We start from the raw sequence: 111223 nt of genomic DNA on the forward strand, positions 1-111223 counted from the left end.
TCGGGCGTGCGGAGCAGATACGCCGCGATCAGCCGCAGCTTTTCGTTGCGTCCGCGGGTGTAGACCAGCGCGTCGATGAGGGCGGCAAACTTCTCCATGTCAGGGCGCGGCGCTTCGCGCGAAGGCGTCAGTCATCCTCGTCCTCGTAGCCGACCAGCGCCAGCGCCCGGGCGCGGCGCTGGTGAAGCTGATGCCACCGCAGCAGCGCATCCTCCCGGCCATGGGTGATCCAGGTCTCCGCCGGGTTCACCTCCTCCACCGTCCCGGTCAGCTCACCCCAGTCGGCGTGATCGGAGATGACCAGCGGCAGCTCGACGTTCTTCTGCCGCGCGCGCTGGCGCACCCGCATCCAGCCTGACGCCATGGCGGTGATCGGGTCCGGCAGGCGGCGGCTCCAGCGGTCGTTGAGCGCCGACGGCGGGCAGACGACGACATGCCCGCGCATCGCATCCCTCGGGGTTCCGGCGACAGGCCTCAGCTCGCCCAGAGGCACGCCAAGCTCCTCGTACAGCCGGCACATCCGCTCCATCGCTCCGTGAAGGTAGACGGGGGCGTCATGACCGGCCCGCCGCAGCTCGGCGATCAACCGCTGCGCCTTGCCAAGCGCATAGGCGCCCACCAGCACGCAGCGATCGGGCTGGTCGCGGAGCGTGGCCAGCAGCTTGGCGATCTCGTCCTCGATGGGCGGATGGCAGAAGATGGGCAGGCCGAAGGTCGCCTCGGTGACGAGAATGTCGCACGGCGTCACGGTGAAGGGCGCGCAGGTCGGGTCGGCGCGGCGCTTGTAGTCGCCGGTGACGATCACCCGCTCGCCGGCATGCTTCAGCAGGATCTGCGCGCTGCCGAGCACATGCCCCGCCGGCAGGAAGGTCGCGTCCACCCCTCCGCCGAGACGGACCGTCTCGCCATAGGCGACCGGCACGGCGCCCTCGCGGGTGTTGTAGCGCAGGTCCATGATCTCGAGCGTCTCGGGCGTGGCGACGGTGGTGCCGTGGCCGCCGCGCGCGTGGTCGGCATGGCCATGGGTGACAAGCGCGTGAGGCACGGCCCGCGCGGGATCGATCCACGTGTCGGCAGGAACGACATGGATGCCCCACGGCTCCGGACGGATCCATGCGAAGTCGGCGGGCATCGTGTTCAGAACCCTGCCGGCGCGCGAACCGTTCCCGGCCGCGCACCCGCCCGCCCGACGTCCTTGCGTTTCAGCGGCGAGGATCCCTCACTCGTCGGCCGGACCATCCACGACGCTGTCTGGAGCCGCCTCGTCGTCGTCGAACGTGTCCTCTTCCTCGCGCTTCTGGCGAGCCTTCCGTGCCTTGGGCGGAGCGGGCGTGATCTCGAAGGCGGGCCGATTGTCCCGGACACCGACCCGCACCTCGCCGCCTTCGGCGAGCTTGCCGAACAGGAGCTCCTCGGCCAGCGGCTGCTTGATCTGTTCCTGGATGAGCCGCGCCATCGGACGTGCCCCGTACAGCCGGTCATACCCCCGCTCGCCCAGCCAGTCGCGCGCCTCGCGGTCGAACTGGATGTGCACGTTCTGCTCGGCCAGCTGCAGCTCGAGCTGGAGGATGAACTTGTCCACCACGCGGGCCACCGTGTCCTTGCCGAGATAGCCGAACGGCACGATGGCATCGAGACGGTTGCGGAACTCGGGGGTGAACATCTGCTTCACCGCCTCCTCGCTCGCATCCTCCTTGCTGACGTCGCCGAAGCCGATGCCCTGACGCGCCATGTCGGCGGCGCCGGCATTGGTGGTCATGATCAGGACCACGTTGCGGAAGTCCACCGTCTTGCCGTGATGATCGGTCAGCCGTCCGTGGTCCATGACCTGGAGCAGGATGTTGAACAGGTCCGGATGCGCCTTCTCGATTTCGTCGAGCAGCAGCACGCAATGCGGGTTCTGGTCGACGGCATCGGTCAGCAGACCGCCCTGGTCATAACCGACATAGCCCGGAGGCGCCCCGATCAGCCGGCTGACCGAGTGCCGCTCCATGTATTCGGACATGTCGAAGCGCTTGAGCTCGATGCCCATGATGGAAGCAAGCTGGCGCGCCACCTCCGTCTTGCCGACCCCGGTCGGGCCCGAAAACAGGAACGAGCCGATCGGCTTGTCCGGGTCGCGCAGACCCGCACGGCTGAGCTTCATCGCGGTGGCGAGCTTGGCGACGGCCGCGTCCTGCCCGAACACGACATGCTTCAGGTCGCGTTCCAGATGCTCGAGCTGCTTCTTGTCGTCGCTCGACACCGACTTGGGAGGAATGCGGGCCATCGTGGCGATGACCGCCTCGATCTCGCGCGCGGTGATCTTCTTCTTGCGCTTGGAGGGCGGCACCAGCATCTGCATCGCCCCGACCTCGTCGATCACGTCGATCGCCTTGTCGGGCAACTTGCGGTCGTTGATGTAGCGCGCCGACAGCTCCACCGCCGTCTTGATCGCGTCCGGGGTGTACTGCACCTTGTGGTGCTCCTCGAAGGCGGTGCGCAGACCCTTGAGGATCTTCACCGTGTCCTCCACCGTGGGCTCGTTCACGTCGATCTTCTGGAACCGGCGCAGGAGAGCGCGATCCTTCTCGAAGTGGTTGCGGAACTCCTTGTAGGTGGTCGAGCCGATGCAGCGGATCGCCCCGGACGACAGCGCGGGCTTGAGCAGGTTGGAGGCGTCCATCGCCCCCCCTGAGGTCGCGCCGGCGCCGATCACGGTGTGGATCTCGTCGATGAACAGCACCGCCTCCGGCATCTTTTCCAGCTCGGAGACGACCTGCTTCAGCCGTTCCTCGAAATCGCCGCGGTAGCGCGTTCCGGCGAGGAGAGCGCCCATGTCGAGCGAGTAGATCACCGCATCCTGCAGCACCTCGGGCACGTCGCCTTCGACGATCTTGCGCGCCAGCCCCTCGGCGATGGCGGTTTTGCCGACCCCGGGATCGCCGACGTAGAGCGGGTTGTTCTTGGACCGGCGGCACAGGATCTGGATGGTGCGTTCGACTTCGGCGGTGCGCCCGATCAGCGGGTCGATCTTGCCCGCCTCGGCACGCGCGTTGAGGTTGACGGTGAACTGGTCGAGCGCCGTGTCCTTGGCCTTCTCGCCGCCGGAACCGGCGCGGTCCTCGGCCGCCGCGTCCTCCGCACCCTGAGGCGGGCGCGCCTGAAGCTGCTTTCCGCCCTTGCCGATGCCGTGACTGATGAAGCTCACTGCGTCGAGCCGGTTCATGTCCTGCTGCTGCAGAAAGTACACGGCGTAGGAGTCGCGTTCGGAGAACAGCGCCACCAGCACGTTGGCGCCCGTCACCGTGTCCTTGCCGGAGGACTGCACATGCAGGATCGCGCGCTGGATGACACGCTGGAACCCGGCCGTGGGCTGAGGGTCCTCGTCACTGCCGCTCTGGAGGGCCTGGTACTCTTGGTCGAGATACTGCCGCACCACTTCGCTGAGCTGGGCAAGGTCGACGCCGCAGCCGACCATCACCTGCGCCGCGTCCTCGTCGTCGATGAGGGCAAGAAGCAGGTGTTCGAGCGTTGCGTATTCGTGCCGGCGCGCTCCGGCATCGTTCAGCGCCGCGTGCAGGGTCTTCTCGAGGTTCTGGGCAAAACTGGGCATCGCGCGATCTCTGCAAGAGTGTCGAACGGCGTAACATTGTGTCGCCAACATCAATGCTAGCGAACGAATCTGACCGCCGTGTGTATGGTATCGTCAATATGGGGCGGAGCCAGCGGTTTTTCACCTCCCCGCCCGGCAACCTGCGGCGGGTCTCAACCGGGAGTGGACCTGAACAGGGCGTCGGCGGCGCGGCGGTGGCGGCTGGCGGCCTCCCGGTGGCGCGCGGTGCGGGCGATTTCTTCCTGGAGCCGGGCGATCCGGTCGTCGAGTTCGGCGACCGACAACGGGGCGAGATCCTCGCTGGCGAGCGCCGTCAGCAGATCGCCACGGTCGCGCAAAGGTTCATCGTCCATCCGTCGCTCCTGCAGCCGGGGTTCGGCTCCCCGTGATCGGCACGCAAGCGATCGCAGGCGCGGCACCTTGCTGTCAACTGACCGCCCCGTTAGGAGCACCCGCCCGGCGCATGCGCATGGGTACGCGAACGGTGGCGGGCGAGGGGGAACAATGGCACAGTTGCCAGAGATGATGCGGGCGGTCGTCTGCGACGCGGCCGGAGGACCGGAAGTGCTTGCCGTGCGCACTCTTCCCGTCCCTGACATCGGCGCCGAGGAGGTTCTGATCCGCACCGCCTTTGCCGGGGTCAACCGTCCGGACGTCCTTCAGCGGCAAGGGCTGTATCCACCGCCCCCCGGCGCATCTCCCGTCCTTGGCCTTGAGGTGTCCGGAACGGTGATGGCCGCCGGGGACGCGGCCCCGGCCGAATTGGTCGGGCAGGAGGTCTGCGCGCTCGTCAGCGGGGGCGGTTACGCCGAGTACACCGTCGCCTATGCGCGCCACTGCCTGCCGCTGTCCGACAGGTTCGGCCTGTGCGAGGCGGCTGCGGTTCCGGAAACCCTGTTCACCGTCTGGCACAACGTGTTCGAACGGGGCTGGGCGAGGCCCGGCGAGACCCTTCTGGTGCATGGCGGCACCAGCGGGATCGGCACCATGGCGACGCTTCTCGGCAAGGCTTTCGGGCTGCAGGTCGTGACCACCGCGGGAAGCGCCGCCAAATGCGCGGCCAGCCGCGACTGCGGCGCCGATCTGGCCGTCAACTACCGCGAGGAGGATTTCGTCGAGGCGGTGCTCGCCTTCACCGACGGGGCCGGAGCCGATCTCGTGCTGGACATGGTGGGCGGCGACTACCTGCCGCGCAACCTGCGGTGTCTCGCCGTGGACGGGCGCCATGTGTCGATCGCCGTGCTCGGCGGCGCGGAGGCGAGCCTCAATCTGGCGCGGCTGATGATGCGGCGGCACACGCTGACCGGATCGACCCTGCGCGCCCGCTCGGACACGTTCAAGGCGCTGCTCGCGGACGAAATCGCCGTCAACGTCTGGCCGCTGTTCACGGACGGGGTGCTCGCGCCGGTGATGGACCGCACCTTCGCGCTCGAGGACGTCGCCGCAGCGCACGCCCGTATGGAAGCGGGCGAGCACGTGGGCAAGATCGTGCTCCGTGTCGCCGGCTGAACCGTCCGCCTGCAGGGGATGCGGCACGCCGCCGCATCGCCGGCACGTCAGGCTCCCGGCTTGCCCTGCCGCCGCAAGCGGCGTATGACGGGGAACAGAGGCCGCTCCGCGAGGGGCGGCCGTTGCTGTTTTTGTTCCTGACCGCAGGCGATCCGAACCATGGCCGATCAACCCACACCGCTGATGCCGCATGCCACCGCCACCTGGCTGGTCGACAACACCGGGCTGACCTTCGAGCAGATTGCGGACTTCTGCGGACTGCACATCCTCGAGGTGCAGGCGATGGCCGACGACCTGGCCGGCAGCAAGTATATCGGCCGCGATCCGGTCCACGCCGGCGAACTCAGCCAGGAGGAGATCGAGCGCGGACAGAACGATCCGTCCTACCGCCTGCGGATGCAGCGGGCCCCTGTCGCGGTGAGCCGGACCAAGGGGCCGCGCTACACTCCGGTGTCGAAGCGGCAGGACAAGCCCGACGGCATCGCGTGGCTGCTGCGCAACTACCCCGAGATGAGTGACGCCCAGATCGGCAAGCTGATCGGCACCACCCGCACCACCATCGCCGCCCTGCGCGACCGCAGCCACTGGAACATGGCCAACATCCAGCCCAAGGATCCGGTGACGCTGGGTCTGTGCTCTCAGCGCGAACTGGACGCCGCGGTCGCCAAGATCGTGCGGACCGATCCTGAATCAGAGGGCGATGCCGGCGATGTTCAGGGCGACGAGCGTCAGCGTCTGATCCGCGAGCTGCGGGCCGAGCGCGAGGCGGCGGGTCAGGCCGCCTCCGAAGCGGCGCAGGAAGCGGAAGCGGCGGCGTGGCTTGCCAGCAGGCGGGCGTCGGCCGCGGACGAGGGCGCCTGACGCCCGCACAGCCGTGCCCACGGGCGCTTTTGTCGCCGCTGCCCTTGCCCTTGCGCCTGCTTCCATGGCACCACCGGGTGCATGGAGCCTCAGAAAACCGCTTTTCCGGCGCACCCGGCCGCCTCGCGCGCGGTGTATCACCACCCCGGAAGCTGGGACCGCCCGATCCCGGTCGCCACGCTGCCGGATGTCTTCGCCACGGCGGCTGCGGCCCATGGCGAACGCGCGCTTGTCGAGTTCATGGGCGCGCGCTCCAGCTATGCCGCTCTGCACCGGGAAGCGCGCCGGTTCGCGGCCGGTCTGAGGGCGGCGGGCGTCTCCCGCGGGGACCGGGTCGGTCTGTTCCTGCCCAACGTGCCGATCTACGTCGCCGCCTATTACGGCGCGATGATGGCGGGCGCGGTGGTCGTCAACTTCTCGCCGCTCTACAGCGTGGAGGAACTGGCGGCGCAGGTGGAGGACTCCGGCACGCGGCTGCTGGTGACGCTCGATGTGGCCGCCCTGCTGCCGACGGCGGTGCGCGTCCTCGACAGCTCCGCGCTCGAGGGGCTCGTCGTCGGCCGGCTGGCCGATGCGCTGCCACGGGTGCAGGGCTGGTTGCTGAAGCGGCTCGGGCGCAAGCGTCTTGCTCCCGTACCCGCGCGCGCCGACATCACGGTCTGGCACGATTTCGTCGGCGACGATGCTGACTTTCAGCCCGCTGCCCTCGCGCCGAACGACCTTGCCCTGCTTCAGTACACCGGCGGCACGACCGGGCGGCCCAAGGGCGCGATGCTGACTCATGCGAACCTCACGGCCAACGCCTATCAGGTCAATGCCATCGATCCGTTCGACCGGAACCGCCCGGACGTGATCGTCGGCGGCCTTCCCCTGTTTCACGTGTTCGCCAACACCTGTGTTCTCAACCGCACGGTGGTCAGCGGCGGCACGATCGTGATGCTGGCCCGCTTCTCCGCGGCCGATGCCCTCAAGATCATCGAGACGCACCGCCCGACGTCCTTTCCCGGCGTGCCGACGATGTATCAGGCCATGCTGGACGAGCGGCGGGCGCTGGGCACCGATTTCTCGTCGCTCGAAATCTGCGTCTCGGGCGGCGCGCCCCTGCCCGAACGCCTGGCACAGCGCTTCGAGGCGCTGTCGGGCGTGCCCTTGGTGGAGGGCTATGGCCTGACAGAAAGCGCAGGGGTGGTGTCGGCCAATCCGTATCGCGGCAATCGCAAGCAGGGAACGATCGGGCAGCTTCTTCCCCAGACCCGCGTCATCCTGCTCGACAAGGAGGATCCGGCGAAGCTCGCGCCGCATGGCGAGCCGGGCGAACTGGCGGTGTGCGGACCTCAGGTGATGCGGGGGTACTGGAACCGCCCGGACAGTCACGCGGCGACCTTCGCCCGGCACTTCGACGAGGACTGGCTGCGCACCGGCGACATCGCCACCATCGACGATGACGGGTTCCTTGCCATCGTCGACCGGGCCAAGGACATGATCGCCGTCAGCGGCTTCAAGGTCTTCCCCAGCCAGATCGAGGACGTGCTGATGCGGCACCCGGCGGTCAAGGAGGCGCTGGTCATCGGTGTGCCGGACCCGCGCAGCGGCGAAGTCCCGCGCGCGTTCGTCAGCCTCGAAACCGGCCATGGGGGGATCACCGGCGCCGACCTCGCCGCCTGGCTGAACACGCGCGTGGGCAAGCACGAGCGCGTGCGGGATGTCGAAGTGCGGCCTTCCCTGCCCAAGACGATGATCGGCAAGCTCGACCGCAAGGCCCTGCGGGCCGATGTCGGCGTCGCGGGCTGATCGCGGCCGAACGGACAGACCCCTGCGCGCCCGCACGGTCGGTCTCCTCGGGGGAAGCTTCAACCCCGCCCATGGCGGGCACCGCCGCATCAGCCTGGCCGTTCTCGCGGCGCTCGATCTCGCCGAGGTGTGGTGGCTCGTGTCGCCGGGCAATCCGCTGAAGGAGGCAGAAGGCATGGCCCCGCTCGCCGCCCGCGTCGCGAGCGCACGGCGCGTCGCGCGGCGGGCGCCCATCCGCGTGACCGCGATCGAGCGGGAGTTCGGCACGCGCTACACGGCGGACACGCTGCGAAAGCTGCTGCGCCGCTGGCCGCGCATCCGCTTTGTCTGGATCATGGGCGCCGACAATCTGGCGCAATTCCACCGCTGGAAGGACTGGCGCTGGATCGCCCGCACCGTGCCGATTGCGGTAGTGTCCCGGCCCGGTTACAACAGGCGGGCCATTGCCGGTCCCGCGATGGCCCGCCTGCGGCGCTGCCGTGTCGACGCCGCCCGGTTTCGCGAGGGACGGAGGAGTGCACCGGCGCTGATCCTGCTGAGCTTCATGGCCGATCACCGCTCCGCCACGGCGCTGCGCGGGCGCGATCCCGACTGGGCCGATGCCCATGCCTGCGCCCGGATCCGCGACGCGGTGACGCGGCGGATCGTGTCCGGCCGGGCAGGAACGCGTTGAAAGTGCAATGCACCCGCCCCAGCTTCGCTTTCGCCCCCCTGCACAGGAGAACACACCTTTCCCATGACCCAGCCTCTGCCCCACGCGGCAACCGGCTCCGCTGACATGACGGCCGGCACCCGACCCGGTGACGCAGGGGACGCCGCCGCGCCGCTGTTGCAGCTGGTCCTTGCCAGTCTCGACGACGATCAGGCGCAGGAGGTCGTCACCATTGCCCTGGCCGGCAAGAGCTCGGTGGCGGACCACATGGTGATCGCTTCGGGCCGGTCGACCCGGCAGGTCGCGGCGATGGCGCAGAAACTGGCCGAACGGATCAAGCAGCACGGTTTCGGTCCCGTCCGCCTCGAAGGGCTGCCGGCGGCGGACTGGGTGCTGCTCGACGCCGGAGACGTGGTCGTGCACCTGTTCCGCCCCGAGGTGCGCAGCTTCTACAATCTGGAGCGCATGTGGTCGCTTGGCGATCCGGCGGCAGCGTCCGGAGCCGGGCAGGCCTGACGAGGGCACCGGCGCCGGCACGGCGTTGCCCTGAGCCCGGCGCTGCGGCACAAGCGCATCATGCTGCTTCACGTGGTCGCGCGCGGCAAGATCGGCCAGTCGCCCGAGGGGGAACTGGTGGCCCGCTATGCCCGGCGCATTGCTTGGCCGCTCCAGCTGACGGAACTGCCCGATGCGGGCGGGCGGGTGCCGCCATTCGCCGCGACTCCGGCCCGGCTGGTGCTGCTCGACGAGCGGGGCACTGCGCTCGCCTCGACGCAGCTGGCGGGGCACCTCGACCGATGGCGCAGCGACGGCGTGCGCGAGGCGCGCTTCGTCATTGGCGCGGCCGACGGGCACACGCGCACGGAACGCGAGCAGGCGGACCTGCTGCTCGCGTTCGGTCCGGCGACCTGGCCGCATCTTCTGGCTCGCGCGATGCTCCTCGAACAGCTCTACCGGGCCACGGCCATTCTTGCCGGCCACCCCTATCACCGGGCGGGCTGAGCGGTGGGAGGCGCCACTTGGCGACGTCCTGGCGTCATGTTCGGGCTGAGCGCCGCTGCCATCGTGAGTGCCCTGCTGGCGGGAAGCACGCCTGACGCGGTTCTTGGCCCGCCACCGGCACGGGAGACGGCAGACCTACGCGGTGCGCTCGAGGCGGCCGAGCTGGCTGCCGCGGAGGCGCGGCGGCGGCAGGCGGAGCTGGAAAATCGGGCCGAGCAGGCTTCGAGCAGCGGGGAGCGGCTGCACGCCCGGATCGCGGCGCTCGCAGCCGAGCTGCAACAGGGCGAGGCGCAGGCGCTCTTCGCCGCGGCCCAGCTCGCGCGGGTCGAGAGGCGCATCGCCGGTCTCGAGAACACCCTTGCCGCAGAGCAGGCGCCTGTCGCCGGGCTGATCGCCGGACTGCAGCAGCTGGCCCGCCGCCCGGCGGTCCTGACGCTCCTGCAACCCGGAGGGCTCGACGATGCCGTGCATCTGCGCATCATGCTCGCGCATGCCGCGCCGGTGGTGGAGCAGCGCACCCGCCGGCTGCGGCAACAGCTTCGCGAGCAGCAGGAACTGCAGGCTGCGCGCCGGCGCGCCATGGCCGACCTGCGCCTGCGTAACGAGGCGATCGCGCGCCTGCAGGCCGCGCTTGGCTCGGCGCTGCAACAGCAACGGGCCCTTGCCGCAGAGGCGCGGCAGGCGGCCTTCCGCGAGGAGGGTGCGGCACAGGAACTGGCGCGGCAGGCGCGCGACATCGGTGAACTCGTCGCCCGGGCCGACGCGCAGGCGGCTCTGGCCGCCCGTCTGGCGGCGCTCCCCGGACCGGTCCTGCGTCCGCAGGCGGGAATCGCGGCGGCACCGGCAATTCCGGTCGTCGCTGCCACGACAGCGGGACCGGATGCGCCACGGCCGGGTGCGTATGTTCTTGCCGCAGTGGGCGAAGTCGTGGCCGGCTTCGGCGAGATCGGACCGGACGGTGTGCCGCGCAGCGGTCTGGCGCTCCGCACCCGGCCGGATGCGCTGGTACTCGCCCCGGCGTCCGGCCGGGTGGCCTTCGCCGGTCCGTTTCGCGGGCATGGCGCCATCGTCATCATCGACCACGGCGACGGGCGCACGAGCCTTCTCACCGGCCTCGGCCCGCTCGACGTGCGCGCGGGACAGAGCGTGGCGGCGGGCGATCCGGTCGGCCGCGCGGCCGGCCAGTCCATGCCCCTCGGCATCGAGCTGCGCCAGGGCGGACGGCCCGTCGATCCGCTGGCTGCCGCGGCGGCTGGACGCCGTGTGTCGCCCCGATGAGCCGTCAAGCTGGCGTTCAGGCCGTCCGATCCCTATAGTTCCGGTTCAGTACAGGAACCGGCACCCGCATGAAGATCCGTGACATCGTCCGAACGGCACCGCTCGCGCTGGCGGTGGCGCTCCTGCCCGCGACGACGGCGGCGCTGGCCTCGGTTGATGCGCGCGCTGCGCCGGAGTTCGGCAAGCTGTTCGCCGCCTTCGAGCGGATCAAGGCCAGCTATGTCGACCAGGTGGACGACGAGACGCTGATCCGCGGGGCGATCAACGGCATGCTCGCGGCGCTCGACCCGCATTCGGCCTATCTCGACGGCTCGGACCTGCAGCGGCTCGAGACGATGATCGACGGCAATTACTCCGGTCTCGGGCTGTCGGTTGTCCAGGAGGACGGCGCCGTCAAGGTCATCTCCCCCTTCCGCGGCAGCCCGGCGGAGCAGGCCGGCATCAAGGCTGGCGACTACATCACCCACCTGGACGGCCGGCTCATCTATGGCGGCGATCTCGACGAGGCCGTCCAGCAGATGCGCGGTCCGGCCGGCACCAGCATCCGCCTGACCATCTTCCGTCCGGGACGAGAGGAGCCGTTCGAGGTCAGCGTCACCCGCGGGGTCATCGATCTGGAGCCCGTGACCGGGTCTCTGGCGGCCGGCGGGATCGCGGTGATCACGGTGAACGAGTTCTCGCGCGATGTCGGGGCGGACGTGCTTGCCACCTGGCGCTCGCTTCAGCAGGAGGCCGGCGGACGGATCGCCGGGCTGGTGCTTGACCTTCGCTCCAATCCGGGTGGCTCCCTCGACGAAGCGGTGGCCATGACCGACCTGTTCCTCGAGCGTGGGCAGATCGTGTCGCAGCGGGGGCGGGCGCGGGGGGAAAGCATCTCCTATGACGCCGAAACGGTGTTCCGCGGACAGATCGCCGCCGGCGTGCCGATGATCGTGCTCATCGACGCGGGGTCCGCGTCGGCGTCGGAGATCGTCGCCGGCGCGCTGAAGGATCATCGCCGGGCGGTCGTGATGGGGCAGCGCAGCTTCGGCAAGGGCAGCGTGCAGACGCTCCTTCCGCTGGGCCGGGATGCCGCGCTCAAGCTCACCACGGCGCGCTATTACACCCCCTCCGGCCACTCCGTGCAGGAGGGCGGCATCAAGCCCGACATTGCCGTGCCGCAGCTCAGCGACCCCGACCTTGCCGCGCGGATGAAGTATGCCGTGCGCGAGTCGGATCTGCGCGGCCACCTCATCAACGAGCTTGGCATCAAGGACGATGCGCTCGAGCAGGACCAGCGCAGCGACCCCCGGTTTCAGCAGACCGCGGAGGAGCTGAAGGCGCAGGGGATCGACGACTTCCAGCTGCACTACGCCTTGCAGACGCTGCGGCGCGGCGCCGCCGCGCTGGCGGCGCGCAACTGACCGCCCGTGCTTCAGCGGCGAGCCGACACGACGCTGATCGCCGGGCCGGCGGCCGGTCTGCGTACGGCGCAGGCGCTGGCCCTGCTGGTGCCGGGCGGGTTGCTCCTCGGCGCCTATGTCGCGGAGCTGGGCTTCGGCCTGTTCCCCTGCGAGATGTGCTGGTGGCAGCGCTATCCGCATTTTGCGGCGCTGGCCTTTGGCCTTGTCGCAGGCGTCGCCCGGCCGGCGCGGCTGTGGCTGCTGCTGGCGGCCGCCGCCATGGCCGTGTCCGGGGCCATCGGAGCCTTTCACGCCGGCGTCGAGTATGGCTGGTGGCCGGGCATCACCGGCTGCACCCGGGCGGTAACCGGCGGCGGTGGCGACGCGCTCAGCGCAGTGCTGAACGCGCCGCTCGTGCGCTGCGACCGGGCGCCGTGGACGCTGCTGGGTGTCTCGCTGGCCGGGTGGAATTTCCTGCTGTCGCTTGGCGGAGCGGCGGCGATCCTGTTGCTGCTGGGGAGAACGCGTCATGGCGGTGCCTGACACGGAGCGGATGATCCGCGTCGACCAGGCCGGAGAGTTCGGCGCCACCCGCATCTATGCGGGACAGCTCGCCGTGATGGGCGACCGTGCGCCGCATTCGGCCGAGATCCGGCACATGGCGGAACAGGAGGCGGAGCACCGGGCCCTGTTCGACGCGCTCATGGCGCGCCGCGGCGTGCGTCCCACCCTGATGCACCCGGTGTGGTCGGCGGCCGGGTACGCCCTGGGTGCGGCGACGGCGCTCCTCGGTCCGGAGGCGGCGATGGCCTGCACCGCGGCGGTGGAGGAGGAGATCGAACGGCATTATTCCGACCAGCTGGAGCAGCTGCAGGCCGACGGCAGCGACCCGGAACTTGCCGCCCTCATCGAGCGGTTCCGCGACGAGGAGCGCGAGCACCGGGAGACGGCGCTGGCGTCGGGCGCCGAACGCGCGCCGGCCTATCCGGTCCTCTCCTGGGCGATCCGTCTGGGCTGCCGGGCCGCCATCCGCATCTCCGAACGGATCTGAGCCGGGAACCGGTGGCGGCCGCCAAGCGCTGAAAAGAACGACTTCAGGACCGGTTCAGCGCCGAGCGCGCTGATGGTGCCGGGACGACGAACGGCAGATCGAGCGAGGCGAAATGACGATGCGAAAACTGGCGCTGGCCTTCTTTCTTCTGCCGGTGGCGGGCGCGGCCCAGGCGCAGGACGCCAACACGGCGGTCAACATCGTCTACATCACCGAGGACGAGCAGTGCCCGCCCTCGACCGAAGAGGTCATCACCGTCTGCGGGCTGCTCGAGGAGCAGTTCCGCATCCCCAGCGCGCTTCGTCAGCCCGGCGGCCCCGCCAATCGCGCCTGGACGGACCGTGTGCGGGAACTGCGCACCGTGGGCGAATCGGGGACGCTGTCATGCTCGCCGGCCGGTGCGGGCGGGTTCACGGGGTGCACGCAGGAACTGATTGCGGCGGCCTACCGCGACCGGCAGAATGCGCCGGCGCGCCGTTTCGGACAGATCATCGAGGCCGCCCGCGCCGATCGTCTCGCGACCATCGACGAGGCTGCCGCGGCCGAGCAGGCGCGCGTTGAGCAGATCGAGCGCGAGTACGAGGCGCGACTCGCGCGCGAGCGCGGGGAAGACCCGGTGACGCAGGATCAGCCGCCGGCGGAGCCTCTCCCGGCCCCGCGCTGACGCGACGCGCTCCGCTTCCGGCTTCGGAGTGGAGCAGGTGGTAAGGGCACGCTAACGCCTTGTCTCCTAAGCGGAGGCATGGCTTCCAGACGCACAATCCTGACCGTGTTCGGCACGAGGCCCGAGGCGATCAAGTTGTTCCCGCTCGTTCACGCGCTGCGGGGTGACGCGCGGTTCACGCCGCGCGTGTGCGTCTCGGGACAGCATCGAGCGATGCTGGATCCGGTGCTGGACTTCGCGGGCATCAGGCCCGACCACGATCTGGCGGTGATGCGCGACGGGCAGGGTCTCGACCGGCTGTTCTGTTCCGTTCTGGCCGGAGTGGGTGCGCTCCTCGATCGTGAGCGGCCCGACAGTGTCGTCGTGCAGGGCGACACCACGACCGCGCTTGCCGGCGCGCTTGCCGCCTTCCACAGGAAGATTCCGGTGGTGCATGTCGAAGCGGGTCTGCGCAGCGACGATCTCGGCCACCCGTGGCCCGAGGAGGGCAACCGCAAGGCGATCACCGCGCTCGCGGCCGTCCACTGCGCGCCGACGACCGGCGCCGCAGAGACGCTGCGCCGGGAGAACGTGCCCGCCGGTCAGATCCATGTCACCGGCAACACGGGCATCGACGCGCTGCTCTGGACGCTCGACAGGCTTGCCGAGGGCGCCGATGTGAGCAGCGCCACCCGCAGCGTTCTGGACAGGCGCGAGGGGCGCCACACCCTGCTCGTCACCGCGCATCGGCGTGAGGCGCTAGGCGACGGACTGCACGGGATCGTCGAGGCGGTCGCCGCCCTGGCGGATCGGCCCGACGTGACCGTCATCTGGCCGGTGCATCTCAACCCGGCCGTCCGGGCGGTGGTCCACCATCGTCTGGGCGCTCATCGACGTGTTCACCTGCTCGACCCGCTGTCCTACCCTGACATGGCTGCGGTCATGCGGGCCTCGACGCTGCTGCTCACCGACAGCGGCGGGCTGCAGGAGGAGGCGCCGGCGCTCGGACTTCCGGTGCTGGTTCTGCGGGACACGACGGAGCGACCGGAGGCGGTCGCCGCCGGAACGGCGCAACTTGTTGGAACCCGGAGCGCGCCTATCGTCGCCGCCGCCTCCCGGCTGCTCGACGATGCGGGTGCATACCGCCGCATGGCCCGGGCGCACAGCCCGTTCGGCGACGGACGCGCCAGTCAGCGCATCGCCGACCTGCTCGCCGCCTGATCGATCACGTCGCGGAAATAGGCGATGGTGCGGTCAAGGCCCTCGTCCAGCTGAATGCGCGGTTCCCAGCCCAGCCGCTCGCGCGCCAGCGAGATGTCGGGCTGCCGCTGCATCGGGTCGTCCTGCGGCAGGGGCAGTTTTACCAGCCGCGAGCGCCCGCCGACCTTCGCCAGCACCCGTTCGGCCAGTTCGCGGATGGTGAATTCATTCGGGTTGCCGAGGTTGACCGGCCCGTGCACATCGGGACCGGCATCCATCAAGGCGAGAAAGCCGTCGACGAGATCATCGACATAGCAGAACGATCGTGTCTGCTGTCCGTCGCCGTAGATTGTGATGTCCTCGCCGCGCAGCGCCTGAACGATGAAGTTCGACACCACCCGGCCGTCCCGCTCGTTCATGCGCGGCCCGTAGGTGTTGAAGATCCGGGCCACCTTGATGTCGAGGCCATGCTGGCGGTGGTAGTCGAAGAACAGCGTCTCGGCGCAGCGCTTCCCCTCGTCATAGCAGGACCGGATCCCGACGGGATTGACGTTGCCCCAGTAGCTTTCGGGCTGCGGGTGGACGAAGGGATCACCATAGACCTCGCTCGTCGAGGCCTGGAAAATCGGACATTTCAGCCGTTTCGCCAGCCCCAGAAGGTTGATGGCGCCGATGACGCTGGTCTTCGTCGTGGCCACCGGGTCGTGCTGGTAGTGGACCGGCGAGGCCGGGCAGGCGAGGTTCCAGACCTCGTCCACCTCCACATGCAGCGGCTGGCACACGTCGTGGCGGATGAATTCCACCCGCGGATCACCGCGCAGATGGTCAAGGTTCCGCTTGCTGCCGGTGAACAGGTTGTCGACGCAGATGACGTCCCGCCCTCGATCGAGCAGGCGGTCGATCAGATGCGAACCGAGAAACCCGGCGCCGCCGGTGACCAGCGCGCGCCGCCCGTGGTGAAGATGCTGTGGCAGGGTTCCTGCTCCCCTTGCGAAGTGGGTCCGGGCGCAAACACGCGGCGGTCGCGGCGCTCCTTATCGCACGCACCGGCGGCGGCAACCGCTTTTGCGCGCAGCGTCTCGAAGTTGTGCAACGATGCGGTCGCCCCTGCGGCTGCGGCCGGAAGAGGACGTCGCGCCAAGGTATACCGGGGTGGCCCGGGCGTGCTCACCTTGCCCGACATCGTGAGCCGACGCGCGATGAGAGCGGCAGCCAGTTGCCGCCGACCGCGGCCGGTCCCGCTACCGGAACGGCTCTGCGATCGCGCCTGTTTCGTCGGAGTCGAGCGCTTCGTCCGCAGGCGCGCTGCCGAAGAGGACGGCTTCGGCCTGCCGGCGCCGCGCCGCGAGGAACTCCTGCTCCAGCGCCGTGTCGCGATCGACGCGCGTGCGCAGACGGCTGCGCAGCCGCGTCGGAAGCCGGGTGTCGCTGCGCAGCAGGTTTTCGCCGGTCTGCGAGCGGCCGCGCTCCTCGATGCGCTGTCCGACATCCCCGACACCCGTGCTCGCGGTCCGGCCGGCGGCGTCGGCCGTCTGCTGCTGGGCCTGGCCGGGCGGGGGCAGGGTGCCCGGGACGATCAGCTGCGCTGCCGCCGGTGTTCCCCACAGAAGCGCGGCAGCGGCCAAGGGCGCGCGGATGCGGGCAAGGGCTGGAGCGGCGCTCACCGGCTGCCGTCTCCGAACGGCCGGAGAACCGCGGTGGCAAGGCGCCCGGACACCCCGGCGATGTCCTCGACCGGACGGACAATCAGGGTGAGAACCTGCACGGGACATTGGGCGCTCACGGTCAGGCGACCCGCGAACGGCGTTGCTTCCGCTGCGGAAGGCGGCACTTCCACGCGGCCGATTTCCTGCCCGTTCTCGCAGGCGAGCTGCCAGAAGGGGCGGCTGCCCAGACCCAGCTGCAGCTGGTCGAAGTGCCCTTCCAGCGTATAGGTCCCGGGCGGCAGATACTGGTACTGGCGCACGACCGGACCGCCCGCACCCGGCGGTGCGGCGAAGTCGACCACGCCGACCTGCCCCTCCGCCAGAATGGCAGCCCCGGTGCCGGCGTCCGCATCCACCTGCCAGTCGAGCGGCGTGCGCACGTCCGTCCGCAACGCGAAACGCGGGTCGCGCGATCGGTTGCGCGGCGTCGCACCGCGCAGCGCCGTGTATTCCTGCCACGCACGGTCATGCTGACCGGCGGAGAACAGCGCGTTGACGAGATACTCGCGCTGCTCCTTTGTCACCTCGAGCCCCGCGGCTCTCGCTTCGCTGAGAAACGCTGCTGCCGCGCCGGGCTGGATCCCGCTCCCGGCAACGAAGTCGAGAAAGCTGCGCGCCCAGACGGTGTCCGGACGCAGCCGCGCCAGCAGCCCGGCCCGCACGAGCGGTTCCGGAAGGGCGTTCGCCAGCACCGGATACAGGGTGTTGCGGGCGGTGTCGGACACTTTGAGGGCGATGTCGTAGTGGCGCAGCGCACCGGCAAGATCGCCGCGGCTGACCGCCTGCTCGATGGCCCATAGCTGGGGACGCAATTCGCGGCGGGACAGACGTGTGCTGTGGGCGAAGATCCGGTTGGAAAGGGCCGTATCGCCGCGCAGTTCCGCCTGGAAGGCGAGCACGGTCAGCGCGTCGGGGGTCAACGCATCCCGGCGAATGGCGAGGCGGGCCATCTCCGCCGCCGCCGACGTGTCGTCCGCCTCCGGCCGTGTGGCGAACATCTGTTCGGCATTGGCGGCGGCGATCTGTCCGTTGCCCGGTGCCAGCGCATGCGCCCGCCCCGCATCGGCGCGGACCAGCGCATTGGCGAGGCTGCCCGTGACCCCGAACCATGCCCCGACCGCGATCGCCGCCGCGACAGGCAGGCGGCGGCGCCAGTGCCCCTGCGGCCAGCGCGAGACGGATTTGGCGCGTCTGCGCTTGCCCATGTCAGGCCGGCTTGGAGGCCGGCTCCCGGCCGTAGCTGTAGCCGTAGTCGTAGCCGTACCCGTAATGCGAGCGGCGCGATTCGAACTTGGTCAGCACGCCGCCGAACACGCGCGCATTCGCGGCCATCAGGCGGTTCAGCGCCGTCTTCACCTGGGCCGAGCGGATGCCGTGCGATTCCACCGCGTAGATCACGCCCTCGACCCGGCTGGCGATGAGCGGCGCATCGGCCAGTCCCATCACCGGCGGGGAGTCGATGATCACGTGATCATAGGTCTTGAGCAGCCGGGTGATGAGCTCGCCCAGCCGCGCGCCGGTCAGCAGCTCGGCGGCGTTGGGCGGGATCGGCCCCGCAGACATGGCGGTGAAGCCGAGATCGGCCATGTCGAAGGTGAGCGAACCGATGTCTTCCTCGCCGGCGAGGAAATTGCTCAGACCCCGGTCGTGGTCGACGCCGCCGAGGTGGTGGACGGACGGCGAACGCATGTCGCCATCCACCAGGATCACCTTCTTCCCTGCGCGCGCGAGGGTGGTGGCGAGCGCCAGCGAGGTGGTCGACTTGCCTTCCGCGGGCCGTGTCGAGGTGACGGAGAAGCTGCGCGGAACGCCGTGCTCGGTGGTGAAGGCGAGGTTCGTCTGGACCGCGATGTAGGCGTCGAACAGTTCCGACTTGCGGTCGAGCAAGGCATCGCGTGGATCGCCGCCGTCCTCGACCTTCGGCACCGAACCGAGCAGCGGCAGGCCGAGGCGGCGCTGCAGTTCGGCCGGGTCGCTGATCGCGTCGTCGAGCTGTTCCAGCGCCAGCGCGAGCAGCGCACCGAGCGCAAGGCCGGCGAGCAGCGAAATGGCCAGGTTCAGCAGTAGGCGCGGGCTGGACGGCCGCTGCGGCACGTCGGCGACGTCGACGATGGCGACGTTGTTGACGCCGATCCCGCCGGCGACGCCGATCTCCTTGAACCGCTGCAGCAGCGCGTCGTAGAGTGCCCGGTTGGTGTCGACCTCCTGCTGGTAGACGTTGTACTGGATCGAGCGCCGGCGCAGGTCGAGATACTCGCCCTTCAGCGCGTTGACCCGCTGTGCCAGCGCGTTTTCGCGTTCGACCGCCTGCCGGTATTCGGCTTCGGACGCGCCGCTGACGCGGGCTTCCTCCCGGGCGATGGCGCGGTCCAGCTGGGTGATCTGCTCCTGCAATGCCTGCGCCGCCGGATAGCCCGGCTCGAACCGGACCAGCATCTGCTGGTATTCGGCTGCCCGCTCAGCACGGCGCTGCCTGAGGCCGTTGATCGCCTCGTTCGAGAGCGCCTCCATCGACGCCCCGCCCCGGCCGGCCTGACGGAAGCGTGCCTCGGCCTGGATGCGGTCGGCCGTCGCGCGGGTCAGCGCCGCGTTCAGCGTGGCGAGATTGTCCGCCACGATCGAGCGTTCCTGCGTCACCAGCCCGTCGGAGCCCGACTGGGCGGGCAGGTTGATGATCTGCTGCTCGGAGGCGTAGTTCACCAGCTGCCGCTGCGACTCGTCGAGCCGCTGCTTGTATTCGGTCAGCTGCCGCTGAAGCGCCTCGCGGCCGTAGGCCGTGGCCTGCACCTTGCGTTCGAGATTGGTCTCGATGAAGGCCTGCGACCACGCATTCGCGACCCGCGCGGAAAAGGTGGGATCGGCGCTCGTGAAGCGGATCGAGACGAGGCGCGAGAGGCGCGTCGGCTCGATGCTCACATTGTCGAGCAGGATCTGCCCCGCCTCGCGCTGGCGGGTTGCGCGGCCCTCGGCGCGGAAGCGTCCGCTCGTCTGCTGGAAGGCCGGATCATCGCCCCCGTCATGGCCAAACAGCTCGAAGAACGTCGGGTCGTCGACCAGCCGCAGCTGTGTCGCCACCCGCTCGGCCAGCGACCGCGCGCGCAGCAGGCCGTACTGGGTCTGGTAGAACTCCTGGTCGGCGATGCTCGCCTCCCGCTCCACGCCCTGGAACTGGGTGACCTGATCCGATTCGCGCGAGATCTCGATGACGGAGGTGGCGGTGTATTTCGGCGTCATCAGCAGCGTGACGACCGCGCCGGCAATGACCGCAGCCACGACCGCGCCGATGATGGCCCACTTCCACCGCTTCGCGATCCGCAGGTACTGCTGCAGCAGCGAGGGCGCCTCGAGCTCCATCTGGGCAGGGCGCGCCGGTTCGGCCGCGACGAGGCGGCTGGGCAGGTCTTGGGCGAGGATGTTCATGCCGGGAGGAAACTCACTGGAGGATCGCGATCACCGGCGAGGCGAGCAGCGGGGCGATGCCCACGAAGTCGCGGAACAGCCGCCGCTGCGGACTGTCGCCGACCACCACCACGTCATTGGCGAAGAGCGAGGGATCCTCGTAGGCGCCGCGGCGGATCGCGTTGATGTTGTAGAGCGCCGCCATGCGCTGTCCGTTGACCGTGCGCAGGATGACGACATCGTCCTGCTTGGCGAACTCGGTCAGGCCCCGGGCCGAGGCGATCGCCCGGAGCAGCGTCATCTGATTGGTCACCGGGTAGAGGCCGGGCTCCACCACCTGACCGTCGACGGTGACGACCTGGCTGACGGAGTTCTCGATGTTCACGGTGACGTCGGGATTGCGGACATAGCGGCCGCGCAGCGCGCCGGCGATGTCGTCGGCCAGTTCCCGCGCCGTCTTGCCGCCGGCATCGAGCGTCCCGATGAGCGGCATGGCGATGCGTCCGCCGGCGTCGACCTGCATGCGCCGGCTCAGCTCCTGCACCCCGAACACCGACACGGTGATGGTGTCCAGCGGACCGATCAGCGACAATCGGTCCTGCGCGGTCAGATCCGAACGGATCGGCGCCGGCAGGGCGCGCTCGCCCTCGACGATCGTCAGCCCGGCGGCCGGCTGCAAGCGGGGCTGTCCCGCGCACGCGGCAAGAAGCGCAAGAACCGGGAGCAGAAAAACCTTGGGCATCGCGAACAGTTCCAGTGAGTTCGGCTGCCTGAGCCTATAGTGAACAGCGCCCGCAAGGTAAAGTTGGCGTGTCCCGCGCAAGATCAGGGAGTGTCGTCCAGTCTGCGTGTGCTGCCGGACAGCCACACTGCCGCCAGCATCAGCACGCCCATGACGAGCGGCGTTCGCGCCGGATAGTCGATGAGGCTTGCCGCCGCAACCAGCAGGATCAGCGCGGAGCCGGCGAGCGGCAGCAGCCGCGCGGGACGCGCCTTGAGCGCCCGCCACGTCGCCACACCCCACCACGCCGCCCCGGCGAGCAGCAACGCCGCGCCCGCGACACCGCCTTCAAGGGTGATCTGGAGCCAGTCGCTGTGCGCCTGGTTGATGTATTGCGGCTGCAGCATGGCTTCCGGTTCGGTCACGCGGAACACCGGGTCGAAGGTGCCGAACCCCGTGCCAGCGGGCAGGTAGAACTGCGTCATCTGCACCACCACCGGCAGGAACCGGTTGCGCAGGTCGTCGGCCGAGGCGAGCGTCAGCGCGCGATCGACCGACACGGCGCGCCCCGACAGGACGCTCAGCACGAGCACGCCGACGATGGCCGCCACGATGATCCCGACCACCGGCACCAGCAGCCGCCGCGGCAACCGTGCCGCCAGCGTGCGGACCTGCTTGCGCGCGATGGCGAGGCCGGCAACGGCGCCGGCGAAGCCCAGCACCAGGCCCGCGCGCGAGCCGCTGGCGAACACGAGAAGAAGGAACACCGGGATCAGCCCGATGGCCGCCACGGCGCGGAAATGGCGGCTGTCGTCCGCGCGCAGGCCCCACACCGGCGCCAGCACGCAGCCCATGGCGAGGAACAGGGCGAAGTGGTTGCGGTTGGCAAAGCTGCCGCTGACCTCCCCCCGCATGTCGTTGACGAAAGGGCTGTCCCAGCGCGCGCCCGACACCTGCAGCAGGGCGATCAGGCCGCCGGCGACGACCAGCCCGAGCAGCACGCCGGCGATGCGCCGGTGCTGGTCGCGATCGAGCTGTTCGGCCAGCAGCAGCACGGCTGCGGGAACGATCAGCGAGCCGAGCGCATTGGCGGTGCCGCCGGGCGACATGCTGAGCGGGCGCCAGGGCTGCTCGAGGCCCGCCACGAGCGCCGATTGCGCCAGCAGGTCGCGGCCGGGCAGCGCCGTCCACAGCGCCGGCGGCAACGGCACCAGCTGAAGCGCGACCAGCGCGATCGTGGCGCCCAGCAGCAGCGCCGGCGCGGAACGCGGCAGGCGGACCCGCACGGAAAACAGGATCAGCGCGCCCAGAACGCCCCAGGCGAAGAACCGCACCACCGGCTGACCGAGAACGTCGGCACGCGAGGCGCCTCCCGCCAGCAGCAGCACCGTCAGCAGGGCGGCAAGCAGCCAGAAGGCCAGCGGCGAACCCGCTTCGCGCATGCTGCCGGAGGATGAGTCCATGGACGCGGTTCTTGCAACAATCATTTGAGGGAAGAGGCAGGCCGCCATACAAGCGCCGCCATGGAAGCACAATCCCGCCCCCTCCGAAGCCGCACCGTCCACGCTCGCATCGCCGCTGCGGCGATGGTCGTGGCGCTCTCTGGCGGCCTTGCGGCCTGCGGCGAGCCGATCGCGTTGCCGGATGCCGCTACCGGGACCGCGGCCGGGCGCACCCCGTCAGCCGAGGAGCGGCGGGCGGCGCAGTCCCTGTCGATCGGCAACCAGCAAGCGCTGGCCGCCGCCACCCCCTATGACCGCGCGCTCCTGTGCAGCTTCGCGCTGGAGGCGCTCGACGGGCAGCTGCGCGAACGCGGGCTGCTCAACGATGCGCAGCGGCAGGCGTTTGCGCAGATGCGGGCGGAGTTCGCCCGGCAGCTGCGGGCAACCGCCGGAGAGCGGGCTGAGGCGGATGTGGCGCGCGACCGGCAGACGGTGGCCGAGGCGCATCCCGAGCCGGGCGACCAAGCGCAGATCGCCATCGGCTGCCTGCGGCGCTTTCAGCAGGAGACGGCCTGACGCCGCGGCATCGCTCGCCAAGGAGGACTAGCCAAGGGCGATGTCCGGCGCATCCTCCTGCTTCATGCCGACCACGTGATAGCCTGCATCGACATGGTGGACCTCGCCGGTCACACCGGAGGCCAGGTCGGAGAGCAGGTACAGCCCGGCGCCGCCCACATCCTCGATGGTGATGTTGCGGCGCAGGGGCGCGTTCAGCTCGTTCCAGCGCAGGATATAGCGGAAGTCGCCAATGCCGCTCGCGGCCAGCGTCTTGACCGGACCGGCCGACAACGCGTTGACGCGGATGCCGTCAGGGCCGAGATCGTTGGCGAGGTAGCGGACGCTCGCCTCGAGCGCCGCCTTCGCCACGCCCATGACGTTGTAGTGCGGCACGACCTTTTCCGCCCCGTAATAGGTCAGCGTCAGCACGCTGCCCCCGTCGGGCATCATCGCCGCCGCCCGGCGCGTCACCGCCACGAGCGAGTAGGCAGAGACGTTCATGGTCATCAGGAAGTTGTCGAGCGAGGTGTCGACGAACCGGCCGCGCAGCTCGTTCTTGTCCGAAAAGCCGATGGCGTGAACGAGGAAATCGAGCGTCCCCCACCGCTCCTGCAGCTGCGCGAAGGTCCGGTCGAGCGCGGCCATGTCCGAGACATCGCAGTCGAGCGTAACGTCGCTCCCCAGTTGCGCGGCGAGCGGCGCCACCCGCTTGCCCAGCGCCTCGCCCTGATAGGAGAAGGCCAGCTCGGCACCATGTTCCGCGAGTTTCTGCGCAATGCCCCAGGCCAGCGACCTCGTGTTCGCCAGCCCCATGATGAGCCCGCGCTTTCCCTTCATCAGACCTGTCGTCACGATGTTCCTCCCAGTGTGTGCGCCGCCTCCTGCGTCGCCGGATCCGCTGTATCGAGCGCGATGACCGCGTCTCCCGCCGCGTCGTCGGCAGGCGCGTCCCCGTCGACGACCGCCGCCTCTTCCTCGGGCGTTTCGGCGAGCGCAGCGTTCAGTTCCGCGCCGATGACCAGGCCGAACCCGACCAGCCAGAAGAAGAACAGCGCCACCATGGCTCCGGCCAGGCTGCCATAGGTGAGGTCGTAGCTGAAGAAGCTGCGGAGCAGCGGCGGCAGGGCCATGGTGACAGCGATCCACCACACCGTGACCAGCAGCACGCCTGGCCACTTGGCGTAGCGGCGGCCGCGATAGGCATGCGGGGTGAGGGTGTAGAACAGCAGGTAGAGCGACAGGAACAGCCCGAAGGCGGGCACGATGCGGGACAGGCGCAGCCGAGCGAGCGCGGTGGTGAGATCCGGCAGAAAGGCGGCGATGAACTCCTGCGCGGTGCCGATCAGCACCTGGGCGATCAGCGACAAAAGCAGCAGCACGACGGCAAGCACGGTGATCCCGGCCGAGAGCAGCCGATAGCGCAGAAAGGAGACGCTGGCCTCGGTGCCATAGGCCCGGCGCAGGACATCTCGGATTGTCTCGATCAGGCTGCCGACGGTCCACAGCGCCACCAGTCCGCCGGCCCACAGCAGCCATCCGCTGCGCGCCGCGATGACGTCCAGCGCGACCGGGCGCAGCGTGTCCGCCACCACCGGCGGCAGGGCGAGCAGCACGGCGTTCACGGTCGCCGCCCGGTCCTCCTCCCCGCCGATCAGCGAGAACACCGCCGCGCCGAGGATGAAAAAGGGAAAGATCGCCAGCATCGACATGTAGGCAAGGTTGCCGGCATGGATGAAGCCGTCGTTGTAGGTGCCGTTCAGCACCCGCTTGCCGATCTCGTAGGCCCGTGTCCCGGGTCCGTAGTCGCGCCGGATGCGTCCCTTGAGCTTCTGCGCCGCCCGGCGCCGCGCCTCCGGCGACAGGGAGCGGACGGGCTGCTCGTGCGCAGGTGCCGGCGCGTCACTCACCGGCCGGACTCCGGCGCATCATCGCTGGCCGGCGGGTGCAAGGCTTACCCCGCGAGGGTGGCACGCGGATCGCTCGCGTCGCGCCAGCCTTCCAGCCTGGCCGCAAGCTCGGACACATCGGCCGGCAGCTGGATCGACAGGGTGACGAGCTGGTCGCCGCGGGTGCCATCCTTGCGGGAGAACCCCTTGCCGCGCAGCCGCAGGACAGTGCCGCTGCTCGAGCCGGGCTTGACCGTCATCATCACCGGCCCGTCGACCGTGGGCACCCGCACCCGCGCCCCGCGGACCGCCTCGTCGAGGGTGACGGGCAGCTCCATGCGCACATCGTCGCCGTCGCGGCGAAACACCCGGTGCGGCTCGATGGCGATCGTGATCAGCGCGTCTCCAGCCCCGCCCGGCCCCGCTTCGCCCTTGCCGCGCAGGCGCATCTGGGTGCCGTCCTCGACCCCCGCCGGCAGCTTGAGATCCACCGTCTTGCCGTCGGCCAGGGTGATGCGCTGCTCCGTGCGGGTCGCCGCGTCGGTGAACGGCACCCGCAGCCGGTACTGGACGTCGGCGCCGCGCGCGGGCGGGGCGCGAAAGCCGCCCCGGAAGCCCCCCTGCCGCCCGCCCATCCCCGCGCGCGCTCCGCCGCCGCTGCCGAACAGGCCCTCGAACAGGTCGCCAAGATCGACCCCTTCCTGCGCGAAGCCGCCGAACTCCTCGGCCCGGAACCCGCCCGGTCCGCCGGCCGCATGCCGGAAGCCGCCGCCCATGCCGGCGAACGGGTTGGTAGGGTTGCCGTCGGCGTCGATCTCGCCGCGGTCGAACCGGGCGCGCTTGTCCGCATCGGAGAGCAGGTCGTATGCGTTGGTGACGCGCGAGAACCGCTCCGCCGCCTGCGGATTGTTCGCGTTGCGGTCGGGATGGAGTTCCTTGGCCAGCTTGCGGTAGGCGCTCTTGATCTCCTTTTCGGAGGCGTCGCGCGCCACGCCAAGAGTCGCGTAAGGGTCTGCCATGGCGTCTAGCTAGGTGCAGGACAGAAGGAGGGCAATTGCTTTCCACCCGTGCGCATCGGCGCTAAGGGCGGGGTCCGCCGCCGCGGCCGCCGTCGCGGCGACGGTGTTGCAAGGGCATGGGCATGGGCGAAGCTGAGAGCGCGATCATGGCGGACGATCCGCTGGAGCTGTTCGGGCAATGGTTCGCCGAGGCGGTGCGCAGCGAGCCGAACGACCCCGAAGCCATGGCGCTGGCGACCGCAACCCCCGACGGCCGGCCTTCTGTCCGGATGGTGCTGCTGAAGGAGCATGGACCGGACGGCTTCACCTTCTACACCAATCTCCACAGCCGCAAGGGCGAGGAGCTGTGCGCCAATGCGCACGCCGCGCTGCTGTTCCACTGGAAGAGCCTTCGCCGGCAGGTCCGGGTGGAAGGGCCGGTCTCGCCGGTGAGCGCCGCGCAGGCCGACGCCTACTTCCACTCGCGGCCGCGCCGGTCGCAGCTCGGCTCCGCCGCCTCGGACCAGTCGCGGCCCCTGGCCGCGCGAGTTGACTATCTCGAGCGCGTCGAGGCGCTGGCGCGGCAATACCCGGAAGGCGATGTGCCCCGCCCGCCGCACTGGAGCGGCTTCCGCCTGCGGCCCGAGCGGATCGAGTTCTGGCTCGACCGCGCCAATCGCCTGCACGACCGCCGCCTGTTCCTCCGCGGCGGCGAGGGCGGCTGGTCCAGCACGCTGCTGTACCCGTGAAAAGCGCCGCTTCCTTCGTCCAGGACGACCGGTCGCGCCTTGCGCGCGGGGCGGCGCTCGCCTCCATCAGTGTCGCGGCGGTGCTGGTGGCGCTCAAGACATGGGCGGCGTGGCGCACCGGCTCGTCGGCAATGCTCGGGAGCCTCGCCGACAGCGCGCTCGATCTCGTGGCGAGCCTGACGACCTTTTTCGGCGTGTGGATCGCCGCCTTCCCCGCCGACCGCGAACATCGTTTCGGCCACGGCAAGGCCGAAGCGGTGGCCGCCATGGTGCAGGCGATGCTGATCGGCGTGTCGATCGTGCTCATCCTGCTCCATTCGGTGCGGCAGCTCACCCACGGCGTCGGCGTGCGCGCGCCGCTGGAAGGGATGGGCGTGTCGCTGGTGGCGATCGCGCTGACGCTGGGACTGCTCAGCTGGCAGCGCTACGTGCTGCGGCGGACCGGGTCCGTCGCCATCCGCGCCGATCACCTTCACTACCAGTCGGACATGCTGCTCAACCTCGCGGTCATCGCCGCGCTGGTCCTTGAAGGGTTCGCCGGACTGACCGGCGCGGATCCGGTGTTCGGCTTCCTCATCGCCGGGTGGCTGGGCTACGGGGCGTTCCGCGCGGCCGGGGATGCCATCGACCAGCTGATGGACCACGAATGGCCTGAGGATCGGCGGCAGCGGCTGGTAGAGCTGGTGGCGCAGCATCCCGAGCTGTCCAACCTGCACGACCTGCGCACCCGGACGAGCGGTCATCGCGACTTCGTGCAGTTCCACATCGACATGGACCCGCGTCTTTCGGTGGTCGAGGCACACGACATCATCGAGCGGATGGAAAAGAACCTGTGCCGCCACTTTCCGCGCATGGAGCTGTTCGTGCACATCGATCCGGCGGGCTACAAGGATTCGGACAATCCGCTCATCGAGGAGAACGAATTCGCCCGGCTGGGTCCGCGCCCATGACGAGGTCCGTCGCCTACTGGCACGTGGACGCCTTCGCCTCGGCCGCATTCGGCGGAAACCAGGCCGCGGTGATGGTGCTGGATCGATGGCCGGACGATGCGCTGCTCCAGGCCATCGGCGCCGAGAACAATTTTGCCGAGACCGCCTTTCTCGTGCGCGACACGGGTGGCGAGGCGGACTGGGAACTGCGCTGGTTCACGCCGACGCACGAGGTGGCGCTCTGCGGCCATGCGACGCTTGCCAGCGGGCATGTGCTGCTCGGAAGGAACGGGGGCGACCGGGTCCGGTTCCGCACCCGCCAATCCGGTGTGCTGGAGGTGCGGCGCGAGCCGGGCGGCTACACGCTCGACCTGCCGTTGACGCGGGTCGCCCCGCGGAACGATGCGCGCCTGCTGGCGGCGCTGGGCGCGCAAGGCGAGGTCCATCACAGCGTTTCGGGCGCGGAACAGACCGCCATTGTGCTGCTGCCCGATGCCGCGGCGGTTCGGGCGCTCGCCCCGGACATGGCCGCACTCGCCGCGACCGGCGTCATGGCGATCTGCACCGCGCCCGGCCAGGGGGTGCATGACGTGATCAGCCGCGTCTTCGTTCCCGCATGGGGCGTGGACGAGGACAGCGTCACCGGGTCTGCCCATGCCGCGCTGACGCCGTTCTGGGCCGAGCGGCTGGGCCGCGCCCGCTTCACCGCGCATCAGGCGTCGCGACGCGGCGGCGAGCTGACCTGCCGGCTGGAGGGGGAGCGGGCGTGGATCGGAGGCGCCTGCGTGACGGTGGTCGAGGGGCGGTTCTACCTGGCGGGATAGAGCGCCAGAATGTCGGCCATGCGCGGCAGCAGCGCCGCCCGCTGCTGCGCGTCCGAATGGCCCAGCCGCACCAGCGTCACCCGCTGCTCGGGCGAGACGAGGGCATACTGTCCCATGTGGCCGATCATCGCGAACAGCGTTGGCGGGGCGGAGTCGGGGAACAGCGGATGCTCTTCGCCGGCTGCGCGGGGGAAGTCCCGGTTGAGCCAGGTCTGGAAGCCGTAATGCGGCGCGCGCGGCGACGGCGTCACCATGGCCTCGACCCATGCACGGGGGACCAGCTGCGCGCCGCGGTGGGACCCCTTGGTCCGCAGGAACTCCGCAAAGCGTGCCCAGTCGCGCGCCGTGCCATGGATCAGGCTGCCCCCGATCAGGGTGCCGGCCCGGTCGAATTCGGGCACCATCGACTCCATGCCCAACGGGCCGAACAGCCGCGTCTGAAGATAGTCGGCCATCGCCCGCCGCCGGATCTCGGGATCGCGGCTGTCGGTGAGCGCGCGGGTCGCGATATCCGCGAGGATGACGCTGGTGTTGGAGGAATACTCGAAGCGCTCGCCCGGCTCCGCCTCGAGCGGCTGGGCCGATGCGAACTCGGCCATGTCGTCGCGTCCGTCGAGGAACAGCATCCGCACTTCGAGCGATTCGTAGGATGGCTCGCCCGACTCGGTGTGGCGCAGTCCGCTGCGCATCTGCAGCAGGTGCCGCAGCGTGATCTCGCGGCGCGGGTCGCCGGGCCGGTTCCAGCGGGGCACCGGCGTCGGCTGGTCCAGATCCAGCCGCCCGTCGGCCACCAGCATTCCGATCACCACGGCGGTGACCGTCTTGGCCATCGACCAGCTCACGAAGCGCGTGTCGGGGCCGTAACCCGGTCCGTAGCGTTCTGCGGCCACCGTGCCGTTGTGCATCAGGATGACCGCGCGGGTTTCGCCGACCGCCGGATCGGTGAACAGCGCGTCGACGGCCCGCGCGACCTGCCGCACGGGCGCGCCGGGATCGGCAGACACCGCCGCCAGCGCCTCTTCCCCTAGCCCGGACGCTTCGGGAGCGGGATCGGCGCACCCGGCGGCCGCTGGCAGCAGCAGGGCAAGGGCGATAAGAGCACGGCGAGTCGGAGCCGGGGGAAGCCTCATCGGGCGGACCTTGCGCATGGCGATGGGGATGGCAATGCCGAAGACGCAGGTGCGGAGACCGGGACGCCGGCGGGTGATGTGGCTGGTCGTTGCGGCGGTGCTTCTCGCCGGCGTGGCGGCCGCCGCGGTGTTCGGGCCGGCGCTGCGCGGCTATGCCGCCGCGGGCACCGCCTACGCCGCCCGCGTGACGTGCTCGTGCCGGTTCGTCGCCGGCCGAAGCCTCGCCGACTGCGCCAAGGACAAGGTGGCCGGCATGGAGTGGGTGCGTCTGTCCGAGGACACCGAGCGGCGCTCGGTGACGGCGGTGTTCCCGCTCCTCGGATCGGACGAGGCGGCTTTCGAACCCGGTTGGGGCTGCGTGCTCAGGCCGTGGCAGGGCTGAGGGTGCGCCCGGCGAGGGCGGGATCGCCGTTCGCCGCATCGGCTTCGGTGGCCGCGATCCAGCCGCCGCCCACGACCCGCTCGCCGCAATAGAGCACGGCCGCCTGTCCCGGCGCGACGCCGTATTCCGGCTGGAGAAAGGTCAGCGTCACGTCGCGGCCCCCTCCCAGTGACCCTTCGACCGTCGCCGGAACGGGCCGGGCCATGGAGCGCACCTTGACCATGAGCGGCTGGCCGGCCGCGGCCGCGCCGATGCGGTTGGTTTGCGTCAGATGCGCGCGGCGCACCGCCAGCAGGCGCCGCGGACCCACCCGCACGCGCCGTGCGGCGGCATCGATGCCGACCACATACAGCGGTTCGGCCTGTCCGCCGATCTCCAGCCCGCGCCGCTGTCCCACGGTGAAGTGGATCACGCCGCGGTGACGGCCGAGGACCGCGCCGGTCTGCGCATGCACGATGTCGCCCGCCTCGCTTCCCTCCGGCCGCAGCCTGCGCACCACGGCAGCGTAGTCGCCGTCCGGCACGAAACAGATGTCCTGGCTGTCGGCCTTTGCCGCGTTGGCGAGCCCGGCGCCGCGGGCCAGGGCGCGCACCTCCTCCTTCGGCAGGCCGCCGAGCGGGAACCGCAGAAAGGCGAGCTGTGCATCGGTGGTGGCGAACAGGAAATAGGACTGGTCTCGCGCCGGATCGCGCGCGCGCAGCAGGTGCACGTCCTCGCCGCGGCGCTCCCGCTGCACATAATGGCCTGTCGCCAGGCAATCGGCGCCGAGTTCGCGCGCGATCGCCAGCATGTCGGTGAACTTGGGGCCGGTGTTGCAGCGGATGCAGGGCACGGGCGTGCGCCCGGCAAGGTAGTCGTCTGCGAACCGCTCCACCACGGCCTGCCGGAACGCACTCTCGTGGTCAATGACGTAGTGGGCGATGCCGAGCCGGTCGGCGACCTGCCGTGCGTCGCGGATGTCGTCGCCGGCGCAGCACGCGCCCTTGCGCCCGGTCGCTTCCCCGTGGTCGTAAAGCTGGAGGGTGATGCCGATCGTCTCCGCCCCGCTGCTCGCGGCAAGCGCCGCCACGACCGAGGAGTCGACGCCCCCCGACATGGCCACGACGATGCGGCACTGCGCCGGAGGGCGAGGCAGGTCGAACAGGGCAGCGGCTTGAGCGCCCGACAGGGAAGCGGCGAGGTTCATGAGCGCGCGCAATGTAGTGCGCGGACGGGCTTCTTTCCAGCGCAGTACAGGCGGGGCGGCAGCATGCTCCGCGTGCAAACCCGCATCCCGGCTTCACCGCTTGTTTACCCGCGGCGGGTACCCCGGTGGGCATGTTCGAGGGCAGAAAACCCAAGCGCGCTGCCGACGCCCCGGCGGAAAATGCCGCCCTCCTGCGCGAACTTCGCTGGGCGGAACTCAGCGCGCAGCTGGCCCTGATCCGCGAGGCACAGGGGATCGGGCGCGGCCGCGGCGGCGACGGCGAAGGGAGCGGGCGCTTTGCCGCGGTCCACAGCGGCCCCGTATCCGACGCCCGGACCGTGCCGGACGAGGCGCGCCCGGACTGCGGCGGCTCCTCCGCGGCGCTGCCGTCCCGCAAACGTTCGAAGTTCAAGGATCGCCGGCAACCATGATCGAGAATTCGTCCATCCGCCCGGATCAGGTGATTGGACCGCTCGGCGAGCCGCTGACGCTGGCCGATCTGCCGCCTCCTGACACGACGCGCTGGGTGGTGCGGCGCAAGGCGGAGGTCGTCGCCGCCGTCAATGGCGGGTTGTTGACGGTCGACGAGGTTCTGGAACGCTACAACCTCACCCTGGAGGAGTTCGCCTCGTGGCAGCGGGCAGTCGACCGGTCGGGGATGCAGGGCCTGCGCGTCACGCGGATCCAGCACTACCGCGATCTCTACGAACGCCAGCTCAAGTATTGAGCCCGCCACAGGCCGCCGCAGGAATGTCTCGCCGGCCCCTTAAAGGCTGAATTTTCAGCGAAACCCGATGCTCGTGCGGCCGGCGCGCAGCGGCGAAGATCAAGCCGCGGCCGCTTCTCTTCGTCGCAATCCGGAACCACTTCAGCCCATGGGCCGTTCTCTGCGCGAAGTCATGCAAAACAACGCGAGGAGGAATTCGCTATGGGCTGGATTATCGCAATCATCGTGGGCGGGGTGGCTGGTTGGATTGCCAGCATGGTCATGAACCGCGACGCCTCGATGGGCATCCTGTGGAACATCGTGGTCGGCATCATCGGCGCGGTCATCGGCAACTGGCTGGCCGGTCCGCTGCTTGGCGTTCAGGGCAGCATCCAGCAGTTCAGCCTGACCGGGTTCCTGATCGCCATCGCCGGCGCGATCGTCCTGCTGGCCATCGTCAACCTGGTGCAGCGCGGCCGGGTCCGGTAACGCCGCCGCGCGTCCACGACGCGAACACATCGAGGGGCGGGTCGTCTTCGGACGCCCGCCCTTTTTCGTGGATTGACCATTCCGCCTGGGATGAACGGGCGGTTGTCCGTGTGCGGCAATGCCGTTGCACGTCGTTCCGGCGAGCCCTAGATGATCTGCCGCTCCCGCCTTGCGGGATGTGTTCTAGTGATGTAGAACACCTGGGGCTGGGCAGGGACGTGATCGCCGATGAACTACGAATCCAGAATTTCGGTCGACCCCGTCGGACACCCCGCTGACCCGGTCGCCGATGGCGCGCCCGTGCGGCGTCGGCGCACGCTGATCATCGGGGCGGTGCTCATCGGTCTCGTGCTCGCCGCGCTGGCCTACTACGCCAGCCGTGCCGGCAGCGCCGAAGCGCCGGCGGCTTCCGAACAGGTTCCCTCCGTCACGGTGGTCGCCCCCGGCCGGCAGACCATCGAGGGCGAGGTGAACGTGACCGGCACGCTGGCGGCGCGCCGGAACCTCCCGGTGGGCGTTGTCGGCGAAGGCGGGCGGGTCGTGTCCGTGCTCGTCGACGCGGGCGACTGGGTGCGGCAGGGGCAGGTGCTCGCCGTGATCGATCGCAGCGTCCAGGAACAGCAGGCCCGCGGTGCGGTGGCCCAGATCGCCGTGGCGCAGGCCGACGCCCGCCTCGCCCAGGAAAACCTCGAGCGCGCCTTGCAGCTCGTCGACCGCGGCTTCATCTCGCGGGCGGAAGTCGACCGGCTCACCGCCACCCGGGACGCCGCCAACGCCCGGGTCGCCGTCGCCCGGGCGCAGGCGGACGAGCTGCGCGCCCGCAACGCCCGGCTGAACATCGTCGCACCCGCCGCCGGCCTCGTCCTCCAACGTCAGGTGGAGCCGGGACAGACCGTCAGCGCCGGATCGGGGGTGCTGTTCAGCATCGCCCAGAACGGCGAGTTGGAGCTGCTGGCGCAAGTCGGCGAGAACGAGCTTGCCAATCTGTCGGTCGGCCTCCCGGTGGAAGTCACGCCCGCCGGAACGACGCAGGCCTTCACCGGACAGATCTGGCAGCTGTCGCCGACCATCGACCCGCAGACCCGCCTCGGCACCGCGCGCGTGGCCCTGCGCTACGATCCGGCGCTGCGTCCGGGCGGGTTCGCCACCGCCGTTCTGCGCAGCGGCACGGTCAGCGCCCCGGTGCTGCCCGAAAGCGCCCTGCAGAGCGACGGCGAGGGCAGTTACGTCTACATCGTCGGTGACGACAACCGCGTCGTGCGGCGCAACGTCAGGCTGGGCAATGTCACCCGCGACGGGATCATCATCGCCGAAGGGCTGGCGGGGACGGAGCGGGTGGTGCTGTTTGCCGGCGGTTTCCTTGCTCCCGGAGACGCGGTGCGGCCGGTCCGCGCGGCGGGTGCCCGCCCGTGAACTTCCGCAACATCTCCGCCTGGTCGATCCGCAATCCGATCATTCCGATCGTGTTGTTCATCGGCCTGACGCTGGCCGGCCTGCTGTCCTTCATGCGTCTGCCGGTGGTGAACTTTCCGGATGTCGAATTTCCGATGGTCTCGGTGCTGATCAGCCAGCCCGGCGCCGCTCCGACCGAGATCGAGACCCAGATCACCCAGCGCGTCGAATCGGCGGTGCGGTCCATCAACGGGGTGGAAACGATCAACTCCACCGCGTCCGAGGGCAGCAGCAGCACCATGGTGGAGTTCGCCATCGGCACCGACGTGAACGTCGCCGTCAACGAAGTGACCAATGCCATCGCGCAGATCCGGGGCGATCTTCCGGACGGCATTCTCGAGCCGCGGGTGGCCAAGGTGCAGAACGCGGGCGGGGGCATCATCGGCTTCTATGCCGTCAGCGCGCCCGACATGACTCCGGAACAGCTCAGCTGGTTCGTCGACGACACTGTGTCCAAGCGTCTGCTGGCGGTGTCGGGCATGGCGGCGGTCAGCCGGGCGGGCGGCGTCGACCGCGAGATCCGGGTGGTGCTCGATCCGGCGCGCATGCAGGCTCTCGGCGTGACCGCGCGCGACGTGAATGCGGCGCTGCGCCAGATCAACATCAACGCGGCCGGAGGTCAGACCGAAATTGCCGGCTCGCGCCAGTCGGTGCGCGTGTTGGGCAATGCCGACGATGCCTACGCCCTGTCGCAGCTGCGCATCCCCGCGGCGCGCGGCGCCACGATCAAGCTGTCCGACATCGCCGATGTGTCGGATGGCTATTCCGAGCCGCGCCGACTGTCGAAGGTGGACGGCGCGCAGGTCGTCACCTTCTCCTTTGAGCGCGCGCGCGGGGTTTCGGAAGTCGACGTCTATGACGGCGCCGTGGCCGCCATGCGCGCCATCGAGGCCGAAAATCCCGGCGTGACCTTCACCGAACTGTTCACGCCGGTGCCCTACACCAAGCAGCAATACGCCACCTCGATGGCCGCCCTCATCGAAGGCGCGGTGCTGGCGATCGTCGTGGTGTTCTTCTTCCTGCGCGACTGGCGGGCGACGTTCATCAGCGCCGTGGCGATCCCGCTGTCGGCAATCCCGACCTTCTGGTTCATGGACCTGCTCGGCTTCAACCTCAACTTCCTGTCGCTGCTGGCGCTGTCGCTGGTTGCGGGCGTGCTGGTCGACGACGCCATCGTCGAGATCGAGAACATCGTCCGCCACATGCGGATGGGTAAATCCGCCTATCAGGCGTCGATTGACGCGGCCGACGAAATCGGCCTCGCCGTCGTCGCGACGAGCTTCTCCATCGTCGCCGTGTTTCTGCCCGTCGGGCTCATGCCGGGCATCCCGGGCGAGTTCTTCAAGCCCTTCGGCCTCACCGTCGTCGTGGCCGTGCTGATGAGCCTGCTGGTGGCCCGCATGATCACGCCCATGATGGCCGCCTATTTCCTCGAGGCAAAGGGCCACGCCGAACACGGCGAGGGCCGCGCCATGGACCTGTACATGCGGGTGCTCGGCTGGACGCTCCGTTCCGACGAGTCGCGGGCCATGCTCGCCCGGATCGAGCGGGTGCCGGGCACGTGGCTGTACCGCAGCATCGCGCTGCTGGCCGTGTTCGCCATGGTCGGCGCGTTCGTGTTCGGCGTCACCATGGCGTTCCAGCTGCTGGTCGGCTCCGGCCTGCTGCCCATCCTGATCGTGGCGCTCATTGCGCCGTTCGTCGGCCTGGCGTTGGCGGTCGTGGTGGCGATCGTGCTGCGCTTCCTCCTCGGCCTGTTCGGCGGCTTTGGCCGCTACTACCGGAGCTTCTCGGCGCGGCTGTATGCGCGCACGCGCGATCACCGGTTCTACGCCTTCATGGCCGGCGTCTTCGCGCTGATCATGACCGGTGCGCTGTTCGCCGGGCTGCCGCAGCAGTTCCAGCCCAACACCAACGAGGATGGCAGCCGCGTCACCATCGAGCTCGTGCCGGGCACCACCATCGAGCAGACGCAGGCCGTCGCCAGCCAGGTCGAGGCCGTCCTGCGCGAGGCTCCGGAAGTGGCATTGGTGACGCAGGCGATCCGCGAGGGCAGCGCGACCCTCTATGTCGACCTCGTCCCGGCCGAGGAGCGGGAGGCCACCAGCGTCGAGTTCGAGCGGCGGTTGAACCCGGCGCTGGCCGCCATTCCCGACGCGCGGGTCAGCTTCGCCTCGCAGTCGGGCGGCGGGTTCGGCAGCGGGCGCGACATCTCCGTCATGCTCGCCGGCAGCGACCCGATCCTGCTCGAGCAGACGGCGCAGACGCTGGTCGAACAGATGCGCGGCCTTCCCGGTGTCGTGGCGCCGCGCATCGCCGCCGACCTGCGCCGTCCCGAACTCATCATCACCCCGCGCGAGGACCTCGCGGCGCAGCTGGGCGTGACCACGGCTGCGCTGTCGAACGCCATCCGGATCGCCACGCTCGGCGAGATCGATCAGAACGCCGCCCGCTTCTCGCTCACCGACCGGCAGGTGCCGATCCGCGTCATCCTTCCGCGCGAGTCGCGCCGCGACATCGCCACCATTCAGAACCTGCCGGTGCCCACGGCAAGCGGCGCGTCCGTCCCGCTGCGGCGGGTCGCCGACATCTCCTTCGGCTCCGGCCCGACCCAGATCCAGCGCTACAACCAGTCGCGGCGGGTCTTTGTCGGGGCCGACCTAGCGGAGGGGCAGGTCAAGGGCCCGGTCATGGAGTCGATCCAGCGCCTGCCGATCATGCGCGACCTGCCGCCCGGCGTATCGAACGAGGCCGTGGGCGAGGACAAGTGGCAGGCCGAGATGATCGCCAGCTTCGCCGTTGCGGTGGTGAGCGGCGTGCTGCTCGTCTTTGGCGTGCTGGTGCTGCTCTACCATCGTTTCGTCTCGCCGCTGGTCAACATGACCTCGCTGCTGCTCGCCCCGCTGGGCGGCCTCATCGCCCTCCTGATCGTCGACCAGCCGATCTCCATGCCCGTCTACATCGGCATGCTGATGCTGCTGGGCATCGTCGCCAAGAACTCGATCCTGCTGATCGACTTCGCCATGGAGGAGATGAACAAGGGCGTGCCCAAGCTCCAGGCGATCATGGACGCCGGGCACAAGCGCGCGCAGCCCATCGTCATGACCACGGTGGCGATGACCGCGGGCATGGTTCCCACCGCCATCTCTGTGTCCGGCGATGCTGCGTGGCGCGCGCCGATGGGCACGGTGGTGATCGGCGGCCTCCTGCTCTCCACGGTGCTGACGCTGGTGCTGATCCCGGCCGGCTTCAGCCTCGCCGACGGGTTCGAAAAGCGGGTCGGGCCGTGGCTGTCGCGCCGGCTGCTGACCTACCGGCCCGGTGACGAACAGCGCCCCACCGGACCGCAGACCAGCGGCAGCAGCCTGCCGACGCCGGCCGAATGAGCCGCGGCCAGCCGGCCGCGCTGCCAGACCGTTGACGGCGCCGGCCACCGTCACGCCGGACCGCGCGCGCGCCATGCGCCGCACGGCGACCGGCCTGCTGGTGCTCATGGCGGGACTGTTCGTGCTGGCGGAGATCAACCTCGGTCGCCACTGGGGATGGGGCTATCTCCATGCTTTTGCCGAAGCGGGAATGATCGGCGGGATCGCCGACTGGTTCGCGGTCACCGCGCTGTTCCGCCGGCCCCTCGGGCTGCCGATCCCGCACACCGCCATCGTCCCCGAGAACAAGAACCGCATCGCCGACACCATGGCGCAGTTCCTGCGGACCAATTTCCTCACGCCGCAGGTGGTGGCCCGCCGGATGGAGGGGATGAACCTTGCCGCGGCCGTCGGCGCCTACCTCGCCGCGCCGCGCGAGGCGGCCTCTTCGCGCATTGGGACCGGGGCCCGCGATCTGGCGGTGGAGGTGCTGCAATCGCTCGATCCGCAGCGCCTCGGCACGCAGGTGCGCGCGGGTCTCGCGGCACAGATCGAGCGGGTCCAGATCAGCCCGATGCTGGGACAGCTGCTGGCGGCGATGATCGCCGACGGACGGCACCGGCCGCTGATCGACAGCCTCATCCGCTGGGCGGGGCTGGTGCTCGAAGACAACGAGGACACGGTGCGGGCCATGATCCAGCGGCGCGCCAACGCCCTGCTGCGGCTGGTCGGGCTGGACGAGCGGCTGGCGAATTCGGTCATCGACGGGCTTTACCGGATGCTGGCCGAAGTGCTGGTCGACCCCGATCATCCCCTGCGCCTCAAGGTTGAACAGGGTCTCGCCGATTTTGCCCATCGCCTGCAGCACGATGCGGACCTGCGTGCGCGGGTGGAGCGGATGAAGAACGACTTCGTCACCAATCCGGCGGTCGGAAGCTGGTGGCAGGGAGTGTGGGAGCGGCTGCGGGAGGGGCTGATCGCCGGACTTCGCGACGGGCGCGGCGTGTCCGGTCAACTTTCGGAGGCGCTGCGTGACATGGGCCTCGCGCTCGAGCGCGATGCGCGCCTGCAGCATCAGGTCAACCGCCTCGCCCGGCGCTCCGCCGTGGGGCTGGCGACGAACTATGGCGAGCAGATCGTGCGGCTGGTGTCGGAGACGGTGAAGCGCTGGGACGCGCGCACCGTCACTGACCGGGTGGAGGGCGCGGTGGGCCGCGATCTCCAGTTCATCCGCATCAACGGGACGCTGGTGGGCGGTCTCGTCGGCGTGGCGATCCACGCGCTGGTGGGGTTGTTCTGACGCCCCTGGCGCGCGCCGTGTCTCAGTACACCCGGTAGCTGATCTTGGTCGAGAAGAACGCCGGTTTCGGCTCTCCCGCCGCGTTGCGGCCAGGTTCGAACCGCGCCTCCCTGCGCATGATGTCGCACACCCTCTGCGCGAAATCCGAGCCTCGGGACAGCAGGATCATGTGGCACCGGCTGACGCGCCCGTTCGCACCCACGACCACGCGCAGGCGGTAGTCGGCCTCTGCTCCCTCCTCGAGCGCCTTGGCTGGATAGAACTCCTGGATCTTTCCCACGAGAGGAACCGAGTTGATCCAGCGCGCCGCCGTAGTCGCCTCGCGCAACTCGGCAGGGTCCATGCCCCAGCTCACCAGGAGATCGTCCATGCAGGCGTTCATGGCCTTGAACGGCGCTTCGAGGGAGCCGAAGGACAGGCTCACGCTCTCGCCGCCCTTCGTCAGTGTCAGCCGCGCGATGGACCGGCCGTGCTCCGGGTTCAGAAGCCGGAGCCTGGCCGCGCGCGCGGTCCCGTCGCTCAGCGCGTCAGGCTCCGAACGCAGCCGCGGCTTGGCCGTCCTGCTGATCAAGGTCGGAGGCGGAGCCTCGTGAGTGACGCTCGCCACGGCCGTGCCGAACTCCGCCACGCGAAGCGACGCGTCATGGTCGATCTCGAAGCCGTCGAAGGCGGGTGCGAACTGCACTTGGACCTTACCCTTGCCGAACCGGTCCACCAGCGGGCCGGCTACAGTCCAGGAAAAGGTGTCGCTCGGCTGCGTCTGCTCGAGCATGAACGCCGTTCGCGTCGGACCCTCGCCGAAGGCGCGTGTCATGCGGCAGCGATGGTCGCCGTAGTCGAGCACCCAGGCGCTCGACGGCGAGAGCACGACTTCCTCCGCTTTCGCCCCCGAGGCGATCACGCTAAGCACGGCGGCGCCCATGGCCCATGCGTGCATGACAAACCCCCTCCTCACCTCGAAGAGGGGTGTAGCACCGCGGCCTTGATGATCAAAGCTTTGCCGTCAGCTCCGGCAGGATCTTGTAGAGATCGCCCACCAGACCGACGTCGGCGACCTGGAAGATGGGCGCGTCCTCGTCCTTGTTGATGGCGATGATGACCTTGGAGTCCTTCATCCCCGCAAGGTGCTGGATTGCGCCGGAAATGCCGACCGCGATGTAGACTTCGGGAGCGACAATCTTGCCGGTCTGCCCGACCTGGTAGTCGTTGGGCACGAAGCCTGCGTCCACCGCGGCGCGCGACGCCCCCACGCCAGCCCCCAGCTTGTCGGCCAGCGGGATGATGTATTCCTGGAAAGTCTCGGCATCCTTGAGCGCGCGCCCGCCGGACACGATGATCTTGGCGCTGGTGAGCTCCGGCCGTTCGCTCTCCGCCAGCTCGCGCCCGACGAACTGCGAGGCACCGGAATCGCTGGGGCCGGCGACTTCCTCGATCGCCGCCGCGCCGCCGCTCGCCTGCGCCTTGTCGAAGGCCGTGCCGCGCACGGTCAGGACCAGCTTGGGATCCGTCGCCTCGACCGTCGCGATGGCGTTGCCGGCATAGATGGGCCGGGTGAAGGTCCGTTCGCCTTCGACCGACAGGATCTCGGACACCTGCATCACGTCGAGCAGGGCCGCGACCCGCGGCGCGATGTTCTTGCCGGTGGTGGTCGCGGGCGCGAGGAACGCGTCGTGGTGCTCCATCAACCCGGCAACGAGCGGCGCGACATTCTCCGGCAGCTGGTGTTCGAACGCGGGGTCGTCAGCCACGTGAACCTTGCCGATGCCCTGAACCTGCGCCGCCTGTTCCGCCACCGCACGGCAGCCGGATCCGGCCACCAGCAGGTGCACCTCGCCGCCAAGCCGGGTCGCGGCGGTGACCGTCGCCAGCGTCGCTTCCTTCATCGACGCATTGTCATGTTCCACCAGAACCAGGGACTTCATCGTCGCAATCCTTTCAGAACCCGCGCGGATCAGGCAATGCCGAGCGTCTTGAGCTTGCTGACCAGTTCATCGACATCGGCCACCTTCACCCCGGCCTGGCGAACCGCCGGCTCCTCGACCTTCACCACGCGCAGCCGCGGGGCCGTGTCGACGCCGAGGTCGGCCGGGGTCTTGACGTCCAGCGGCTTCTTCTTGGCCTTCATGATGTTCGGGAGCGAAGCGTAGCGCGGCTCGTTGAGCCGCAGGTCGGTGGTGATGACCGCGGGCAGGGCCAGGCGCACGGTTTCAAGGCCGCCGTCGACCTCGCGCTTCACCGTCACATGGTCGCCCTCGACTTCCACCGTGTTGGCAAACGTGCCCTGCGGCCGGTTCATCAGCGCCGCCAGCATCTGCCCGGTCTGGTTGGAATCGTCGTCGATCGCCTGCTTGCCGAGCAGGATGATGCCGGGCTGCTCGGCCTCGGCCACCGCCTTGAGGATCTTGGCCACGGCCAGCGGCTCGACCTCCTCGTCGGTTTCGATCAGGATGGCGCGGTCGGCGCCCATGGCCAGAGCCGTGCGCAGGGTTTCCTGCGCCTTGGCGGGACCGATGGAGACGGCGACGATCTCGTCCGCCTGCCCCTTCTCCTTGATCCGGATCGCCTCCTCGACGGCGATCTCGTCGAAGGGGTTCATGCTCATCTTGACGTTGGCGAGATCGACCCCGGACCCGTCCGCCTTCACCCGCGGCTTCACGTTGTAGTCGATCACCCGCTTGACGGGGACGAGGATTTTCATCGCCGGGCCTTCCTCTTGCTCGCTGTTGTGAATGCCTCGACGGGCATGTGCGTTCCGTCGCCCCGCGCGTCAAGGGCGCCGGCGAAGCCTGGCGCCCCCGCCACGGCTCAGGCGGCCTTGCGCACCTCGGCGACGATCTTGCGCGCCGCATCGCCCAGATCGTCGGCGCTGACGATGGCAAGCCCCGAATTGTCGAGGATCGCCTTGCCCTGCTCGACATTCGTCCCTTCGAGGCGCACGACCAGCGGCACGGAAAGGTTGACGTCCTTGGCCGCCGCCACGATCCCGTCGGCGATCACGTCGCATTTCATGATGCCGCCGAAGATGTTGACGAGGATGCCCTCGACCGCCGGATCCTTGAGGATGATCTTGAACGCGGCGGTCACCTTCTCGCGCGATGCTCCGCCGCCGACATCGAGGAAGTTGGCGGGGAAGGCACCGTTCAGCTTGATGATGTCCATCGTCGCCATGGCGAGGCCGGCGCCGTTGACCATGCAGCCGATGTTGCCGTCGAGCTTGATGTAGGCCAGATCGTGCTCGCTCGCCTCGACCTCCGCCGGATCCTCCTCGGTCACGTCGCGCAGGTCAGCCAGCTCCGGATGGCGGAACAGCGCGTTGCCGTCGAAGCTCATCTTCGTGTCGAGCACCATCAGCGTGCCGTTCGACTCGGCCAGCGGATTGATCTCGATCATCTCGCAGTCGAGTGCGTGGAACGCGTCGTAGAGCTGCCGGCCCAGCTTCTGCGCCTGCTTGGCCAAATCGCCGTCGAGCTTCAGCCCGTAGGCGAGCGCGCGGCCATGGTGCGGCATGAACCCCTGCGCGGGGTCGATGGTGATGGTGACGATCTTCTCCGGCGTCTCGTGCGCGACATCCTCGATGCTCATGCCGCCCTCGGTGGAGGCGATCATCGCGACCCGTCCGGACGCCCGGTCGACCAGCATCGACAGGTAGTACTCCTTGCCGATGTCCACCCCGTCAGTGACATAGAGCCGGTTCACCTGCTTGCCCTCGTCACCCGTCTGGACCGTCACCAGCGTGTTGCCCAGCATCTCGCGGGCGTGGCTTTCCACCTCCTCGATGCTCCTTGCAAGACGGACCCCTCCCTTGGCGTCCGGGCCCAGCTCCTTGAACCGCCCCTTGCCCCGTCCGCCGGCATGGATCTGCGACTTCACCACGTAGAGCGGCCCGGGCAGCTGCCGCGCCGCCTCCACGGCTTCCTCGACGCTCAGCGCGGCGATGCCCCGCGGCACGGGAAGGCCGTGCTTGGCGAGCAGTTCCTTGGCCTGGTACTCGTGGATGTTCATGACTGGTCGCAATCCTTCGCTGATCGGGTGCGCAGGTCCGCCCGGGCGGGCGGCCACGGTGTGCCCGGCGCCCTTTGCATGGAATGCGCGGCTTGAAAAGTGTGCGGGCACGCCGCATGTGCGACGCTCCTCCCATGATCGATCTGCAACCCCTTCGCGACGCGGTGCGTCAGGCCGGCCGGCTGGCGCTCGCCCACTGGCCCGGAGACGGCCACGCCGTCCGGGTGTGGGACAAGCGCCCGGGCGATCCAGTGAGCGACGCCGATCTGCGCGTGAACGACTTCCTCCATGAGGCTCTTTCGCGCGTCCTGCCGCAGGCAGGCTGGCTGTCCGAGGAATCGGCAAACGACCCGGCGCAGCGGACAGGGGAATGGGCCTGGATCGTCGATCCGATCGACGGCACCCGCGATTTCGTGCGCGGCCGGGCGGGGTGGGCCGTGTCGGTGGCGCTGGTGCGCAGCGGTGAGCTTGCCGCTGCCGTCCTCGAGGCGCCGGCGCGCGGCGAGCACTGGTGGGCGCTTGCCGGTGCCGGTGCATGGCGCAATGACGCGCGGCTGCGGGTGTCCGGCCGCCCGGCGCTGAGCGGTGCCCGTGTGCCCGCCGCGGACCTTGCCCGTGCCGATGGCCTGTTCGCCCGCGTGCCGCAGCCCAATTCGATCGCGCTGAGGCTCGGCATGGTCGCGGCCGGGGAAGCGGACCTCGTCGCCACATACCGCTGGGGTCACGTGTGGGACATCGCCGCGGCAACCCTGCTGGTGCGCGAAGCCGGCGGGATGGTGGCGGACGCTCTCGGCGTGCCGCCCGACTTCCGAACCGCAGATGGCCGCGTGTTCGGCGTCGTGGCCAGCACGCCCGCCCTGCTCGATCCGGCCGTGTCGCACATCGCCGAGCGGGCGCGCGCCGCGCTGCTCGGCACCTGAGGCGTGAGGGGCGGAGCGGTCCGCGCCGCTCCGCCCGCGCTTGGCCCTATGCCTTACTGCTGGGCCTGACGGATTTCCGCGTCGCTCAGCGGGATGATCTTGATCTCGACCCGGCGGTTCAGCGGCTCGGCGACATTGTCGCCGGTCTGCACACGCAGCTGCGTCTCGCCGAAGCCCTGGCTGCGGATGCGCGCGGAATTGACCCCGCGGCTGATGAGATGGCGGGCCACCGCCGAGGCGCGCTGTTCCGACAGGCGCTGATTGGCCTGGGCCGAACCGACCGTGTCCGTGTGACCGTACACGTCGATGAGGCTGTTGGGATACTGGACCAGATTGGCCGCCACGCGGTCGAGGATCTGCTGGAACTGCGGGCTGATGGTCGCGCTTCCGGTCGCGAACGTCACCCCGTCCGGAAGGTTGACGAGGATCGCCTGCCCGCCATCGGTTTCCGTCACATCGATGCCCTGGCCGGCGGTCTGTTCGCGCAGCTCGCGGATCTGCTGGTCAAGGCGATAGCCGACGACGGTGCCGACCGCGCCGCCACCGACAGCCCCGATGATGCGGCCCGTGCGCCCGCCGATCACCTGGCCGAGCAGCCCGCCGGCCGCCGCGCCGCCCGCGCCGCCAAGGACGGTGCGCGAAATGCGCTGCTCGCCCGTGTTGGGATCGGTGACGCACGCCGAAAGCGTCAGCAGCGACGCACTCGCCGCCAAGGTCGTGAACACCATCTTCTTCATGAGGATCGTTCCTTTTGTTGCCTGTCCCCGCAACGCGCCCACCTCGCGTGCTCTGTCGCTCAAAACCGTCGGCGCGGCGAGGTGTTCCAGAAGCCCGCACAAGACGCTGTGCCTCGGGACAATTGTTGCTAAGGTGGCCGCGTGACGAGCTTTCCGTGGACGGACGTGCTGATCATCCTCGCGCTCGTCGCGCTGAACGGCGTGTTCGCCATGTCGGAGCTGGCGCTCGTCTCGGCCCGTCCCGCCCAGTTGCGGGCGATGAAGGATCGCGGCAGCCGGGGGGCCGCAGCCGCGCTGGGCCTGATCGAACAGCCGGGCAAGTTCCTGTCCACCGTGCAGATCGGCATCACGCTGATCGGCATCGTGGCTGGCGCCTATTCCGGGGCGAGCCTGGGCCGGCCCTTGGGCGAGTGGTTGGCGGGTTGGGGCGTTCCGGCGGGGATCGCCGGGACAGCCGGATTTGCGCTGGTGATCGCGGTGACGACCTATGCCAGCCTGATCGTCGGTGAACTCGTGCCCAAGCAGATCGCCCTGCGCGCGGCGCCGGCCATCGCCAGCGCCGTCGCCGTGCCGATGGGCGCGCTCGCCCGCGTCGCGGCTCCGCTCGTGTGGCTGCTCGACATTTCCTCGCGGCTGGTGCTGCGCGCCCTGCGCGTCCGCCCCGCCTCCGATGGCCGGGTTACGGCCGAGGAGATGCAGATGCTGTTCGCCGAAGCGACCCATTCCGGCCTGATCGAGCGGGAGCAGGGACAGATGCTGGCCGGCGTGATCCGGCTGGCGGAACGGCCGGTGCGCGAGGTCATGACCCCGCGCAAGGAGATCGACTGGCTCGACCAGCATGCCGACGGGGAGCGGATCCGGGCGACGATCGCGGCCAGCCCCCACTCGCTGTTGCCGGTGGCGGACGGGTCGGTCGACAGGATCGTCGGCATCGTGAAGGTGCGCGATGTTCTCGGCGCCATGCTGGAAAGCGGCGAGGTGCGGCTGGAAGAGCTGCTGAAGCGCGCCGAGGTCGTGCCCGACCGGCTGGACGCGATGGATGCGCTGCGCGTCCTGCAGCAGGCCGAAGTCGCCATGGCGATGGTGCATGACGAATACGGGCATCTCGACGGACTGGTCACGCCGGCCGACCTGCTCGCCACCATCGCCGGCAGCTTTGTCAGCGACCAGGAGGCGGGGCTTGCGCCGGACGTGGTGGAACGTGCCGACGGTTCGCTGCTGGTCGCCGGCAGCATGCCGGCCGATGCGCTCGCCGACCGGCTCGGCATCACCTACGGACCGGACCGCGACTTCGCGACGGTGGCCGGGTTCGTGCTGGCCGTGCTGAGGAAGCTCCCGGAGGAAGGGGAGCAGTTCGAGGAGCAGGGCTGGTCGTTCGAAGTGGTCGATCTCGACGGCCGGCGGATCGACAAGCTGCTGGTGCGGCCGGCTGCGGCGTCAGCGGACGAGGCTCACCAGAACGCGGCGGCCTGAGCGTTCTTGAGTTCGCGGTTCGCGGTCACCACCGGGACGAGGTTGAGGACGCTGGCCGCCACCGCCAGCGGGAACCGGACCACCGCCCGCCCCGGCGGCATGCGGCGCAAGGGGTCGAGGCGCTGGAAGAGCAGGCGCGAGGGCACGACCCAGCGCCGCTGGCCCATGCGCCGGCGGATCAGGCGGGCGATCCAGTCGGGCGTCTCCTGGTTCCATTCGCGGATCAGCGCACCGGCGTGGCTCGTCAGCTTCAGCGACCAGAGCTCCTCGATGATCCAGCCAAGCATCACCGTGCCGAGTGCGACCCGCTTCTCGTGGCGGAAGTAGCCGGCCAGCGTGTGGGCCTCGTAGTAGTGGGTCGGCTGCACCGGGCTGATCACGCGCTCTTCCCGGTTGGGTTCGGTGAAGCCGTTGGTCTTGATCATGGCCGACAGGAACCCGTCCTCTCCGGGCAGGGGCACGGGAAGCCAGATCTTGCGCGCCTCCGCCGCGCTCAGCGCGTAAAGCGACCCGTTGAGCGCGTTGGGCAGGCGGGCATCGCTCGACAGGCCGAGCGACAGGCGGTCCAGGACGGTCTTGCGCGGCTTGGCGTGCAGATCCTTGATCATGTACCCGGTGACAGCACGCGCCTGCGGGTTGGCGCCGAGCAGGTGCAGCAGTTCGGCAATGGCGTCCACCCGGGCGAAGGTGATGTCCGCGTCGCAGAAGACGAACACGTCGGTGTCGGCGGAGGCGACGTCGTGAACAACGGTGTTCCAGGCGCGGTTCTTGCCGCTTTCGGGGGTGACGATCACCCGGTGCCGGACCGCACCTTCGGCACCGAAGCTCGCGCGGAGCGCGGCGCGCGCGCGCTCCGCCGTGTCGTCGCTGCAGTCATTGGCATAGACGAGCACCTCGAACCGGTGGGGAGCCGCAAAAAGCGTCTGACGGGCGAGATCGGCAATCATCGGCCCGATCGACCCGCCTTCGTTCCGCGCCAGGATGGCGACCGTCACCAGCATGCGCAAACCTCCCCCGGGTTCTCCTTCATGCGCTGCCACCGTGTGCAGAAGCGGAAGAAGGGGCGGCGTTTACAGGCATTTGGCAAAGGCCGCAGGGCAAGTCTTGCATCAATCCCGCATCGGGACAACCCACCCGGTGCGTGGTTCCGCGTGGGCGCGTGCCCCCGGCCTTCTGCGCCGCTCCACGGTCAGCAGATCAGGTGCGTGGTTGCGCGTGGGCGCGTGCCCCCGGTCAGCCCGGGATCACCGCCTGCGCCGACGCGCCTGCCCCTTCCGGAGCCGCGATGAGGTCGCGGGTCAGCACCGCCTTGTCGACCACGTTCGTCGCCGGTGCGCCCACGGACGAGCGGATGCCCGGCTCCGCCCGTCCGGCGCGCCCGATCACGCCGCTCTCCACCGCGCTGCGCTGCGCCGGACCGCCGAACAGCGCCTCCAGCGTCTGCTGCGCCGGGCTGTCTGTGGCCGGGCGCGGAGCACCGGGGGCGGGGGGCACGAGGTTGAAGTCGGGCGGCACGACGAGCGGCGCCTGCCGCTGCACGGCGAATTCGTCGGGGCGTTCGCGTCCCAGCACGCCGGTCGAGCCGCACGCGCCGAGCAGGGTGCAGCCTGCGAGAAGGGCAACAAGGGTCGGGGAACGGGTCATGTCGTGGTCCTGTCTGGGCCGGCCGGTCCGGCGGGTGAGGGGGTGCGAGCGTCTCGCACGAAGAACGCGCGCAGCAGGATGATGACGACACCGACGGAGATCGCGGCATCGGCAATGTTGAAGACGAGGAAGGGACGCCACTCGCCGATGTGAAAGTCGGCATAGTCGATGACGTAGCCGAAGAGAAAGCGGTCGCGGATGTTGCCGAGCGCGCCGCCGAGGATGAGCGCCAGGCCGAGGATCTCGCCCATGACGTGTTCGCGCATCATCCAGATGGTGACACCGACGGCGATGAGGAAGGTGACGACCACCAGCACCCAGCGCATCGTGTCGCTCGTCGCCTGCAGCATGCCGAGCGACACGCCGTGGTTCTCGACCCAGCGCAGGTCGAAGAACGGCAGCACGTCGATGACTCCGCGCTCCTGCAGCGCGAGGGGGCCGGACACGTACCATTTCACGAGCTGGTCGACGACAAAGATGCCGAGCGCAATGGACAGGCCGATGATCCGGTTGCGGGTGAGGACCGTTCTCATGCCGCCGCTTCCAGCCGCAGCACGGCCTCCTCGCAGCGCGGGCACAGCGCGCCGTCGCCGCTCACCTCCGGCAGCAGCCGCCAGCAGCGGCCGCATTTGTGATCTCCTGTCCGTGTCACGCGCACGCCTGCGCTATCATCCCTCGTGACTGACGCCGTGATGAACAGTTCCGCCAGCAGCGCATCGGAAAAGCCGGGCGGAACATCGGCTGCGGCAACGGTGACCTGCGCCTCAAGCCCGGACCGGATCGTCTTGTTCCGCCGGAGCGGTTCGACAGCCTCCATGACGCGCCCCCTCAGCGCAAGCAGCCGCGCGAAGCGGTCGAGCAGCACACCGTCGAGCCATGCGGCCGGAAGATCGTGCAGTTCGAGCAAATGGACACTGCCACCGGCCGGAAAGCGGCTCCGCCAAGCCTCCTCGGCGGTGAACACCAGAACCGGAGCGGCCATGCGGATCAGCGCGTGGAACAGGATGTCCATGACGGTGCGGCACGCGCGCCGGCGGACCGCGTCCGGAGCATCGCAATAGAGCACATCCTTGCGCACGTCGAAGTAGAACGCCGACAGGTCGTCGTTGCAGAATTCGCTCAGCACACGGACATAGGTGCTGAAGTCGAATTCCCGGATGGCCGTGCGCAGACCCGCGTCCACCTGCGCGAGACGGGCGAGGACGTAGCGTTCAAGCTCGGGCATGTCGCCGACCGCGAGCCGCTCGGCCTCGGTGAAGCCGTACAGCGCGCCGAGCAGGTAGCGGAAGGTGTTCCGGAGCTTGCGGTACTGGTCGCCGACGCCTTTGAGGATCTCGTCGCCGATACGGTGATCCTCGGTGAAGTCGACCGACAGCGCCCACAGGCGGATAATGTCCGCGCCGTAGGTTTCCATCACCTTCAGCGGGTCGACGGTGTTGCCCAGGCTCTTGCTCATCTTGCGCCCGTCGGCGGCCATGGTGAACCCGTGGGTCAGCACCTGATTGTAAGGCGCGCGGCCCCGCGTACCACAGGATTGCAGCAGCGAGGACTGGAACCAGCCGCGATGCTGGTCACTGCCTTCGAGATACAGGTCCGCGGGCCAGGAGAGGTCCGGCCAGCGGCCCGATTCCAGGACAAAGGCGTGAGTACAGCCCGAATCGAACCAGACATCGAGGATGTCCGTCACCATCTCGAAGTCGTCGGGCGCGTGGGCCGGGCCCAGCAGCGCGGCCTTGCGGTTCTCGTCCCAGCCGTCGACGCCGTGCTCGCGGATGGCGGCGACGATGCGGGCGTTGACCTCAGGGTCGACCAGATAGTCGCCCGTGCGCCGGTCGATGAAGAGGGTGATGGGAACGCCCCAGGCGCGCTGGCGCGACAGCACCCAGTCGGGCCGCCCTTCCACCATCGAACGGATCCGGTTGCGGCCCTTTTCCGGCACGAAGCGGGTGTCCGCAATGGCGGCGAGGGCAAGCTCGCGCAGGGTGGGGCTGGCGCACCGGCCCTCGTCAGCCGGGTCGAGGGCGCCGCCCTCGCCCTCCCAGCGCTTCTCCTGCCGGGTCTTGGGGGAGACGTGCGTCAGCACCTTGTCCATCGGCACGAACCATTGCGGTGTGCAGCGGTAGATGACCTTCGCCTTGGAGCGCCAGCTGTGCGGGTATGAGTGGCGGTATTCGGATGCCGCCAGCAGCGCACCCGCCTCGCGCAGGTCCGAGCAGATCGGCCCGTCCGGCGCGTTGAACTTCGCGTTGATGACGCTGCCCTGCCCGCCGAGCCATGCCCAGTCGTCGCGGTAGCGTCCGTCCGCCTCGACCGCGAACACGGGATTGATCCCATGCGCCTTGCACAGCTCGAAATCGTCCTCGCCATGGTCGGGCGCCATGTGAACGAGGCCGGTGCCGCTGTCGGTGGTGACGAAGTCGCCGGGGAGCAGCGGGCGCGGGGTGGCGAAGAACCCGCCAAGATGGTGCATCGGGTGGCGGACCAAGGTGCCGGCGAGGTCGGAGCCTAATATCCGCCGGCCAAGAGGCAGAGGTTCCGCGTCATTGAATTCCACGATCTCAGAATACGGACCGGACTGATCAGAAAATGTCGTTGTTCTTTTCCGGCCACGTAAGCGAAGCCATGCCGCAGTTAACAGCGATTCTGCAATAAGAAGCTTCTTACCCTCCCATTCAACAATTCGGTAGTTAGTGGTCGGCCCGTAAGCGATCGCCTGATTAACCGGAATGGTCCAAGGCGTCGTGGTCCAGATCACCGCATGCGCACCGACCAGTTCCGGGATCGGCGACTCCTCGATCTCGAACGCCACGTCCACCTGGGTGGAGACGATGTCCTCGTACTCGACCTCAGCCTCGGCCAGCGCGGTGCGTTCCACCGGCGACCACATCACCGGCTTGGCCCCGCGGTACAGCTGCCCGCTCTCCGCGAACTTCAGCAGTTCGGCGACAATGGTCGCCTCCGCCTCCGCGTCCATGGTCAGATACGGGTTGTCCCAGTCGCCCAGCAGGCCGAGGCGCTTGAGCTGTTCGCGCTGCACATCGACCCAGTGCGCGGCATAGGCGCGGCATTCGGCGCGGAACTCCGCGGGCGGGACCGCATCCTTGTCGCGCTTCTGCTTGCGGTACTGCTCCTCCACCTTCCACTCGATCGGCAGGCCGTGGCAGTCCCAGCCGGGCACGTATGGCGCATCCTTGCCCAGCAGGGATTGCGTGCGCACCACCATGTCCTTCAACACATGGTTCAGCGCGTGGCCGATATGCATGTCGCCATTGGCGTAGGGCGGGCCGTCGTGGAGGATGAACTTCTCGCGCCCCCGGCGCGCCTCGCGCAGCGCCTCGTAGAGCCGTTCCTCCTGCCAGCGGGCGAGGATCAGCGGCTCCTTCTGCGGCAGCCCGGCCTTCATCGGGAAGTCGGTGCGCGGCAGGAACACGGTGTCGCGCCAGTCGCGGGCGGCGCCGTCGGAGGGAGAGGGTCTGGCCGGATCGGTCATCGCGTGCCGGCGGATAAGAGGCTTCGTGCCTGCGCGCAATCGCGTTCCATCTGGGCCGTCAGCGCGTCCAGACTGGCGAAGCGCGCCTCGCCGCGCAGGAAGTGGTGGAAGGCAACCTCGATCTCCTGCCCGTACAGGTTTCCGGCGAAGTCGAAGAAGTAGGGCTCCAGCAGCTCCTTGGGCGGCGCGAACTGCGGCCGGATGCCCAGATTGGCCGCCCCCTGCAGGATCTCTCCCGTGGCGAGCACCCGGCCGGTCACCGCATACACGCCGTAGGCGGGTCGCAGGTAGTTCTCCATCGACAGGTTGGCCGTCGGGTAGCCGATGCTGCGTCCGCGCTTGTCGCCGTGCTCGACGACGCCGCGGACGGCGAACGGACGGGTGAGCAGGCGCGCAGCCTCTCCCGGGTCGCCCGCCCGCAGCGCAGCGCGGATGCGGCTGGAGGAGACCGGCATGTCCCCATCAAGCACGGCCTCCACCGTGCGCACGGTGAGGCCGAGCGGCTCGCCCGCAGCACGCAGCAGCGCGACGTTGCCGCGCGCCCCCTTTCCGAAGGTGAAGTCGGTTCCGGTGACGACGCCGTGTGCGCCCAGCCGGCCGAGCAGCAGCTCGGTGACGAACGCCTCCGCCGTGGTCGCCGCCAGCGCGGCGTCGAAATGGAACACCAGCATCGCGGTTGCGCCGGCGGCGAGATACAGTTCGTGACGCTGCTCCAGCGTCGTCAGGCGGAACGGGGGCACATCCGGCTTGAAGAACCGCACCGGATGGGGGTCGAAGGTGGCGACGATGACCGGGCGGCCTTCGCGGCGCGCCCACCCGATCGCCTCGGCCGCAACCGCCTGATGTCCCCGGTGAAAGCCGTCGAAATTGCCCAGCGCGATGATCGCGCCCCGCAAAGGGTCGGGCAGACGCTCGCGATGGTCGAGCCAGCGCATCAGACCGCCACCCGGCCGTGGCGCCGACGCTCGCGCGTGTAGGTGAGGAAGGAGAACGCCGGCTGCGTGGCGGTGGCCGGATGATCCTCGCGCACGCGTTCCACCCACTCCGGCCCCAGCGGCGGCATCACCGTGTCGCCGGCGTAATCGGCGTGCACGGCGGTGAGTTCGACCCGCTGGCTGCGCGGCAGCAGCAGGGCGAAGATCTCGGCGCCGCCGATCACCGACACCACGCCGTCGCCCGCAAGGGCGAGCGCTTCGTCCACGCTATCCGCGACCTCGCAGCCCTTCGCGCGCCAGCCTGCCTGCCGGGTGAGGACGATGTGGCGCCGGTTCGGGAGGAGGCCGGGCAGACTGTCGAAGGTCCGCCGCCCCATGACCATCGGCGTGCCCATGGTCAGGCGCTTGAACCGCCGCAGGTCGTCCGGCAGGTGCCAGGGCAGCGTGCCGTCGCGGCCGATGACGCCGTTGCGGGCGCGGGCATAGAGACACACGATCTCCTGCGTCACGTCCGGTGTCCTCCCGTGCCGCCGCGCCAGAGCCGGGTCACATGGCCCATCTTGCGCCCCGGCAAGGCGTCCTTCTTGCCGTAGAGGTGGAGATGGGTGTCCGGCTGCGACAGCCAGTCATGCGCCTCGTGCAGGCGAGGGCCGATGATGTTGTGCAGCGCGATCCGGTCGGCAACCGTCCGCGTGTCGCCCGCAGGCAGGCCGCAGATCGCCCGGATGTGCGCATCGAACTGGCTCGTTGCGGCGCCTTCGATGGTCCAGTGCCCGGAATTGTGCACCCGCGGCGCCATCTCGTTGAACACCGGCCCCTCTAGTGTGGCGAAGAACTCGAGCGTCAGCACGCCGACATAGTCCAGAGCGTCAGCCACCTGCGCGGCAAGTGCGCGGGCCGCCCCTGTCTGCGCCGTCACGCAGGCCGGCGCCGGAAGGGTCGAGGTCGCGAGCATCCCGTCCCGGTGCACGTTGTGCGGGCTGTCCCAGAACCGGTGGTCGCCCGTCCGGCTCCGCACGAGGAGCACGGAAAACTCGGCCTCGAACTCGACCTGCTTCTCGCAGATCAGCGGGACCTGCGGCAGGTCCAGCGCCGCAGCCTCGGCGCGGCTGCCGATGCGCCACTGGCCCTTGCCATCATACCCGTCGCGCCGGGTCTTGAGGATGGCTGGCGTGCCCAGCTGTTCCAGCGCGGCGTCGAGATCTGCGGGCGTATCCACCGGGACGAAAGGCGCCGGCGTGCCCCCAAGGCCGGCGACGAAGCGCTTCTCCTGCAGCCGGTCCTGCGCCACCTCCAGCGCGCGCACGGGCGCGGCGAGCTTCGGGGCGAGAGCGGTCAGGGGGGCGGTGGGCACGTTCTCCCACTCCCAGGTCACGACATCGCAGCGGTCGCCGAAGCGGGTCAGCGCCGCCATGTCGTGCCAGTCGTCGTTGCACCAGCCGGCGCTGACCTCCGCCGCGACCGAAGGGGTTTCCGGTGAATAGATCAGCACGCGGTAGCCAAGCTGCGCCGCCGCCAGACTCAGCATCCGGCCCAGCTGTCCGCCACCGAGAATGCCGATCGTCGCGCCCGGCGCCAGCATCACCCCTGCGGCCGCTCGGCCACGGCTTCGCTGCGTGTGCGGCGCCATTCGACCAAGCGCGCGGCGAGCGGCGCGTCGTTGAGCGCGAGAATGGCGGCGGCGAGCAAGCCGGCATTGGTCGCGCCCGCCTCGCCGATGGCAAGGGTGCCGACCGGAACGCCGGCGGGCATCTGGACGATCGACAGGAGGCTGTCCTGTCCCGACAGCGACTGCGAGCGCACCGGCACGCCCAGCACCGGCAGCGGCGTCAGGGCCGCGAGCATGCCGGGCAGGTGCGCGGCGCCGCCGGCTCCGGCGATGATGACCCGGAACCCCGCCTCGGCGGCGCTCCGCCCGAAGGCGAACAGCCGCTCGGGAGTGCGATGGGCCGAGACGATGCGGGCGTCATGGCCGATGCCCAGGGCTTCCAGCACGTCAGCCGCGCAGCGCATGGTCGACCAGTCCGACTGGCTGCCCATGCAGATCGCGACCGGCGGTGCGGCGGGCGTCATCCGCGGTCCTTGAGGTAGAAGCGTTCGCCCGGACGCATGTCGGCCCCGAAGGGGTACACGATCGGCTGCCCGGTCGGAATTTCCAGCTGGGTGATCTCCTCGTCCGAGATGCCCGACAGGTGCTTCACCAGCGCCCGCAGCGAATTGCCGTGCGCCGCGACCAGCACCGTCTGTCCGCCGGCGAGGCAGGGGCGGATCGCCTCGTTCCAGTAGGGCAGGACGCGCGCGATCGTCAGCGCGAGGCTCTCGGTCGCCGGTATGCTGATGCCGGCGTAACGCGGATCCTTCGCCAGGTCATAGGGCCCGCCGGCCTGTGCCGGCGGAGGCGGGACGTCGAAGCTGCGGCGCCAGACATGGACCTGCTCCTCGCCATGCCGCTCGCGCGTCTCCTGCTTGTCGAGCCCGGTGAGCGCGCCGTAGTGCCGCTCGTTGAGACGCCAGTGCTTGTGCTCGGGCACCCACAGCCGGTCACAGGCCTCGAGCGCCAGGTGGAGGGTCTTGATGGCGCGCTTCTGCAGCGAGGTGAAGGCCACGTCGGGGCGCAGTTCATGCGCGGCGAGCAGGGCGCCGGCAGCCGTGGCTTCCTCGACGCCCCGGGCGGTGAGGTCGACGTCCCACCAGCCGGTGAAGCGGTTCTCGAGGTTCCACTGGCTCTGGCCGTGGCGGACAAGGATCAGCGAGGGCACGCGCGCTCCATCAATGAACGGCAGCGGGAGCGTGCTGCAACCGGCTGCGCGGGAGGGCTGCGGCCTAGCTGCCTTCGCCGTCTTTGGGAAGAGGCTCGCCACCAGGCGCGGGCGTCGGAGCGGCGTTGAGGGCGCGTGCCTGAGCCTTGCGGCGACGAAGGTTGTCCCGCAGGCGCGCAGCAAGGCGCTCCTCGCGGGTTGACAGGGACGCGCTGCCTTGCGGAGTGGGTCGGGTCATGCTTCGACAACCTAGCGTCACGGCGCCTGCCGGCCAAGCGGTGCTTGACAAGCTGCGATGCCGGCTCAATAGGCCGCGCCTTGCGGCGCCCCAAGCGAGAATCGGCGTCCGGGCTGCTGTAGCTCAGTGGTAGAGCGCACCCTTGGTAAGGGTGAGGTCGGGAGTTCAATCCTCCCCAGCAGCACCATTCAGATCAGCCATGCGCCTCCGGGCAGGAGCCGGGCCGCGTCTCGTTACGCGGCGCGCGAACGGCGCGCGCCAGGCCGGTCCGCCTTGAGCCAGCGAACGAGGCGCCGGGCGTCCGCGACCGGAAGCAGCCACTGCGCATGGAGGAAGGCGCGCGCCTCGTCCTGATCGGCAAGGGCGTCGATCACGGCACGAAGGGTTCCTTCCTGCGGCGTGAGATCTTCGCTTCCCGGACGGGCGAGACGGAAACTGCGCCGCCCGCGCGAGTCGAGCAGGTCGAGCACCCGCCTCGCTCTCCAGATGTCGACCTGGTCGCGGGGGCAGGAGCGGCATTCGGAAGTGCCGGCCCGGAGCCGGCGCATCACTTCGATCATTGTCACCTCATTCGCCGCTAATGAGAATGAGACGCAACAGATCAAAATGCAAGTGCGAAGCGGCAGAGCCGGCTTGCACCGGCTGCGCCGCTCGTCATCGCGACGGGGACTCAGGCGACCTGGCGCTGTTCCTCGCGTGGCACGAATTCCCCGCACCAGTCGTCATGGGCGACAGTCGGCCAGTGTGCCTTCTTGTCTCCTTCCGCCGGCGACGGTGCGTACCGGCGGCATTCGCTTTCCCGCGTCTGGTAGAAGCGACAGTGTCCACACTCCATGACAACCTCCTGCTGATCTCGTCTGTCCGTTACCTCCTGAATGATCGAGTTGCAAGAAAAGTTCCTTGACGACATCGGATTCTACTTTGCGAGTAGTTATCAGTGACAAGAAAAGAAACGCTACTGACTTTGATACTCGTTCGCAAAACTGACGGTCCGGGCTTGCTGCGGAGGACCCTTGCGCCTGTTCGGCGATTGCCGGACAAGGCCGCATGCACTCCGACGCGCCCGCGCATCCTGCGGACACACCTCTGTCGCCCCTCGATCCCCGATTCGTGTCGCTGCTGCGCGTCGCCATGGGACGGTGGGCGCTGCTCCTCCTTGCGGCGGCGTTTGCTGGGGAAGCGGCCGCGGGCCTGCCGGCCGGCCTGCTGACGCTGCCGGCGCTTCTGATCAGTGCGGTGCTGGTGGCCGTGGTGCCGGGGCGGCAATACCGGCGCTGGGGCTACGCGCAGGAGGGTGACCATCTGCGCGTCGCCCGCGGCTTCGTCTTCCACAGCGATCATGTCGTGCCGTTCACGCGTGTCCAGCACATCGACGTCACCCGCGGCCCGCTGGAGCGGGCGCGCGGGCTGGGAACGCTGACGCTGTACACGGCAGGCACGCACAACACCTCTGTCGTGCTTCCCGGCCTCGCCCACGAGCAGGCCCTTGCGATGCGGGAGTCGATCCGCGCCCGCATTCCGCGCCGCAGCGCATGACATCCGTCACCGTTCCACCGGCGGGATCGCGTCACCGGGCGCCGCCCCTGCGCAGGACCGATCCGCGCTCCCTGCTGGTGACGATGGTGTCGGCGCTGCCGAACATGGCGGTGCCGATTCTCGCGCTGCTCTTCTCGACCCGGGGCGATCGTCTTCCGCCGAGTGTCGTGGGCAGCGGGATCGTGCTGCTGGCGCTGCTGCTGGCGCTGGCCGCATGGCTGCGCTGGCATCGCACGCAGTTCGCCATCGGCACCGACTACATTCGGCTGGAAACCGGGCTTCTGGCGCGGTCCGCGCGGTCGCTGCCTTTCGACCGGGTGCAGGATGTTAGCCTTGAGCAGCCTCTCCTTGCCCGCATGTTCGGCCTCGCGGCGGTGAAGTTCGAAACAGGCGCGGGAAAGGGGGAGGACCTGTCGCTCACCTACCTTCCGCTTGCGGAGGGAGAAGCGCTGCGCGATGCGGTGCGCCGTCGCCGCGATGATCACCGGATCGCCGGCTCGCCGTCCGGGGCCAAGGGCGGCGACGCGTGCCCGGATGACGAGGAAAGCGTGCTCTTCGCCCTGTCCACCCGCCGCCTCTTCGCGCTGGGGCTGTTCCGGTTCTCGCTCGTCGTGGTCGCTCTGCTGGCCGGTGCGGTTCAGCAATTCGACTTCCTGCTGCCCTTTGACCCGTATGCGCCGGACACATGGGAGGCCTTCCTGGCCGGACCCGGATCCCGGCTCGCGGCAGCCGGAGCGGGTGCACAGACGCTGGGCGCCCTGCTCGGCGCGGGCGTTCTGCTGCTGATCGGGATTGCGACCGGCATGGTGCGCACGGTGCTGACGGAGTGGGGATTTACCCTGACGCGCAGCCGCCAGGGCTTCCGCCGCCGGCGCGGGCTCCTGCACGTCACCGACGTGGTGATGCCTGTGCACCGGGTGCAGGCGGTGCTCGTCACCACCGGGATCGTCCGCGCGCGGCTGGGCTGGTACGGAGCCAAGTTCGTCAGCCTTGCCGGCGACGCGGGCGCGGGCGATCATGTCGTCGTGCCGCTCGGCCGCTGGGCCGAGGTCGGCCTCGTGGCCGCGGCGGCCGGTTTTCCGCTCCCGGATGCCGGCACCATGTGGACCAGGGTGTCGCCTCTTCATCCGCCGCTTCAGGCGCTGGCCACGGCCGGACGGTGGGCCGTGCTGGTGCTGGGCGCTTCGGCAGTGCTGTCGATTGCGCCCGTGGCGGCGACCGTCCCTGCGGGTCCGTGGATCCCTGCCCTGATCGCGCTGGCGGTGCTGCGGACCGCCTGGGTCTGGCTCGAGGCGCGCCGGCAGGAGTGGTCCCTTGACGCAACCCATCTTCGAAAGCGGGGCGGCTGGCTGTCCCCCCGGCTGCAGGTGGCAGACCGTGAAAGGATCCAATCGGTGACACTGCGCCGCGGCCCGCTGCTGGGGGCGCTGGGCCTCGTCGATGTGCATCTGGGCATTGCCGGCGGCCGGCTGATGATTCCCGCTCTGCCTCTGCCGCAGGCGCGCCGGCTGCGCCACGCGCTGCTGGACAGCATGCGCAAGCGGGATTTCAGCGCGCTCGTGTGAGTCAGGCCGAGGCGCGCAGATGGCTCCATTCCGGATGACGCCGGAATTGTGCCTCCACATAGGAGCACGCCGGCACGATGGTGAAGCCCTGCGCCTCGGCGTCCGCGACCAGCGCCTCGACCAGCCGCGCCGCAATGCCCTGGCCGCGCAGGGCCGGCGGGACGCCGGTGTGGGTGGCGATCCGCACCGCCGGTCCGCGCGGCCGCCAGGTCAACTCGCCCGTCTCCGTGCTGCCGCCGGCATGGGCGATGTAGGCGCCGCCGTCGGCATTTTCGCGGCAGGTGATGGTGATGTCGTGGGCCATGGCGGGCGAACTCCTTCTTGCACCCAAGCGCCCGGCGGCTAGGGGCGTTCCCCATGACTGCCAGCCGCTCCTTCCTGTCCGACAACGCGGCCCGGGTCCATCCGGCCGTCTGGTCCGCGCTGCGCGAGGCCGACGCGCCGGATGCGCCCTATGATGGCGACGCGCTCAGCCGGCAGCTGGACGAAAGCATGAGCGCCGTCTTCGGCCGGCCCTGCGCGGTGCTGTGGGCGGCCACGGGCACTGCGGCCAACTGCCTGGCGCTTGCGACGCTCGTGCAGCCTCACGGCGCGGTCGTGTGCCACCGGGACGCGCATGTGGAGGTGGACGAGGGCGGCGCGCCCGGATTTTTCCTTCACGGCGCCAAGCTGCTGCTGGCGGAGGGTGAGGGGGCGCTCCTCACCCCCGCGGCGATCGACGCCGTCATCGATCCCGTCCGTCCGGACGTCCATCAGGTCCAGCCGCACGCGATCAGCGTCACCCAGGCGAGCGAGTACGGCCGGGTCTATCGGCCGGCCGACATCGCCGCGCTGGCGCAATGCGCGCGGCGGCGCGGGCTTGGTCTTCACGTGGACGGAGCGCGGTTCGCCAACGCGGTCGCGTTTCTCGGCTGCACTCCGGCCGAGGCGGTGGGCGGCGCCGACACGCTCGCCTTCGGGTTCATCAAGAACGGTGCCATGAGCGCCGAGGCCGTGGTGCTGTTCGCCCCCGAGGCGGCCGACCTCGTCCGCTACCGCCGCAAGCGGTCGGGGCATCTCCAGTCCAAGGGGCGGTTCCTCGCCGCGCAGATCCTTGCCATGCTGGAGGAGGATCTGTGGCTCGCCAACGCCAGGGCCGCCAATGCGGCCGCGGCCGAGATTGCCCGCGCCTGCGGCGGGCGTCTGCTCCATCCGGTCGAAGCCAACGAAGTGTTCGTGCACGTGACCGAAGCCGAGCGCGCGGCCCTCAGGCGGCAGGGTTTCGGCTTCTATGACTGGGGCGCGGACGCGGCCCGGTTCGTCACCGCCTGGGACACGCCGATGGACGCGGCACAAGCGCTGGCGCGCGCGATCGCCGCGCTGTGAGAGCGCCGTCGGCCACCGAGGCTGCTGCCCCGCCCGGACGCGTGCCGGCCGCGCCGCCTCACGCGCTGCTCCGGCCGGCCGTGGCGCTGCCGCTGTTGCTGGTGGCGCTGATCTGGGGGAGCACGTGGATCGTCATCACCGGGCAGATCGGCAGCTATCCGGCCAGCTGGTCGGTGGCCTACCGCTTCGCCATCGCCGCTCCCGCGATGTTCGCGCTTGCTCTCCTCACGCGCCGCTCGTTGCAGATCGGGCGGGGCGGGCATGGTCTGGCGCTGCTGCTCGGCCTGTTCCAGTTCTGCGGCAATTTCCAGTTCGTCTACCGGGCGGAGCTGCACATCACGTCGGGCATCGTGGCGGTGCTGTTCTCGCTGATGATCGTGAGCAACACGGTGCTGGGGCAGCTGCTGCTCAAGGAACGGGTGACGCCGCGGTTCTACGCCGGGAGCGCGGTCGCGCTCGTCGGGGTCGCCCTGCTCCTGCTGCACGAGGCTCGTGCCGCGCCGGCCGGCGGCAATGTCCTCCTCGGCATCGGCCTGGCGCTCGGCGGGATCCTGTCCGCCAGCGTTGCCAACATCCTGCAGGCGCGTCCGGCGGGGCGGAACGTCGCCATGGCGAGCCTGCTGGCCTGGGCGATGCTCTACGGCGCTGCCTTCAACGCGCTTGCCGGGATGTGGGAAGCCGGCTGGCCGGACCTGCCGCGCGAGGCGGCGTTCTGGCTCGGCACGGCGTGGCTGGCGCTGGCGGGGTCGGTGGTCACCTTTCCCCTGTATTACGGCCTCATCCGCCGGATCGGTGCGGGCCGTGCGGCCTATCAGAACATCCTGGTGATCATCATCGCCATGCTGATCTCGACCGCGCTTGAGGGTTACCGCTGGTCGGCGCTGTCCGTTGCCGGCGGGCTGCTCGCGCTGCTCGGGATGGGCATCGCTCTGCGGGCGAAGTCGGTTCCGGTTTCCGTTTCGGACAGCAGGGCGGCCAATCCTTCGCGGAACGTCGGATAGCGTGGTGTCCAGCCGAGCAGCCGGCGCGCCTTGCCGCTGGCGACCCGGCGACTGGCCGCGTAGAACGCGCGCGCGGCCTCGCCGAGCCTCGCCTCGTCGGGAGTCAGCAGGGGCGGCAGCGGGGCGCCGAGCAGTCGGCAGGCGTGCTCGACCACACGGGCGGCACTCGCCGGCTCGTCATCCGCGATGTTGAAGACTCCTGCCGGCGCGTCGCGCGTCACGGCCGCCAGCAGCGCCGCCACGATGTCGTCGACATGAACGCGGCTGAACACCTGTCCGGGCAGGGCGATGCGCTGTGCCCGCCCCTCCCGCACCCGGTCGAGCGCGCTCCGGCCCGGTCCATAGATCGCCGCCAGCCGGAACACCCGCGCGCCGCGCCGCCGCCAGCCCGCCTCGCAGCGCAGGCGCGTCGCGTTCCCCGCGCCGGCCGGCGGCGTGTGCTCATCGACCCAGGCGCCCTGGTGATCTCCGTACACGCCGGTGGACGACAGATAGCCAAGCCACGCGTGCGCCAGATGGGGCCCGAATCGGCGCAGCACCGGATCGTCTCCCCCATCAGGCGGGACGGTGGACAGGACGTGGCTTGCCCGGGCAAGAGCGGCTTCCACCCCGCGCCGGTCGTCGAAGGCAAGCGTTCCGTTGCCGCCGCTCGCCTCCACGACCCAGCCGCGACTGCGCAGCGTGTCCGCCAGCCGCCTGCCGGTGTAGCCGGCGCCGAAAATGAACATTCTCATGGCAGCGCCGTTGTAGCGCGTGTCCTGCCCAGCACCACGTCGGAGAGCCACGTCCATGGACCTTGCCCGCAACCCGTCCGAGCCCGACGGGAACCCGCATCTGGCGGACGCCGCGCCGGAACCCGCGCGGCCGCAGATCTTCCGGCGCGAGGACTACCGGCCGTTCGGCTGGCTCGTGCCGCGCACGCAGCTGCACTTCGACCTGTCCCTCGATGGCACCCGGGTGAGATCGCAGCTCACCCTCGAGCGGAACCCCGACGCCGCCGCAGAGCCCGGCATCCTGCTGAACGGCGACGGCCTGACGCCGCTGGCGGTGAGCGTCGACGGGGTGCCGTGCCGCGACTGGCGGATGGAGGGCGACGACCTGCGCATCCCGCTTGTGGGCGATGCCCACGAGGTCACGATCGACACGCGGCTCGATCCCTCCGCCAACACCCAGCTGATGGGGCTGTATGCGAGCAACGGCATGCTGTGCACCCAGTGCGAGGCGGAAGGGTTCCGGCGGATCACCTTCTTTCCCGACCGTCCGGATGTGCTGTCGACCTACACCGTGCGTCTGGAGGCGTCCCGTGGCGAGTTCCCGGTCCTGCTGGCCAACGGCAATCCGGTGGAGAAGGGCACGCTCGACGGCGGGCGCCACTACGCCGTGTGGCACGATCCTTGGCCCAAGCCCTCTTACCTGTTCGCCGTCGTGGCCGGCGATCTCGTGGCGCGGCGCGACCGGTTCACCACCATGTCCGGCCGTGAGGTGGACCTCGCCATCTGGGTTCGCGCGCCCGATCTGGCGCGCACCGCGCACGCGATGGACTCGCTCAAGCGGGCGATGCGCTGGGACGAGGAGGTGTTCGGGCGTGAATACGACCTCGACCAGTTCAACATCGTGGCCGTCAGCGATTTCAACATGGGCGCCATGGAGAACAAGGGGCTGAACATCTTCAACACGAAGTATGTCCTGGCCGATGCGGAGACCGCGACCGACAGCGACTTCGACGCGATCGAGGCGGTCATCGCCCACGAGTACTTCCACAACTGGTCCGGCAATCGCGTCACCTGCCGCGACTGGTTCCAGCTCAGCCTCAAGGAAGGCTTCACCGTGCTGCGCGACCAGTTGTTCAGCGCCGACATGGGCTCGGCCGCGGTGAAGCGGATCGAGGAGGTCCGCGTCCTGCGTTCGGTGCAGTTTCCCGAGGACTCCGGCCCGCTCGCCCATCCGATCCGGCCGGACACCTACCGCGAGATCAGCAACTTCTACACCGCGACCGTCTACAACAAGGGCGCGGAGGTGATCCGCATGGTCCGCACCATGATCGGACCGGATGCGTTCCGGCGCGGCTGCGACCTGTATTTCGATCGCCACGACGGCGAGGCGGCGACCTGCGAGGATTTCGTCCGGGCCATGGAGGACGCCTCCGGCGCCGACCTCTCCCGCTTCCGCCTCTGGTACGCGCAGGCCGGCACTCCGCGGGTGACGATTTCCTGCCGGCGGACCGGCGGGACGCTGGCGGTCACGGTCGCGCAAACGGTGCCGCCCACTCCCGGCCAGCCGGTGAAGCAGCCGATGGTGGTGCCGCTCAGGGTGGCGGTGTTCTCGCGCGAATCGGGACGGCGCGGCGCCGAAGAGCTGCTCGTCACTGACCGGGCGGAAGCGACGTTCACCCTGCCGCCCCCAGAGGGAGACGCGGTGCTGTCGGTCAACCGCGGCTTCACGGCGCCCGTCATCGTCCAGCGCGCGGTTGCGCAAGAGGATCTGCTGTTCCTCGCCCGTCACGACGACGATCCGTTCGCGCGAAGCGAGGCGGTGCAGGAGCTGGTCGTCGGTCATCTGGTGGGGGTTGTCGAAGGACGGCTCGACACGCGGAGCGCGGCGGCGGGACGCGACGCGATCGCGCAGCTGTTCGGCGCCATCCTCTCCGACGCGCGGATCGACGACCTGATGCGCGCGGAGCTGCTCACCCTGCCCGGCGAAACCTATCTCAGCGAACAGGTGGAACGGGCTGACCCGCAGCGGATCTTCGACGCGCGCGAGGCGCTGAAGGCGCATCTCGGAACGGTGTTGTGGACAGCCATGGCCGGCACCCATGCGCGCTGTGCGGCCGCGGCAGACGGGTTCGATGCACCCGCGAAGGGCGGGCGGCGGCTGAGGTCGCTGTTGCTCACCTTCGCGGCGGCGGCGCGACCCGGCGAGGGAGCGGATCTGGCTTGGGCGCAGTACCAGGCCGCCACCACCATGACCGACCGTCAGGGTGCGCTGATGGTGCTTGCCGGACTGCGGCATCCGACGCGCACGCACGCCCTGCTGGATTTCTACACCCGGTTCCGTGACAATCCGCTGGTGATCGACAAGTGGTTCGCCATCCAGGCGATGTCGCTGCATCCGGAGGTGACGCACCATGTCGAGGCGCTGGCGGCGCACCCGGCGTTTTCGCTTGCCAATCCCAATCGCGTGCGGGCGCTGTTCATGTCCTTCACCACGACGGCCGCCGGCTTCCACGCAGCCGACGGCAGCGGGTACCGTCTGATCGCCGATCTCGTCCGGCGGCTCGACCCCGTCAACCCGCAGACCGCGGCGCGGTTCGTGCCGCAACTGGGGCGGTGGCGCCGCTTCGAGCCGGGACGGGCCGCGCTGATGCGGGCCGAGCTGGAGCGGATCGTCCGGACGCCGGGCCTGTCACGCGACACGGCGGAGCAGGTCGACCGTGCGCTCGACTGACGGGCCAGAGCGGATCGAGGCCGAGGCGCTTCGTCCCGCGCTTCACGGCTTCTTCGGGCGGTCCCCCGCCTGGCGCGAGGAGGACGGAGTCGAGCAGGCCGCCGCGCAGGAGCGGAGCGCGGCTGCGGTGCTCGTGCCGGGTCGTCCCCTGATCCGGCTGCGGCAGGTGCATTCGGCCACCTGTCTCGTCGTGGACGGCGACGGGAGCGCCGTGGCGGGACGCTGCGGCGACGCTCTCGTCACGCGGTCGACCGGCGTCGTGCTGGGCATCGTGACGGCCGACTGCGCGCCCGTGCTGCTGGCGGATCCGGCGGCCGGAGTGGTGGGCGCAGCCCATGCCGGCTGGCGCGGGGCGGTGGCCGGGGTGCTGGAAAACACGGTTGCGGCCATGGTGCGGCTGGGGGCCAGCCGAGAGAACGTCCGCGCCGTCGCCGGTCCGGCGATCGCCGCGCAAAGCTACGAAGTCGACGAGCCGTTCCGTGCGCACTTCGCGGCCGACGATGCGCGCTTCTTCGCTGCGGGGCGCCCCGGCCACTTCCGGTTTGATCTGCCCGCCTTCGTCATCGAGCGGCTGCGCCGCGCCGGTGTCGGTCATGCCGAGGCGCTGGCGCTCGACACGTTCGCCCTGCCGCAGCGTTTCCACTCCTATCGCCGCGACCGGCAGAGCGGCGCGGCCGGCACGGGGCGGCAGCTCAGCGCGATTGCGCTTCCCGCTCCCCGGCACTGAGCAACACCGCCGGACGAAAGGCGGTTGGCAAGAAGTCCGCCAACGGCTAATGGCGCGTACCGGCCGGTTCACCGCCGGCGGTCCGCCGTTTTCCGGACGCCTTGCCCGCCGGGCTCCGAGTGTCCGGGTCGGCGGCGTTGCGCCGGGCGCCGAGGCGGCGGCGGAGCCGAAGAAGATCGAGGTCGCCGGTCCCTGCCACGGGGCATGGCAGCAGCCGAAGCAGGATGAAGCGAGCGCATATGGCGGACACTGGGGCAGACATTCCGATCCGGCGGGTGGACGGGGCCGCCACTCCGGATGGAGACGGTGACGGGGTCCGGCGGCGCGATTTCATCAACATCGCCGCGGTCAGCGCGGCCGGCGTGGGCGGCCTTGCGGTCCTGTACCCGCTCATCAGCCAGATGGCGCCCTCGGCGGACGTGCTGGCGGAAAGCACCACCGAGGTCGATGTCAGCGCCATCGAGGCCGGTCAGGCGATCAAGGCGATCTTCCGCAAGCAGCCCCTGTTCGTGCGCCGCCTGACGCCGCAGGAAATCGAGGAGGCGAACGCGGTGCCGGTGGGCAGCCTGCGCGACCCGGCGACGCTCGCCGACCGGACGAAGCCCGGCCATCTCGATCTGCTCGTCACCATGGGCGTGTGCACCCATCTCGGCTGCGTTCCCCTCGGCGCGGGCGAGGGCGAGAACCGCGGCGAATACGGCGGCTATTTCTGCCCCTGCCACGGATCGCACTACGACACGGCCGCGCGCATCCGGAAAGGTCCGGCGCCCACCAATCTCGTGGTGCCGGACTACGAGTTCACGTCGGACACGACCATCGTCGTCGGCTAGTTGAGAAAGACACGTCATGAGCTTTCCCTGGGCCAAGGAATACCAGCCGCGCACCGGCCTCACCCGCTGGATCGACGAGAAGCTGCCCCTGCCGCGCCTCGTCTACAACGCCGTCGGAGCGGGTTACCCCGTGCCGCGCAATCTCAATTACATGTGGAATTTCGGCGTTCTGGCCGGCTTCTGCCTGGTGCTGCAGATCGTCACGGGCGTGGTGCTGGCCATGCACTACGCCGCCAACACGGAGGTCGCGTTCGCTTCGGTCGAGCACATCATGCGTGACGTGAACTGGGGCTGGCTGATGCGCTATGCCCATGCAAACGGCGCGTCCTTCTTCTTCGTCGTGATCTACCTGCACATCTTCCGCGGCCTGTTCTACGCCTCCTACAAGGCGCCGCGCGAGATGATCTGGATCCTGGGCGTGGTCATCTTCCTGCTGATGATGGCGACCGCCTTCATGGGCTATGTGCTGCCGTGGGGACAGATGAGCTTCTGGGGCGCCAAGGTCATCACCGGCCTGTTCGGCGCGATCCCGCTGGTCGGCGAATCGATTCAGGTGTGGCTGCTGGGCGGCTTCGCGCCCGACAACGCGGCGCTGAACCGGTTCTATTCGCTGCACTTCCTGCTGCCGTTCATCATTGCCGGCACGGTCATCCTGCACATCTGGGCGCTGCACATCCCCGGCTCGTCCAATCCGACCGGCGTGGAGATCAAGAGCGAATCCGACACCGTCCCGTTCCACCCCTACTACACGGTCAAGGACGGCTTCGGGCTGGGCGTGTTCCTGCTGGTGTTCCTGACCTTCGTGTTCTTCCTGCCCAACGCGCTCGGGCACCCGGACAACTACATCGAGGCCAATCCGCTCTCGACGCCGGCGCACATCGTGCCGGAATGGTATTTCTGGCCGTTCTACGCCATCCTGCGCGCCTTCACGGTCGATTTCATCCTGTCGGCGCAGCTCTGGGGCGTCATCGCGATGTTCTCGGCCATCCTGCTGTGGTTCTTCCTGCCCTGGCTCGACCGCTCGCCGGTGCGTTCGGGGCACTACCGGCCGCTGTTCCGCAAGTTCTTCTGGTTCGGCCTCATCCCGGCCATGGCAGTGCTGTTCTATGCCGGCGGCGCGCCTGCGGAGGAGCCCTACGTGATGCTGAGCCAGATCGCGACCGCGTACTACTTCCTGCACTTCCTGGTGATCCTGCCGATCATCTCGGCGATGGAAACGCCGGAGCCGCTGCCCTACTCCATCACGGAAGCGGTGCTGTCGTCCGACAAGAAGCCGGTGCTGGGCGAAAACACTGCTCCCGCGACCTGAGCGCGGGAAAGATTACGGAAAGTTGACGCGATGATCCGCCTGGTAAGCATCTTTGTCGGTCTCGGCTTTGCGTTCGTGGCGCTGTTCGCGCTCGGCAACGGCGTGGTCTCGGCCATCACCGAACCGGTGTCCAAGCCGCCCGAATACAAGTTCCACCTCCACCCGCGGCAGGTGAACTTCTCCTTCGAGGGGCCCTTCGCGCGCTGGGATCTCGCCCAGCTCCAGCGCGGCTACAAGGTCTACAAGGAAGTGTGCGCGGCGTGTCACTCGCTGAACTACGTCGCCTTCCGCAATCTCGCGCAGCTCGGCTATGACGAGGGGCAGGTCCGCGCCGAGGCGGCCAGCTGGCAGGTGCCGGGCATCGATCCGCAAACCGGCGAGGCAACCACGCGGCCCGGCCTGCCGACCGACAATTTCCCCTCGCCCTATCCCAATGACGTCGCGGCGGCGGCGGCGAACAACAACGCCATTCCGCCCGACCTGTCGCTGATCACCAAGGCGCGGCACGACGGGGCGGACTACGTCTATTCGCTGCTCGTCGGCTATGCCGATCCGGCGACCTTCCAGGTCGATGGACAGACCATCCAGCAGGCGGCGCCGGAGTTCACCACCGGACCCGGACTGCACTTCAACCCGTACTTCCCCAACCTCAACATCGCCATGGCGCCGCCGCTCACCAGCAAAGGCCAGGTGACGTTCGACGACGGCACGGAAGCCACCATCTCGCAGATGTCGCAGGACGTGGCGGCGTTCCTGATGTGGACGGCGGAGCCTTCGCTCATCCACCGCAAGCAGACCGGCTGGGCGGCGCTCGGCTTCGTGCTGTTCGCCACCGTCCTCGCCTATCTCGCCAAGCAGCAGATCTGGGCACCGGTGAAGCCGGAGAAGGCGCGCCGCCGCAGGGCCGGCAACGCCTGAGCGCAGCGGGGGCGACGCGGCGGAACGCGGCGTGAGGGACGAGGAGCGCGCGTGTCTGAGCGACGACGCAGACCGCCTGCTCGCCCTGATCCCTGTCGTGCCGGACTTTCCGCGGCCGGGCATTGCCTTCCGCGATCTCGGCCCGCTGCTGGCGAACGCCGACGCCTTGCGCTGGTGTTCCACGATCTTGGCCGGACGGGTGCGGGAAAGCGGCGCGACCCATGTCGCCGGGATCGAGGCGCGCGGCTTCATCATCGGGGCCGCGGTGGCGCGTGACGCCGGCTGCGGCTTCGTGGCCCTGCGCAAGCCGGGCAAGCTTCCGGGCCGCCCGCTGTCGCGCGCCTATGCGCTGGAGTACGGGGCGGACCGGCTGGAGCTGGATCCGGGACTGCTGCCGCCGTCGGCGCGCGTGGCGGTCATCGACGACGTGCTCGCCACCGGCGGCACGGCCCGCGTCGCGGTCGGACTGATCGAGGAAGCGGGAGCGCACGCCGTCATGGCCGGCTTCGTCGTGGCAATCGCGGCGCTTGGCGGAGCGGACACGCTGCGCGTTCCGGTGCGGCGGCTGCTGGACGTCTGAGCCGCGGCGACCCGATGCCGCTTGACGGACAGGCTGCTCCGGTGGCATCTGGCGATCCGCGCGGGTATAGCTTAGTGGTAAAGCCCTAGCCTTCCAAGCTAGTTATGCGGGTTCGATTCCCGCTACCCGCTCCATCTTTTCCGCGCCGCGCAGGGGTGCGTCATTCCTCCAGCTCGACATCCCAGTAGAGCCAGTCGCGCCATGTCTCGTGCAGGTAGTTGGGCGGGTAGCACCGGCCGTGCTGCTGCAGCTGCCAGCTTGTGGGCCGGACCGGGGCGAGGTGCAGCATCATCCGGGCCTGTGCAGGCGTCCGACCACCCTTCTTCATGTTGCACGGAGCGCAGGCGGTGACGATGTTCTCCCATGTGGTCCGGCCACCCAGCCGGCGGGGCACGACGTGGTCAAAGGTGAGCGGCTCGGTGCGGCCGCAATACTGGCAGGCGAACCGGTCGCGCAGGAACACGTTGAAGCGCGTGAACGGCGGGAAGGCCGACGGCTTCACGAACTGCTTCAGCGCAATGACACTCGGGATCTTCATGTCGAGCGAAGGGGAGTGGACCGCGCGCTCGTAGGACGCGATGATCGACACGCGATCGAGGAACACGGCCTTGATCGCGGTCTGCCACGGCCACACGCTGAGAGGGTAGTAGGACAGGGGCGTGAAATCCGCGTTGAGCACCAGGGTCGGACAGGCGGACGGCGAGCGCAGCGGATCTTCGGCACTGGACCGGAAGCGGGCGGTCCGTTCGATGAGATCGGCGTGGAACATGCGTGCCTGTTCTCCTGCGCGTGCGATGAACGAAGCATTTGCACCCTTTAGCGTCAACCCCGTGACGGCGGCCTCCTCCACAGTCCCGCTGCCCGCCGCGTGGTGAGGAGTGGCAAGCCGTGAGCGTCGTGACCCGTTTCGCGCCCAGTCCCAACGGGCCGCTGCATCTCGGCCACGCCTATTCCGCGATCGTCGCGCATGATCTGGCCGCGGCGCAAGGGGGGCGTTTCCTGCTGCGGATCGAGGACATCGACGGTCCCCGGTCGCGCCCGGAGCTTGCCGACGCGTTCCGGACCGACCTTGCATGGCTTGGCCTTGCGTGGACAGAGGTGCCGGCCCAGTCGTGCCGGCTGGCCAGCTACGCGGCTGCGGCCGCCACCCTGAAGGAGTTGGGCCTGCTCTACCCGTGCACCTGCACCCGCGTGGATGTGGAGCGGGCCGGCGCCGTGCCGGGACCGATGGGGCTGGTTTACCCCGGCACCTGCCGGAATCGCCGCCCGGCGCCTGCCGAGGGCGCGGATGTGGCCTGGCGGATCGATGTCGCCAAGGCGCTGGCGCGGACCGGGCCGCTGCACTGGACCGACGCCCATGCCGGGCTTCAGGAGGCCAGTCCGCATCTGCTCGGCGACGTTGTGCTGGTGCGCAAGGAAGCGCCGGCCAGCTACCATCTCGCCGTGGTGGTCGACGACGCGGCCGATGGCGTGACGCTGGTCACGCGCGGGCGCGACCTGTTCGCCGCGACCCATCTACATCGCCTGCTCCAGAGCCTGCTGGATCTGCCGGTTCCGCGCTGGCACCATCATCCGCTGCTCGTGGACGACACCGGTGCCAAGCTGGCCAAAAGGCGCGGCTCGCCGGCGCTGGCGGCGCGGCGCCGGAGCGGAGAGGACGGGAGAACATTGGCGGCGCGGCTGCGCCGGGGTCAATTTCCCGCTGGAATAACGCTGGACCACCCCTAGATTGCGGGCATGACCTATGTCCTCACTGCGGTGCTGGTGGTGCTGCTCGTCATGGTGGTGGTGTCGCTGATCCGCGGCATCGTGGCCTTCCTGAAGAGCACCAAGATCGATCTGGAAACCGGCCGGGGGGAGAACGCGACCGACATGCAGCTGCTGCAGAACCGGATGATGTTCAACCGGATCAAGTATCAGGCGCTGGCGGTGGTGGTCGTGGCCATCCTCCTTGCCGTCACGCGATAGGATCCTTCGCGCACAATCGCATGGTCAAGCTCAACCGGATCTACACGCGCACGGGCGATGACGGCACGACCGGGCTGGTCGACGGCTCGCGCATCGCCAAGAGCAGCGCGCGGATCGAGGCAATCGGCGCGGTCGACGAGGCGAACAGCGCCATTGGTCACGCGGCGGTCGTCGCCGATGGCGACATCGCCTCTGCCCTGTTCCGGATCCAGAACGACCTGTTCGATCTCGGCGCGGATCTGGCGACGCCGGCTTCGGACGAGAAGGATTTCGCGGCGGACGGCGGCGCCTTGCGCATGGTGGCGGCGCAGACCGCGTGGCTGGAGCAGGGCATCGACCGGTGCAACGCCGGCCTTGCGCCGCTCGCCTCCTTCGTGCTGCCCGGCGGGACGGAACTGGCGGCGCGGCTGCATGTCGCCCGCGCCGCGACACGCCGGGCCGAGCGGGTGGCTGTCGCCGCGGCTCTGCACGAGCGGATCAACCCTCACGCGCTGAGCTACCTCAACCGCCTGTCGGACTGGCTGTTCACCGCCGCTCGGGTGGCGAACGGACAGGGTGAAGCGGATGTGAAGTGGGTGCCCGGCGCGGGTCGCTGAGGCCACGCACACGGCTACCCGCCGCGGCAACATCACGGAAAGGGAGCGCATGACGATCGAAACCGTCGGCATCGTCGGAGCAGGGCAGATGGGGCAGGGGATCGCCCAGGCGGTCACGCTCGCCGGCTGCGCGGTGACGCTGGTGGATGTGGATCGGACGCGTGCGAACGAGGGCCGCGAGGCGCTGGCGCGGACGCTGCGCCGCCTCGGGGAACGCGGCAAGCTCGATCCCGGCACTGCCGAGGCCGCGCTGAAGCGGGTGGAGGCGGCGGGAGACACCGGCGCGCTGGCGCATGCCGACCTGGTGATCGAGGCCGCGACGGAGCGGGAGGAAATCAAGCGCGGGATCTTCGCCTCGCTGGCGCCGGTGCTGCGTGACGAGGCCGTGCTGGCCACGAACACCTCGTCCATCCCCATCACCCGGCTGGCAAGTGCCGCCCGCGACCCGCGCCAGTTCGTCGGCATCCATTTCTTCAATCCTGTTCCGCTGATGCGATTGGTGGAGGTCATTCCCGGACTCGCGACGGCCCCGGAAACGGTGGAGGTCGCGCGTGCCTTCGCGCAGCGGCTGGGCAAGGAGGTGGTGCTCAGCCGCGACGAGCCGGGGTTCGTCGTCAACCGCATGCTGCTGCCGATGATCAACGAGGCCGTGTTCCTGCTGGCCGAAGGCACGGCCAGCGCACAGGACATCGACCGCGGCGCGCGGCTCGGCCTCAACCATCCGCTCGGCCCGTTGCAGCTTGCCGATCTCATCGGCCTCGACACCTGCCTCGAAATCATCCGTGTGCTGCATGCGTCCACCGGCGACGGCAAGTACCGGCCCGCACCGCTGCTGCAGCGTTATGTCGAGGCGGGCTGGCTGGGGCGCAAGAGCGGCCGCGGCTTCTACGACTACGGCGGACCCGAACCCGTCCCCGCGCGCTGACACGCGGGAACGGGCGCGCCGCACCGGGTGTTGTGCAGGCGAGGAGACGTGGCGATGATGAGCGACGAGAGCACCCGTGCCCCCCGGGGAGATGACGGCGAACGGCAGCCGGATCTTGCCCCCGAACTGTTCAACGACGAGCAGGAGGACGAATCGGCTCAGGCGCACAGCATTGCCGACGCCGCGCTCGGCGATGAGGATGCGGACGGCTCTCCGCTCGACAGTATTAAGGTGTCCGGCGGCATCGATGTGATCGAACCGTCGGCGCAGGATCTCGTCGATCACATGCGCGACATGGAGGCCTCCGGACGGATCGACATGGGCGCCTATGCCGGGGAGCCCAACCACGACGACAACGAAGACAAGTTCGGCGCCGAGAACAAGGTCGACCCGCATCTGACCGGCGATGGCGACAGCGTGCCGGACACGAGCCTCAACCGTCGCTGAACCCGCCGTCGTTCAGAAACCAGAACCCCGCGATCAGCAGCAGGCTTCCGCCGACGACCGACCAGCTCATCCACCTCAGGTTCGGGAGGCGGGGTGCGGCGACATTGTGGGTCGAGAGCCGGTCGAGTGAGCGGCACGCGCGCCGCTCCGCCATGATCGCCACCGCCGCCCCGAGCAGGACGAACAGCGTCGCAATCGCGCGCGCCAGCCAGGGCGGTTCGAAGTCGCCGAACACGGCGCGGAAGGCAAGCCCGATGCCGATCGCGGCGAAGGCGGTGCGCAGCCAGCCGGCATAGGTCCGCTCGGTCGCCTGAACCGTGCGATCCTCCGCCAGCTCGGTCCGCGCCGTGGCCATTTCGTTGGCTTCCTCGCTGTTCGCCACGCAGGACCAATGGCGCGTCGGCGTTCAGGTTCCGCGCAGCTGCTGCTTGATGCCGTAGAGGAGGTCGAGTGCCTCGCGCGGGCTCAGCCGGTCCGGATCGAGCGCATCGAGCGTCGCGCGGACGGCGTCGACGGCGGTGTCGCGCTGGCGGGCAGCGCTGGCGAACAGGGGCAGTTCGCCAAGGCCCGCGGCAAGCCCGCCCGTATCGGCGCGCCCCTGTTCGAGCCGGTCGAGCACGTCAGCCGCGCGGGCGATCACCGCCGGCGGGATCCCCGCCAGTTTCGCCACCGCCAGCCCGAACGACCGGTCGGCGGCGCCGTTCGCCAGTTCGTGCAGCAGGATCAGGTCGCCCTGCCACTCGCGCGCCTTGACATGATGCAGCGTCAGCGCCTCGCACCGCTCCGCGAGCCGCGCGAGCTCGTGGTAGTGCGTGGCAAACAGGCAGCGGCAGCGCAGCCGGTCATGGACGGCCTCGGCAACCGCCCAGGCGATCGCCAGCCCGTCATAGGTGGAGGTGCCGCGCCCGACTTCGTCGAGGATGACGAAGCTCCTGTCCGTAGCCTGGGTCAGGATGGCGGCGGTTTCGGCCATCTCGACCATGAAGGTCGACCGGCCTGCGGCAAGGTTGTCCGAAGCGCCCACCCGGCTGAAGATGCGGTCGGCGATGCCGATGCGCGCCGACCGGGCCGGCACGAAGCTGCCGGCCTGCGCCAGCAGGAGAATGAGCGCGTTCTGCCGCAGGAAGGTCGATTTGCCGCCCATGTTCGGCCCCCCGATGAGCCACATCCGGTCGTCGGCCGACAGGCTGCAGTCGTTGGCGATGAACCGCTGGCCCTGTGCGGCAAGGGCGCGCTCGACCACCGGGTGCCGACCGCCCTCGACGCGGAAGCAGCAGCCCTCGACGATCTCGGGACGGCACCACGCGTCTTCCGCGGCGCGTTCCGCCAGGCCCGCCGTGACATCGACCCGGGCCAGCGCCTCTGCCACGCGCCGCAGCGCTTCGGCGCGGGCGGCGACCTCGCCGACAAGGGCGGCGAACACCGCGTCCTCCAGCGCCTGCGCCTCGTCGGCGGCGCTGATGATGCGCGTGGCGGCGGCGTGAAGCGCAGGGGCGTTGAAACGCATGGTTCCGGCCAGTGTCTGCCGGTGCGTGAACCCGCTGTTCTCGTTCAGCAGGGCGGCGCCATGACGCGCGGGCACCTCGACGAAATAGCCGAGCACGGCGTTGTGCTTGATCTTCAGCGAGGCAAGGCCGGTCGTCTCGCGGTATTCTGCTTCGAGCGCGGCGAGCGCCTGACGGGCATCGCTGGCGAGCGCGCGCGCGGCATCGAGTTCCGGCGACCAGCCGGGCGCGACCCAGCCTGACCCGTCGCGGTCGCCGGCCTGCGCCGGCGCGAGCGCGCGGCTCAGCGTCTCCGACAGGCCGGCTTCGCTGCGCAGCGCCTCGGCGCAGCGCGCCAGCAGCGGCGGGAGACCCTCTTCCGCCCCGAGCAGGCCGGCAATCGCCGCCGCGGCGGTCAATGCGGCACTGACCGTCCCGAGATCGCGCGGCGAGCCGCGTTCAGCCACCAGCCGGGCGGCGGCCCGCGCGAGGTCCGGCACGCCCTTCAGCCGGTTGCGCAGATCGGACCGCAGCAGCGAGCGGTCGTGGAGGAAGCGGACCGCAGCCAGACGCGCCTCGATGACGTCCGCGTCGGTCAGCGGGGCGGACAGATCCTCGGCCAGCAGCCGCGCGCCGGCACTCGTGCGGCAGCGGTTCACGCCGTGGTGAAGGCTGCCGCTGCGCGACCCGTCCTGCGCCACGAGGATCTCGAGACTGGCCCGCGTCGCCGGATCGAGCAGGAGTTCGCCTGCGCCTGCGCGCCGCTGCGGCCAGCCAAGGCACGGCAGCGCGCCGCGCCCGACATGCTCCAGATAAGCGACGAGGCCGCCGAAAGCCGCCAGCATCGGCGGGGTAAACGCCGACGCGGTCGCGGCGGCGGTTTCGGGGAACAGCCTTTGCAGGGCGGCCTCGCCCTGGGCCGCGGTGAAGGCGGCGGCGGTGTGCCGGGCGTGCTGCACGCCGGCGGGAGCGGCGGGCGCCTCGACGGTGTCGGCCTGCACCAGCTCGCGCGGGCGGAGGCGGGCAAGGCGCTCGGCCAAGGCATCGGCCGCGCAGCTTTCCAGCCACACCGAGCCGGTCGACACCTCGCAGCAGGCGATGCCGACCTCGCCCCCGGCTTCCGCAAGCGCGACCAGCGGGTTGGACTGGTCAGGGTCCAGGAGCGCCTCCTCGGTGACGGTGCCCGCCGTCACGACCCGCACGATGGCGCGGGCCACGAGCGCCTTGGAGCCGCCGCGCTGCCGCGCCTCATCAGGCGTTTCGGTCTGCTCGGCCACGGCGACGCGGAATCCCGCCTGGATCAGGCGGGCCAGATACCCCTCGGCGGCATGCACGGGTACGCCGCACATCGGCACCGGCTGTCCCTGATGCTCGCCCCGTGCGGTCAGCGCGATTCCCAGCACCGCCGCTGCCTGGCGGGCGTCGTCGAAGAACAGCTCGTAGAAATCGCCCATGCGGTAGAACAGCAGGCACTCGCCCGCCTCGCGGCGGAGGGCCAGATACTGCGCCATCATCGGGGTTGCCGCTGCCATCGGCGTGTGCCTAGCCGTCCCTGCGGGGCTCCGGCAACCGGTGGCCTGTCATTCAACGGTCGTCGGTGGAGTCTTCGAAATCACACCGTGGCGAGAGCGAGCACGACCACCGCTGCGAGGAGGACGGGGGCGATCACCGGCCACCGTGCAGCGGCGGCCTCCACGCGTCCGGCGGCCGCGCCGACCCGGGCCAAGGCGCCTTGCAGCGGAAGCTGCGGCGCGGGTGCCTGCCACTCTTGCGCGCGGCCGATGGCGGCGTTGACGAGGCGCTCTGCGGGCGCAACCAGGTCGCCCTCGGGCACCACCGGCGCCGCACGGCCCCAGCGAACCGCTCCGGCGAGGATCGCCGCGCCAAGCAGCAGCGGCCACGCAGCCCCCCAGAGGGTCGCGGGGCTGAAGGCATAGGCGAGCGCCTGGCCGCTGGCCGCCGGAAACAGCAGCCACGGCAAGGTCAGCGCCGCCAGCGCCGCGCCCGCGAAGGGCAGCAGAACGGCTGGCCGGGGGCGCAGGTGCGGCGCGGGAGTGTCGCGGCGGACCAGCATCAGGAACCGCAGCATCAGCAGCGTGGTGCCGACGGCCGACAGCGTGACCAGCAGCGCGGCGGCGCCGGTGCCGAGCGGCCCCTTGACGGCGAGCTTCGCCAGCGCGCCGCCGGTGAACGGCAGGCCGGCGATGGCGAGCGCGGTCAACCCCGTCAGGAGCAGCAGCGGCCGCCGGCTGGCTCCGCCCGCGGCGTGCAGCACACCGACCGACAGGAACAGCGCGCCTTTTGCCAGACCGTGATGCGCGGCGTAGAAGCCGGCGGCCGACAGTGCGAGGCCGGGACCGGGAGAAGCGAGACCGGCACCCAGCACGGTGACGATCAGACCCATCTGGCTGACGGTGGAATACGCCAGCACCGCCTTGGCGCGCCGCTGGAACAGTCCCGCCGCCACCCCGTAATAGGCCGTCGTCAGGCCGAGGGTCACGAGCGCGCCGCTCCAGTCCGGCAACGCCGTGCCAAGAGGCAGGAACTGCATCAGACCAAAGATCCCGGCCTTGACGATCGCGCCCGAGAGCACCGCCGATGCGGGCACCGGAGCTGCCGGATGGGCAAGCGGCAACCAGACGTGCAGCGGCACGAGGCCGGCCTTGAGTCCGAACCCGGCGATCATCAGCGCCAGGGCGAGGTCACGCCGGGGGAGCGCGGGCAGGGCCGAGCGGATGTCGGCGATGAACACCGAACCGACGCCGCTGGCCGCCACCAGCAGCCCCAACAGCAGCGCGGTCTCTCCGACGATCGCCAGCAGCAGGTAGATTCGCCCCGCGCGCCGCGCCTCCGCGGTGCCATCATGCACCACCAGTCCGAAGGCCGACAGCGACAGGATGGCGAAGGCAAGGTAGAAGCTGACGACATCCGCCGCGAGCACCAGCAGCATGTTGCCCGTCAGCGTCGCCAGCCAGAATCCTGCGAACCGATCGCGCCGTTCGCCGGTGACGCTTGCGCGCGCCGTGATCCCGGCGAGCGTCCAGAGCAGCGCCGCGATGCCGAGGAACACACGCCCCTGTGCCTCCATCACCAGTCCCGCCCCCAGAAGCGTCTGCGGCAGCGGCTGGGCCGTGCCGGACGGGACCAGCAGGGCCGCAGCCAGTCCCGGCAGGGCGGCGAACGGGAGCAGCCGGATCATCAGGCCGCGCCGGGTCGGCAGCAGCGCCAGCGCGGTGAGCAGCAGCGGCACCCCGACGGCCGCGTCGAGCAGGAAGCGGTGCCAGCTCATCCGCCGTACACCCGCGCGACGATCAGTTCGGCCCAGCTCAGCGGGCTAAGCGCGAAGCCGGCGAACAGGCCCATCAGCAGCACGGCCGCGGCGGTGACGACCGCCGGCCAGACGAGCATGGCGACCGCCTCGCGGCCCGGCTCCGCTTCGGCCGCGGGGGGGAGGAACCAGGCCCGGTAGACGAGCGGCAGGAAGTAGGCGGCGTTCAGCACGCTGCTGCCGGCGAGGACGAAGATGACCCACGTCTCGCCGGCTTGGAGCGCGCCGAGCCCGAGCTGCCACTTGCTGACGAACCCGGCGAGCGGCGGGACGCCGATCATCCCCAGCGCCGCGACGGAGAACGCCCCCATGGTCAGCGGCATCGCCCGTCCCGCCCCGTCGAGCTGATCCACCCGCGTGATGCCCATGCGTTCGGCCAGAGCGCCGGCGCAGAAGAACATGGTGATCTTCATCACCCCTTGATGGACGAGGTGCACCAGCCCTCCCACGGTCGCGGCCGGACCGGCGAGCGCGGCGCCCAGCACGATGTAGCTGACCTGGCTGACGGTGGAGTAGGCGAGCCGCTTCTTGAGGTCGATCTGGAACAGCGCCCGCATCGACCCGTACAGGATCGTGACGCTCGCCACCGCCATCAGCGGCAGGCCCACGCCCAGAGCCTGCACCAGATCGAAGCCATAGACGTCGTAGACGACGCGGATGATGCCGAACGCGCCAGCCTTCACCACCGCCACGGCGTGCAGCAGCGCCGACACCGGCGCAGGCGCAACCATGGCGGCAGGGAGCCAGCCATGCAGCGGGACAAGCGCGGCCTTGACCCCCAGACCGGCCACCAGCAGCGCGAAGATGGCCGTCAGGGTGGCGGGCTCCACCTCCAGCAACTGGTCACGCACGGCGAACTCGATCGGCCCGGTCAGCCCCTCGAGCCATACCATGCCCACGAGCAGCAGCGCGCTGCCCCCCAGCGTGTAGGCCAGGTAGGTCCGCCCGGCGCTGATTGATTTCTCGTCGCCCTTGTGGGTGACCAGCGGCCAGGTCGAAAGGGTGAGGAACTCATAGAAGATGAAAAACGTGATCAGCGTCCCCGACAGCGCCACGCCGGTGGTGGCCGCCACGCACAGGCTGAAGAAGCCGAAGAAGCGGGACTGGTTCGGGGCATGGCCGAAATACCCCATCGCGTAGACCGTCGTCAGCAGCCACAGGAACGCCGACAGGGTGAGGAACAGCAGGCACAGCGCATCCACCCGCAACAGCAGATACAGCTCGGGCATGAGCACGAGCCGGGTTTCGTACACCTCCCCGCGCGCCACGCCGGCGAGCATGAGAGCGACCAGCGCGAGCTTTGCCCCGGCCCCGGCGAGGTTGACTACGGCCCTTGGGGTCCGGCGGTCCTCGGGGATGCGGAAGATGACCAGCGCCGGCACGAGGCTGGTCAGGAGCGTCAAGACAGGCAGCCACGCGTTCATTGCAGCCCCTCATGCGCCGCCGCGGGGTTGTTGACCTGGATCAGGCGATACGGCTCGAACGACAGGATGCCGAGCAGCATGGCGGCCAGCGCGAGGAGGAGAGGCGCGAGCTGAAGCACCGCCGGCACACGGGCGAAGCGCGCGCCCTCCGCCGGCGCGGCGCGCATCAGGGCATTGACCGGCCGGGCCAGATACACCGCCGCCAGCAGCCCGCCCACGACCATCACCGCGGCCCAGCCCGCCTGCTGCGCCGCGAAGGCATAGGTGAGAAGGAGATACTTGGCGAGGAAGCCGCCGCTCGGCGGCAGACCCATCAGCGACACCGCGGCGATGACGAAGGCGAAGCTGGCCACCGGCACCGCCTTGGCCACGCCGCCGAGCCGGTCGAGCCGGTCGGTCCCGGCGGCAAGCATGATGGTTCCGGCCGCAAGGAACATGGCCGCCTTGGCCAGCCCGTGCGACAGCGCATGGAACACCGCGCCCGTCCACGCTCCCGCCGACCAGGGCTGCGCCCCCAGCGCCGCGCCGGCGAGCGGAAAGGCGAGCAGCAGATAGCCAAGCTGCGCCACCGTGGAGTAGGCGACGATCGGTTTCAGCCGGTCCTGCCGGATCGCCTGCACCGATCCGTAGAGGACGGCCATCGCGCCCAGCCCCCCCATCAGCGCGTTCAGCAGGGCGCCGGCCAGCGGCGGCAGCACGTCGAACCAGAGGCGGAACAGGATGAGGACGCTGGCCTTGACCACCAGGGCGGACAGCAGCGCGCTGGCCGGTGCAGGAGCGCCGGCATGGGCCGGTGGCAGCCAGGCGTGGAAGGGGAAGATCGCGGCCTTGGCCAGCAGCCCGACGCTGATCAGCGCCGCCGCCGCCACGGTCGCGGTGTCCGGCGCCAGCGCCACCGCCAGCAGTTCCATGTCGAGTGTCGCGTAACGGCCATAGAGCAGCGCGGCGCCGATGAGAAACGTGACGGAGCCGAACAGCGCGAACAGCAGGTAGCGCAAGGCCGCGGCAAGCGTTGCGGCCCGCCCGTCCAGCGCCACCATCGCGACACCAGCCAGCGTCAGCAGTTCGAGCCCGACATACAGGTTGAACAGGTCGCGTCCCAGCAGGATCAGGTTCACCGCCGTCCACACGGCGTAGAACAGCGGCCAGAAGGCCGCCGCCCGCCGGGGGCGGGGATCGGCTGCGAAATAGGTTGCGGCGTAGGCGCCGACCACTGCCGCCACCAGCGCCGTCATCACCAGGAAGGCGGCGGCGAAGCCGTCGGCGCGCAGCGCGATGCCGAGCGGCGGCGCCCACCCGCCCAGCGGCTCGACCACCGGGATCGCCCGCGCAAGCTGCCATGTGAGCACGAGCATCAGCGGGCCGGTCACCCACACGAGCAGCGCACCGCGCCGCCCGAGGAACACCGCGGCAAGGCACGCGGCCAAGGGCAGCGCCACCAGCAGGCCCGGCTCAGCCACGCAGTTCGCTTTCCTGCTCGTCGGGCGGTGCCGGTTTGCTGTCCTCCTCCAGCGCCGTGCGTCCGGTCAGCTCCTGGTACCGTTCGGCGAGCGCCTCCGCCAGCGCCGTCGCCGCGAACGCCACGACGATCCCGGTGATGATCATGGCCTGCGGCACGGGGTCGCTCGTTCCGTCAGGCGTGCGGCGGGCAAGGGCGCCGAACAGCAGGAACAGCCCGCTGCCGATGATGTTGAAGGCAAGGATCTGGCGCAGCAGGTGGCGGCGCACCGCGAAGCCGTACAGCCCCACGCCCACCAGCACGCTGCCGGCAAGTCCGTAGACGAGCGTTGCCGTCATGCGGGTCGCCGCGGCCGGCCAAGGACCAGCATTGCCAGTGTGACGGCGATCGACAGGGTGAGGGTGAATTCGATGGCCATGATCATGGTCTTGGCCTTCGCCGGAGCGAAGCTCATGAACGCCCCCCACAGCGTCCCGTGCAGCCCCGCCAGCAGGAACACCGCCGGCCCGAGCACGAGCAGCGCGCGCCACAGCGGCCGGCGCACCGGCGGCGGTTCTGCCACGCCGGCCATGATCGCGAGCAGCCACACCGCCGCCAGCACGGTGCCGGCCTGAAAGGCGCCTCCCGGCGCATAGGCGCCGATCCAGACGATGTAGATGCCGACCATCAGCCCGACCGGCGGCAGCAGGCGGCCGAACGTGTTGAGCACCGCGTCGCGCTTAACCCGCTGGGCGGCGCCGGGCCGGCCATCCCACAGATCGTCGGGCGCCAAAGCCCACACACCCACCAGCGCCACGACGAGGACCACGGACTCGACCAGCGTGTCCCAACCGCGGAAGTTGAGCAGCACGGCGGTGACCGGATTGCCGACCCCGCTGGCGGCGAGGTTCTCCTGCACCAGCGGGACGAGGCCGGGCTGCGGCACGCTGAGCGACAGCACCGCTGCTCCCAAGCCGAGGCTGACCGCCAGACACAGCAGCAGCGGGACAATCCGCAGTCGCGGCGGGTCGGGCGCGGCCTTCAGGCGCGCCGCCGCGCCAAGCAGCAGCACGCCCGTCAGGCCGGCGCCGATGGCGCCCTCGGCAAGCCCGACATCCACCGCGCCCAGCCGCACCCAGCCGATCGCCAGCAGCAGGCCGTAGACGATGTACAGCGCCACTGCTCCGAAGAGATCGCGCGCGGCCACCGAGCCGACCGCCACGGTGACGATCAGCAGGCACAGGAGGATGTCGAATGCCGCGGACGCGATCATCAGGGTGCGCCGTCCTCCAGCGCCGAGCGCGCGAGCAACTGCGCCACCGTCGCCGCCGCCGCCAGCGTGAGCAGCCAGACCAGCACCAGCTTCAGCACCGTGGCCGCGTCCGGGGCCTGCAGCGCCGCACCCAGCACGACCAGCCCGAGGCCGAGATTGTCCGCCTTGGTGAGCGCGTGCAGGCGCGAGTGGACGTCGGGAAAGCGGACAAAGCCCACCGTGCCGGCGACGAAGAAGAACAGCCCGGCACCGATCAGCAGGACCGTGACTGCGTCGGCGATCACGGGTCTTCCCCCCCGGCGACTTCCGGATCGCCCGCCCCGTCGGCGCTGCGGCTCTTCACGTAGCCGACAGCCGCGAACGCCGCCAGCAGCGCGAGCAGCAGCGCAAGGTCAAGCACGCCGGAGCTGCCGTGGATGAGGTAGAGGAGCACCAGCAGGGCGACGCCGCTGGTGCCGATCAGCTGCGCGCCCATGATGCGGTCGGCGCGGGCCGGTCCGTGCAGGACGCGCCACGCACTCACCGCCACATTGGCGAGGATCACCAGCGCGGCGACGTAGAGCAGGTCGGTCACGGCGCCACGAGTCCGCGGATGCGTTGCTCCTCCACGGCAACACTGGACACCACATCGGCACCGACATCAAGGCAATGGAGCAGGAGGTCGCCCTCCCGCGTGCCCGCCGCAAGCGTTCCGGGCATCAGGCTCAGTTCGCCCCCGAGCGCCACCAGCGGCAACCCGGCGGGCAGCGCCGACCGGTAGCGCACCCATCCTGGCCGGATCGGCATCCGCGGCCGCAGCGCCCGGGCAGCAACGTCCAGCCCGCCGCTCAGCGAACCCCAGAGGAACCGCGGAAGGATCGCGGGCAGGCGATGCAGGCGTAGGCGGTCCCGGTCCGCCGGCAGCAGCCGGTGGCTCGTCCACGTGGCCGCCGCCGCCGCCGCCGCTCCGAAGGGCAGTCCGTCGAGCGCGCCGGCGGTGAGCACCAGCCACAGTGCGGCGAAGAGGGCGAACCGCTTGGCGAGGATGAGGGGAGAGGCCGGCACCCCGGCACAACGGTGCGGTGCGGGGCCGGGTTCCGTCGCTCTCGTCCGGCGTGGTGACCGGCAGGGTGTTCGTCGGCGGCTGGAAAAGCTCCGTCCATCCCTGTGAAGCCGGTTGCGAATGGCTCTCAATAGCGGTAGGGCGAGCGGCAAGGAGTCCTGCCCATGCGTCTGTTGCTCGCGTCCGTTCTTGCCCTGTTCGCCGCTGCGTGCAGCGGTCCTGAAACCACCGGAGCGCCGGCGGATGGCGCGGGTGAGGTGAACCTGTACACCGCCCGTCATTACGACAGCGATCAGGCGCTGTATGACCGCTTCACCCAGCTCACCGGGATCCGCGTCAACGTGCTCGACGGCAACGCCGATCAGCTGATCGCCCGGCTGCAAAGCGAGGGGGCGCGCAGCCCCGCCGACGTCTTCATCACCGCCGATGCCGGCACCTTGTGGCGGGCGCAGCAGGCGGGGCTGTTCCAGCCGGCGACGTCGGCCCAGCTCGACCGATTGCCGGCGAACCTGCGCGAGCCGGCCGGCAACTGGTATCCGTTCGCCCGCCGGGCCCGCATCGTGGCGTACAATCCCGACCGGGTCCGCGCCGACGAGGTCGACACCTACGAGGAGCTTGCCGGTCCGCGCTTCCGCGGCCGACTGTGCGTGCGTTCCTCCGACAACATCTACAACCTGTCGCTGATGGGCGCCCTGATCGAAGCCTGGGGCGAGCCGCGCGCGCTGGACTGGGCGCGTGGGATCGTCGCCAACATGGCGCGTCCGCCCGAGGGAGGGGACCGCGACCAGATCCGCGCGGTCGCAGCCGGGGTGTGCGATGTCGCCATCACCAACAGCTACTACTTCATCCGCATGGAGAACGGCGAGGACGCCAACGATCGCGCGATCGCCTCACGGCTGCGCCTCGCCTTCCCGAGCCTCAACGGACAGGGCACGCACGTCAACATTTCCGGCGGTGGCGTCCTCGCCAACGCCCCCAACAAGGCGAACGCCGTCCGGCTGCTGGAGTTCTTCGCCTCGCCCGAGGCGCAGCAGCACATCGCCCGCCACAACAACGAGTTTCCGGCCAGTCCGGACGTGAGCGCGCCGGCTCCGGTCGACAGGTACGCGTCCTTCACCGCCAATCCGATGCCGGTGGCCGCCTTTGCCGCGCGCCAGCCCCGGGCGCAGGCGCTGATGAGCGAGGCGGGTTGGCGCTGACCCTTCCTGCCCGCCCGGCGGGTTTTTCCCGCGCGGGCCGGCGGCCTTCCGCCCTCGTGGTCGCGGCCGCCCTTGCCGGAGGTGCGGTTCTCGTGCCGCTGGCCGGGGTGGTCGTCACGGCCGTGTCCGGTCCGGGCGCCGACATTCCCGCCCGTGATCTGGCGCGCTATGCCGGCACCTCCGCGGCCCTGGCCTTGCTGGTGGCCTTGGGGACGGGCATCGTCGGCACCGCCTCTGCCTGGCTGCTGGCGTTTTACCGCTTTCCCGGCAGGCGCGTGTTCACCTGGGCGCTTGCGCTGCCCTTCGCCATGCCCGCCTTCGCCATGGCCTATGCGTACACGGATCTGTTCGACCCTGCCGGAGCGGTGCGCATGGCCGTGCGCGAGAGCGCAGGCATCGACCTTGCCGTGCCGATGCGCAGCCTTGGCGGCGCCGCCTTCGTGCTGACCTGCGCCTTCTATCCCTACGTGTATCTCGCCATGCGCGCCGCCTTCGCCAGCCAGTCGGCCGCCGCCTTCGAGGCGGCGCGGATGCTGGGATGCACGCCGCTTGCCGCGTTTCGCCGGGCTGTGCTGCCGCTCGCGCGGCCGGCGCTCGCGGCGGGACTTGCGCTGGCGATCATGGAGACGCTGGCAGACTATGGCGCGGTGCAGTTCATGGCGGTGCAGACCCTCACCACCGGGGTGGTGCGGTCGTGGGCGGTGTTCGGCTCGGTGGCTGGAGCCGCCCAGCTCGCGCTGCTTCTGGTGGCGGCGGCGGCGGTCCTGCTGCTTGCTGAACGGCATTGGCGGCGCGGCGCGGCTTTCGACGGCGCGAAGGTTGCCGCGCGGCCGCTCCTGCCTCGGCAGCTGAAGGGCGCGAAAGCCGTCGCTGCCGCTCTGGCGTGCGGATTGCTGCTGACGGCCGCCCTGGTGCTGCCTGTTGCCTGGCTGTTCAGCCGTGCCCTGGCGCAGCGCCCGGATGTTCAACGGCTGGTGGATGCCGCCTGGAACAGCGTGCTGGTCGCGGGTGCCGGGGCCGCGGTGACGACGGTGCTGGCGCTGGCGCTTGCGTTGGGAGCAGCGCGCGCGCCGGGCGCGATGCGGATGGCCGGGCTCGGTTATGCGACGCCGGGAGCGGCGCTGGCGATCGGTTTGCTGCTGCCGGCGGGCGTGGTGTGGACGCTTGCTCCTGCGGCCGGGAGCTTCTGGATCGGCATTGTCCTCCTGCTGTACGCCTATGCCGCGCGGCTCATGGCGGCGGCGGCCGAGCCGATCGGCGCCGCGCTGAGCCGGGTGACTCCGGGCGTTGCCGAAGCCGCGCGCAGCCTCGGGCGGACGGAGGTGGGCGCAGCCCTGACGGTTCAGGTGCCGCTTGCCAGGGCTGGTCTGGTCACGGCGCTGCTGCTGGTGTTCGTCGACGTCCTCAAGGAACTGCCCGCGACACTGATCCTCAGGCCGTTCGGGTTCGACACGCTGGCGGTCATGGCCAGCAACTACGCGCTCGACGAAAGGCTGGGGCAGGCCGGCTGGCCCTCGCTGCTGATCGTGCTGGCGGCGCTGGGGCCGACCGTCTGGCTCAGCCGTCAGGTGACGGCGTCCGGAGACGCGGCGGAGCGGCGGCCATGAGAGCCATGCGGACTCCGGCTCTCGAGGTCAGCGCCGTGTCGAAGCGCTATGGGGGCCGCGCCGTCGTCGACCGGGTGAGCTTCACTCTGGCGCCCGGCCAGGTCACCTGCCTGCTCGGCCCGTCCGGCTGCGGCAAAAGCACGCTGCTGCGCGTCATGGCCGGACTGGAGCGGGCCGATGACGGGGAGGTGCGGGCGGGTGCGGCGCTGGTCGACGGAGCCGGCGCCTTCGCCGCCCCGGAGCGCCGCCGCGTTGGCCTCGTCTTTCAGGATCTCGCGCTGTTCCCCCACCTCACGGCGCTGGACAACGTGGCGTTCGGCCTCGCGCATCTGCCGGCGGCCGCACGCCGCGAGCGCGCCATGCGCCTGCTGGACGAGTTGCGCGTGTCGCACCGGGCCAGCGCCTGGCCGCACCAGCTTTCAGGCGGCGAGCAGCAGCGGGTCGCCATCGCCAGGGCGCTTGCCCCGGAGCCGGCTGTCCTGCTCCTCGACGAGCCTTTTTCGGGCCTCGACGGCGGATTGCGCGCGGAGGTGCGCGAAAGCGTGCTGGCGGCGCTGCGGGGCACGGATGCCGGCGTTCTGGTGGTCAGCCACGATCCCGAGGAGGCGATGCTGCTCGCCGACCGCCTGCTGCTGATGACCGGCGGCCGGATCGTGCAGGACGGCAGCCCGGAGGACTGCTACTTTCACCCCGCCACTCACGAGGCGGCGAGGCTGCTCGGCCGCGCCACCGTGCTTGCCGGCACGGCGTCCGGCGGCATGGTCCGGTGTGCGGCCGGCTGCGTTCCCGCTCCGCCGGGGATGGGGCCGGCTGTGTCCGTGCTGTTGCGGCCCGAATCGCTCGTGCCGTCAGCCGACGGGATCGAGGCCGAGATCGAGGATGTGCGGTTCGGCGGCGCCTGGCATGAATTGACGCTGCGGCTGGGCGGCGAGCGCGTGCCGATGCGGTGCGGCGCACTCCCGCCCGACCATGGCTCCACCATCCGCGTGACCCTGCTGCCCGAACGGGTGACGCTGCTGGGGTGAGGGGGGCGGTCAGCGCCTTGGCGTCCGCATCACTCGCCGCACCGATAAAGCCCTGATCATCGGTGGCGGCGGCGTGCACGCAACGGCGCAGGAGCGTGCCCGCGGCATCGTACTTCGCCACCAGTCCGGCGCTATCGCAGAGGAACCTGGTCGTGCCGGCCGCGCTAACGCTGGTCTGCGCCAAGCGGCCGGGCGGATCGCAGGCGAGGTGCGCGGTCTATCCGCCGCTCGCCGATACGAAGCGGTTCTGCGCATCATACACGAAGCACGCCGAACTGCCGGAGGTGAGCTTGCCGTCGGCGTCATAGGCGAAGGCAGCAGGGCCGGCGGCCGTGTGCTGCTCAAGCGCGTGGGCGGTGTGGCTCCGGCGCAAGGAGCTCGTGCTCAAACGGGGTGCCGAGCCCGTGCCTTGAAGCCAGATCCCGTTCCTTTTCCTCCACATGCGATCGCAGTCCCCAGAGTCCTGGCGCGTCGCGGCGGTTCGTTCCGTGCAGAAAGGAAGGTGGTGCCGCTTAGGTGATTCGAACACCTGACCCCATCATTACGAATGATGTGCTCTACCGACTGAGCTAAAGCGGCACGTGTGCGCGTCCATATCGCCGCCGGGCAGGGTCCGCAACGGCAAAGGATGGAGGCCCGAGCCGGAATCGAACCGGCGTGCAAGGATTTGCAGTCCTCTGCGTAACCACTCCGCCATCGGGCCGCGCGTGGGAAGACAGCGCCTAGCCGCTCGGCGCGCGAAGCGCAATTGCCTCGTGGACGGCGCGGGTGCTGGAAGGCGGTGCTAGTCGTCGCTGAAAACGGGTGGGCGGCCGCTCATCGCCGCGACCACGGCCTCCACCTGGTTCGGACGGCGGATCACCCGCTCCTGCGCCTCGCTCTCGGCCAGCAGGATCGCGTCGGTCGGCTGGTCGAGCATGGCGGTGAACAGCCGCTTGGCCTCGCGCACCGCTTCGGGGTTGCGGCTGGCGATGGTGGCGGCGATCGCCATCGCGCGCGCCAGCGGGTCGGGATCGGTGAAGGTGACGAGACCGGCGGTCAGGGCTTCCTGACCCGACAGTTCGCGGTTGGTGTAGACCAGTTCGCGCAGCAGGTCCGGGCGGACCAGCCCGCGCCACAAGGCAAAGCCGCCCATGTCGGGCACCAGTCCCCACTTCATCTCCATGATCGACAGCCGCGCGTCGGGCGCGCACACGCGCAGATCGGCGCCGCTGGCAATCTGCAGCCCGCCGCCGAAGCACACACCGTGGACCGCGGCGATGACCGGCACCGGGCACCGCGCCCAGACCATCGCCACTTCCTGGAAGCGGTTGGTGTTGCCATGCGTCCGCTCCGCCAGCGGCGGTTCGTCGGGGTCCGGGGCGCGGGAAAAGCTCGCCGTGTCGAGACCGGCGCAGAACGCCCGTCCCGCGCCCGACAGCACCACCACCCGCACGCCGCGGGTCTGCGCCACGGTCCGGCCTGCGGCGATCAGCGCGTCGAACATCTCGGGATCGAGCGCGTTCATCTTCTCGGGGCGGTTCAGGCGGACATGGGCGATGTGCGCCGTCAGCGTGGCCCGTACCCGGTCGCCGGCAAACTCGCCGAGAATGGTCATCGTCCGGCCTCCTGCCCAACCGCCGCCAGTGCCTGCGCCGGCGCTGCGTTCACGCCGTGCTGCTGGAGAAAGCGGCGGATGTTGCGCGCCGCCTGGCGCAGCCGCTGTTCGTTCTCGACCAGGGCGATCCGCACGAACCCCTCTCCATCCTCGCCATAGCCGACACCGGGCGCCACCGCCACGCGGGCCTCGGTCAGCAGGCGTTTGGCAAAGGCGAGGCTGCCCCAGTGCTTGAGCGCCGGAGGAAGCGGTGCCCACGCGAACATCGAGGCGGGCGGCGGCGGTATGTGCCAGCCTGCGCGGCCGAACGCCTCCACCAGCACGTCGCGGCGGTGGTGGTAAAGGCGGCGGTTCGCCTCGACGATGTCCTGCGGCCCGTTGAGCGCGGCGCACGCTGCCGCCTGCACCGGGGTGAAGGCACCGTAATCGAGATAGGATTTCACCCGCGTCATGGCCGCCACCAGCTGCCGGTTGCCGACGGCGAAGCCGATCCGCCACCCCGCCATGGAGTAGGTCTTGGACAGGGAAGTGAATTCGATCGCGACGTCGCGGGAGCCCGCCACCTGGAGGATGGAGGCGGTGGGCCGTCCGTCGTAATAAAGCTCCGAATAGGCGAGATCCGAGATGATCCACACCCGGTTGTCGCGCGCCCACGCCACCAGCCGCTCGTAGAACGCGAGGTCCACCGTTTCGGCCGTGGGATTGGAGGGATAGTTGACCACGAGCACGGTCGGCCGCGGCACGGTGAACGAAAGCGCCCGTTCAAGGCTGAGGAAGTAGTGTTCATCCGGGGTGGTCGGCACCGAGCGGATGGTGGCGCCGGCCAGGATGAAGCCGAAGGTGTGGATCGGATAGGAGGGATTGGGCGCCAGCACCACGTCCCCGGGCGCCGTGATGGCGGTGGCGAGGCTGGCAAGCCCTTCCTTGGACCCCATCGTGACCACCACCTCGGTTTCCGGATCGACCTCCACGCCGAACCGCCGGGCATAATAGGCCGCCTGCGCCCGCCTGAGCCCGGGAATGCCCCTGCTCTGCGAGTAGCCGTGGGCATCGGGCTTGTGCGCCACCTCGCACAGCTTGGCGATGACGTGCGGCGGGGGCGGCAGATCGGGATTGCCCATGCCGAGGTCGATGACATCCGCGCCCTCAGCCCGGGCGGCGGCGCGCATGGCGTTCACTTCCGCGATGACGTAGGGCGGCAGACGCTTGATGCGGTAGAACTCATCCATCGGCAGGCGCATCTTTCCCGGCGAGGGGCGGGATGCGCCCTCCCGCCGGCGGGTGTAGCGGCCGGCCCGCTCCGGCGCAAACCTTGACCGGCGCGGGATGACCGGGAACGTCTGCGGCAGGCCGCGTTGAGAAAGGTGCAGCCATGAGTGACGACACCGCTCCCGATCCGTTCGCCAGCCTGTGGGACGCGCAGGCCCGTCTGTGGCGCGTCTGGTCGCAAGGGAGCGCGGAGGCGGCGGGCGGCCGCGAGGCCGACGCGCGGCCGGAGACGGACTGGGGTGCGCTGGCGCTGCGCCTTCAGGGCATGTGGATGGAGTTCCTCGCCGAGCGGCAGGATGATGGCCTCATGCGGTCGCTGTTCGACCCGTCCGCCGTGGCGCGCTGGCAGCAGCGCTGGCTGTCATCCGTCGTCGCCCCTTCCATGGAGCAGCAAGCCGCCCTGTGGCAGGAGGGACTGCGCGCCTGGACCCAGATTGGAGCGGCGGCCAGCCGGGCGGGCGAGGGCGAGGTTCCGGAACCCGACACGCTGCCGCGACAGGACAGGCGCTTCACGGACGTCGCCTGGCGGTCGCACCCTGCGTTTCTGGTGGTCCACCAGACCTATCTGCTCGTCGTCGAGCACCTGCGGGCGCTGGCGGAGCGGCAGACGCACTTGCCGCCCAAGCTGCGCGAGCAGCTGCGCTTCTTCACCGACGCGGCGAGCGAGGCGGGCAGTCCGGCGAACCTGCCCTGGCTCAATCCGGTGGTGCTCGAGCGCACGCTCGAGACGGGCGGCGAGAACCTTGTGCGCGGCATGCAGAACCTGTTGCGGGATCTGCGGCGCGGCCAGCTGACCCATAGCGATCCGGATGCCTTCAGGGTCGGCGAGAACCTCGCCACCACCCCGGGCAAGGTCATCGCGCGCACCCGCCTCTACGAAGTGATCCAGTACAGCCCCGCCACCGACAGCGTGCTGGAGGTGCCGCTGGTGATCTTTCCGCCATGGATCAACCGGTTCTACATTCTCGATCTCAATCCGCGGAAGAGCTTTGTCCGCTGGTCGGTCGAACAGGGGCTGACCGTGTTCATGGTCAGCTGGAAGTCGGCCGACGCCAGCCTCGGCGATGTCACCTGGGACGATTACGTGCAGGCGCAGATCGACGTGGTCGACCTCGTGCGCGAACGGCTGAAGGTTCCAGCTGTGCACACCATCGGCTACTGCGTGGCGGGGACGACGCTTGCCGCAACCCTGGCCGTTCTGGCAGCCCGGGACGAGGCCGCGAAGATCCGCAGCGCGACCTTCTTCACCGCGCAGGTCGATTTCGCCGACGCGGGAGAACTGCTCAATTTCGTCGATGACCAGCAGCTCACTGCGCTGGAGGCGCTGACCCCCGAAGGGTATCTGGACGGCCGCTACATGGCCGCGACCTTCAACCTGCTGCGCGGCACCGACCTCATCTGGAACTACGTGGTCAACAACTACCTGCTGGGCGAGGACTACCCCGCCTTCGACCTGCTGCACTGGAACGGGGACGTGACGAACCTGCCGGCGAAGTGGCATCAGCAGTATCTGCGCGACCTGTACCGCGACAACAAGCTGGTGCAGCCCGGCGCGCTGACGGTCCTCGGCACCCCCGTCGACCTGTCGCGCATCACAACGCCCGCCTATGTGCAGAGCGGCCGCGAGGATCACATCGCTCCGGCACGCAGCGTCTGGAAGCTGGGCCGGCACCTTGGCGGCGAGGTGCGCTTCGTGCTCGCCGGTTCGGGCCACATCGCGGGTGTGGTGAACCCGCCGGATGCGCGCAAGTACCAGTACTGGACCTGTGACGATGCCGTCGACACTCTGGACGCTTTCGAGGCGGCCGCCACAGAACATCCGGGAAGCTGGTGGCCGGACTGGTTCGCCTGGATCGAGAGCCAGGCGCCTGCCCGCGTCCCGGCCAGCGGACTCCGCGTTCCGGGGTCGGATGGTGACACGGTGCTTGGCGATGCGCCCGGAGAGTACGTGCGTCAGCGGTGAGCGCCTGCTGCACTGCACAACAAAACCTTGCATTTTGCCGTGGGTCGCGTATATTGTGCGGTGCAGCAATCAGTGAGGACTCCCATGGCATCGCGCAAGCCGCGCCCCAACGCAAAGCCCGCTGAAGGGCAGGACCGCAACGAACCCGACCTGCAGGCGATCGCCGCCGCCGTCGCTGCGCCGGACTCTCCGGCGGCAGCGGCAGAGCCGACCGGGGCGGTCGAAGCCGCGCCGGCCGCGGACACCGCACAGGCTCAGGCTTCGGTATTTGACGCAGCCCCGCCCGCCGACACGACAGACGCAAAGGACACCGACATGAACGACGAAGCGATCAACACCGCCAACGAGCAGCTGAACACGGGCATGGACGCCCTTTCCGGGCTCACCGGAGACATGCAGAACCGCATGCACGCCTTCTACGAGCGCAGCACCACCACCCTGTCCGACATGGCCGAGCTCGGCCGGGGCAATGTGGAAGCGGTGGTCGAAGCCGGCCGGGTCTGGACTTCGGGCCTGCAGGAACTTGGCCGCTCGGCGCTTGAGGACAGCCGCGGCCTTTATGAGGGACTGTCGGAGGACATGCGCCGCATGGCCGCGGTGAAGTCGCCGACCGAGCTGATGCAGCTTCAGGGCGAGCTTGCCCGCCGCAACATGGACGGCTTCATCGCCCATGCCTCGCGCAGCACCGAAACCATGCTCAAGCTCATCAACGACGCGTTCACGCCGGTGTCGAACCGCATGAGCGTGACCATCGAGACGCTGACCAAGAAGGCCGCCTGAACAGGGCCGGAACACGCCAGGCCGCCCACGGGGCGGCGCGGGGACCGGGCGGTGAATGCCGTCCGGTCCCTTTGTCTTTCTGCGGACGCGCCGGCGCGCTTGCGCAAGGCGGCGGGCATACGATATTGACGGGCATGATGACTGCCGTTCCCGACCTTCTTCCTGTCGTGCAGAGGGCGCATCGGTACTGCATCCCCGCGCCAGTGGCGGCTGCAGACGACGAGACCGGCAAGCCGGGAGGTCCGCAGGTCGGTGTCGCCACGAAGGCGCGCACCAAGCCGCAGAAGCCGAGCCGGTACCGGGTGCTCCTGCTCAACGACGATTACACGCCCATGGAGTTCGTGGTGCTCGTGCTCAAGCGGTTCTTCCGCATGGATCTCGAGGAGGCCACCCGCGTCATGCTCCACGTGCATCAGCGCGGGGTCGGCGTGTGCGGGGTGTTCCCTTACGAGGTGGCGGAGACCAAGGTGAACCAGGTGATCGACTTCGCGCGGCAGAACCACCACCCGCTGCAGTGCACGCTTGAAAAGGCGTAACCGGACCCGCGTCCGGCCGTTCCGCCTTGTTCCGCTTCATCCCCGCTCTCGACCGCTACATCTTCCGGCTCGTGCTTGTGCCGATGCTGGGCGTGTTCGCACTGGCGGCCACGTTGCTGCTGCTGGACAAGATGCTGCGTCTGTTCCAGTTCGTCACCTCCGAAGGCGGGCCGGTGACGGTGGTGTTCACGATGCTGGCGACACTGATGCCGGAATATGCCAGCCTGGCCATTCCGCTGGGTCTGCTGCTGGGGGTGTTGCTGGCGTTCCGGAAGCTGGCGGTCAGCAGCGAACTGGACGTCATGCGCGCCGTCGGCCTGTCCTATGGCCGGCTGCTGCGGGTGCCCTACCTCATCACCGTGGTGATGATCGCCGTCAACATCGCGCTGGTCTTCTACCTCCAGCCCATCGGCCGCTACACCTATTCGCAACTCGACCACGAACTGCGCAGCGGCGCTCTGGGGGCATCGATCCGGGTGGGCGAATTCACCAGCCTTGGCGATCGCATGGCCCTGAGAATCGACGCCAGCGAGGATGACGGCCGGCGGCTGCTGGGCATCTTCGCCCGCGTGGCCAACGACCGGGGACAGGTGCTGTCGATTTCCGCCCGCGAAGGCCGGTTCCTCGCCAATGCCGAGAACCGTGACACGATCATCCTGCGGCTCGTCGACGGGTTGATCATTCAGGACACCGGCCCGGACCGCATCGGGCGTGAGCCGCGGGTGCTCACCTTCGCGCAGAACGACCTGCCGATCGACCTGCCCGCACTCGAGCGCTTCCGCAGCCGCGGGGACTCGCAGAACGAGTACATCCTGCCCGAACTGCTGAGGATCGGTTGGGCGAGCGACACGCCGGAGGCGGAGCGCAACGCGACCCGGGCGTCGTTCAACTTCCGGCTGGTGGAGGTCGTCATGATGGCGCTGCTGCCGCTGCTGGCGGTGGCGCTGGCCATCCCGCCCAAGCGCTCGACGAGCGCACTGGGTGTCTTCCTCGCCATCATCATGGTGGTGTCGTACCACAAGATCAACCAGTACGGGGAGGACGTCGCGGCGCTCGGACTCGTTGACCCGGTGATCGCTCTGTGGACGCCGTTCGTGCTTTTCGCCGCCCTCATCGTGTGGATGTATCATCGCGTCGCCCATGTGCCCGGCGGACAGGCGATCGGTGCGCTCGAGGCGGCCGCCGCGCGGGTCAGCGCGCGAGTCAGGCGGATGCTCGCACGACGCCGGGCGCGTCCGGCGCCCGCACTGCTGGCCACGGCCGAGGGATAGCGGTCGCAAGCCGGTGCAGAACCTCGATTTCTTCCCGTCGCGCACGCTCACCGTCTATCTGGCGCGGTTGTTCGTGGTCCGCATCGCCGCTGTGCTCGTGATGCTGATCCTCGTGCTGATGATGCTCGACCTGCTCGCCAAGAGCGGCGAGATCCTGGCCGTTCCCGGCAACGGGCAGGCGCAGCTGCTCACCTATGTCAGCCTGCGCATGCCGGAACTGGTCGAGACGTTTCTGCCCTATTCCGTCCTGCTGGCGACCATCATCACCCTGCTGACGCTCAACCAGAACAGCGAGGTCATCGCCATGAAGGCGGCGGGCATGTCGGCGTTCCAGGTGCTTGCTCCCCTGTTGCTGACGGCGCTGGTCGTCTCGGGGCTCAGCTTCGCCTTCAACGAACGGATCGTGACCCGCGCGACGGCGACGCTGTCGGCGTGGTCAGCCAACGATTACGCGCCCCTGCCGCCCGGCTCCGACGTGCTGGCGAACGTCTATCTGAGCGACGGGACGAACGTGCTGATGGCCGAGACGGTGTCCGGCCATGGCGAGTCGACGCGCCTCAGCGGAGTGACGTGGTACCGGCTGGGTCCGGGAGGCCTGATCGCCGAGCAGATCACCGCGCCGGCCGCGACCTATGCTGCGCCCGGATGGCGGTTGACGGATGCGACCCGTTTCTCGGTCGAGCGCGTCGCCCGCACGGCGGTTCCGGAGGTCATCGTCGGCGAGGGGATCCAGCCCGATGCCTTGCGGCTGAGCCGGGTCAATCCGGATGCCGAAACCTTCCGCAGCCTCGGCCAAATCATCGAGCAGTACCGCCAGGCGGGGCGGCGCACCAGCGCGCTGGAAGCGAGCCGCTGGCACAAGCTGTCCGGCCCGCTGGCGGCGTTCCTGATGCCGCTGCTCGGCGCGATCGCGGCGTTCGGCCTCGCCCGGTCCGGCAAGCTGTTCGTGCGCGCCCTCATCGGGATGGCGCTGGGCTTTGCCTATTTCGTGTTCGACAATGCCGCCCTCGCCATGGGCAGCTTCGGCGGCTATCCCCCCGTACTTGCCGCGTGGCTGCCGTTCGTGCTGTTCTTCCTCATCGGCCAGACGGTTCTGGTGCGCACGGAGGAGTGAACCTGGCCCGCGGCCGCGCACCCGGCGCGGCGCCGCGTCCGCCGCTTGCCAGGCACGCAGAGACAAGAGGCGGCCCGGAACGGGCGCAGCGGTGCTCCGGCAGGGGCTGCCGGATCAGCGCACGACCATGGTGCTGCGCGCGATCCGCGCGACCAGCGGCGCCATGCCGGCATGATTGGCGCTGTCATAGGTCGATCGTTCGCCAAGCTCGCGCCGCAGACGCCGGTGCGCCTCGGGGAGGTCATGGTAGGGCATCGACGGCATGAGGTGATGCAGCGCATGGTAGCGCAGCCCCACCGGCGCCCACAATTCGGCCCAGATCCCTGGCGGCGGCACGTTGACGCTGTCGAGGAACTGCGCCGTCACCGTCATCGCCTCGCCCTCGTTCTCCCACAGGTGCGCCACCAGGGTGCGCAGCTGGTTGAGCACGGCCACGACCGACACCACCGCCACCAGCACCAGCAGCGGAGTCCAGCCGATCACGAAGCCCGAGCCGATCAGCACCCATGACCACGCAAAGCCGCCCGCCTCCTGCCAGAGCACGCGGCGCCGCAGCTCGGCATCCGGTTCGCCGCGGCGGTAGTCGGGATTGATGGCCAAGGCCGACAGCCGGGTCCAGACCAGCCGCCGCACGGACGGCACCAGAGCGCCGAGCGGCACCAGCACGGCGAAGCGGATCATCAGGCCGATGAACAGGAACGCCGCCATCACGATGAAAAGCGGCAGGCTCCACGGCTTCATCAGAGCCAGCGGCAGGTATTCGGGATCGCCGCGCGTGCCGTACTGGGTGCGTTTGTGATGCTGCGTGTGCACGCCCTCATACATGAAGGACGGCGTGAGCAGGGGAATGCCGACAAGCAGGTTCCAGCCTAGCCGGAAACCCGGCAGCGCATCGCGGCGCACATGCGACAGCTCGTGAATGAACAGCAGCGCCCGGTACAGGGCCAGCACGGCGACGAGGCCGCAGGCGAGCGCCAGCCATGGGGACGTCGCCAGGATCGCCCCCGCGAGCGCGCCGTAGCCGAGCAACGCCGAAAGGCCGAGGTCGGTCCAGTAGACCGCCGGCCGGGCCACGCCCAGATCACGGGTGAGGTCGCGCGCCGCGCGCAGCAGCTCGCGGTCGTCGCTGTGCAGATAGTCGACGCGCCGCGCCCGCGCCCCATCGCCCGCCGCCGGGGCTGCGGGCGCAAGGCCGGTGCCGAGTTCAATCGCCTGCTGCATCGTCATCGCGCTGCTTCCATTCATTTCCTATGCCGGGTCCGCCCATGCACCGCCAGCGGGCGTTTTCCGCCACTGTCATCGAGCCGCTCGCTTGACATGCCGTGGCGGAGCGGTTCCAGAACATCCGGCGCCGCCTTAGCAGAGCCAAGCTGAACGGAACACAGCGTGAGCACCACCGAGCTAGTGATCGAGCCTGTCACGGGCAAGAGTGGACGCGCCCGCTTCGTTGACACCGGACGGGCGTTCGCCGCCTCCACTGCGCACAGCGTGCCGCAACTCCGGCGCGAGCAGCTTGAACTGCTCGACCCGGCCCGCAACCCCTATTTCGGACATGCCCGGGTCCAGCTGTTCCTGGCCACACGCGGAGGCGAGCCCGTCGGGCGGATCGCCGCGCACATCGACGAGCTTGCCCTCGCCATGCCCGCGGCGCAGGGCTTCGGCCCCGGCACCGGCCTGTGGGGCTATTTCGACGCCGCGGACGCGGCCACGGCCGCCGCGCTGCTGGCACAGGCCGAAGCGTGGCTGCGCGCGCAAGGCATGACGCGGGCGCTGGGACCGCTGTCGCTGTCGATCTGGGAGGAGCCGGGGCTGCTGGTGCGCGGCCACGATCACGCCCCGACCGTGATGATGGGGCACCATCCGGAACACTACCGGCAGTGGATCGAGGCCGCCGGCTATCGCAAGGCCAAGGCGCTGCTGACCTACGAGCTCGATGTGGCGCAGCAGTTTCCGCCCCTGATCGAGCGCATCATCCGTTCGGGCGAACGCAACCCGCAGATCCGCGTGCGCGAGGCGGGCCGGGAGGATTATGCGGGCGACGTGCGGATCATCCTCGACATCCTGAACGACGCGTGGTCGACGAACTGGGGTTTCGTGCCGTTCACCGAGCGGGAGATCGCCTATGCGGCGAAGAAGCTGAAGCCGCTCATCCACCCGCAGCTCGTCCGGATCGCGGAACTCGACGGCCGGGCGGTGGCCTTCATGATCACGCTGCCTGACATGAACGAGGTGCTCGCCGCGATGAACGGGCGCCTCTGGCCGCTGGGTTGGGTGCGGCTTCTGCGCTGGCTGCGCCGTCCCCGCAGCCGCACCATGCGGGTGCCGCTGATGGGCGTGCGCAAGGAGCATCAGAACAGCCGGCTCGCCAGCCAGCTTGCCTTCATGATGATCGAGTACATCCGCCGCGACGCCGTCAGCACGTTCGGAGCGGTGCGCGGCGAGATCGGCTGGATCCTCGACGACAATCAGGGAATGATCGCCATCGCCGATGCCATCAACAGCCATGTCAACCGCGAGTACTGGATCCTTGAAAAGCCCATGTGACACGCCTCCTTCCCTGCGGAGGACCCGATCGCTCCGGCATCGCCGCCGCATCGCGGTGCGCCCATGACCGCCACGGAGCGCGGTCAGGCGGCCGGCGAACACCCCGGCGGGGAGCTGCCGCAGCGCGTGCTGCTGGTCGAGGACGATCCGGTGCTTGCCCTCGACATCATGACGACGCTGCAGGAGGCGGGCGTGGCGGCGATCGAGCACTGCTCCACGACCGAGGCCGCGCTGGCGTCGCTGCGCGGAGAGCAGCCCGACCTCGTCATCCTCGACGTCCACCTGACCGACCGGGATGACGGCTGGGCCATCGCGGAACTGGTGTCGCAGATGCTCCCGACCGCGCCGCGGATCATCTTCTCCACCGCCGCGCCGGACGAGATCCCGCCGTTCATCGCCGAACTGGGACCGGTGCTCGAGAAACCCTACGACCCGACCGACCTCGTTGCGCTGATCCGCACGCCCGCCCGCCGGGGGATCATCTGGCGCCTCAAGCAGGCGATGCGCTGAGGCGCCGCCTTTCCGCGCGGACCTCGCAGGTCACGAAAAAAGGCCTCCGTTGCGTGTCGCACGGAGGCCTTTCGGGATCGTGTCAAAGCCGGTTGGACGGGAGGGGGGTCTCGGCAGTGACATGGGTTTAACCGGCGACCTCCCGGTCCTGTTCCCGCCGATCAGCAAAATTTTTTCGTCGGCTTCGCACCCGCGGCCGGCGGCCGCCGGCATCAGCCAAGCGGCTGCAAAACCGTGCTTGCGTCGGCCCGCGATGGCCTTATGGCGAGGGCAAACCCGCTGGGATCGACCCGGCGCAGCGTCGGTGTGCCGGCACGTCCGTGTCGCCGCTGCGGCGTCGCTGCCCGGAGTGCTTGCAGGATAGGAACCGTTCATGTCGCTTGGTGACCAGATTGCCCGCTACCTCCCGTACCTGCGCCGCTATGCCCGTGCGCTGACCGGATCCCAAGCGACCGGCGATGCGTTCGTGCGCGCGACGCTGGAGGCCGCTCTGGCCGACGAGGCGGTGAAGCAGTCGCTGGAGGGCGGGCGTGTTCCGCTCTACCGCGCGTTCAATAAGGTCTGGTCGAGCGCCTATCTCGAAGTCGACGAGAGCGCTGATGCGGCGTCCGAGCATGAGGCCGCGGCGCACAACCGCCTCAAGGCCGTGACCCCGCTCAACCGGCAGGCGCTGCTGCTGACCACGCTCGAGGACTTCTCGATCGAGGACGCCGCGCAGATCATGGACATGAACCCGGACGAGGTGGAGCAGCTTGTTCAGCAGGCCGTGGCGGAGATCGACCGCGAATCGACCACCAGCGTTCTCATCATCGAGGACGAGCCGCTGATCTCGATGCAGCTCGAGGATCTGGTCCGCTCGCTGGGGCACGACATCTGCGGCACGGCCGCCACCCGGACGCAGGCGCTCGAGGTGGTGGCGGAACGCACGCCGGGGCTGGTGCTGGCCGACATCCAGCTGGCCGACGGTTCTTCCGGCCTCGACGCGGTCGACGACATTCTGGCGATCGACTCGGTGCCGGTGATCTTCATCACCGCCTACCCGGAACGGCTGCTCACCGGCGACCGGCCGGAGCCGACCTATCTCGTGACCAAACCCTTTCAGGAGCAGACGGTGCGCGCGGCGATCAGCCAGGCGCTGTTCTTCGGCACGAGCCGCGGCTTCGACTGATCCCGGCGCCCGGCGTCCGGCGCCGCATCGCGGGGCCGGCGCGGGGCGTTGCCCACACGCCGAGGTTCAGGCGGCGGCCGTCTGCCGGGTGGCCGCGCGCAGGGCAAAGGGGCTGGGCTGGCGGACGGGGACCAGCAGGGTGCAGCGCACACCGTCCGGCTCGAACCGCAGGTTGACCGGGTGGCGCAGCTCGTGCGCCACGATCTTCTCCACCAGATCGGTGCCGAAACCGCGGGTGCGCTGCTGCGGAACCGGCGGGCCGCCGTGTTCCTCCCACTGGATCCGGACGAGCTTGTCGCCCTCGTGCTCCCAGCGGATGTCCACCTGCCCGCCAGGCTCGCTGAGGGCGCCGTACTTGGCGGCGTTGGTGGTGAGCTCGTGCAGCGCCATTCCTAGCGACAGGGCGTCGTTGGGGGCCAGTTCGACCGGCGGACCGGAGATGGTGACCGCCTGCTCGCGACCGCGCATGTAGGGCGCCATCTCGGCGCACACGACCGCCTCGAGCGGGGTGGTGCTCCACTCCGACTTGGTGAGCAGGTCATGCGTCGCCGACAGCGCCCGGATCCGCCCGTCCAGACCTTCGGCGAATTCCTCGAGGCTGGCAGCCCGTCGGCGGGTCAGGGCGATGATCGACAGCACGTTGGCGAGCGTGTTTTTCACCCGGTGATTGAGTTCGCGGGTCAAGGTGTCGCGGATCGAACTCTGTTCCTGGAACCAGGCGAGCCGCTGCTGGTCCTGCTCCGCCTGCCGCGACAGCAGCCGCACCAGCAGCATCATCAGACCCGCCACGGACAGGCCGACGACCAGCGCGAGGAGGGACAGGCGGGACAGGAGCGGCCGCGCCCTGTTCGTCACGGTGAGCTGATACAGCCGGTTGGCGATCTGAAGCTGGCTGGTGACCGAATGGCCGCGGCTGGCGCCCGCCTCCCCGAGCGTCGCGATAAGCCGGCGCTCACCCGCTGACTGCCCGCTGGCCGGACCCACGTCGTGCAACGTGACCGCGTAGTGCTCCGTGGCGAGATCCGCGGGCGCGGTTGACGCCAGCAGGTCCTGCGACCGGAAGGGGCTGTAGATGAAGCCGCGCAGTTGCCGCTCCCGGCTGTCGCTGAACACCGGCATGTAGATGTTGAAGCCCGGCGCGGTGCCGCCGCCCTCCTGCACCAGCACGATCGGCGCCGTCGCCACCGGCTGCCTCAGCCGCACCGCTTCGCGCATGGCCTCGCGCCGGGCGGTGTCGGCGTACATGTCGTAGCCGATCGCGAGTCGGTTGCGCGGCGTGTCGGGTTGAAGGAAGAAGATCGGAACCAGCAGCGGCCGGGTGCTTGCATCCGGCGCCGGCTGGATCCTGACGGGACGCCCGAGGATGGCCGACGCCTCCGCCTCGAACGACGCCGCAGCGAGGGGACTGATGGCCGGCGCCCAGCCGATGCCCTCCGCGCCGCGGAAGTTCTGGTCCAGCCGCAATTCGCTGGCAAAGCGGTTGAACATGTCCGGCGTCACCGCGCCGGCCGTGCCGAAGAGGGCGGAACCGGCCCGCAGATAGGCGCCCGTCGTCGCGGCCCGGCGGATCAGCGATGCGGTGATTGCGTCGGCCGTTCGCGTGGCGGCGATCCGGTCGCGCGAGCGTTCGGTCCGCTCGAGCGCGACGACGCTGATGAGGGTGATGGCCGCTGCAAGAAAGAAGACCAGCAGCGGAGCCGTGCGCGGATTGCTCGCCAGCCAGCTCCGCCTCGACACACCGTCCGCCATCACATCACCGTTGCGGGGCCGGGCGCCATGCCGGCCTCGTGTTCCACTGCTTTCAGCGGCCCGGGGTGCGACCCGATCCGAACCGGCCTTGTGAGGAGGAACAATGGGCCTTGCGCATCGTTCCCTGCCCATTAAACCAACATTCGACCCCGCGCAGAGCGGCCGAAGGCCTGCCTCTCCGCGGCTTTTGCGCTTTGAGCCTGGCGAGGGAACCAGATCACTTTGACCCATACCGAAAACACAGGCACCCGCGGCGCCGCGTCCTTTGCACCCCGCCGGCCGGGCGCGGGAAGCAAGCCCGGCTGGAGCAACGGTCTGCGCAAGCTCTACGACTCAGTTGTCGAGGAGCCGCTGCCCGACACCTTCAAGGATCTGCTGGCACAGCTGGACAAGCGCGACTGATGGGGCAGCCTCAGCGAACCGCCGACGACAAGGCGGATTTCAAGCGGGAACTGACCGAGGTGGTGCCGCACCTTCGCGCGTTTGCCCGCGGTCTGTGCGGCCGGGCCGACATGGCCGACGACCTCGTGCAGGAGGCGTTGCTGAAGGCCTGGGCGGCGCAGGACCGGTTCGAACCCGGCACCTCCATGCGTGCTTGGACCTTCGTCATCCTGCGCAACGCCTACCTGACCGACATGCGCCGCAATCGTTTCCGCGGCGACTATGACGAAGGCGTGGCCGAGCGGGTGCTGACCGCGCCGGCGGGACAGGAAGAGCCGATCCACCTTGCGGACATGCACCGGGCGCTGCTGACGCTTCCGCCCGAACGGCGCGAGGCGCTGCTGCTGGTCGGCGCGGGCGGCTTTTCCTACGAGGAAGCGGCGGCCATCTGCGGCTGTGCCATCGGAACGATCAAGAGCCGCGTGGGACGCGCCCGGGCGGCGCTCAACACCATGCTGTCCGAAGGCGACGTTCCGCAGCGGGCGATCGGCGACGAGGGCGCGCACCGCGCCATTCTGGAGGAGCTTGACGGTCTGGCAGCCGGCAATAATGTCGAAGAGCGCGCCTGAGTCCATCCACGGTCTGACGGCGCGGTCGCGGCCGGTCGCGTGTCGCTGACCCGTCTGCCTGAAACCGCCCCTCCGGCTGGCGCTCCGCAGGGCGAGCCGGTACGGGTGGAACCGGCGCCGCTGACGCAGGATGCGCGCCTGATGTCGGCCATCGTCGTCCTGCTGGGCGCGGGGCTGTTCCTCGCCCTGCCGTTCGTTCTGTCGGTCGGCGCGGTGGTGTTTCTCCCCATCGCGAGCGCGCTCGTGCTCACGGTGCTGCTCTCCCCGGCGGCGGACCGCATGGCCCGCTGGGGCCTGCCCAACGTGTTCGCCTCGCTGCTGGCGCTGCTGATGTTCTTTGCCGTCCTGCTGCTCGCGCTCGGCCTCATCCTTCAGCCGGCTGCCGTGCTGCTGGAGCGGCTGCCGCAGATCATCGACCGCGTGGGTGAGCGTTTCGCCGAGGTGCGCGACCGCTTCGGCTGGATGGTGCAGATCAACGACAAGCTGTCGGAGGTGATGGGCCGGTCCGCGCCGGAGGTGGTGCTTGCCACCCCCAGCCCGCTTGAAACGCTCGCCTTCGCCACGCCCAGCGTGCTGCTGGAGGTGCTGCTGACGTTTCTGCTGACCTTTTTCATGATCGAGGCACGGGTGCGGATGCGGCGGCGGCTGCTGTTCGAGCGCGCCTCTTTCGGCAGCAGCCTCAAGGCCGTCCGGGTGGTGCGCGAGGTTCAGGACCGCGTTGCCGCCTACATCGCGACGGTCGGCATGATCAATGCCGGCGTGGGCGTGATCACTGCGCTGGGGGCGTGGGCGCTCGGCGTGGAGGCGCCGGTGATGTGGGGCGGGCTGGCCGCGCTGTTCAACTTCCTGCCCTATGTCGGGCCGCTGGCGATGGTGGTGCTGCTGTCGCTGTTCGGCGTCGGAACGGCGGAGACCATCATGCTCGGTCTGGTGCCGGCGGCGGCCTATCTTGTCCTCCACGGCATCGAGGCGAACATCGTCACTCCCTCGATCCTGGGCGCACGCTTCACCATGAGCCCGGTCATGATCCTGATCTCGCTCAGCTACTTTTCTTGGATCTGGGGCTTTGTCGGTGCCCTTCTGTCCGTGCCGATCCTGCTGATGCTGACCGCTTTCTTTGACCAGGTCGGGCGGCCGAACCTCGTCGGCTTCATCTTCGGCGAGCCGCTGTTTGCCGAACCGGCGTCCCCGCTCGTCGAGGAGGACGCCGGTCCGCCCGGCTAGGCTGCGCCGCGGTTCAGGCGGGGTAGGTCCAGACGCTGCCGCGGGCGAGGTTCTCGGCCGCGAAGTCCCAGTTCAGCCGCTCGTCGATGACCGCGTCGAGATAGGCGGGGCGCTTGTTCTGGTAGTCGAGGTAATAAGCGTGCTCCCACAGGTCGACGACCAGCAGCGGGTTCATGCCGCGATCGGCGAGAGTGTCGCCGTCATGGGTCTCCTCCACCGTCAGCGTGCCGTTCTGCTCGGCCAGCCACACCCAGCCACTCGCAAAGTGGCCCGCCCCGCGTTCCTTCAACTCGCGCTTGAGCGCGTCGAGCGAGCCGAAGCTGCGCTCGATATGCTGCGCGAGGTCACCCGAGGGCTGCGTGGCTTCGGGAGTCAGCGAATGCCAGTAGAAGCCGTGGTTCCAGCTCTGGGCGGCGTTGTTGAACAGCCCCTGCTGCGTGCCGCGCGCGGCCGCCACCACCGCCTCGAGCGGCTTGCCGTCAAGCTCGGTTCCCTCGATCGCGGCGTTGGTCTTGTCGAGATAAGCCTGATGGTGCTTGCCGTGGTGGTAGGAGAGCGTTTCGGCGGACACCGCCGGCTCGAGCGCCGAGCTGGGGTAGGGCAGGTCGATGAGTCGGAATGCCAAGATCGTGCTCCTTCGCAAAACGGAATGTGTGAGGGACAGTGTAGCAGGTTCAACGCGGCTCGGGCAGTGCGGTTGCCGCCGCTTCGGGCTGAACCCGGTCGACAGCGCTCGCCACGGCGACGTTCATGGTCACGTTGCCGACCGTGCGAACAATGTCGGGAAGCATCTCGATGGCCACCAGCAGCGCGAGCGGCTCCACCGGCACGCCCATCGTCACGGCGATGGGACCGATGGAGATGACGAAGCTGATCGTGCCCGGCAGGCTGACCGAGCCGACCGAGATGATGAACGCGACCAGCACGCCGGCCAGCAGCACCGGGGCGGACAGGTCCACGCCGGCGAGCGTGGCGATGTAGATCACCACCGCCAGGTTCATCGCCGGGCTGGTGGCACGGAAGATGGCCACGGCGAGCGGCAGCACGAAGTCGGCGGTGCTCTCGCGCACGGAGAGGCGCCGCGCGCTGGCCAGCATTGCCGGCAGGCTGGCGAGCGAGGACTGGGTGCTGATCGCCACGGCATGGGTGGGCAGCATGGCGCGCAGGAAGCGATGCGGCGCGATCCGGCCGCCGACCGCCGCGAGCACGATGCCGCCCAGCACGATCACCAGCCCCATCGCGGACACGGCGAGGATGTAGTGGGTGAACGCGGCAAAGGCGCCGCCGCCCGCTTCGGCGGCGACGCCGAGGGCAAGGGCGAACACCCCTGCCGGCGCCAGCCACAGCACCCAGCCGATGATGATCAGCATGGCGTTGCCGAGCGCGTGGAAGAAGCGCAGCAGCACCTCGCGCTGCGCCGCCTCGAGCCGCATCAGGGCAACGGCGAACAGCGCGAAGAACAGAGTCAGCGGGAGCATGGCCGTCTCCGCCGCCGCGGCGAACAGGTTCGGAGCCACGAAGGAGGTGAGGAAGTCGCCCACCGACGGCAGCGTCGCCGCGGCGGCGGTTCCTCCGGCGAGCAGCGCCTGCCCTCCCGGCGGGATCGGGAACGCCGCAAGCAGCAGCGGCATCAGCAGCACCGTCGCCGTGCCGCTCAGCAGCAGGATGACGAACACGAGCGCGATCATCCGCCGGGCCGTCGCTCCCGCCCGCGCGGCGGCGATGATCTTGGCGATCCCGGTCACCAGCAGCGCCGCGACGAGCGGGATGATGGTCATCTGGAGGCCGCGCAGCCACAGCGTGCCGACCGGTCCAGCCACCTGCAGCGCGGCGTCGAGCGCGCGCGTGCCGCTCAGCACCGTGCCCGCGGCAAGACCGCCGACAAGACCGGTGAAGGTCCACACCACCGGCAGGCGGATGCTGACCAGCGGCATCGATGACGGTGACTGGCGATGGCCAGGCAGGTGGGTTGATGCTGACATCCAGCGAGCCTTTGCTTTATTTTAGGGAGCGGGCAATAGCAGCCGCCTGGCTGACCGGCACGCAGTGCGGCCGCGGGAACATGGATGCAAGAACAGATGGCGCGCAAGTTTTTCGGCACTGACGGGATCCGGGGCCGCACCAACGCCGGCCACATGACCGCCGCCACCGCCATGCGGGTGGGGCAGGCGGCCGGGCGTCACTTCAACCGCGGCGACCACCGTCACCGGGTGGTCATCGGCAAGGACACGCGATTGTCGGGCTACATGATGGAATCGGCGCTCGTCGCCGGCTTCACGAGCGTCGGCATGGACGTCATCATGACCGGCCCGCTGCCCACACCGGCGATCGCCATGCTGACGCGCGAGATGCGGGCCGATCTCGGGGTGATGATCTCGGCCAGTCACAACCTGTTCGAGGACAACGGCATCAAGCTGTTCGGTCCGGACGGGTTCAAGCTGTCAGACGCGGACGAGCTGGAGATCGAGGCGCTGATGGAGGATGACCTCGACCTCGCCAGCAGCGCCGACATCGGCCGCGCCCGCCGGATCGAGGATGCGCGCGGACGCTATCTCCACGCCGTGAAGCAGTCGCTGTCGGACGCGGTCCGGCTGGACGGGCTGAAGATCGTGATCGACTGCGCCCACGGGGCCGCCTACCAGGTCGCTCCGGCGGCGATCTGGGAACTGGGCGCGGACATCGTGCCCATCGGCGTGTCTCCGGACGGGCTGAACATCAACAGCGGCTGCGGCAGCACCTCGGTGAACGCGCTGCGGATCAAGGTCATCGAGGAACAGGCCGACATCGGCATCGCGCTCGACGGAGACGCCGACCGGCTGATCATCGTCGACGAGCAGGGGCAGGTGGTGGACGGCGACCAGATCATGGCGCTGATCGCCACGCACCTCCACGAGCGCGGGCAGCTGAAGGGCGGCGGGATCGTTGCCACGGTGATGTCCAACCTCGGGCTCGAGCGGTACCTGAACGGCCGCGGCCTGACGCTGGAGCGGGCCAAGGTCGGCGACCGCTACGTGCTCGACCGGATGCAGGCGGGCGGCTTCAACGTGGGCGGCGAACAGTCCGGCCACATGATCCTTCTCGACCACGCCACCACCGGCGACGGCACGGTGGCCGCGCTCCAGGTGCTTGCCGCCATGGTCAGCAGCGGCCGCCGCGCGAGCGAACTGCTGCACCAGTTCGAGCCCGTGCCGCAGCTCCTGCGGAACGTCCGCTTCAGCGGGGGCAAGCCGCTCGAGGCGGAGCGGGTGCGCAAGGCGATTGCCGAAGCCGAGGCGGAGCTGGCCGGGCGGGGCCGCCTGGTCATCCGGCCGTCCGGGACGGAGCCGGTGATCCGCGTCATGGCCGAAGGGGATGACGAGCGGCAGGTCGAATCGGTCGTGGCGCGGATCTGCGACGAGGTGCAGGCCGCGGCATGAGCGGCACGCCGCCCCGCGTGCTCGTGATCGCCGGGTCCGACTCCTCGGGCGGAGCTGGCATTCAGGCCGACATCAAGACCGTCACCATGCGCGGCGGCTATGCCATGACGGCGATCACCGCGATCACGGCGCAGAACACCACGGGCGTGCAGGCGGTGGATCTGCTGTCACCCGCGCTCATCGTGGCGCAGATCGACAGCTGCCTTGCCGACATCGGCGCCGACGCGGTCAAGATCGGGATGCTCGGCTCTGCGGCGGCGGCGCAGGCGGTGGCGGTCCGTCTCGCGCAAACCGGTCTCCCGTTCGTGTTCGACCCCGTCATGGTCGCGACCAGCGGCGCCGTGCTGGCGGATGCGGACACCATCGCGGCGTTCGGCCGGCTGATGCGGCTGGCGCGGGTGGTGACCCCCAATCTGCCCGAGCTGGAGGCGCTGGCCGGCACGTCGCTGCGCGGGGACGCGGAAGTGGCGGCCGCGGCACGGACGCTCGCGGCGGGGCATGGCTGCGCCGTGCTGGCGAAGGGCGGGCATGGTGACGGGGGAGAGGTCGTCGACTGGCTGGTCACACCCGACGGAGACGTGACCCGATTCGCCGGTCCGCGGATCGACACGCGGCACACGCACGGCACCGGCTGCACCCTCGCCAGCGCGCTCGCCACCGAGATCGGCCGCGGCGCATCGTTGGCAGACGCGGTCGACACCGCCCGGAGGTTCGTCGCGGAGGCCCTTCGTGCCGCCCCGGGCCTTGGTGCCGGAGCCGGCCCGCTCGGTCATCAGGCGGTCGGGACGCTGCGTCAGGCCTCGATCTCGTAGAACGCGCAGATGTGCGCCCAAGCCTCCTCGGCCGTCTCGCACCAGCGGAACAGGTCGAGATCGGCGCGCGAGATGACGCCCTCCTCCGCGAGCGCCTCGAAGTTCACCACCCGGGTCCAGAATTCGCGCCCGAACAGCAGCACCGGGATCGGCTTCATCTTGCCGGTCTGGATGAGCGTCAGAAGCTCGAAGAATTCGTCGAAGGTGCCAAAGCCGCCCGGGAACACCGCCACGGCGCGCGCGCGCAGCAGGAAGTGCATCTTGCGCAGCGCGAAATAGTGGAACTGGAAGCTGAGATAGGGTGTGACGAACGGGTTGGGCGCCTGCTCGTGCGGCAGGACGATGTTCAGCCCGATGCTCTCCGCGCCGGCCTCGCTCGCGCCGCGGTTGGCGGCTTCCATGATCGAGGGGCCGCCGCCGGAGGTGACGACGAACTGGCGCTTGCCGTCCTCGATCAGCGACTTCTCGCTGGCGATCCGCGCGAGCTTGTAGGCCTCGCCATAGTATTTGGCCTTCCTGGCGAGGTTTTCGACGATCACCCGCTGATCGTCGGGCAGGTCGTGCGCCCCCTCGAGCGCGGTCTGCGCCGCCTCGGGCGGCGGGATCCGGGCCGAGCCGTACACCACGAGGGTTGAACCGACCCCGGCCTGATCGAGCAGCATCTCCGGCTTCATCAGCTCGAGCTGGAAGCGGAGCGGGCGCAGCTCCTCGCGGGACAGGAAATCCGTGTCGCGGAAGGCAAGCTTGTAGGCCGGGTGCGCCGTCTGCGGGGTCACGGGCACCTTGGTCTCGGTGAACGCCGCCTCCTGCCGCGCGGGCGCGAACTTGCGATCCGTCAGGCCATGGTCGGTCTTGTCGGGCAGCATACGGGAACTCCAAGGGTCAGGGCGCCTTCGAAGAGCCGGGGAAGCAGGCGCCGGCGCGGCTTACGCAGCCATCTCCCGTTGGGCAAGGCCGGGTGGCCGCACGCTGAGCGTTTGACGCCGCCGCCGCGCCTGTGTGAAGGTGCGCCGTCCCATCCTCAGGAGCACTCCCCGCCGATGACGCCCTTCACCCCGGTTCCGCGCCTGCTGCTGTCCACTGCCCTTGTCGCCGTCGCTGCTCCGCTCCTCGCGGCGCAGCCCGCCACCGTCGTGCAGCCGGGTGTGCCCGGGGCGCCGCCCCGCGTCATCAGTGCCCAGGAAGCGGCGCGGCTCGCCGACACCCGCTACACCGCCGCCGACGCGGCCTTCATGCGCGACATGATCGCCCATCACGCGCAGGCGCTGCGGCTTGCCGACATGGTGAGCGCACGGACCAGCAACCCGGTGATCGTGGACACCGCCCGCCGCATCCGCATCTCGCAGGACGACGAGATCGCCTTCATGCGCGGCTGGCTGTCCGAGCGCGGCGAGCCGCTCGATGCCGAGGCCGCGCCTGCCGCCAACGGACATGGCGGCCACGGGCAGCACGGGCACACCCACCACGGCGCCCATGCCCATCACGCCATGCCCGGCATGCTGACCGAGGCGCAGTTCGCGCAGCTCGCGGCACAGCGGGGCGCCGCTTTCGACCGCCTGTTCCTCAGCCTGATGATCGAGCACCACCGCGGCGCCATCACCATGGTCGAGAGCCTGCTCGCCCAGCCCGGGTCGGCACACGATCCGGCCCTGTTCGACTTCACCACCGAAGTGGTCAACGACCAGCGGGCGGAGATCGACCGCATGGCGGCGCAGCTCGCGGCGATGTCGGATGACCCGCGCGTCGGGCTGGCGCCGGGGTTCCGCGACGCCGGGCAGGCGGCCCGCAACATGACGCTGGTGCATTCCCTGCCCAAGCCGGACGGCTTTTTCGACCCGGCCAATCCCGCTTCGCTTCAGCCGCGACTGGCCGGCCCTGCAGCCGATGCAGCGGCGGCGGAAGGCGAGGGCGCGCCGGCCGCCCGCACCCCGCCGCGATTCGCCAGCCGGACGCCGCTGCTCAGCTTCGCCAACACCGACCTCGCCTTTGCCGGCGACCTCATGGCCGTGGGCAACTACCATGGCTTCAAGCTCTATCGTCTGAGCGGCGATGCGGCGCCCCGGCTCGTCAGCGCGGTCGTGTGTCCGGGCGGGCAGGGTGACGTGTCGATCGTCGGCACTCTGCTGCTGATGAGCGTCGAACAGACCCGCGGGCGCGTTGATTGCGGATCGCAGGGCATCGCCGAGGACGTGAGCGCCGAGCGGTTCCGCGGCCTGCGCATCTTCGACATTGCCGACCCGGCCCGTCCGCGACAGGTGGGGCAGGTGCAGACCTGCCGCGGGTCGCACACCCATTCGGTCGTCACCCTGCCGACGGCGGAGCAGCCGAGCATCATCGTCTACAACTCCGGCACGGCCGGGGTGCGGGCGGAGGCCGAGCTTGCCGGCTGCGTCGGAGGTGTTGCCGGCGACCCGCGCACCGCGCTGTTCTCCATCGACGTGATCGAGATCCCCGTCGCCGATCCCGCGGCGGCGCGCATCATCGACAGCCCGCGCGTGTTCGCCGACGAACAGGGCAACATCGCCGGGCTGTGGCGCGGCGGCGATCACGGTCCGGGCACCCAGACGACGCGCGCGACCGACCAGTGCCACGACATCACCGTGTTTCCCTCCCGCCGGATCGCGGCGGGAGCCTGTTCGGGCAACGGCATCCTGCTCGACATCAGCGATCCGCGCGCCCCCCGCCGCATGGATGCGGTGGTCGACACCGGCTTTGCCTACTGGCACTCCGCGACCTTCAACAATGACGGGACCAAGGTGCTGTTCACCGACGAATGGGGCGGCGGAACCCAGCCGCGCTGCCGCGCGTCGGATCCGCTGGACTGGGGAGCCAACGCCATCTTCGACATCGTCGACGGCACGCTGCAGCGCCGGGCGACCTTCAAGATGCCCGCTCCTCAGACCGACAAGGAGAACTGCGTCGCGCACAACGGATCGCTGGTGCCCGTGCCGGGCCGCGACCTCATGATCCAGGCCTGGTACCAGGGCGGCTTGTCGCTGTTCGACTTCACCGACAGCACCGCACCGGTGGAAATCGGCTTCTTCGACCGCGGTCCGGTCGACGCCGAACAGATGCCGGTGGCCGGGTTCTGGTCGGCCTATTTCCATCGGGGCCACATCTATGCGACCGAGATCGTGCGGGGTCTGGACGTGCTGCGGCTCGAGCCGAGCGAGCACCTGTCGGCCAACGAGATTGCGGCGGCGGCGCTCGCCGAAGGGGAGGGTGCCTTCAATCCCCAGCGCCAGACACCCGTCACCTGGCCCGACGTGCCGGTGGTCGCGCTGGCCTATGTGGATCAGCTGGAACGCTCGCGTGCGCTTGATGCCGGTCTCGTGCGGTCCCTGCGCGCGTCCCTCGCCGGCGCGCAGCGGGCGCTCGACGGGGGACAGCAAGACCGCGCGGCAGCCACGACGCTGCGCCAGGCGGCGGCCAGGGTGCGGGCGGCCCGGACTGGCAACGCACCCGACGCGGCCCGCGCCGCCGCACTGGGCAGCACGCTTGAGGGCATCGCGCGGAAGCTGGGCTGAACGGTTGGATGCCCCGTGAGGATTCGAACCTCAATTGACGGAGTCAGAGTCCGTAGTCTTACCATTAGACGACGGGGCAATCCGTCCGGCTGCGAGCGCCTGGAGCAGACGCGACACGGACGCCCGGCCGTCTAGTCACAAGCAATCACTGCGTCAAGCCGGGCGGCGGCGCGGCGCGCGCTTGCCGCCCGGCCCTTCGCGCGCTAGCATTCGCGCACATCTGCCGGCTGCGGCCGGCCCTGACACGGAAAGTTTCATCATGGCGGACGCGCATCCGCCGGACAGGTATGCATCGGGTCGAAGGAAGAGGGGCAAGGCGTCCGGCGTAGCACAGGGCAACGGGAGATCGGTTGCAGCACGGGGCAAGGGCGTGTCGCCGCGCGCGGAGCCGGTGCCGCAGGTGTTCGCGATTCCCGCTGCGCGGCCCGCGGCCCCGGCCGGCGGCTTTCCCATCCGGCGGCAGGCCTACGCCGCACTCGACCTTGGCACCAACAACTGCCGGCTGCTGATCGCCCGTCCTTCGGCCGAGAACTTCACGGTGATCGACGCCTTCAGCCGCGTGGTGCGGCTTGGCGAGGGGCTGGCGGCGACGGGACGGCTGAGCGAGCGGGCGATGGACCGGGCTGTCGGGGCGCTGCATGTGTGTGCGGACAAGCTGCGCCGGCGCGGGGTGCATCTGGCGCGGTCGGTCGCCACCGAGGCATGCCGCCGCGCCGAAAACGGCGCCGAATTCGTGGAGCGGGTCCGGGCCGAGACGGGGATCGTGCTCGACGTGATCTCGGCGCAGGAGGAGGCGCGGCTCGCGGTGCTGGGCTGCCATGTCCTCCTGGAAGCCGGGCCGGGGCCGGCCATCATCTTCGACATCGGTGGCGGCTCGACCGAACTCGTCCTGGTCGAGCAGGACCGTGCGGTGCCGCGGATCATCGACTGGCAAAGCGTCCCCTGGGGTGTCGTGTCGCTGACCGACACGGTAGGCCGCGTCGACGGCGATGCGGCGGCGCGAGAGGAGCGCTATGCCACCATGCGCCGGCTGGTCAGCGACAGTTTCGCCGATTTCGCCCGGCGCATCGCCGGAAGCAGGGGCGCGCCGGGCGGAATCCGCCTGCTGGGCACCAGCGGCACGGTGACAACCCTGGCCAGCCTGCATCTGGAACTCGCCCACTATGACCGTCAGGCGGTCGACGGGCTGATCGTGCCTTCGGCATCGATGCGCGACATCAGCCGCCGGCTGGTCAGCATCAGCGGCGACGAGCGCCGGCGCATTCCGTGCATCGGCGACGACCGTGCCGATCTGGTCGTGGCGGGCTGCGCCATTCTC

110 protein-coding genes, 5 tRNA genes and 1 pseudogene (2 of these 116 running past the window's edge) are annotated in these 111223 nt (G+C 69.7%); 60 read left to right on the plus strand and 56 right to left on the minus strand.

Annotated elements, in window-relative coordinates; translation table 11 throughout:
• From ETO60_RS03185 to ETO60_RS03200, 4 genes are all read right to left on the minus strand, one after another.
• Positions 1-98: the 5' portion of a cisplatin damage response ATP-dependent DNA ligase gene (locus ETO60_RS03185; RefSeq protein WP_130002579.1), read on the minus strand. The gene continues 1513 nt to the left of window position 1, outside the view; the window shows 98 of its 1611 coding nt (coding positions 1-98); it begins with the start codon at positions 96-98; its stop codon lies beyond the left edge, outside the window.
• A gap of 29 nt (positions 99-127) precedes the next feature.
• Positions 128-1132 (minus strand): ligase-associated DNA damage response exonuclease, encoded by a 1005-nt coding sequence (locus ETO60_RS03190; protein WP_130002581.1) that lies wholly within the window; start codon positions 1130-1132, stop codon positions 128-130.
• Positions 1133-1219: 87 nt separating this feature from the next.
• A complete protein-coding gene (gene clpA, locus ETO60_RS03195) occupies positions 1220-3595 on the minus strand; it encodes an ATP-dependent Clp protease ATP-binding subunit ClpA (RefSeq protein WP_130002583.1) in 2376 nt (791 codons plus the stop codon).
• Between the two features lie 152 nt (positions 3596-3747).
• Complete coding sequence (locus ETO60_RS03200; protein ID WP_130002585.1) at positions 3748-3948, minus strand: DUF1192 domain-containing protein; 201 nt, start codon at positions 3946-3948, stop codon at positions 3748-3750.
• Positions 3949-4099: 151 nt separating this feature from the next.
• Here ETO60_RS03200 and ETO60_RS03205 point away from each other — a divergent pair, with 151 nt between their 5' ends.
• The 12 genes from ETO60_RS03205 (at position 4100) to wecB (ending at position 14985) form a co-directional block, all read left to right on the plus strand.
• Positions 4100-5104: an NAD(P)H-quinone oxidoreductase gene (locus ETO60_RS03205; protein ID WP_234026294.1), complete on the plus strand. Its 1005-nt coding sequence runs from the start codon at positions 4100-4102 to the stop codon at positions 5102-5104.
• 159 nt (positions 5105-5263) lie between these two features.
• Positions 5264-5965: a DUF1013 domain-containing protein gene (locus tag ETO60_RS03210; protein ID WP_130002587.1), complete on the plus strand. Its 702-nt coding sequence runs from the start codon at positions 5264-5266 to the stop codon at positions 5963-5965.
• Between the two features lie 81 nt (positions 5966-6046).
• Positions 6047-7756 carry a long-chain-fatty-acid--CoA ligase gene (locus ETO60_RS03215; protein ID WP_130002589.1) on the plus strand — a complete coding sequence of 570 codons (1710 nt, stop codon included), beginning with the start codon at positions 6047-6049 and terminating at the stop codon, positions 7754-7756.
• Positions 7737-8429: a nicotinate-nucleotide adenylyltransferase gene (locus ETO60_RS03220; RefSeq protein WP_130002591.1), complete on the plus strand. Its 693-nt coding sequence runs from the start codon at positions 7737-7739 to the stop codon at positions 8427-8429. Before ETO60_RS03215 ends, ETO60_RS03220 begins: the two co-directional genes overlap by 20 nt.
• A gap of 105 nt (positions 8430-8534) precedes the next feature.
• A complete protein-coding gene (rsfS, locus tag ETO60_RS03225) occupies positions 8535-8924 on the plus strand; it encodes a ribosome silencing factor (RefSeq protein ID WP_130003070.1) in 390 nt (129 codons plus the stop codon).
• A gap of 60 nt (positions 8925-8984) precedes the next feature.
• Positions 8985-9410 (plus strand): 23S rRNA (pseudouridine(1915)-N(3))-methyltransferase RlmH, encoded by a 426-nt coding sequence (locus tag ETO60_RS03230; protein WP_130002592.1) that lies wholly within the window; start codon positions 8985-8987, stop codon positions 9408-9410.
• Positions 9411-9446: 36 nt separating this feature from the next.
• Positions 9447-10688, plus strand: a complete 1242-nt coding sequence (locus tag ETO60_RS03235; RefSeq protein ID WP_145963473.1) for a murein hydrolase activator EnvC family protein — start codon at positions 9447-9449, stop codon at positions 10686-10688.
• Positions 10689-10756: 68 nt separating this feature from the next.
• On the plus strand, positions 10757-12091 hold the full coding sequence (locus tag ETO60_RS03240; protein ID WP_130002595.1) for a S41 family peptidase: 1335 nt from the start codon (positions 10757-10759) through the stop codon (positions 12089-12091).
• Positions 12092-12097: 6 nt separating this feature from the next.
• Complete coding sequence (locus ETO60_RS03245; protein ID WP_234026295.1) at positions 12098-12613, plus strand: disulfide bond formation protein B; 516 nt, start codon at positions 12098-12100, stop codon at positions 12611-12613.
• Positions 12600-13121: a demethoxyubiquinone hydroxylase family protein gene (locus ETO60_RS03250; protein WP_130002597.1), complete on the plus strand. Its 522-nt coding sequence runs from the start codon at positions 12600-12602 to the stop codon at positions 13119-13121. The genes ETO60_RS03245 and ETO60_RS03250 overlap by 14 nt, the downstream gene beginning before the upstream one ends.
• A gap of 112 nt (positions 13122-13233) precedes the next feature.
• Positions 13234-13785 (plus strand): hypothetical protein, encoded by a 552-nt coding sequence (locus ETO60_RS03255; RefSeq protein ID WP_234026296.1) that lies wholly within the window; start codon positions 13234-13236, stop codon positions 13783-13785.
• A 78-nt stretch (positions 13786-13863) separates the two neighbouring features.
• A complete protein-coding gene (gene wecB, locus ETO60_RS03260) occupies positions 13864-14985 on the plus strand; it encodes a non-hydrolyzing UDP-N-acetylglucosamine 2-epimerase (RefSeq protein ID WP_130002599.1) in 1122 nt (373 codons plus the stop codon).
• On the opposite strand, the gene ETO60_RS03265 is transcribed toward wecB, so the two are convergent.
• The 7 genes from ETO60_RS03265 to ETO60_RS03295 form a co-directional block, all read right to left on the minus strand.
• Positions 14955-15938, minus strand: coding sequence for a UDP-glucuronic acid decarboxylase family protein (locus tag ETO60_RS03265; RefSeq protein ID WP_130002601.1), 984 nt, complete (start codon positions 15936-15938; stop codon positions 14955-14957). The genes wecB and ETO60_RS03265 overlap by 31 nt on opposite strands.
• Positions 15866-16057, minus strand: a complete 192-nt coding sequence (locus tag ETO60_RS03270) for a hypothetical protein (RefSeq protein WP_130002603.1) — start codon at positions 16055-16057, stop codon at positions 15866-15868. Before ETO60_RS03270 ends, ETO60_RS03265 begins: the two co-directional genes overlap by 73 nt.
• A gap of 148 nt (positions 16058-16205) precedes the next feature.
• A complete protein-coding gene (locus ETO60_RS03275; protein ID WP_130002605.1) occupies positions 16206-16628 on the minus strand; it encodes a hypothetical protein in 423 nt (140 codons plus the stop codon).
• Entirely contained in the window at positions 16625-17875 is a 1251-nt protein-coding gene (locus ETO60_RS03280) for a hypothetical protein (RefSeq protein WP_130002607.1), read from the minus strand. The genes ETO60_RS03275 and ETO60_RS03280 overlap by 4 nt, the downstream gene beginning before the upstream one ends.
• Before the next feature lies 1 nt (position 17876).
• A complete protein-coding gene (locus tag ETO60_RS03285) occupies positions 17877-20090 on the minus strand; it encodes a GumC family protein (protein ID WP_165362096.1) in 2214 nt (737 codons plus the stop codon).
• A gap of 13 nt (positions 20091-20103) precedes the next feature.
• Positions 20104-20811, minus strand: coding sequence for a polysaccharide biosynthesis/export family protein (locus ETO60_RS03290; RefSeq protein ID WP_130002609.1), 708 nt, complete (start codon positions 20809-20811; stop codon positions 20104-20106).
• An 83-nt stretch (positions 20812-20894) separates the two neighbouring features.
• On the minus strand, positions 20895-22253 hold the full coding sequence (locus ETO60_RS03295; RefSeq protein ID WP_130002611.1) for an O-antigen ligase family protein: 1359 nt from the start codon (positions 22251-22253) through the stop codon (positions 20895-20897).
• Positions 22254-22313: 60 nt separating this feature from the next.
• On the opposite strand from ETO60_RS03295, the gene ETO60_RS03300 reads away from it, so the two are divergent.
• Complete coding sequence (locus ETO60_RS03300; RefSeq protein ID WP_130002613.1) at positions 22314-22808, plus strand: hypothetical protein; 495 nt, start codon at positions 22314-22316, stop codon at positions 22806-22808.
• Positions 22809-22835: 27 nt separating this feature from the next.
• Here ETO60_RS03300 and fabI read toward each other — a convergent pair whose 3' ends face one another.
• The 3 genes from fabI to ETO60_RS03315 are packed head-to-tail and all read right to left on the minus strand — an operon-like array spanning position 22836 to position 25695.
• On the minus strand, positions 22836-23627 hold the full coding sequence (gene fabI / locus ETO60_RS03305; RefSeq protein ID WP_130003078.1) for an enoyl-ACP reductase FabI: 792 nt from the start codon (positions 23625-23627) through the stop codon (positions 22836-22838).
• A gap of 11 nt (positions 23628-23638) precedes the next feature.
• Positions 23639-24697 (minus strand): YihY/virulence factor BrkB family protein, encoded by a 1059-nt coding sequence (locus tag ETO60_RS03310; RefSeq protein WP_130002615.1) that lies wholly within the window; start codon positions 24695-24697, stop codon positions 23639-23641.
• 44 nt (positions 24698-24741) lie between these two features.
• A complete protein-coding gene (locus ETO60_RS03315) occupies positions 24742-25695 on the minus strand; it encodes a DnaJ C-terminal domain-containing protein (RefSeq protein ID WP_130002617.1) in 954 nt (317 codons plus the stop codon).
• A 116-nt stretch (positions 25696-25811) separates the two neighbouring features.
• On the opposite strand from ETO60_RS03315, the gene pdxH reads away from it, so the two are divergent.
• Genes pdxH through ETO60_RS03330 form a run of 3 tightly spaced genes read left to right on the plus strand, consistent with a single transcriptional unit; the run spans position 25812 to position 28176 of the window.
• Positions 25812-26423: a pyridoxamine 5'-phosphate oxidase gene (gene pdxH / locus ETO60_RS03320; protein WP_390612488.1), complete on the plus strand. Its 612-nt coding sequence runs from the start codon at positions 25812-25814 to the stop codon at positions 26421-26423.
• A complete protein-coding gene (locus ETO60_RS03325; RefSeq protein ID WP_130002621.1) occupies positions 26420-27373 on the plus strand; it encodes a cation diffusion facilitator family transporter in 954 nt (317 codons plus the stop codon). The genes pdxH and ETO60_RS03325 overlap by 4 nt, the downstream gene beginning before the upstream one ends.
• On the plus strand, positions 27370-28176 hold the full coding sequence (locus ETO60_RS03330; RefSeq protein WP_130002623.1) for a PhzF family phenazine biosynthesis protein: 807 nt from the start codon (positions 27370-27372) through the stop codon (positions 28174-28176). Before ETO60_RS03325 ends, ETO60_RS03330 begins: the two co-directional genes overlap by 4 nt.
• On the opposite strand, the gene ETO60_RS03335 is transcribed toward ETO60_RS03330, so the two are convergent.
• The gene (locus ETO60_RS03335; protein ID WP_130002625.1) at positions 28161-29306 is read right to left on the minus strand and encodes a serine hydrolase domain-containing protein; all 1146 of its coding nucleotides are present in this window, start codon (positions 29304-29306) and stop codon (positions 28161-28163) included. The two genes, ETO60_RS03330 and ETO60_RS03335, sit on opposite strands and share 16 nt — an antisense overlap.
• A gap of 28 nt (positions 29307-29334) precedes the next feature.
• Here ETO60_RS03335 and ETO60_RS03340 point away from each other — a divergent pair, with 28 nt between their 5' ends.
• Entirely contained in the window at positions 29335-29688 is a 354-nt protein-coding gene (locus ETO60_RS03340) for a hypothetical protein (RefSeq protein ID WP_199798819.1), read from the plus strand.
• Here the strand turns inward: ETO60_RS03340 and mnmA are convergent.
• Positions 29669-30874, minus strand: a complete 1206-nt coding sequence (gene mnmA, locus ETO60_RS03345) for a tRNA 2-thiouridine(34) synthase MnmA (protein ID WP_130002627.1) — start codon at positions 30872-30874, stop codon at positions 29669-29671. The genes ETO60_RS03340 and mnmA overlap by 20 nt on opposite strands.
• A gap of 131 nt (positions 30875-31005) precedes the next feature.
• Here mnmA and ETO60_RS03350 point away from each other — a divergent pair, with 131 nt between their 5' ends.
• The 6 genes from ETO60_RS03350 (at position 31006) to ETO60_RS03375 (ending at position 38186) form a co-directional block, all read left to right on the plus strand.
• Positions 31006-31305, plus strand: a complete 300-nt coding sequence (locus ETO60_RS03350; protein ID WP_130002628.1) for a hypothetical protein — start codon at positions 31006-31008, stop codon at positions 31303-31305.
• Positions 31302-31601, plus strand: coding sequence for a CtrA inhibitor SciP (gene sciP / locus ETO60_RS03355; RefSeq protein WP_130002630.1), 300 nt, complete (start codon positions 31302-31304; stop codon positions 31599-31601). Before ETO60_RS03350 ends, sciP begins: the two co-directional genes overlap by 4 nt.
• Positions 31602-31802: 201 nt before the next feature.
• Entirely contained in the window at positions 31803-32069 is a 267-nt protein-coding gene (locus ETO60_RS03360) for a GlsB/YeaQ/YmgE family stress response membrane protein (protein ID WP_130002632.1), read from the plus strand.
• A gap of 228 nt (positions 32070-32297) precedes the next feature.
• Complete coding sequence (locus ETO60_RS03365; RefSeq protein ID WP_130002634.1) at positions 32298-33482, plus strand: efflux RND transporter periplasmic adaptor subunit; 1185 nt, start codon at positions 32298-32300, stop codon at positions 33480-33482.
• Positions 33479-36907 (plus strand): efflux RND transporter permease subunit, encoded by a 3429-nt coding sequence (locus ETO60_RS03370; RefSeq protein WP_130002636.1) that lies wholly within the window; start codon positions 33479-33481, stop codon positions 36905-36907. Before ETO60_RS03365 ends, ETO60_RS03370 begins: the two co-directional genes overlap by 4 nt.
• Positions 36908-36980: 73 nt before the next feature.
• Entirely contained in the window at positions 36981-38186 is a 1206-nt protein-coding gene (locus ETO60_RS03375; RefSeq protein ID WP_130003081.1) for a DUF445 domain-containing protein, read from the plus strand.
• A 22-nt stretch (positions 38187-38208) separates the two neighbouring features.
• Here ETO60_RS03375 and ETO60_RS03380 read toward each other — a convergent pair whose 3' ends face one another.
• The 4 genes from ETO60_RS03380 to sucC all read right to left on the minus strand — a co-directional run bounded on the left by ETO60_RS03380 (position 38209) and on the right by sucC (position 42188).
• The gene (locus ETO60_RS03380; protein ID WP_130002638.1) at positions 38209-39123 is read right to left on the minus strand and encodes an energy transducer TonB; all 915 of its coding nucleotides are present in this window, start codon (positions 39121-39123) and stop codon (positions 38209-38211) included.
• A gap of 52 nt (positions 39124-39175) precedes the next feature.
• Positions 39176-40108 carry an electron transfer flavoprotein subunit alpha/FixB family protein gene (locus ETO60_RS03385; protein WP_130002640.1) on the minus strand — a complete coding sequence of 311 codons (933 nt, stop codon included), beginning with the start codon at positions 40106-40108 and terminating at the stop codon, positions 39176-39178.
• 29 nt (positions 40109-40137) lie between these two features.
• Entirely contained in the window at positions 40138-40884 is a 747-nt protein-coding gene (locus ETO60_RS03390) for an electron transfer flavoprotein subunit beta/FixA family protein (RefSeq protein WP_130002642.1), read from the minus strand.
• 107 nt (positions 40885-40991) lie between these two features.
• Positions 40992-42188: an ADP-forming succinate--CoA ligase subunit beta gene (gene sucC, locus ETO60_RS03395; RefSeq protein ID WP_130002644.1), complete on the minus strand. Its 1197-nt coding sequence runs from the start codon at positions 42186-42188 to the stop codon at positions 40992-40994.
• Between the two features lie 116 nt (positions 42189-42304).
• Here sucC and ETO60_RS03400 point away from each other — a divergent pair, with 116 nt between their 5' ends.
• On the plus strand, positions 42305-43108 hold the full coding sequence (locus tag ETO60_RS03400) for an inositol monophosphatase family protein (RefSeq protein ID WP_315850263.1): 804 nt from the start codon (positions 42305-42307) through the stop codon (positions 43106-43108).
• Positions 43109-43161: 53 nt separating this feature from the next.
• Here the strand turns inward: ETO60_RS03400 and ETO60_RS03405 are convergent, their stop codons facing one another.
• Complete coding sequence (locus ETO60_RS03405; protein WP_234026320.1) at positions 43162-43836, minus strand: OmpA family protein; 675 nt, start codon at positions 43834-43836, stop codon at positions 43162-43164.
• Positions 43837-43986: 150 nt separating this feature from the next.
• Here ETO60_RS03405 and ETO60_RS03410 point away from each other — a divergent pair, with 150 nt between their 5' ends.
• The gene (locus ETO60_RS03410) at positions 43987-45318 is read left to right on the plus strand and encodes a hemolysin family protein (protein WP_130002648.1); all 1332 of its coding nucleotides are present in this window, start codon (positions 43987-43989) and stop codon (positions 45316-45318) included.
• Here the strand turns inward: ETO60_RS03410 and ETO60_RS03415 are convergent.
• The 9 genes from ETO60_RS03415 to gpmA all read right to left on the minus strand — a co-directional run bounded on the left by ETO60_RS03415 (position 45297) and on the right by gpmA (position 54146).
• Entirely contained in the window at positions 45297-46319 is a 1023-nt protein-coding gene (locus tag ETO60_RS03415; protein ID WP_130002650.1) for a glycosyltransferase family A protein, read from the minus strand. The genes ETO60_RS03410 and ETO60_RS03415 overlap by 22 nt on opposite strands.
• A gap of 232 nt (positions 46320-46551) precedes the next feature.
• On the minus strand, positions 46552-46962 hold the full coding sequence (locus ETO60_RS03420) for a DUF3035 domain-containing protein (RefSeq protein WP_130002652.1): 411 nt from the start codon (positions 46960-46962) through the stop codon (positions 46552-46554).
• Positions 46959-47495, minus strand: a complete 537-nt coding sequence (gene lspA / locus ETO60_RS03425) for a signal peptidase II (protein ID WP_130002654.1) — start codon at positions 47493-47495, stop codon at positions 46959-46961. Before lspA ends, ETO60_RS03420 begins: the two co-directional genes overlap by 4 nt.
• The gene (gene ileS / locus ETO60_RS03430) at positions 47492-50452 is read right to left on the minus strand and encodes an isoleucine--tRNA ligase (protein ID WP_130002656.1); all 2961 of its coding nucleotides are present in this window, start codon (positions 50450-50452) and stop codon (positions 47492-47494) included. The genes lspA and ileS overlap by 4 nt, the downstream gene beginning before the upstream one ends.
• Entirely contained in the window at positions 50449-51387 is a 939-nt protein-coding gene (locus ETO60_RS03435; RefSeq protein WP_130002658.1) for a bifunctional riboflavin kinase/FAD synthetase, read from the minus strand. The genes ileS and ETO60_RS03435 overlap by 4 nt, the downstream gene beginning before the upstream one ends.
• Entirely contained in the window at positions 51387-51896 is a 510-nt protein-coding gene (locus ETO60_RS03440) for a dihydrofolate reductase (protein ID WP_130002660.1), read from the minus strand. The genes ETO60_RS03435 and ETO60_RS03440 overlap by 1 nt, the downstream gene beginning before the upstream one ends.
• Positions 51893-52969: a 5-(carboxyamino)imidazole ribonucleotide synthase gene (locus tag ETO60_RS03445; protein ID WP_130002662.1), complete on the minus strand. Its 1077-nt coding sequence runs from the start codon at positions 52967-52969 to the stop codon at positions 51893-51895. Before ETO60_RS03445 ends, ETO60_RS03440 begins: the two co-directional genes overlap by 4 nt.
• Positions 52969-53460, minus strand: a complete 492-nt coding sequence (purE, locus tag ETO60_RS03450; protein ID WP_130002664.1) for a 5-(carboxyamino)imidazole ribonucleotide mutase — start codon at positions 53458-53460, stop codon at positions 52969-52971. The genes ETO60_RS03445 and purE overlap by 1 nt, the downstream gene beginning before the upstream one ends.
• Complete coding sequence (gpmA, locus tag ETO60_RS03455; RefSeq protein ID WP_130002666.1) at positions 53457-54146, minus strand: 2,3-diphosphoglycerate-dependent phosphoglycerate mutase; 690 nt, start codon at positions 54144-54146, stop codon at positions 53457-53459. The genes purE and gpmA overlap by 4 nt, the downstream gene beginning before the upstream one ends.
• 350 nt (positions 54147-54496) lie before the next feature.
• Here gpmA and ETO60_RS03460 point away from each other — a divergent pair.
• Positions 54497-54571, plus strand: a tRNA-Thr gene (locus ETO60_RS03460).
• 46 nt (positions 54572-54617) lie between these two features.
• Here the strand turns inward: ETO60_RS03460 and ETO60_RS03465 are convergent.
• Positions 54618-54944 (minus strand): hypothetical protein, encoded by a 327-nt coding sequence (locus ETO60_RS03465; RefSeq protein ID WP_130002668.1) that lies wholly within the window; start codon positions 54942-54944, stop codon positions 54618-54620.
• 110 nt (positions 54945-55054) lie between these two features.
• Positions 55055-55219 carry a hypothetical protein gene (locus tag ETO60_RS11190; protein ID WP_165362097.1) on the minus strand — a complete coding sequence of 55 codons (165 nt, stop codon included), beginning with the start codon at positions 55217-55219 and terminating at the stop codon, positions 55055-55057.
• A gap of 212 nt (positions 55220-55431) precedes the next feature.
• On the opposite strand from ETO60_RS11190, the gene ETO60_RS03470 reads away from it, so the two are divergent.
• Together ETO60_RS03470 and ETO60_RS03475 are read left to right on the plus strand one after the other, a co-directional pair.
• Positions 55432-55920: a PH domain-containing protein gene (locus ETO60_RS03470; protein ID WP_130002670.1), complete on the plus strand. Its 489-nt coding sequence runs from the start codon at positions 55432-55434 to the stop codon at positions 55918-55920.
• Positions 55917-57485, plus strand: a complete 1569-nt coding sequence (locus ETO60_RS03475; protein WP_130002672.1) for a PH domain-containing protein — start codon at positions 55917-55919, stop codon at positions 57483-57485. Before ETO60_RS03470 ends, ETO60_RS03475 begins: the two co-directional genes overlap by 4 nt.
• Before the next feature lies 1 nt (position 57486).
• On the opposite strand, the gene ETO60_RS03480 is transcribed toward ETO60_RS03475, so the two are convergent.
• The gene (locus ETO60_RS03480) at positions 57487-57789 is read right to left on the minus strand and encodes a GNAT family N-acetyltransferase (protein WP_130002674.1); all 303 of its coding nucleotides are present in this window, start codon (positions 57787-57789) and stop codon (positions 57487-57489) included.
• Between the two features lie 53 nt (positions 57790-57842).
• Here ETO60_RS03480 and ETO60_RS03485 point away from each other — a divergent pair, with 53 nt between their 5' ends.
• Together ETO60_RS03485 and ETO60_RS03490 are read left to right on the plus strand one after the other, a co-directional pair.
• The gene (locus ETO60_RS03485; protein WP_130002676.1) at positions 57843-58850 is read left to right on the plus strand and encodes a threonine aldolase family protein; all 1008 of its coding nucleotides are present in this window, start codon (positions 57843-57845) and stop codon (positions 58848-58850) included.
• 41 nt (positions 58851-58891) lie between these two features.
• Positions 58892-59803 (plus strand): annotated as a pseudogene (locus ETO60_RS03490) (DMT family transporter); the annotation flags it as partial.
• On the opposite strand, the gene ETO60_RS03495 reads toward ETO60_RS03490, so the two are convergent.
• The gene (locus ETO60_RS03495; RefSeq protein ID WP_234026297.1) at positions 59716-60585 is read right to left on the minus strand and encodes an SDR family NAD(P)-dependent oxidoreductase; all 870 of its coding nucleotides are present in this window, start codon (positions 60583-60585) and stop codon (positions 59716-59718) included. The pseudogene ETO60_RS03490 and the gene ETO60_RS03495 sit on opposite strands and share 88 nt — an antisense overlap.
• A 55-nt stretch (positions 60586-60640) precedes the next feature.
• On the opposite strand from ETO60_RS03495, the gene pepN reads away from it, so the two are divergent.
• From pepN to ETO60_RS03530, 7 genes are all read left to right on the plus strand, one after another.
• The gene (gene pepN, locus ETO60_RS03500; RefSeq protein ID WP_130002678.1) at positions 60641-63295 is read left to right on the plus strand and encodes an aminopeptidase N; all 2655 of its coding nucleotides are present in this window, start codon (positions 60641-60643) and stop codon (positions 63293-63295) included.
• Positions 63282-64022 carry a peptidoglycan editing factor PgeF gene (pgeF, locus tag ETO60_RS03505; RefSeq protein ID WP_130002680.1) on the plus strand — a complete coding sequence of 247 codons (741 nt, stop codon included), beginning with the start codon at positions 63282-63284 and terminating at the stop codon, positions 64020-64022. Before pepN ends, pgeF begins: the two co-directional genes overlap by 14 nt.
• Positions 64023-64261: 239 nt before the next feature.
• Positions 64262-64852: a ubiquinol-cytochrome c reductase iron-sulfur subunit gene (petA, locus tag ETO60_RS03510; protein ID WP_130002682.1), complete on the plus strand. Its 591-nt coding sequence runs from the start codon at positions 64262-64264 to the stop codon at positions 64850-64852.
• Between the two features lie 16 nt (positions 64853-64868).
• Positions 64869-66161 (plus strand): cytochrome b, encoded by a 1293-nt coding sequence (locus ETO60_RS03515; protein ID WP_130002684.1) that lies wholly within the window; start codon positions 64869-64871, stop codon positions 66159-66161.
• A gap of 30 nt (positions 66162-66191) precedes the next feature.
• Entirely contained in the window at positions 66192-67079 is an 888-nt protein-coding gene (locus ETO60_RS03520) for a cytochrome c1 (RefSeq protein WP_130002686.1), read from the plus strand.
• A 31-nt stretch (positions 67080-67110) separates the two neighbouring features.
• A complete protein-coding gene (locus ETO60_RS03525) occupies positions 67111-67659 on the plus strand; it encodes an adenine phosphoribosyltransferase (protein ID WP_234026298.1) in 549 nt (182 codons plus the stop codon).
• Between the two features lie 60 nt (positions 67660-67719).
• Positions 67720-67793, plus strand: a tRNA-Gly gene (locus tag ETO60_RS03530).
• Between the two features lie 26 nt (positions 67794-67819).
• Here ETO60_RS03530 and ETO60_RS03535 read toward each other — a convergent pair.
• A complete protein-coding gene (locus tag ETO60_RS03535) occupies positions 67820-68428 on the minus strand; it encodes an HNH endonuclease (RefSeq protein ID WP_130002688.1) in 609 nt (202 codons plus the stop codon).
• A 119-nt stretch (positions 68429-68547) separates the two neighbouring features.
• On the opposite strand from ETO60_RS03535, the gene gluQRS reads away from it, so the two are divergent.
• From gluQRS to ETO60_RS03560, 5 genes are read left to right on the plus strand one after another with little or no spacing between them, the layout of a single operon-like run.
• Entirely contained in the window at positions 68548-69387 is an 840-nt protein-coding gene (gene gluQRS, locus ETO60_RS03540) for a tRNA glutamyl-Q(34) synthetase GluQRS (RefSeq protein ID WP_130002690.1), read from the plus strand.
• A 9-nt stretch (positions 69388-69396) separates the two neighbouring features.
• Positions 69397-69627, plus strand: a complete 231-nt coding sequence (locus tag ETO60_RS03545; RefSeq protein ID WP_130002691.1) for an HIG1 domain-containing protein — start codon at positions 69397-69399, stop codon at positions 69625-69627.
• Positions 69628-69647: 20 nt separating this feature from the next.
• A complete protein-coding gene (locus ETO60_RS03550) occupies positions 69648-70223 on the plus strand; it encodes a cob(I)yrinic acid a,c-diamide adenosyltransferase (protein ID WP_130002693.1) in 576 nt (191 codons plus the stop codon).
• Positions 70224-70272: 49 nt separating this feature from the next.
• Positions 70273-71148 carry a 3-hydroxyacyl-CoA dehydrogenase family protein gene (locus ETO60_RS03555; RefSeq protein WP_130002694.1) on the plus strand — a complete coding sequence of 292 codons (876 nt, stop codon included), beginning with the start codon at positions 70273-70275 and terminating at the stop codon, positions 71146-71148.
• A 57-nt stretch (positions 71149-71205) separates the two neighbouring features.
• The gene (locus ETO60_RS03560) at positions 71206-71595 is read left to right on the plus strand and encodes a hypothetical protein (RefSeq protein ID WP_130003089.1); all 390 of its coding nucleotides are present in this window, start codon (positions 71206-71208) and stop codon (positions 71593-71595) included.
• Here ETO60_RS03560 and ETO60_RS03565 read toward each other — a convergent pair.
• The 10 genes from ETO60_RS03565 to ETO60_RS11195 form a co-directional block, all read right to left on the minus strand.
• Positions 71582-71977 (minus strand): YidH family protein, encoded by a 396-nt coding sequence (locus ETO60_RS03565; protein ID WP_234026299.1) that lies wholly within the window; start codon positions 71975-71977, stop codon positions 71582-71584. The two genes, ETO60_RS03560 and ETO60_RS03565, sit on opposite strands and share 14 nt — an antisense overlap.
• Before the next feature lie 24 nt (positions 71978-72001).
• A complete protein-coding gene (gene mutS, locus ETO60_RS03570; protein WP_234026300.1) occupies positions 72002-74611 on the minus strand; it encodes a DNA mismatch repair protein MutS in 2610 nt (869 codons plus the stop codon).
• 80 nt (positions 74612-74691) lie between these two features.
• A complete protein-coding gene (locus ETO60_RS03575) occupies positions 74692-76368 on the minus strand; it encodes a complex I subunit 5 family protein (RefSeq protein ID WP_130002697.1) in 1677 nt (558 codons plus the stop codon).
• Positions 76365-77831, minus strand: coding sequence for a proton-conducting transporter transmembrane domain-containing protein (locus tag ETO60_RS03580; RefSeq protein ID WP_130002698.1), 1467 nt, complete (start codon positions 77829-77831; stop codon positions 76365-76367). The genes ETO60_RS03575 and ETO60_RS03580 overlap by 4 nt, the downstream gene beginning before the upstream one ends.
• Complete coding sequence (locus ETO60_RS03585) at positions 77828-79291, minus strand: complex I subunit 5 family protein (RefSeq protein WP_199798820.1); 1464 nt, start codon at positions 79289-79291, stop codon at positions 77828-77830. The genes ETO60_RS03580 and ETO60_RS03585 overlap by 4 nt, the downstream gene beginning before the upstream one ends.
• Positions 79284-79628 carry an NADH-quinone oxidoreductase subunit K gene (locus ETO60_RS03590; RefSeq protein WP_130002700.1) on the minus strand — a complete coding sequence of 115 codons (345 nt, stop codon included), beginning with the start codon at positions 79626-79628 and terminating at the stop codon, positions 79284-79286. The genes ETO60_RS03585 and ETO60_RS03590 overlap by 8 nt, the downstream gene beginning before the upstream one ends.
• A complete protein-coding gene (locus tag ETO60_RS03595; protein ID WP_130002702.1) occupies positions 79625-80542 on the minus strand; it encodes an MnhB domain-containing protein in 918 nt (305 codons plus the stop codon). Before ETO60_RS03595 ends, ETO60_RS03590 begins: the two co-directional genes overlap by 4 nt.
• Entirely contained in the window at positions 80542-80826 is a 285-nt protein-coding gene (locus ETO60_RS03600) for a monovalent cation/H(+) antiporter subunit G (protein ID WP_130002704.1), read from the minus strand. The genes ETO60_RS03595 and ETO60_RS03600 overlap by 1 nt, the downstream gene beginning before the upstream one ends.
• Positions 80823-81116, minus strand: a complete 294-nt coding sequence (locus tag ETO60_RS03605; protein ID WP_130002705.1) for a monovalent cation/H+ antiporter complex subunit F — start codon at positions 81114-81116, stop codon at positions 80823-80825. The genes ETO60_RS03600 and ETO60_RS03605 overlap by 4 nt, the downstream gene beginning before the upstream one ends.
• On the minus strand, positions 81113-81586 hold the full coding sequence (locus ETO60_RS11195; RefSeq protein WP_165362098.1) for a Na+/H+ antiporter subunit E: 474 nt from the start codon (positions 81584-81586) through the stop codon (positions 81113-81115). Before ETO60_RS11195 ends, ETO60_RS03605 begins: the two co-directional genes overlap by 4 nt.
• A 162-nt stretch (positions 81587-81748) precedes the next feature.
• Between ETO60_RS11195 and ETO60_RS03615 the strand changes: the two genes are divergently transcribed.
• The 3 genes from ETO60_RS03615 to ETO60_RS03625 are packed head-to-tail and all read left to right on the plus strand — an operon-like array spanning position 81749 to position 85415.
• Positions 81749-82783, plus strand: coding sequence for an extracellular solute-binding protein (locus ETO60_RS03615; protein WP_130002708.1), 1035 nt, complete (start codon positions 81749-81751; stop codon positions 82781-82783).
• Positions 82774-84390 carry an ABC transporter permease gene (locus tag ETO60_RS03620; RefSeq protein ID WP_130002709.1) on the plus strand — a complete coding sequence of 539 codons (1617 nt, stop codon included), beginning with the start codon at positions 82774-82776 and terminating at the stop codon, positions 84388-84390. The genes ETO60_RS03615 and ETO60_RS03620 overlap by 10 nt, the downstream gene beginning before the upstream one ends.
• Entirely contained in the window at positions 84387-85415 is a 1029-nt protein-coding gene (locus tag ETO60_RS03625) for an ABC transporter ATP-binding protein (RefSeq protein ID WP_130002710.1), read from the plus strand. The genes ETO60_RS03620 and ETO60_RS03625 overlap by 4 nt, the downstream gene beginning before the upstream one ends.
• A 217-nt stretch (positions 85416-85632) precedes the next feature.
• Here the strand turns inward: ETO60_RS03625 and ETO60_RS11200 are convergent, their stop codons facing one another.
• From ETO60_RS11200 to ETO60_RS03645, 5 genes are all read right to left on the minus strand, one after another.
• Positions 85633-85803 (minus strand): hypothetical protein, encoded by a 171-nt coding sequence (locus tag ETO60_RS11200; protein ID WP_165362099.1) that lies wholly within the window; start codon positions 85801-85803, stop codon positions 85633-85635.
• 115 nt (positions 85804-85918) lie between these two features.
• Positions 85919-85994, minus strand: a tRNA-Thr gene (locus ETO60_RS03630).
• Positions 85995-86044: 50 nt separating this feature from the next.
• Positions 86045-86118: transfer RNA gene (locus tag ETO60_RS03635), tRNA-Cys, on the minus strand.
• 81 nt (positions 86119-86199) lie between these two features.
• The gene (locus ETO60_RS03640) at positions 86200-87012 is read right to left on the minus strand and encodes a crotonase/enoyl-CoA hydratase family protein (protein ID WP_130002712.1); all 813 of its coding nucleotides are present in this window, start codon (positions 87010-87012) and stop codon (positions 86200-86202) included.
• Positions 87009-88241: an LL-diaminopimelate aminotransferase gene (locus ETO60_RS03645; RefSeq protein ID WP_234026301.1), complete on the minus strand. Its 1233-nt coding sequence runs from the start codon at positions 88239-88241 to the stop codon at positions 87009-87011. The genes ETO60_RS03640 and ETO60_RS03645 overlap by 4 nt, the downstream gene beginning before the upstream one ends.
• 143 nt (positions 88242-88384) lie before the next feature.
• Between ETO60_RS03645 and ETO60_RS03650 the strand changes: the two genes are divergently transcribed.
• From ETO60_RS03650 to lptG, 5 genes are all read left to right on the plus strand, one after another.
• Entirely contained in the window at positions 88385-90244 is a 1860-nt protein-coding gene (locus ETO60_RS03650) for a PHA/PHB synthase family protein (RefSeq protein WP_130002716.1), read from the plus strand.
• A gap of 84 nt (positions 90245-90328) precedes the next feature.
• On the plus strand, positions 90329-91024 hold the full coding sequence (locus tag ETO60_RS03655) for a phasin family protein (RefSeq protein ID WP_130002717.1): 696 nt from the start codon (positions 90329-90331) through the stop codon (positions 91022-91024).
• Positions 91025-91161: 137 nt separating this feature from the next.
• The gene (gene clpS / locus ETO60_RS03660) at positions 91162-91560 is read left to right on the plus strand and encodes an ATP-dependent Clp protease adapter ClpS (RefSeq protein ID WP_130003095.1); all 399 of its coding nucleotides are present in this window, start codon (positions 91162-91164) and stop codon (positions 91558-91560) included.
• A gap of 26 nt (positions 91561-91586) precedes the next feature.
• Positions 91587-92831 (plus strand): LptF/LptG family permease, encoded by a 1245-nt coding sequence (locus ETO60_RS03665; RefSeq protein ID WP_130002719.1) that lies wholly within the window; start codon positions 91587-91589, stop codon positions 92829-92831.
• Between the two features lie 13 nt (positions 92832-92844).
• Complete coding sequence (lptG, locus tag ETO60_RS03670) at positions 92845-93945, plus strand: LPS export ABC transporter permease LptG (RefSeq protein WP_130002721.1); 1101 nt, start codon at positions 92845-92847, stop codon at positions 93943-93945.
• A gap of 114 nt (positions 93946-94059) precedes the next feature.
• On the opposite strand, the gene ETO60_RS03675 is transcribed toward lptG, so the two are convergent.
• Entirely contained in the window at positions 94060-95172 is a 1113-nt protein-coding gene (locus ETO60_RS03675; protein ID WP_234026302.1) for a fatty acid desaturase family protein, read from the minus strand.
• A gap of 159 nt (positions 95173-95331) precedes the next feature.
• On the opposite strand from ETO60_RS03675, the gene ETO60_RS03680 reads away from it, so the two are divergent.
• The 3 genes from ETO60_RS03680 to ETO60_RS03690 all read left to right on the plus strand — a co-directional run bounded on the left by ETO60_RS03680 (position 95332) and on the right by ETO60_RS03690 (position 98167).
• Entirely contained in the window at positions 95332-96489 is a 1158-nt protein-coding gene (locus ETO60_RS03680) for an N-acetyltransferase (protein WP_130002723.1), read from the plus strand.
• Between the two features lie 63 nt (positions 96490-96552).
• A complete protein-coding gene (locus ETO60_RS03685; protein ID WP_130002725.1) occupies positions 96553-96999 on the plus strand; it encodes a response regulator in 447 nt (148 codons plus the stop codon).
• A 373-nt stretch (positions 97000-97372) separates the two neighbouring features.
• Positions 97373-98167, plus strand: a complete 795-nt coding sequence (locus ETO60_RS03690) for a response regulator (RefSeq protein ID WP_130002727.1) — start codon at positions 97373-97375, stop codon at positions 98165-98167.
• A 66-nt stretch (positions 98168-98233) separates the two neighbouring features.
• Here ETO60_RS03690 and ETO60_RS03695 read toward each other — a convergent pair whose 3' ends face one another.
• The gene (locus tag ETO60_RS03695) at positions 98234-99916 is read right to left on the minus strand and encodes a CHASE domain-containing protein (RefSeq protein ID WP_130002728.1); all 1683 of its coding nucleotides are present in this window, start codon (positions 99914-99916) and stop codon (positions 98234-98236) included.
• Between the two features lie 222 nt (positions 99917-100138).
• Here ETO60_RS03695 and ETO60_RS03700 point away from each other — a divergent pair, with 222 nt between their 5' ends.
• The 3 genes from ETO60_RS03700 to ETO60_RS03710 are packed head-to-tail and all read left to right on the plus strand — an operon-like array spanning position 100139 to position 102150.
• Positions 100139-100318 carry a NepR family anti-sigma factor gene (locus ETO60_RS03700; RefSeq protein ID WP_130002730.1) on the plus strand — a complete coding sequence of 60 codons (180 nt, stop codon included), beginning with the start codon at positions 100139-100141 and terminating at the stop codon, positions 100316-100318.
• Entirely contained in the window at positions 100318-100926 is a 609-nt protein-coding gene (locus ETO60_RS03705) for a sigma-70 family RNA polymerase sigma factor (RefSeq protein WP_130002732.1), read from the plus strand. The genes ETO60_RS03700 and ETO60_RS03705 overlap by 1 nt, the downstream gene beginning before the upstream one ends.
• A 39-nt stretch (positions 100927-100965) precedes the next feature.
• Entirely contained in the window at positions 100966-102150 is a 1185-nt protein-coding gene (locus ETO60_RS03710; RefSeq protein WP_234026303.1) for an AI-2E family transporter, read from the plus strand.
• 13 nt (positions 102151-102163) lie between these two features.
• On the opposite strand, the gene ETO60_RS03715 is transcribed toward ETO60_RS03710, so the two are convergent.
• Complete coding sequence (locus ETO60_RS03715; protein ID WP_130002734.1) at positions 102164-102775, minus strand: superoxide dismutase; 612 nt, start codon at positions 102773-102775, stop codon at positions 102164-102166.
• A 49-nt stretch (positions 102776-102824) separates the two neighbouring features.
• Positions 102825-104132, minus strand: a complete 1308-nt coding sequence (locus ETO60_RS03720) for a dicarboxylate/amino acid:cation symporter (RefSeq protein WP_165362100.1) — start codon at positions 104130-104132, stop codon at positions 102825-102827.
• Between the two features lie 96 nt (positions 104133-104228).
• Here ETO60_RS03720 and glmM point away from each other — a divergent pair, with 96 nt between their 5' ends.
• Positions 104229-105566: a phosphoglucosamine mutase gene (gene glmM / locus ETO60_RS03725; RefSeq protein ID WP_130002735.1), complete on the plus strand. Its 1338-nt coding sequence runs from the start codon at positions 104229-104231 to the stop codon at positions 105564-105566.
• Positions 105563-106378 carry a bifunctional hydroxymethylpyrimidine kinase/phosphomethylpyrimidine kinase gene (gene thiD / locus ETO60_RS03730; RefSeq protein WP_130002737.1) on the plus strand — a complete coding sequence of 272 codons (816 nt, stop codon included), beginning with the start codon at positions 105563-105565 and terminating at the stop codon, positions 106376-106378. The genes glmM and thiD overlap by 4 nt, the downstream gene beginning before the upstream one ends.
• Here thiD and ETO60_RS03735 read toward each other — a convergent pair.
• On the minus strand, positions 106360-107244 hold the full coding sequence (locus ETO60_RS03735) for an LOG family protein (protein WP_199798821.1): 885 nt from the start codon (positions 107242-107244) through the stop codon (positions 106360-106362). The two genes, thiD and ETO60_RS03735, sit on opposite strands and share 19 nt — an antisense overlap.
• A 174-nt stretch (positions 107245-107418) precedes the next feature.
• On the opposite strand from ETO60_RS03735, the gene ETO60_RS03740 reads away from it, so the two are divergent.
• Positions 107419-109905, plus strand: coding sequence for a DUF305 domain-containing protein (locus tag ETO60_RS03740; RefSeq protein WP_130002739.1), 2487 nt, complete (start codon positions 107419-107421; stop codon positions 109903-109905).
• Positions 109906-109910: 5 nt separating this feature from the next.
• On the opposite strand, the gene ETO60_RS03745 is transcribed toward ETO60_RS03740, so the two are convergent.
• Positions 109911-109984 (minus strand) — tRNA-Gln (locus tag ETO60_RS03745).
• A 180-nt stretch (positions 109985-110164) separates the two neighbouring features.
• On the opposite strand from ETO60_RS03745, the gene ETO60_RS03750 reads away from it, so the two are divergent.
• Positions 110165-111223 carry the 5' portion of a Ppx/GppA phosphatase family protein gene (locus ETO60_RS03750; RefSeq protein WP_130002741.1) on the plus strand. 144 nt of this gene lie beyond the right edge of the window, so only the first 1059 of its 1203 coding nucleotides appear in the window; the start codon lies at positions 110165-110167; its stop codon lies beyond the right edge, outside the window.

Source organism: Qipengyuania thermophila (assembly GCF_004153605.1).
Classification (GTDB): Bacteria; Pseudomonadota; Alphaproteobacteria; order Sphingomonadales; family Sphingomonadaceae; genus Qipengyuania_B; species Qipengyuania_B thermophila.

What these genes read in the sequence shown, in the direction of transcription:
- ETO60_RS03190 (WP_130002581.1), bottom strand. Translation starts at nt 1,132, where the DNA reads ATGCCCGCCGACTTCGCATGGATCCGTCCGGAGCCGTGGGGCATCCAT.
- clpA (WP_130002583.1), bottom strand. Translation starts at nt 3,595, where the DNA reads ATGCCCAGTTTTGCCCAGAACCTCGAGAAGACCCTGCACGCGGCGCTG.
- ETO60_RS03200 (WP_130002585.1), bottom strand. Translation starts at nt 3,948, where the DNA reads ATGGACGATGAACCTTTGCGCGACCGTGGCGATCTGCTGACGGCGCTC.
- ETO60_RS03205 (WP_234026294.1), top strand. Translation starts at nt 4,100, where the DNA reads ATGGCACAGTTGCCAGAGATGATGCGGGCGGTCGTCTGCGACGCGGCC.
- ETO60_RS03210 (WP_130002587.1), top strand. Translation starts at nt 5,264, where the DNA reads ATGGCCGATCAACCCACACCGCTGATGCCGCATGCCACCGCCACCTGG.
- ETO60_RS03215 (WP_130002589.1), top strand. Translation starts at nt 6,047, where the DNA reads ATGGAGCCTCAGAAAACCGCTTTTCCGGCGCACCCGGCCGCCTCGCGC.
- ETO60_RS03220 (WP_130002591.1), top strand. Translation starts at nt 7,737, where the DNA reads ATGTCGGCGTCGCGGGCTGATCGCGGCCGAACGGACAGACCCCTGCGC.
- rsfS (WP_130003070.1), top strand. Translation starts at nt 8,535, where the DNA reads ATGACGGCCGGCACCCGACCCGGTGACGCAGGGGACGCCGCCGCGCCG.
- ETO60_RS03230 (WP_130002592.1), top strand. Translation starts at nt 8,985, where the DNA reads ATGCTGCTTCACGTGGTCGCGCGCGGCAAGATCGGCCAGTCGCCCGAG.
- ETO60_RS03235 (WP_145963473.1), top strand. Translation starts at nt 9,447, where the DNA reads ATGTTCGGGCTGAGCGCCGCTGCCATCGTGAGTGCCCTGCTGGCGGGA.
- ETO60_RS03240 (WP_130002595.1), top strand. Translation starts at nt 10,757, where the DNA reads ATGAAGATCCGTGACATCGTCCGAACGGCACCGCTCGCGCTGGCGGTG.
- ETO60_RS03250 (WP_130002597.1), top strand. Translation starts at nt 12,600, where the DNA reads ATGGCGGTGCCTGACACGGAGCGGATGATCCGCGTCGACCAGGCCGGA.
- ETO60_RS03255 (WP_234026296.1), top strand. Translation starts at nt 13,234, where the DNA reads ATGACGATGCGAAAACTGGCGCTGGCCTTCTTTCTTCTGCCGGTGGCG.
- wecB (WP_130002599.1), top strand. Translation starts at nt 13,864, where the DNA reads ATGGCTTCCAGACGCACAATCCTGACCGTGTTCGGCACGAGGCCCGAG.
- ETO60_RS03280 (WP_130002607.1), bottom strand. Translation starts at nt 17,875, where the DNA reads ATGGGCAAGCGCAGACGCGCCAAATCCGTCTCGCGCTGGCCGCAGGGG.
- ETO60_RS03285 (WP_165362096.1), bottom strand. Translation starts at nt 20,090, where the DNA reads ATGAACATCCTCGCCCAAGACCTGCCCAGCCGCCTCGTCGCGGCCGAA.
- ETO60_RS03290 (WP_130002609.1), bottom strand. Translation starts at nt 20,811, where the DNA reads ATGCCCAAGGTTTTTCTGCTCCCGGTTCTTGCGCTTCTTGCCGCGTGC.
- ETO60_RS03295 (WP_130002611.1), bottom strand. Translation starts at nt 22,253, where the DNA reads ATGGACTCATCCTCCGGCAGCATGCGCGAAGCGGGTTCGCCGCTGGCC.
- ETO60_RS03300 (WP_130002613.1), top strand. Translation starts at nt 22,314, where the DNA reads ATGGAAGCACAATCCCGCCCCCTCCGAAGCCGCACCGTCCACGCTCGC.
- fabI (WP_130003078.1), bottom strand. Translation starts at nt 23,627, where the DNA reads ATGAAGGGAAAGCGCGGGCTCATCATGGGGCTGGCGAACACGAGGTCG.
- ETO60_RS03315 (WP_130002617.1), bottom strand. Translation starts at nt 25,695, where the DNA reads ATGGCAGACCCTTACGCGACTCTTGGCGTGGCGCGCGACGCCTCCGAA.
- pdxH (WP_390612488.1), top strand. Translation starts at nt 25,812, where the DNA reads ATGGGCATGGGCGAAGCTGAGAGCGCGATCATGGCGGACGATCCGCTG.
- ETO60_RS03330 (WP_130002623.1), top strand. Translation starts at nt 27,370, where the DNA reads ATGACGAGGTCCGTCGCCTACTGGCACGTGGACGCCTTCGCCTCGGCC.
- ETO60_RS03335 (WP_130002625.1), bottom strand. Translation starts at nt 29,306, where the DNA reads ATGAGGCTTCCCCCGGCTCCGACTCGCCGTGCTCTTATCGCCCTTGCC.
- ETO60_RS03340 (WP_199798819.1), top strand. Translation starts at nt 29,335, where the DNA reads ATGGCAATGCCGAAGACGCAGGTGCGGAGACCGGGACGCCGGCGGGTG.
- mnmA (WP_130002627.1), bottom strand. Translation starts at nt 30,874, where the DNA reads ATGAACCTCGCCGCTTCCCTGTCGGGCGCTCAAGCCGCTGCCCTGTTC.
- ETO60_RS03350 (WP_130002628.1), top strand. Translation starts at nt 31,006, where the DNA reads ATGTTCGAGGGCAGAAAACCCAAGCGCGCTGCCGACGCCCCGGCGGAA.
- sciP (WP_130002630.1), top strand. Translation starts at nt 31,302, where the DNA reads ATGATCGAGAATTCGTCCATCCGCCCGGATCAGGTGATTGGACCGCTC.
- ETO60_RS03360 (WP_130002632.1), top strand. Translation starts at nt 31,803, where the DNA reads ATGGGCTGGATTATCGCAATCATCGTGGGCGGGGTGGCTGGTTGGATT.
- ETO60_RS03365 (WP_130002634.1), top strand. Translation starts at nt 32,298, where the DNA reads ATGAACTACGAATCCAGAATTTCGGTCGACCCCGTCGGACACCCCGCT.
- ETO60_RS03375 (WP_130003081.1), top strand. Translation starts at nt 36,981, where the DNA reads ATGCGCCGCACGGCGACCGGCCTGCTGGTGCTCATGGCGGGACTGTTC.
- ETO60_RS03380 (WP_130002638.1), bottom strand. Translation starts at nt 39,123, where the DNA reads ATGCACGCATGGGCCATGGGCGCCGCCGTGCTTAGCGTGATCGCCTCG.
- ETO60_RS03385 (WP_130002640.1), bottom strand. Translation starts at nt 40,108, where the DNA reads ATGAAGTCCCTGGTTCTGGTGGAACATGACAATGCGTCGATGAAGGAA.
- ETO60_RS03390 (WP_130002642.1), bottom strand. Translation starts at nt 40,884, where the DNA reads ATGAAAATCCTCGTCCCCGTCAAGCGGGTGATCGACTACAACGTGAAG.
- sucC (WP_130002644.1), bottom strand. Translation starts at nt 42,188, where the DNA reads ATGAACATCCACGAGTACCAGGCCAAGGAACTGCTCGCCAAGCACGGC.
- ETO60_RS03400 (WP_315850263.1), top strand. Translation starts at nt 42,305, where the DNA reads ATGTGCGACGCTCCTCCCATGATCGATCTGCAACCCCTTCGCGACGCG.
- ETO60_RS03405 (WP_234026320.1), bottom strand. Translation starts at nt 43,836, where the DNA reads ATGGTGTTCACGACCTTGGCGGCGAGTGCGTCGCTGCTGACGCTTTCG.
- ETO60_RS03415 (WP_130002650.1), bottom strand. Translation starts at nt 46,319, where the DNA reads ATGCTGGTGACGGTCGCCATCCTGGCGCGGAACGAAGGCGGGTCGATC.
- ETO60_RS03420 (WP_130002652.1), bottom strand. Translation starts at nt 46,962, where the DNA reads ATGACCCGTTCCCCGACCCTTGTTGCCCTTCTCGCAGGCTGCACCCTG.
- lspA (WP_130002654.1), bottom strand. Translation starts at nt 47,495, where the DNA reads ATGAGAACGGTCCTCACCCGCAACCGGATCATCGGCCTGTCCATTGCG.
- ileS (WP_130002656.1), bottom strand. Translation starts at nt 50,452, where the DNA reads ATGACCGATCCGGCCAGACCCTCTCCCTCCGACGGCGCCGCCCGCGAC.
- ETO60_RS03435 (WP_130002658.1), bottom strand. Translation starts at nt 51,387, where the DNA reads ATGCGCTGGCTCGACCATCGCGAGCGTCTGCCCGACCCTTTGCGGGGC.
- ETO60_RS03445 (WP_130002662.1), bottom strand. Translation starts at nt 52,969, where the DNA reads ATGCTGGCGCCGGGCGCGACGATCGGCATTCTCGGTGGCGGACAGCTG.
- purE (WP_130002664.1), bottom strand. Translation starts at nt 53,460, where the DNA reads ATGACGCCCGCCGCACCGCCGGTCGCGATCTGCATGGGCAGCCAGTCG.
- ETO60_RS03465 (WP_130002668.1), bottom strand. Translation starts at nt 54,944, where the DNA reads ATGATCGAAGTGATGCGCCGGCTCCGGGCCGGCACTTCCGAATGCCGC.
- ETO60_RS11190 (WP_165362097.1), bottom strand. Translation starts at nt 55,219, where the DNA reads ATGGAGTGTGGACACTGTCGCTTCTACCAGACGCGGGAAAGCGAATGC.
- ETO60_RS03470 (WP_130002670.1), top strand. Translation starts at nt 55,432, where the DNA reads ATGCACTCCGACGCGCCCGCGCATCCTGCGGACACACCTCTGTCGCCC.
- ETO60_RS03475 (WP_130002672.1), top strand. Translation starts at nt 55,917, where the DNA reads ATGACATCCGTCACCGTTCCACCGGCGGGATCGCGTCACCGGGCGCCG.
- ETO60_RS03480 (WP_130002674.1), bottom strand. Translation starts at nt 57,789, where the DNA reads ATGGCCCACGACATCACCATCACCTGCCGCGAAAATGCCGACGGCGGC.
- ETO60_RS03485 (WP_130002676.1), top strand. Translation starts at nt 57,843, where the DNA reads ATGACTGCCAGCCGCTCCTTCCTGTCCGACAACGCGGCCCGGGTCCAT.
- ETO60_RS03495 (WP_234026297.1), bottom strand. Translation starts at nt 60,585, where the DNA reads ATGAGAATGTTCATTTTCGGCGCCGGCTACACCGGCAGGCGGCTGGCG.
- pepN (WP_130002678.1), top strand. Translation starts at nt 60,641, where the DNA reads ATGGACCTTGCCCGCAACCCGTCCGAGCCCGACGGGAACCCGCATCTG.
- petA (WP_130002682.1), top strand. Translation starts at nt 64,262, where the DNA reads ATGGCGGACACTGGGGCAGACATTCCGATCCGGCGGGTGGACGGGGCC.
- ETO60_RS03515 (WP_130002684.1), top strand. Translation starts at nt 64,869, where the DNA reads ATGAGCTTTCCCTGGGCCAAGGAATACCAGCCGCGCACCGGCCTCACC.
- ETO60_RS03520 (WP_130002686.1), top strand. Translation starts at nt 66,192, where the DNA reads ATGATCCGCCTGGTAAGCATCTTTGTCGGTCTCGGCTTTGCGTTCGTG.
- ETO60_RS03535 (WP_130002688.1), bottom strand. Translation starts at nt 68,428, where the DNA reads ATGTTCCACGCCGATCTCATCGAACGGACCGCCCGCTTCCGGTCCAGT.
- ETO60_RS03545 (WP_130002691.1), top strand. Translation starts at nt 69,397, where the DNA reads ATGACCTATGTCCTCACTGCGGTGCTGGTGGTGCTGCTCGTCATGGTG.
- ETO60_RS03550 (WP_130002693.1), top strand. Translation starts at nt 69,648, where the DNA reads ATGGTCAAGCTCAACCGGATCTACACGCGCACGGGCGATGACGGCACG.
- ETO60_RS03555 (WP_130002694.1), top strand. Translation starts at nt 70,273, where the DNA reads ATGACGATCGAAACCGTCGGCATCGTCGGAGCAGGGCAGATGGGGCAG.
- ETO60_RS03560 (WP_130003089.1), top strand. Translation starts at nt 71,206, where the DNA reads ATGAGCGACGAGAGCACCCGTGCCCCCCGGGGAGATGACGGCGAACGG.
- mutS (WP_234026300.1), bottom strand. Translation starts at nt 74,611, where the DNA reads ATGGCAGCGGCAACCCCGATGATGGCGCAGTATCTGGCCCTCCGCCGC.
- ETO60_RS03575 (WP_130002697.1), bottom strand. Translation starts at nt 76,368, where the DNA reads ATGAGCTGGCACCGCTTCCTGCTCGACGCGGCCGTCGGGGTGCCGCTG.
- ETO60_RS03580 (WP_130002698.1), bottom strand. Translation starts at nt 77,831, where the DNA reads ATGAACGCGTGGCTGCCTGTCTTGACGCTCCTGACCAGCCTCGTGCCG.
- ETO60_RS03590 (WP_130002700.1), bottom strand. Translation starts at nt 79,628, where the DNA reads ATGACGGCAACGCTCGTCTACGGACTTGCCGGCAGCGTGCTGGTGGGC.
- ETO60_RS03595 (WP_130002702.1), bottom strand. Translation starts at nt 80,542, where the DNA reads ATGATCGCGTCCGCGGCATTCGACATCCTCCTGTGCCTGCTGATCGTC.
- ETO60_RS03615 (WP_130002708.1), top strand. Translation starts at nt 81,749, where the DNA reads ATGCGTCTGTTGCTCGCGTCCGTTCTTGCCCTGTTCGCCGCTGCGTGC.
- ETO60_RS03625 (WP_130002710.1), top strand. Translation starts at nt 84,387, where the DNA reads ATGAGAGCCATGCGGACTCCGGCTCTCGAGGTCAGCGCCGTGTCGAAG.
- ETO60_RS03640 (WP_130002712.1), bottom strand. Translation starts at nt 87,012, where the DNA reads ATGACCATTCTCGGCGAGTTTGCCGGCGACCGGGTACGGGCCACGCTG.
- ETO60_RS03645 (WP_234026301.1), bottom strand. Translation starts at nt 88,241, where the DNA reads ATGGATGAGTTCTACCGCATCAAGCGTCTGCCGCCCTACGTCATCGCG.
- ETO60_RS03650 (WP_130002716.1), top strand. Translation starts at nt 88,385, where the DNA reads ATGAGTGACGACACCGCTCCCGATCCGTTCGCCAGCCTGTGGGACGCG.
- ETO60_RS03655 (WP_130002717.1), top strand. Translation starts at nt 90,329, where the DNA reads ATGGCATCGCGCAAGCCGCGCCCCAACGCAAAGCCCGCTGAAGGGCAG.
- clpS (WP_130003095.1), top strand. Translation starts at nt 91,162, where the DNA reads ATGACTGCCGTTCCCGACCTTCTTCCTGTCGTGCAGAGGGCGCATCGG.
- ETO60_RS03675 (WP_234026302.1), bottom strand. Translation starts at nt 95,172, where the DNA reads ATGACGATGCAGCAGGCGATTGAACTCGGCACCGGCCTTGCGCCCGCA.
- ETO60_RS03685 (WP_130002725.1), top strand. Translation starts at nt 96,553, where the DNA reads ATGACCGCCACGGAGCGCGGTCAGGCGGCCGGCGAACACCCCGGCGGG.
- ETO60_RS03690 (WP_130002727.1), top strand. Translation starts at nt 97,373, where the DNA reads ATGTCGCTTGGTGACCAGATTGCCCGCTACCTCCCGTACCTGCGCCGC.
- ETO60_RS03695 (WP_130002728.1), bottom strand. Translation starts at nt 99,916, where the DNA reads ATGGCGGACGGTGTGTCGAGGCGGAGCTGGCTGGCGAGCAATCCGCGC.
- ETO60_RS03705 (WP_130002732.1), top strand. Translation starts at nt 100,318, where the DNA reads ATGGGGCAGCCTCAGCGAACCGCCGACGACAAGGCGGATTTCAAGCGG.
- ETO60_RS03720 (WP_165362100.1), bottom strand. Translation starts at nt 104,132, where the DNA reads ATGTCAGCATCAACCCACCTGCCTGGCCATCGCCAGTCACCGTCATCG.
- glmM (WP_130002735.1), top strand. Translation starts at nt 104,229, where the DNA reads ATGGCGCGCAAGTTTTTCGGCACTGACGGGATCCGGGGCCGCACCAAC.
- thiD (WP_130002737.1), top strand. Translation starts at nt 105,563, where the DNA reads ATGAGCGGCACGCCGCCCCGCGTGCTCGTGATCGCCGGGTCCGACTCC.
- ETO60_RS03735 (WP_199798821.1), bottom strand. Translation starts at nt 107,244, where the DNA reads ATGCTGCCCGACAAGACCGACCATGGCCTGACGGATCGCAAGTTCGCG.
- ETO60_RS03740 (WP_130002739.1), top strand. Translation starts at nt 107,419, where the DNA reads ATGACGCCCTTCACCCCGGTTCCGCGCCTGCTGCTGTCCACTGCCCTT.